Annotated in this window: 106 protein-coding genes and 1 pseudogene (2 of these 107 running past the window's edge); 64 read left to right on the forward strand and 43 right to left on the reverse strand. The window is 75.4% G+C overall.

What is annotated here, in order from left to right; translation table 11 throughout:
• Both IE98_RS0112325 and IE98_RS0112330 read left to right on the forward strand, forming a co-directional pair.
• Positions 1-297 carry the 3' portion of a TetR/AcrR family transcriptional regulator gene (locus tag IE98_RS0112325; RefSeq protein ID WP_030268158.1) on the forward strand. The gene continues 291 nt to the left of window position 1, outside the view, so 297 of the gene's 588 nt are visible here — the last part of the coding sequence; the start codon falls outside the window, past its left edge; its stop codon occupies positions 295-297.
• Positions 294-1,172 (forward strand): alpha/beta fold hydrolase, encoded by an 879-nt coding sequence (locus tag IE98_RS0112330; RefSeq protein WP_030268160.1) that lies wholly within the window; start codon positions 294-296, stop codon positions 1,170-1,172. The genes IE98_RS0112325 and IE98_RS0112330 overlap by 4 nt, the downstream gene beginning before the upstream one ends.
• Positions 1,173-1,205: 33 nt before the next feature.
• Here the strand turns inward: IE98_RS0112330 and IE98_RS0112335 are convergent, their stop codons facing one another.
• Positions 1,206-2,531 (reverse strand): MFS transporter, encoded by a 1,326-nt coding sequence (locus IE98_RS0112335; protein ID WP_052390463.1) that lies wholly within the window; start codon positions 2,529-2,531, stop codon positions 1,206-1,208.
• Positions 2,532-3,037: 506 nt separating this feature from the next.
• On the opposite strand from IE98_RS0112335, the gene IE98_RS0112345 reads away from it, so the two are divergent.
• A complete protein-coding gene (locus IE98_RS0112345) occupies positions 3,038-3,955 on the forward strand; it encodes an aminoglycoside phosphotransferase family protein (protein ID WP_030268163.1) in 918 nt (305 codons plus the stop codon).
• Positions 3,952-4,866, forward strand: coding sequence for a phosphotransferase family protein (locus IE98_RS45660; RefSeq protein ID WP_234443518.1), 915 nt, complete (start codon positions 3,952-3,954; stop codon positions 4,864-4,866). The genes IE98_RS0112345 and IE98_RS45660 overlap by 4 nt, the downstream gene beginning before the upstream one ends.
• 21 nt (positions 4,867-4,887) lie before the next feature.
• On the opposite strand, the gene IE98_RS49025 is transcribed toward IE98_RS45660, so the two are convergent.
• Together IE98_RS49025 and IE98_RS0112360 are read right to left on the reverse strand one after the other, a co-directional pair.
• A complete protein-coding gene (locus tag IE98_RS49025) occupies positions 4,888-5,064 on the reverse strand; it encodes a hypothetical protein (protein WP_159400895.1) in 177 nt (58 codons plus the stop codon).
• Positions 5,065-5,333: 269 nt separating this feature from the next.
• Positions 5,334-6,329 (reverse strand): ROK family protein, encoded by a 996-nt coding sequence (locus IE98_RS0112360; RefSeq protein ID WP_052390443.1) that lies wholly within the window; start codon positions 6,327-6,329, stop codon positions 5,334-5,336.
• A gap of 124 nt (positions 6,330-6,453) precedes the next feature.
• Here IE98_RS0112360 and IE98_RS0112365 point away from each other — a divergent pair, with 124 nt between their 5' ends.
• Both IE98_RS0112365 and IE98_RS0112370 read left to right on the forward strand, forming a co-directional pair.
• On the forward strand, positions 6,454-7,503 hold the full coding sequence (locus IE98_RS0112365; protein ID WP_030268169.1) for a LacI family DNA-binding transcriptional regulator: 1,050 nt from the start codon (positions 6,454-6,456) through the stop codon (positions 7,501-7,503).
• 104 nt (positions 7,504-7,607) lie between these two features.
• Entirely contained in the window at positions 7,608-8,039 is a 432-nt protein-coding gene (locus tag IE98_RS0112370; RefSeq protein ID WP_030268170.1) for a GNAT family N-acetyltransferase, read from the forward strand.
• A gap of 40 nt (positions 8,040-8,079) precedes the next feature.
• Here the strand turns inward: IE98_RS0112370 and IE98_RS0112375 are convergent, their stop codons facing one another.
• Together IE98_RS0112375 and IE98_RS0112380 are read right to left on the reverse strand one after the other, a co-directional pair.
• Positions 8,080-8,571, reverse strand: coding sequence for an HIT family protein (locus IE98_RS0112375; protein WP_030268172.1), 492 nt, complete (start codon positions 8,569-8,571; stop codon positions 8,080-8,082).
• Between the two features lie 47 nt (positions 8,572-8,618).
• On the reverse strand, positions 8,619-9,398 hold the full coding sequence (locus IE98_RS0112380; protein WP_030268174.1) for an SDR family oxidoreductase: 780 nt from the start codon (positions 9,396-9,398) through the stop codon (positions 8,619-8,621).
• A gap of 158 nt (positions 9,399-9,556) precedes the next feature.
• On the opposite strand from IE98_RS0112380, the gene IE98_RS0112385 reads away from it, so the two are divergent.
• Positions 9,557-10,408 (forward strand): helix-turn-helix transcriptional regulator, encoded by an 852-nt coding sequence (locus IE98_RS0112385; protein WP_030268176.1) that lies wholly within the window; start codon positions 9,557-9,559, stop codon positions 10,406-10,408.
• Between the two features lie 224 nt (positions 10,409-10,632).
• Here the strand turns inward: IE98_RS0112385 and IE98_RS0112390 are convergent, their stop codons facing one another.
• From IE98_RS0112390 to IE98_RS0112400, 3 genes are all read right to left on the reverse strand, one after another.
• Positions 10,633-11,172 carry a universal stress protein gene (locus IE98_RS0112390; protein WP_030268177.1) on the reverse strand — a complete coding sequence of 180 codons (540 nt, stop codon included), beginning with the start codon at positions 11,170-11,172 and terminating at the stop codon, positions 10,633-10,635.
• 4 nt (positions 11,173-11,176) lie between these two features.
• A complete protein-coding gene (locus IE98_RS0112395; protein ID WP_030268179.1) occupies positions 11,177-12,427 on the reverse strand; it encodes an arsenic transporter in 1,251 nt (416 codons plus the stop codon).
• A 183-nt stretch (positions 12,428-12,610) separates the two neighbouring features.
• On the reverse strand, positions 12,611-12,811 hold the full coding sequence (locus IE98_RS0112400; RefSeq protein ID WP_030268180.1) for a helix-hairpin-helix domain-containing protein: 201 nt from the start codon (positions 12,809-12,811) through the stop codon (positions 12,611-12,613).
• 143 nt (positions 12,812-12,954) lie between these two features.
• On the opposite strand from IE98_RS0112400, the gene IE98_RS0112405 reads away from it, so the two are divergent.
• Positions 12,955-13,254: a hypothetical protein gene (locus IE98_RS0112405; protein ID WP_030268183.1), complete on the forward strand. Its 300-nt coding sequence runs from the start codon at positions 12,955-12,957 to the stop codon at positions 13,252-13,254.
• 116 nt (positions 13,255-13,370) lie between these two features.
• On the opposite strand, the gene IE98_RS0112410 is transcribed toward IE98_RS0112405, so the two are convergent.
• From IE98_RS0112410 to IE98_RS0112420, 3 genes are all read right to left on the reverse strand, one after another.
• Positions 13,371-13,895 carry a TIGR00725 family protein gene (locus IE98_RS0112410; RefSeq protein ID WP_052390444.1) on the reverse strand — a complete coding sequence of 175 codons (525 nt, stop codon included), beginning with the start codon at positions 13,893-13,895 and terminating at the stop codon, positions 13,371-13,373.
• A 148-nt stretch (positions 13,896-14,043) separates the two neighbouring features.
• Positions 14,044-14,805 carry a GNAT family N-acetyltransferase gene (locus tag IE98_RS0112415; protein WP_030268187.1) on the reverse strand — a complete coding sequence of 254 codons (762 nt, stop codon included), beginning with the start codon at positions 14,803-14,805 and terminating at the stop codon, positions 14,044-14,046.
• Between the two features lie 371 nt (positions 14,806-15,176).
• Entirely contained in the window at positions 15,177-15,893 is a 717-nt protein-coding gene (locus IE98_RS0112420; protein WP_324605763.1) for a DedA family protein, read from the reverse strand.
• 490 nt (positions 15,894-16,383) lie between these two features.
• Here IE98_RS0112420 and IE98_RS0112425 point away from each other — a divergent pair, with 490 nt between their 5' ends.
• A complete protein-coding gene (locus IE98_RS0112425) occupies positions 16,384-18,450 on the forward strand; it encodes a S53 family peptidase (protein ID WP_052390445.1) in 2,067 nt (688 codons plus the stop codon).
• A 201-nt stretch (positions 18,451-18,651) separates the two neighbouring features.
• Here IE98_RS0112425 and tnpA read toward each other — a convergent pair.
• Positions 18,652-18,879: pseudogene (gene tnpA, locus IE98_RS0112430) on the reverse strand (IS200/IS605 family transposase); the annotation flags it as partial.
• On the opposite strand from tnpA, the gene IE98_RS46200 reads away from it, so the two are divergent.
• The gene (locus IE98_RS46200) at positions 18,819-19,103 is read left to right on the forward strand and encodes an amidohydrolase family protein (protein WP_078660964.1); all 285 of its coding nucleotides are present in this window, start codon (positions 18,819-18,821) and stop codon (positions 19,101-19,103) included. The pseudogene tnpA and the gene IE98_RS46200 overlap by 61 nt on opposite strands.
• Before the next feature lie 37 nt (positions 19,104-19,140).
• Here IE98_RS46200 and IE98_RS0112440 read toward each other — a convergent pair whose 3' ends face one another.
• Positions 19,141-20,424 carry an ABC transporter substrate-binding protein gene (locus IE98_RS0112440; protein WP_043174012.1) on the reverse strand — a complete coding sequence of 428 codons (1,284 nt, stop codon included), beginning with the start codon at positions 20,422-20,424 and terminating at the stop codon, positions 19,141-19,143.
• 412 nt (positions 20,425-20,836) lie between these two features.
• Between IE98_RS0112440 and IE98_RS44515 the strand changes: the two genes are divergently transcribed.
• The 6 genes from IE98_RS44515 to IE98_RS0112475 all read left to right on the forward strand — a co-directional run bounded on the left by IE98_RS44515 (position 20,837) and on the right by IE98_RS0112475 (position 26,843).
• Positions 20,837-22,201, forward strand: coding sequence for a CapA family protein (locus tag IE98_RS44515; protein WP_052390446.1), 1,365 nt, complete (start codon positions 20,837-20,839; stop codon positions 22,199-22,201).
• Between the two features lie 102 nt (positions 22,202-22,303).
• A complete protein-coding gene (locus IE98_RS0112450; RefSeq protein ID WP_030268197.1) occupies positions 22,304-23,503 on the forward strand; it encodes a serpin family protein in 1,200 nt (399 codons plus the stop codon).
• Between the two features lie 18 nt (positions 23,504-23,521).
• The gene (locus tag IE98_RS0112455) at positions 23,522-24,196 is read left to right on the forward strand and encodes an SMI1/KNR4 family protein (protein ID WP_030268199.1); all 675 of its coding nucleotides are present in this window, start codon (positions 23,522-23,524) and stop codon (positions 24,194-24,196) included.
• Between the two features lie 143 nt (positions 24,197-24,339).
• Positions 24,340-25,731, forward strand: a complete 1,392-nt coding sequence (locus tag IE98_RS0112460; protein ID WP_030268201.1) for a M1 family metallopeptidase — start codon at positions 24,340-24,342, stop codon at positions 25,729-25,731.
• A gap of 561 nt (positions 25,732-26,292) precedes the next feature.
• Positions 26,293-26,541 carry a hypothetical protein gene (locus IE98_RS0112470; protein ID WP_030268203.1) on the forward strand — a complete coding sequence of 83 codons (249 nt, stop codon included), beginning with the start codon at positions 26,293-26,295 and terminating at the stop codon, positions 26,539-26,541.
• Between the two features lie 62 nt (positions 26,542-26,603).
• Positions 26,604-26,843 carry a hypothetical protein gene (locus tag IE98_RS0112475; protein ID WP_030268205.1) on the forward strand — a complete coding sequence of 80 codons (240 nt, stop codon included), beginning with the start codon at positions 26,604-26,606 and terminating at the stop codon, positions 26,841-26,843.
• A 77-nt stretch (positions 26,844-26,920) separates the two neighbouring features.
• Here IE98_RS0112475 and IE98_RS44520 read toward each other — a convergent pair whose 3' ends face one another.
• Positions 26,921-27,382: an ATP-binding protein gene (locus IE98_RS44520; protein WP_052390447.1), complete on the reverse strand. Its 462-nt coding sequence runs from the start codon at positions 27,380-27,382 to the stop codon at positions 26,921-26,923.
• A complete protein-coding gene (locus IE98_RS0112485) occupies positions 27,379-27,780 on the reverse strand; it encodes an STAS domain-containing protein (RefSeq protein WP_052390448.1) in 402 nt (133 codons plus the stop codon). The genes IE98_RS44520 and IE98_RS0112485 overlap by 4 nt, the downstream gene beginning before the upstream one ends.
• A 340-nt stretch (positions 27,781-28,120) precedes the next feature.
• Here IE98_RS0112485 and IE98_RS0112495 point away from each other — a divergent pair, with 340 nt between their 5' ends.
• Together IE98_RS0112495 and IE98_RS0112500 are read left to right on the forward strand one after the other, a co-directional pair.
• Positions 28,121-32,683, forward strand: coding sequence for a HAMP domain-containing protein (locus tag IE98_RS0112495; protein WP_030268209.1), 4,563 nt, complete (start codon positions 28,121-28,123; stop codon positions 32,681-32,683).
• Positions 32,680-35,277 (forward strand): SpoIIE family protein phosphatase, encoded by a 2,598-nt coding sequence (locus IE98_RS0112500; RefSeq protein WP_078660966.1) that lies wholly within the window; start codon positions 32,680-32,682, stop codon positions 35,275-35,277. The genes IE98_RS0112495 and IE98_RS0112500 overlap by 4 nt, the downstream gene beginning before the upstream one ends.
• A 102-nt stretch (positions 35,278-35,379) precedes the next feature.
• Here the strand turns inward: IE98_RS0112500 and IE98_RS0112505 are convergent, their stop codons facing one another.
• Together IE98_RS0112505 and cynR are read right to left on the reverse strand one after the other, a co-directional pair.
• Positions 35,380-35,550 carry a hypothetical protein gene (locus IE98_RS0112505; protein WP_030268213.1) on the reverse strand — a complete coding sequence of 57 codons (171 nt, stop codon included), beginning with the start codon at positions 35,548-35,550 and terminating at the stop codon, positions 35,380-35,382.
• A gap of 89 nt (positions 35,551-35,639) precedes the next feature.
• On the reverse strand, positions 35,640-36,539 hold the full coding sequence (gene cynR / locus IE98_RS0112510) for a transcriptional regulator CynR (protein ID WP_030268215.1): 900 nt from the start codon (positions 36,537-36,539) through the stop codon (positions 35,640-35,642).
• Positions 36,540-36,623: 84 nt separating this feature from the next.
• On the opposite strand from cynR, the gene IE98_RS0112515 reads away from it, so the two are divergent.
• Both IE98_RS0112515 and IE98_RS0112520 read left to right on the forward strand, forming a co-directional pair.
• Complete coding sequence (locus tag IE98_RS0112515; protein ID WP_052390449.1) at positions 36,624-37,241, forward strand: carbonic anhydrase; 618 nt, start codon at positions 36,624-36,626, stop codon at positions 37,239-37,241.
• Positions 37,242-37,334: 93 nt separating this feature from the next.
• Positions 37,335-38,054: an NADPH-dependent F420 reductase gene (locus IE98_RS0112520; RefSeq protein WP_267882335.1), complete on the forward strand. Its 720-nt coding sequence runs from the start codon at positions 37,335-37,337 to the stop codon at positions 38,052-38,054.
• Positions 38,055-38,274: 220 nt separating this feature from the next.
• Here IE98_RS0112520 and IE98_RS0112525 read toward each other — a convergent pair whose 3' ends face one another.
• On the reverse strand, positions 38,275-38,862 hold the full coding sequence (locus tag IE98_RS0112525) for a hypothetical protein (protein WP_159400896.1): 588 nt from the start codon (positions 38,860-38,862) through the stop codon (positions 38,275-38,277).
• A gap of 171 nt (positions 38,863-39,033) precedes the next feature.
• On the opposite strand from IE98_RS0112525, the gene IE98_RS0112530 reads away from it, so the two are divergent.
• Together IE98_RS0112530 and IE98_RS0112535 are read left to right on the forward strand one after the other, a co-directional pair.
• Entirely contained in the window at positions 39,034-39,711 is a 678-nt protein-coding gene (locus tag IE98_RS0112530) for a response regulator transcription factor (RefSeq protein WP_030268221.1), read from the forward strand.
• Between the two features lie 148 nt (positions 39,712-39,859).
• A complete protein-coding gene (locus IE98_RS0112535; protein ID WP_234443519.1) occupies positions 39,860-41,212 on the forward strand; it encodes a HAMP domain-containing sensor histidine kinase in 1,353 nt (450 codons plus the stop codon).
• Between the two features lie 10 nt (positions 41,213-41,222).
• Here the strand turns inward: IE98_RS0112535 and IE98_RS46205 are convergent, their stop codons facing one another.
• Complete coding sequence (locus IE98_RS46205; RefSeq protein ID WP_078660967.1) at positions 41,223-42,233, reverse strand: NUDIX hydrolase; 1,011 nt, start codon at positions 42,231-42,233, stop codon at positions 41,223-41,225.
• Between the two features lie 431 nt (positions 42,234-42,664).
• Here IE98_RS46205 and IE98_RS44525 point away from each other — a divergent pair, with 431 nt between their 5' ends.
• Positions 42,665-43,141 (forward strand): hypothetical protein, encoded by a 477-nt coding sequence (locus IE98_RS44525; RefSeq protein WP_030268225.1) that lies wholly within the window; start codon positions 42,665-42,667, stop codon positions 43,139-43,141.
• Positions 43,142-43,196: 55 nt separating this feature from the next.
• On the opposite strand, the gene IE98_RS0112550 is transcribed toward IE98_RS44525, so the two are convergent.
• Positions 43,197-44,549, reverse strand: a complete 1,353-nt coding sequence (locus IE98_RS0112550; RefSeq protein WP_030268227.1) for a M48 family metallopeptidase — start codon at positions 44,547-44,549, stop codon at positions 43,197-43,199.
• Positions 44,550-44,661: 112 nt separating this feature from the next.
• A complete protein-coding gene (locus IE98_RS0112555; RefSeq protein WP_199922901.1) occupies positions 44,662-46,374 on the reverse strand; it encodes an MFS transporter in 1,713 nt (570 codons plus the stop codon).
• A gap of 96 nt (positions 46,375-46,470) precedes the next feature.
• On the opposite strand from IE98_RS0112555, the gene IE98_RS0112560 reads away from it, so the two are divergent.
• Both IE98_RS0112560 and IE98_RS0112565 read left to right on the forward strand, forming a co-directional pair.
• Positions 46,471-47,088 (forward strand): TetR/AcrR family transcriptional regulator, encoded by a 618-nt coding sequence (locus IE98_RS0112560; protein ID WP_043174015.1) that lies wholly within the window; start codon positions 46,471-46,473, stop codon positions 47,086-47,088.
• A 171-nt stretch (positions 47,089-47,259) separates the two neighbouring features.
• On the forward strand, positions 47,260-47,730 hold the full coding sequence (locus tag IE98_RS0112565) for a hypothetical protein (RefSeq protein WP_030268232.1): 471 nt from the start codon (positions 47,260-47,262) through the stop codon (positions 47,728-47,730).
• Between the two features lie 147 nt (positions 47,731-47,877).
• On the opposite strand, the gene IE98_RS0112570 is transcribed toward IE98_RS0112565, so the two are convergent.
• Both IE98_RS0112570 and IE98_RS51925 read right to left on the reverse strand, forming a co-directional pair.
• Positions 47,878-49,158: an MFS transporter gene (locus IE98_RS0112570; RefSeq protein ID WP_030268234.1), complete on the reverse strand. Its 1,281-nt coding sequence runs from the start codon at positions 49,156-49,158 to the stop codon at positions 47,878-47,880.
• Positions 49,155-49,280, reverse strand: a complete 126-nt coding sequence (locus IE98_RS51925; protein WP_267882334.1) for a hypothetical protein — start codon at positions 49,278-49,280, stop codon at positions 49,155-49,157. Before IE98_RS51925 ends, IE98_RS0112570 begins: the two co-directional genes overlap by 4 nt.
• Positions 49,281-49,324: 44 nt before the next feature.
• On the opposite strand from IE98_RS51925, the gene IE98_RS0112580 reads away from it, so the two are divergent.
• The 3 genes from IE98_RS0112580 to IE98_RS0112590 all read left to right on the forward strand — a co-directional run bounded on the left by IE98_RS0112580 (position 49,325) and on the right by IE98_RS0112590 (position 51,111).
• Positions 49,325-49,990 (forward strand): ArsR/SmtB family transcription factor, encoded by a 666-nt coding sequence (locus IE98_RS0112580; RefSeq protein ID WP_030268236.1) that lies wholly within the window; start codon positions 49,325-49,327, stop codon positions 49,988-49,990.
• Complete coding sequence (locus tag IE98_RS0112585) at positions 49,987-50,289, forward strand: sulfurtransferase TusA family protein (protein WP_030268238.1); 303 nt, start codon at positions 49,987-49,989, stop codon at positions 50,287-50,289. The genes IE98_RS0112580 and IE98_RS0112585 overlap by 4 nt, the downstream gene beginning before the upstream one ends.
• A gap of 117 nt (positions 50,290-50,406) precedes the next feature.
• Complete coding sequence (locus tag IE98_RS0112590; protein WP_199922903.1) at positions 50,407-51,111, forward strand: hypothetical protein; 705 nt, start codon at positions 50,407-50,409, stop codon at positions 51,109-51,111.
• Positions 51,112-51,294: 183 nt separating this feature from the next.
• Here IE98_RS0112590 and IE98_RS0112595 read toward each other — a convergent pair whose 3' ends face one another.
• Complete coding sequence (locus IE98_RS0112595; protein ID WP_078660976.1) at positions 51,295-52,143, reverse strand: helix-turn-helix transcriptional regulator; 849 nt, start codon at positions 52,141-52,143, stop codon at positions 51,295-51,297.
• A gap of 71 nt (positions 52,144-52,214) precedes the next feature.
• Positions 52,215-52,796 (reverse strand): DinB family protein, encoded by a 582-nt coding sequence (locus IE98_RS0112600; protein WP_030268243.1) that lies wholly within the window; start codon positions 52,794-52,796, stop codon positions 52,215-52,217.
• 243 nt (positions 52,797-53,039) lie between these two features.
• On the opposite strand from IE98_RS0112600, the gene IE98_RS0112605 reads away from it, so the two are divergent.
• From IE98_RS0112605 to IE98_RS0112680, 16 genes are all read left to right on the forward strand, one after another.
• The gene (locus IE98_RS0112605; RefSeq protein ID WP_030268245.1) at positions 53,040-53,645 is read left to right on the forward strand and encodes a DinB family protein; all 606 of its coding nucleotides are present in this window, start codon (positions 53,040-53,042) and stop codon (positions 53,643-53,645) included.
• Positions 53,646-53,739: 94 nt separating this feature from the next.
• Entirely contained in the window at positions 53,740-54,522 is a 783-nt protein-coding gene (locus IE98_RS0112610) for a maleylpyruvate isomerase family mycothiol-dependent enzyme (RefSeq protein ID WP_030268247.1), read from the forward strand.
• 8 nt (positions 54,523-54,530) lie between these two features.
• Complete coding sequence (locus tag IE98_RS0112615) at positions 54,531-55,007, forward strand: hypothetical protein (RefSeq protein WP_030268249.1); 477 nt, start codon at positions 54,531-54,533, stop codon at positions 55,005-55,007.
• On the forward strand, positions 54,950-55,315 hold the full coding sequence (locus tag IE98_RS0112620; protein WP_030268251.1) for a hypothetical protein: 366 nt from the start codon (positions 54,950-54,952) through the stop codon (positions 55,313-55,315). Before IE98_RS0112615 ends, IE98_RS0112620 begins: the two co-directional genes overlap by 58 nt.
• Positions 55,316-55,324: 9 nt before the next feature.
• Positions 55,325-55,672 (forward strand): hypothetical protein, encoded by a 348-nt coding sequence (locus IE98_RS44530; protein ID WP_234443520.1) that lies wholly within the window; start codon positions 55,325-55,327, stop codon positions 55,670-55,672.
• 276 nt (positions 55,673-55,948) lie between these two features.
• The gene (locus IE98_RS0112630; protein ID WP_234443521.1) at positions 55,949-56,929 is read left to right on the forward strand and encodes a hypothetical protein; all 981 of its coding nucleotides are present in this window, start codon (positions 55,949-55,951) and stop codon (positions 56,927-56,929) included.
• Positions 56,930-57,036: 107 nt separating this feature from the next.
• Positions 57,037-58,929, forward strand: a complete 1,893-nt coding sequence (locus tag IE98_RS0112635) for an HSP90 family protein (protein ID WP_030268257.1) — start codon at positions 57,037-57,039, stop codon at positions 58,927-58,929.
• Positions 58,929-61,868 carry a hypothetical protein gene (locus tag IE98_RS0112640; protein WP_030268260.1) on the forward strand — a complete coding sequence of 980 codons (2,940 nt, stop codon included), beginning with the start codon at positions 58,929-58,931 and terminating at the stop codon, positions 61,866-61,868. Before IE98_RS0112635 ends, IE98_RS0112640 begins: the two co-directional genes overlap by 1 nt.
• A gap of 89 nt (positions 61,869-61,957) precedes the next feature.
• The gene (locus tag IE98_RS0112645; protein ID WP_030268262.1) at positions 61,958-62,758 is read left to right on the forward strand and encodes an aminoglycoside adenylyltransferase domain-containing protein; all 801 of its coding nucleotides are present in this window, start codon (positions 61,958-61,960) and stop codon (positions 62,756-62,758) included.
• Positions 62,759-62,900: 142 nt separating this feature from the next.
• Positions 62,901-63,272, forward strand: a complete 372-nt coding sequence (locus IE98_RS0112650) for a hypothetical protein (RefSeq protein WP_052390452.1) — start codon at positions 62,901-62,903, stop codon at positions 63,270-63,272.
• On the forward strand, positions 63,269-65,779 hold the full coding sequence (gene tap / locus IE98_RS44535; RefSeq protein WP_052390453.1) for a telomere-associated protein Tap: 2,511 nt from the start codon (positions 63,269-63,271) through the stop codon (positions 65,777-65,779). Before IE98_RS0112650 ends, tap begins: the two co-directional genes overlap by 4 nt.
• Before the next feature lie 48 nt (positions 65,780-65,827).
• Positions 65,828-66,379 (forward strand): telomere-protecting terminal protein Tpg, encoded by a 552-nt coding sequence (gene tpg / locus IE98_RS0112660; protein ID WP_030268266.1) that lies wholly within the window; start codon positions 65,828-65,830, stop codon positions 66,377-66,379.
• Between the two features lie 129 nt (positions 66,380-66,508).
• Positions 66,509-67,441 carry an MBL fold metallo-hydrolase gene (locus IE98_RS0112665; RefSeq protein WP_052390454.1) on the forward strand — a complete coding sequence of 311 codons (933 nt, stop codon included), beginning with the start codon at positions 66,509-66,511 and terminating at the stop codon, positions 67,439-67,441.
• Between the two features lie 449 nt (positions 67,442-67,890).
• Positions 67,891-69,015, forward strand: coding sequence for a DegT/DnrJ/EryC1/StrS family aminotransferase (locus IE98_RS0112670; RefSeq protein WP_030268269.1), 1,125 nt, complete (start codon positions 67,891-67,893; stop codon positions 69,013-69,015).
• A gap of 13 nt (positions 69,016-69,028) precedes the next feature.
• The gene (locus tag IE98_RS0112675) at positions 69,029-69,979 is read left to right on the forward strand and encodes an NAD-dependent epimerase/dehydratase family protein (RefSeq protein WP_030268270.1); all 951 of its coding nucleotides are present in this window, start codon (positions 69,029-69,031) and stop codon (positions 69,977-69,979) included.
• 17 nt (positions 69,980-69,996) lie between these two features.
• Positions 69,997-71,091 (forward strand): MGDG synthase family glycosyltransferase, encoded by a 1,095-nt coding sequence (locus IE98_RS0112680; RefSeq protein ID WP_043174018.1) that lies wholly within the window; start codon positions 69,997-69,999, stop codon positions 71,089-71,091.
• Between the two features lie 42 nt (positions 71,092-71,133).
• Here IE98_RS0112680 and IE98_RS42385 read toward each other — a convergent pair whose 3' ends face one another.
• The 4 genes from IE98_RS42385 to IE98_RS0112700 form a co-directional block, all read right to left on the reverse strand.
• The gene (locus tag IE98_RS42385) at positions 71,134-71,874 is read right to left on the reverse strand and encodes a polysaccharide deacetylase family protein (protein ID WP_078660968.1); all 741 of its coding nucleotides are present in this window, start codon (positions 71,872-71,874) and stop codon (positions 71,134-71,136) included.
• Entirely contained in the window at positions 71,871-72,686 is an 816-nt protein-coding gene (locus IE98_RS0112690; RefSeq protein ID WP_234443522.1) for an SDR family NAD(P)-dependent oxidoreductase, read from the reverse strand. The genes IE98_RS42385 and IE98_RS0112690 overlap by 4 nt, the downstream gene beginning before the upstream one ends.
• A 5-nt stretch (positions 72,687-72,691) precedes the next feature.
• Entirely contained in the window at positions 72,692-73,672 is a 981-nt protein-coding gene (locus IE98_RS0112695; RefSeq protein ID WP_052390456.1) for a hypothetical protein, read from the reverse strand.
• Between the two features lie 297 nt (positions 73,673-73,969).
• Complete coding sequence (locus IE98_RS0112700) at positions 73,970-74,959, reverse strand: ROK family protein (RefSeq protein WP_052390457.1); 990 nt, start codon at positions 74,957-74,959, stop codon at positions 73,970-73,972.
• A gap of 337 nt (positions 74,960-75,296) precedes the next feature.
• Here IE98_RS0112700 and IE98_RS0112705 point away from each other — a divergent pair, with 337 nt between their 5' ends.
• The 7 genes from IE98_RS0112705 to IE98_RS0112735 all read left to right on the forward strand — a co-directional run bounded on the left by IE98_RS0112705 (position 75,297) and on the right by IE98_RS0112735 (position 83,475).
• Positions 75,297-76,613 carry an ABC transporter substrate-binding protein gene (locus IE98_RS0112705; protein ID WP_030268280.1) on the forward strand — a complete coding sequence of 439 codons (1,317 nt, stop codon included), beginning with the start codon at positions 75,297-75,299 and terminating at the stop codon, positions 76,611-76,613.
• Positions 76,614-76,713: 100 nt separating this feature from the next.
• Positions 76,714-77,676 (forward strand): carbohydrate ABC transporter permease, encoded by a 963-nt coding sequence (locus tag IE98_RS0112710; protein ID WP_030268282.1) that lies wholly within the window; start codon positions 76,714-76,716, stop codon positions 77,674-77,676.
• Entirely contained in the window at positions 77,673-78,551 is an 879-nt protein-coding gene (locus tag IE98_RS0112715) for a carbohydrate ABC transporter permease (RefSeq protein WP_030268284.1), read from the forward strand. Before IE98_RS0112710 ends, IE98_RS0112715 begins: the two co-directional genes overlap by 4 nt.
• A gap of 59 nt (positions 78,552-78,610) precedes the next feature.
• The gene (locus IE98_RS0112720) at positions 78,611-79,645 is read left to right on the forward strand and encodes a LacI family DNA-binding transcriptional regulator (protein WP_030268286.1); all 1,035 of its coding nucleotides are present in this window, start codon (positions 78,611-78,613) and stop codon (positions 79,643-79,645) included.
• 91 nt (positions 79,646-79,736) lie between these two features.
• Positions 79,737-80,948, forward strand: a complete 1,212-nt coding sequence (gene manA / locus IE98_RS0112725) for a mannose-6-phosphate isomerase, class I (RefSeq protein ID WP_030268288.1) — start codon at positions 79,737-79,739, stop codon at positions 80,946-80,948.
• A gap of 79 nt (positions 80,949-81,027) precedes the next feature.
• Positions 81,028-82,311: a glycoside hydrolase 5 family protein gene (locus IE98_RS0112730; RefSeq protein ID WP_030268290.1), complete on the forward strand. Its 1,284-nt coding sequence runs from the start codon at positions 81,028-81,030 to the stop codon at positions 82,309-82,311.
• A gap of 135 nt (positions 82,312-82,446) precedes the next feature.
• Complete coding sequence (locus IE98_RS0112735) at positions 82,447-83,475, forward strand: LacI family DNA-binding transcriptional regulator (protein WP_030268291.1); 1,029 nt, start codon at positions 82,447-82,449, stop codon at positions 83,473-83,475.
• Between the two features lie 46 nt (positions 83,476-83,521).
• Here IE98_RS0112735 and IE98_RS0112740 read toward each other — a convergent pair whose 3' ends face one another.
• A complete protein-coding gene (locus IE98_RS0112740; RefSeq protein ID WP_234443523.1) occupies positions 83,522-84,571 on the reverse strand; it encodes a LacI family DNA-binding transcriptional regulator in 1,050 nt (349 codons plus the stop codon).
• Between the two features lie 523 nt (positions 84,572-85,094).
• Here IE98_RS0112740 and IE98_RS50755 point away from each other — a divergent pair.
• The 5 genes from IE98_RS50755 to IE98_RS0112765 all read left to right on the forward strand — a co-directional run bounded on the left by IE98_RS50755 (position 85,095) and on the right by IE98_RS0112765 (position 92,268).
• Positions 85,095-86,759 carry a cellulose binding domain-containing protein gene (locus tag IE98_RS50755; protein ID WP_052390458.1) on the forward strand — a complete coding sequence of 555 codons (1,665 nt, stop codon included), beginning with the start codon at positions 85,095-85,097 and terminating at the stop codon, positions 86,757-86,759.
• 94 nt (positions 86,760-86,853) lie between these two features.
• On the forward strand, positions 86,854-87,579 hold the full coding sequence (locus IE98_RS50760) for a carbohydrate-binding domain-containing protein (protein ID WP_030268297.1): 726 nt from the start codon (positions 86,854-86,856) through the stop codon (positions 87,577-87,579).
• A gap of 102 nt (positions 87,580-87,681) precedes the next feature.
• On the forward strand, positions 87,682-88,992 hold the full coding sequence (locus IE98_RS0112755; RefSeq protein ID WP_030268298.1) for an ABC transporter substrate-binding protein: 1,311 nt from the start codon (positions 87,682-87,684) through the stop codon (positions 88,990-88,992).
• Between the two features lie 247 nt (positions 88,993-89,239).
• Entirely contained in the window at positions 89,240-91,639 is a 2,400-nt protein-coding gene (locus tag IE98_RS0112760; protein ID WP_030268300.1) for a glycoside hydrolase family 2 protein, read from the forward strand.
• Between the two features lie 152 nt (positions 91,640-91,791).
• Positions 91,792-92,268, forward strand: coding sequence for an SRPBCC family protein (locus IE98_RS0112765; RefSeq protein ID WP_030268302.1), 477 nt, complete (start codon positions 91,792-91,794; stop codon positions 92,266-92,268).
• A gap of 57 nt (positions 92,269-92,325) precedes the next feature.
• Here IE98_RS0112765 and IE98_RS0112770 read toward each other — a convergent pair whose 3' ends face one another.
• From IE98_RS0112770 to IE98_RS0112785, 4 genes are all read right to left on the reverse strand, one after another.
• A complete protein-coding gene (locus IE98_RS0112770; protein WP_078660970.1) occupies positions 92,326-93,156 on the reverse strand; it encodes a Mut7-C RNAse domain-containing protein in 831 nt (276 codons plus the stop codon).
• Between the two features lie 378 nt (positions 93,157-93,534).
• The gene (locus IE98_RS0112775; protein WP_234443524.1) at positions 93,535-94,962 is read right to left on the reverse strand and encodes an alpha/beta hydrolase family protein; all 1,428 of its coding nucleotides are present in this window, start codon (positions 94,960-94,962) and stop codon (positions 93,535-93,537) included.
• Between the two features lie 183 nt (positions 94,963-95,145).
• Complete coding sequence (locus IE98_RS0112780; protein ID WP_052390459.1) at positions 95,146-95,784, reverse strand: TMEM175 family protein; 639 nt, start codon at positions 95,782-95,784, stop codon at positions 95,146-95,148.
• Between the two features lie 57 nt (positions 95,785-95,841).
• A complete protein-coding gene (locus IE98_RS0112785) occupies positions 95,842-97,062 on the reverse strand; it encodes a membrane protein (RefSeq protein ID WP_030268311.1) in 1,221 nt (406 codons plus the stop codon).
• A gap of 251 nt (positions 97,063-97,313) precedes the next feature.
• Here IE98_RS0112785 and IE98_RS0112790 point away from each other — a divergent pair, with 251 nt between their 5' ends.
• Positions 97,314-98,279 carry a GNAT family N-acetyltransferase gene (locus tag IE98_RS0112790; RefSeq protein ID WP_234443525.1) on the forward strand — a complete coding sequence of 322 codons (966 nt, stop codon included), beginning with the start codon at positions 97,314-97,316 and terminating at the stop codon, positions 98,277-98,279.
• Between the two features lie 110 nt (positions 98,280-98,389).
• The gene (locus IE98_RS44545; RefSeq protein ID WP_052390460.1) at positions 98,390-99,205 is read left to right on the forward strand and encodes a hypothetical protein; all 816 of its coding nucleotides are present in this window, start codon (positions 98,390-98,392) and stop codon (positions 99,203-99,205) included.
• A 108-nt stretch (positions 99,206-99,313) separates the two neighbouring features.
• Here IE98_RS44545 and IE98_RS0112800 read toward each other — a convergent pair whose 3' ends face one another.
• The gene (locus IE98_RS0112800) at positions 99,314-100,312 is read right to left on the reverse strand and encodes a hypothetical protein (protein ID WP_030268318.1); all 999 of its coding nucleotides are present in this window, start codon (positions 100,310-100,312) and stop codon (positions 99,314-99,316) included.
• A 29-nt stretch (positions 100,313-100,341) separates the two neighbouring features.
• A complete protein-coding gene (locus IE98_RS0112805; RefSeq protein WP_030268320.1) occupies positions 100,342-100,857 on the reverse strand; it encodes a SigE family RNA polymerase sigma factor in 516 nt (171 codons plus the stop codon).
• Positions 100,858-101,143: 286 nt separating this feature from the next.
• On the opposite strand from IE98_RS0112805, the gene IE98_RS0112810 reads away from it, so the two are divergent.
• Entirely contained in the window at positions 101,144-102,136 is a 993-nt protein-coding gene (locus IE98_RS0112810; protein ID WP_030268322.1) for an aldo/keto reductase, read from the forward strand.
• Between the two features lie 108 nt (positions 102,137-102,244).
• Here IE98_RS0112810 and IE98_RS0112815 read toward each other — a convergent pair whose 3' ends face one another.
• Positions 102,245-103,087 carry an SDR family NAD(P)-dependent oxidoreductase gene (locus tag IE98_RS0112815; RefSeq protein ID WP_030268323.1) on the reverse strand — a complete coding sequence of 281 codons (843 nt, stop codon included), beginning with the start codon at positions 103,085-103,087 and terminating at the stop codon, positions 102,245-102,247.
• Between the two features lie 134 nt (positions 103,088-103,221).
• Here IE98_RS0112815 and IE98_RS0112820 point away from each other — a divergent pair, with 134 nt between their 5' ends.
• The gene (locus IE98_RS0112820; protein WP_030268326.1) at positions 103,222-103,683 is read left to right on the forward strand and encodes a MarR family winged helix-turn-helix transcriptional regulator; all 462 of its coding nucleotides are present in this window, start codon (positions 103,222-103,224) and stop codon (positions 103,681-103,683) included.
• Positions 103,684-103,731: 48 nt separating this feature from the next.
• On the opposite strand, the gene IE98_RS0112825 is transcribed toward IE98_RS0112820, so the two are convergent.
• Entirely contained in the window at positions 103,732-104,100 is a 369-nt protein-coding gene (locus IE98_RS0112825; protein ID WP_030268327.1) for a hypothetical protein, read from the reverse strand.
• Positions 104,100-104,354, reverse strand: coding sequence for a plasmid mobilization protein (locus IE98_RS0112830; RefSeq protein WP_030268328.1), 255 nt, complete (start codon positions 104,352-104,354; stop codon positions 104,100-104,102). The genes IE98_RS0112825 and IE98_RS0112830 overlap by 1 nt, the downstream gene beginning before the upstream one ends.
• A 245-nt stretch (positions 104,355-104,599) precedes the next feature.
• Here IE98_RS0112830 and IE98_RS0112835 point away from each other — a divergent pair, with 245 nt between their 5' ends.
• Complete coding sequence (locus IE98_RS0112835; protein ID WP_052390470.1) at positions 104,600-105,904, forward strand: MFS transporter; 1,305 nt, start codon at positions 104,600-104,602, stop codon at positions 105,902-105,904.
• Positions 105,905-105,989: 85 nt separating this feature from the next.
• Here IE98_RS0112835 and IE98_RS0112840 read toward each other — a convergent pair whose 3' ends face one another.
• The gene (locus IE98_RS0112840) at positions 105,990-106,667 is read right to left on the reverse strand and encodes a MerR family transcriptional regulator (RefSeq protein WP_030268331.1); all 678 of its coding nucleotides are present in this window, start codon (positions 106,665-106,667) and stop codon (positions 105,990-105,992) included.
• A 158-nt stretch (positions 106,668-106,825) separates the two neighbouring features.
• Between IE98_RS0112840 and IE98_RS0112845 the strand changes: the two genes are divergently transcribed.
• Positions 106,826-107,302, forward strand: a complete 477-nt coding sequence (locus IE98_RS0112845) for a DUF6194 family protein (protein ID WP_030268333.1) — start codon at positions 106,826-106,828, stop codon at positions 107,300-107,302.
• Positions 107,303-107,352: 50 nt separating this feature from the next.
• Here the strand turns inward: IE98_RS0112845 and gcvH are convergent, their stop codons facing one another.
• Positions 107,353-107,745: a glycine cleavage system protein GcvH gene (gcvH, locus tag IE98_RS0112850; RefSeq protein ID WP_030268335.1), complete on the reverse strand. Its 393-nt coding sequence runs from the start codon at positions 107,743-107,745 to the stop codon at positions 107,353-107,355.
• Between the two features lie 187 nt (positions 107,746-107,932).
• Between gcvH and IE98_RS0112855 the strand changes: the two genes are divergently transcribed.
• Complete coding sequence (locus IE98_RS0112855; protein WP_199922904.1) at positions 107,933-108,904, forward strand: LysR family transcriptional regulator; 972 nt, start codon at positions 107,933-107,935, stop codon at positions 108,902-108,904.
• Positions 108,905-109,309: 405 nt separating this feature from the next.
• Here IE98_RS0112855 and IE98_RS0112860 read toward each other — a convergent pair whose 3' ends face one another.
• Together IE98_RS0112860 and IE98_RS0112865 are read right to left on the reverse strand one after the other, a co-directional pair.
• Positions 109,310-110,572 (reverse strand): Ig-like domain-containing protein, encoded by a 1,263-nt coding sequence (locus IE98_RS0112860; RefSeq protein ID WP_030268343.1) that lies wholly within the window; start codon positions 110,570-110,572, stop codon positions 109,310-109,312.
• A 238-nt stretch (positions 110,573-110,810) separates the two neighbouring features.
• The gene (locus IE98_RS0112865) at positions 110,811-111,557 is read right to left on the reverse strand and encodes a DUF4190 domain-containing protein (protein WP_030268345.1); all 747 of its coding nucleotides are present in this window, start codon (positions 111,555-111,557) and stop codon (positions 110,811-110,813) included.
• 266 nt (positions 111,558-111,823) lie between these two features.
• Between IE98_RS0112865 and IE98_RS0112870 the strand changes: the two genes are divergently transcribed.
• Positions 111,824-112,230, forward strand: partial view of a WD40 repeat domain-containing protein gene (locus IE98_RS0112870; protein WP_159400897.1) — the start only. It continues 493 nt past the right edge of the window; only the first 407 of its 900 coding nucleotides appear in the window; its start codon is at positions 111,824-111,826; the stop codon falls past the right edge of the window.

Raw genomic sequence — 112,230 nt, forward strand, 5'->3', positions numbered from 1 at the left:
GGCCGCTACGCCGCCACCCAACTGCAGTTCACCCCCGAGGAGATCACCGACTCGGCCGTCGTCCGCCGCAGCGCCGAGCTCACCTACGGCATGCTCCGCGCCTACGGCCTCGCCGAGCCCGACCTCACCGACGCCGCCCGGCTGCTGCGCGCCGCCTTCCACGGCTACGTCCACCTCGAACTCGGCGGCGGCTTCGGCCACCCCCGCACCGTCCAGGAATCCTGGGACCGCTCGCTCGACGCCCTCCACGTCCTGCTCGAGAACTGGCCCGCCCGACCCGACCGGAGCCCCCGATGACCACCGCCACCACCGTCCGCACGGGCACCCTCGCCGTCCCCGGCGCCACCCTCCACCACGAGGTCCGCGGCAGCGGCCCGTTCCTGCTGCTCGTCCCCGGCGGCGCCGGCGACGCCGGGATGTACGCGGGCATGCACGCCGCCCTCACCGCCCGCTACACCGTCGTCTCCTACGACCCGCGCGGCCTCTCCCGCAGCCCCCTCGACGGACCGCTCACCGACCAGCGGGTGGACGTCTGGAGCGACGACGCCCGCCGCCTCATCGAACACCTCTCGCCCGACGGCACGGCCGACGTGCTCGGCTGCAGCTCGGGCGCGATCGTCGCCGTCGACCTGCTCGCCCGGCACCCCGACCGGGTGCGCCGCGTCGTCGCCCACGAGCCGCCCCTGCTGGAACTCCTCGACGACCCGGCCCCGCACAGGGCGTTCTTCGCCGACGTCCGCGACACCCACCGGACGGAGGGCATCGCCGCCGCCATGGCCCGCTTCAGCGAGGGCCTCGGGGGCGCACGGCCCGCGGACGACCCCGGGCGGACGGCGGAGGCCGTCGCCGAGGAGGCCACCGAACTGCCGCCGGAGATCCAGGAGATGGCGCCGCGCATGCACGCCAACCTGCCCGTCTTCCTCGACCGGATGCTCCACCCCTTCGCCACCACCCCGCCCGACCTGGCCGCGCTGCGCCCGGTCGCCGACCGGCTCGTGCCCGCCGCGGGACGCGACTCGCGCCACCAACTCCCGCTGTACGGGCCCGCCTCCCGCCTCGCCGCCCTCCTCCACCGCGAGCTCGCCGAGTTCCCCGGCGGCCACCTCGGCGCCGTCGAACAGCCCACCGCCTTCGCCCGCCGACTCCTCGCCCTCCTCGCCCCGGCGGACTGAACCCGGCGCCCGTGCCGGCCCGGCGGGCCGAACTCAACGCCCGCGCCGGGCCGACCGGACCGGCGGACCCGGGACCGGCCCCGCCGGTGCCGGGTCCCGATCCCGGACCGGGAGCTCCCGCCCCAGCCGGGCTAGCGGCGACAGCACCATCACCACCGGCGACAGCAGCATGCCCGCGGCCGCCAGCAGGAGACCGCCGCGCAGCCCGCACTCCTCCGCGAGGACACCGCCGAGCAGCGAACCGAGCGGGGCCGACCCCATGCCGACGAAGGTGATCATCGCGGCCGCGCGGCCCTGCATCCCGTCCGGAGTGACGGACTGCCGGACGGCCATGACCGTGACCGACACCAACTGGCCCCCGCACCCGAACACGAAGCCGGCCGCGAGGAGCACCGGCACGGTCACCGCGGCGGAGCCGTGCAGCGCGGGCACGCACAGGAACGCGCCGTCGCCGAGGACCGCCGCGCACAGGAGCACCCTGCCGTGGCCGAACCGGCGCGGCAGCCGGGAGGCCAGCAGCGAGCCCAGCAGCGCGCCCGGCCCGGCGGCCGCGAGCGCACAGCCGACGGCCAGTCCCGGCAGGTGCAACACCCTTGGCAGGAACAGCAGGTAGACGGTCATCGTGGCCGCGAAGGAGAACTGGAAGGCGGCCGAGGCCAGGCACACCGCCCGCAGCACGGCGTCACGGGCGACGAAACGCACGCCCTCGACGATCCGCCGCCGGACCCGCGGCGGGCCCGCGGCGCGCTCCGGGACGGACTCGGCGCGGCGGATCCGCCGGATCGACAGGAACGACAGCGTGAAGAACAGTGCGCCGAAGGCGGCGGCGAACGACGCCGACAGCAGCGACACCAGCGCACCACCGAGCGCCGGGCCGCCGATCTGCGCCGCGGACCGGCTGCCCTCCAGCGCGCTGTTGCCCTGCACCAGCCGGTCGCGTGCCACCAGCCGTACCAGGGACGCCTGGTACGCCACGTCGAAGAACACGGACAGCGCCCCGACGGCGAAGGCGAGCACCAGCAGCGCGGGCAGCCCGAGCCGGCCGACCGGGCCCGCCACGGCCACGGCGCCCATGGCCACGGCCCGACCGGCGTCCGCGAGCACCATCGTCGTACGGGTCCGCCACCCGTCCACCCACGCGCCCGCGAAGAGCGAGAGCAGCAGCGCCGGCGCCTGTCCCACGGCGCGCAGCACGCCCACCTCGCCGGCTCCCGCGTCGAGCATCAGCACGGCCACCAGCGGCAGCACCACCAGGCCCGTGTGCTCGCCGAGTTGGGAGACGGTCTGGCCGATCCACAGCCTGCGGAAGTCGGCGTCCCGCCACAGGCCCGACGGAACCCGCCGACCGGCGTCGGACATGGAGGAGAACACGAACGGCACGGAGATCCCCCGGCTTGCCGACGACAGGGCCAGGCACCGGACGCACACCAGCACGCCGACGGCTCGGGCAGGGAAGGAATCGCTGCGCCGCACCATCGAGGGCGGCACGCGACGACGGGCCGCGCACGGCCCCCGACGTCAACGTGAGCCGGGCACACCGGGCATGTCCCACCGCCACGCGGACGACGCGTCGTGTCCGAACCCTAGCCGCCGCCGGGCCGCCACGGAAGGCGGCCGCACAGCACCCGCCCCCACATCCGCGCGCCCGATCCCTGGTGGACGGACGGGACGCCCCTCCCCGTGCCTGGAGACCTTCCCGGTCTTCCGGACCGACCCGAGGAGGGGGAGTTCGACCACCGGCTCCTCCGGCCGGGCACCGGAGAGGTGCTGGTGGCCGGCGCCGAGCCGACGGTGGAGCCGTCCGGGGACGGGCCGCACTGCGACGGGCAGCGCACCGGGACCGTCCCGCAGTAGCGTTGCTCCGCATGACGCACACCGAGACCGAGATCACCGCCGAGCTGGTCGGGCACCTGATCCGTGATCAGCACCCCGACCTCGCCGACCGACCGGTCAGGCTCGGTGCGCGCGGCTGGGACAACCAGCTCTGGCGGCTCGGCGAGGACCTCGCCGTCCGACTGCCGTGGGCGACCGAGTCCGCCGACGAGCTGCTCCGCAAGGAGTACGCCTGGCTGCCCGCGCTCGCCCCGCACCTGCCGCTCCCGACACCCGTCCCGCAGCGCCTCGGTGCGCCGTCCGAGCGGTTCCCGCGGCCCTGGCTCGTCACCACCTGGGTGCCCGGGACACCGGCGGACCGTGCGCCCGTCACGCGCGGTGCGGAGGCGGCGGACGCACTGGCCGCCTTCCTGACCGCCCTCCACCGGCCGGCGCCCGCGGACGCCCCGGCCGGCCGCGACCGGGGCGGGCCGCTCACCGACCGCCTCGGCCACTTCGAGGGCGGCCTCGCCGAGACCGTCCGGCTCGGACTGGTCGACGACCCGGACGCCGTCCGGGCGGTCTGGGCGGACGCCGTCGCCGCACCCGCGTGGACGGGCCCCGCCCGGTGGATCCACGGCGACCTGCACGCGGCCAACGTCCTCACCGACGACGGCACCCTCTGCGGCGTCATCGACTTCGGCGACCTCTGCGCGGGCGACCCGGCCTGTGACCTCGCCGCCGCCTGGACCCTGCTGCCCGACGGCACCCTCGACCGCTTCCACCGCGCCTACCGGCCCGCCGCGGACCCGGCGACCCGGCGCCGCGCCCGCGGCTGGGCGCTGCTGCGTGCCTTCGGCGGCCTCCTCATCGGCGAGGCCGGCCTCCGGGGCGGCCCCGGAGGCAAGCCCACCTGGGGCCCGCCCGCGCACGCCGCCCTGCGCCGCCTCCTCGCAACGGCCCGTCCGTGATCCCGCCGACGGCACGCTCCGCCACCCCGATGGCCGGACGGTGGAACACTCACGGGATCGACCTCGCCGCCGACACCGTCACCAAGACCTTCCCGCCCGGTGACGGCCACCGGCACGTCCGGGAGTGGCGGGCGCTCGAACTCCTCGCCGTCCACGCACCCGGACTCGCCCCCACCCCGCTGCACGTGGACTCCGGGCCGGGCGGCCCACGCATCGTGATGTCCCGACTCCCCGGCCGACCGCTGCGCGGTACGGTGCTCGACGCCCGCCGGACAGCGGCCCTCGCCGAGGCCGTGGCCGAGCTCCACCACTGCGTCCCCGCCGAGCAGTTGGCGCAGGTACCGGTGCGCCCCGGACGCCCGGCCGAACTCCTGACCCGCATCCGCACCTGGCAGGCGGCCGGGCTGCCGGCGCACGCGTCCCCCGCCGTGGCGGCGGCCCTGCGCGCCGGCTCGGCCTGGCTCGACACCTCGGACCTGAGCGACACCCCGGACCCGCTGGGCACCCCGGACCCGCTGGACACCCCGGACCCGGAGGGGGAGCAGCAGCCCGACCGGCCGCCCGCGGTGTTCGGCCCCGGTGACGGCAACCTCGCGAACTACCTCTGGGACGGCACCCGGGTACGGGCCGTCGACTTCGAGGAGTCCGGACGCAGCGACCGCGCCCACGAACTCGCCGAGATCACCGAGCACGTCTCGGCCTGGCTGGACGGCGGCCTGGACGTGCCCGTCTTCCTCAGCCACTTCGACCTGGCACCGGCCGAGGCCGCCCGACTGGCCGACTGCCGCCGACTGCTCGCCCTGGTGTGGCTCCTGATGCTGGCCATGGACGACCCGGACCACCCCCGCAACCCGCCCGGCACCGCGGAACGCCAGTCCCACCGCCTCCGCACCCTCCTCGACCGGCCCTGACGACGGCTGCTCCCACGGCGACTACGCGGGTGGTGCGCCCTGCAGGAGCCGAAAGGAGGCCCAGTCGTCGTCGCCGAGCACGCGCGCGCCGAGGGCTTCCGCGAGCACTTCGGCGGCCTCCGTGCTCCGGTCACCGAAGTAGCCCCTGATGTCGACCAGTCCGTGCCGCCAGGAGAAGACCGCCGTCTCCCCGGGCACCGAGTAGGTCTTCTGGAAGCCGATGTCCTTCCACCTCCAGGGGCCCGCGCTCCTCGATCAGCGGGCACCGGGCGGCCACCTCCTCCCACTCCCCGACATCGATCTGGTCCTCGTGGCTCAGGGTCCGGTCCTGTGCGCGGCTGATGTGGAAGTCGTGGCCCATGTCGTCCCTCGCGGTCGGGCCGCGGAACCGTCGAGCGGCGGTGCGACCCAGTGTGGCGCGGGCGGTCCGCCGCACGGCGGCCGGCTCGACAGCCCTGCCGGTCGGCTCAGGCGGGGGACAGCTCGTCCAGGGCCAGCGCGGCGGCGCCGACGAGTCCGGCGTCTGTGCCGAGACGGGCGGGCAGCACCGTCAGCCCGGCGGCGAAGGGGAGGGCGGCGTAGGTGTGCAGGTGGCGGCGGAGCGGGTCGAAGAGGACGTCCCCGGCCCTGGCGACGCCGCCGCCGATCACCGCCGCCTCGATCTCCACCAGGGTGGCGGTCGCGGCGATGCCCGCGGCCAGCGCCCGCGCGGCGCGGTCGAACGCCGCGAGCGCGACCGGATCGCCCAGCCGCGCGGACTCCGCGACGGCGGACGCGGAGGCGTCGGACCCGGCCGGACGCCAGCCGTCCCGGGCGGCCCGGGCGGCGATGGCGGTGCCGCTGGCCAGGATTTCGAGGCAGCCGCGGGAGCCGCACGGGCAGGGGTCGCCGTCCAGGTCGACGGAGATGTGGCCGAGGTGGCCGGCGTTGCCGGTCCGGCCGTGGTGGACGCTGCCGCCCAGGACCAGGCCCGCGCCGACGCCGGTGGAGACGACCAGGCAGAGCGCGTCGGTGTACGGGCGGGCGGCGCCGTAGCGGTGTTCGGCCGCCGTCATCGCCACCGCGTCGCCGCCGAGCACCACGGGCAGCCCGCGGACGGCCGGGTGCGCACCCACCTCGGCGACGATCGGGAACCCGCGCCAGGCGGCGATGTTGACCGGGCTGACGGTGCCCGCGGAGGTGTCCACGGGCCCCGCACTGCCGATGCCGAGGGACCGTGCCGCACCCCAGAGCGGGTGGGCGGAGAGCTCGTCGAGGACGCGGTGGACGGCGCCGAGGACGGTGCCCGCGTCCTCGCGCGCCGGCGTGGGCCGCTGGACCTGGTGCAGCAGCCGGCCGGAGGGGTCGACGAGGCCTCCGGCGATCTTCGTCCCGCCGATGTCGAGGGCGGCGACGAGGTCAGTGCCGAGGGCGGGGACGTCGGTCCCGGGTGCGGCCCGGTCGGCCGTCCTGGTGCTGCTCATGGGGTGCTCCGGGGCAGGTGCGACGGTACGAGGGTCGATTCTGGCCGACCTTGACAACGTTGTCCAGCGCCGAGGTGCGGGTCGTCCCGCCCGGGGACCGTACGGGTCCGTATGCTGCGTGGTCATGAGCAGCCGACCTGCCACCAGGCCCACCATGAAGGACGTCGCGGCCGCGGCGGGCGTCGGACTGAAGACCGTCTCCCGGGTGGTCAACGACGAGTCCGGGGTCAGCCCCGCGATGGCCGCCCGGGTGCAGGCCGTGATCGACGAACTCGGCTTCCGGCGCAACGACAGCGCCCGGCTGCTGCGCACCGGCACCACCGCCAGCGTCGGCCTGGTGCTGGAGGACATCGGCGACCCGTTCTCCTCGGCGCTCTCCCGTGCGGTGGAGGCCGTCGCCCGCGAGCACGGCTGCCTGCTGTTCACCGGCTCCAGCGCCGAGGACGCCGACCGCGAACGGGAGTTGGCACTGGCGCTGTGCGCCCGCCGGGTCGACGGGCTGGTCGTGGTCCCCGCCGGCGGCGACCACGGCTACCTGCTGCCGGAGGCCGCCTCCGGCCTGGCGGTGGTCTTCCTCGACCGCCCGGGCATCGGGATCGAGGCCGACGCCGTGCTCAGCGACAACACCGGCGGCGCCCGCGCGGGCACCGCCCACCTGATCGCGCACGGGCACCGCCGGATCGGGTTCGTCGGCGACCTGCCGCACATCCACACCAGCGCGGAGCGGCTGCGCGGCTACCGGGAGGCGATGCGGGCGGCCGGGCTGCCGGTCGACGAGCGCTGGATCGCGACCGGCCCGACCGACCCCGCGACGGTCGGCCGGGCGGTCCGCCGTCTGCTCGCCTGCGAGCCGGAGGGGAGCGGTGGTCCGGGCCCGTCCGGGGCCGAGCCGGTCACCGCCCTGTTCACCGCCAACAACCGGGTCACCCTCGCCGCCCTGCAGGCGCTGGCCGGGCTCCCCGTCCGTCCGGCCGTGGTCGGCTTCGACGACCTGGAGCTCGCCGCACTGCTCAGCCCCGGGCTGACCGTCGTCGCGCAGGACCCGGAGGCCCTCGGCCGGACGGCGGCCCGGCTCCTCTTCGACCGGCTCGGGCACGACACCTCCCCACCGCGGCGCATCGAACTGCCCACCCGGCTGATCGTCCGCGGCTCGGGCGAGGTCCCGCCCGCCTGACCGGGGGACCACTGGCCGAAGGACCACGACCCCGACCGGACCGGCCGGGTATCCGCGGAGAATCCGGTGGCCCGCGGGCGGCCCGGGCTGCTTGGATGCGGGCCATGAGCACCGATCTGCCCACCGGTTACGAACTGTCCACCGACCCCGAGCGCCTGGACCGGGCGCTGGTCCACCGATGGCTGTCGGAGGACGCCTACTGGGCGCGCGGCCGAGCCCGGGAGAAGCAGGAGCGGGCGATCGACGGCTCGCTCAACTTCGGTGTGTACGAGAGTGCTTCGGGTGCCCAGGTGGGCTACGCCCGGGTGGTGACGGACGGCGCCACCTTCGGCTGGCTCTGCGACGTCTACGTCGCCCCGGACGCGCGCGGCCGGGGCCTCGGCACCGCCCTGACCGCCGCCGTCCGCGACCACTTGGCCCCGTTCGGGCTGCGCCGCATCATGCTGGCCACCGCCGACGCCCACGAGGTGTACGCCAAGGTGGGTTTCGTGCCCCTGGAGAACCCCGGCAAGTGGATGGCCCTCGGCACGCAGTGAGCCCGTCGGCCCACCGCCAGAGGTCCGGGAGCTCAGCAGCTCAGCAGCCGTCGGCGTCCTCGGCGGCCAGCCGGTCCAGTTCGCCGGCGATGGCGGCGCGGAGCGGGTCGTGCCGCGGGCCGAGGGCGCTGTCCGCACCCGTCCAGCTCTCCTCGGGGTGGAGCCAGACCGGCATCCGGACGAGGTCGGCCGGCTCCCACTCGTACCGCGGCCAGACGTGGGCGTGCAGGTAGCCGTCGGTGTTGCCGAGGATCTCCAGGTTCACCCGGCGGAAGGCGGGGTCGAGGCGGCGGCAGGCCAGTTCGACGGCCTCGCCGAGCCGCTCCATGTCGGAGAGGAAGGCGATCCGCCGCCCGCGCGGCAGCTCCGACAGCCGCTGCACGCCCGGCTCGTCCGTCAGGAGCAGCGAGTACCCCGGCAGGAACTGCACGTCCCCGATCACCGCGAAGCCCGCCCCGAGGCGCCGCAGCACCGAGGGGTTCTCGCCGCGCAGGGCGCTGCCGATCCGGTCCGAACGCCAGTCCCCAGTCATCCCCCGACCCTACCCCGCCGTGATCACCGGGCGGCCGCCGGGACCGCTCAGGCCTGACGGGTCGGCAGCACCACCAGGTGGCGGAGGTTCACGTGCCGCGGACGGCTGACGGTGAATCCGATCACGTCGGCGATCTCCTCGGCGGAGAGCGGGCCGATCGCGTCGAACATGGCGCCGAGCTGACCGTCAGGGCCCAGCGACGGGTTGTCGATGTGCGTCCCCAGCTCGGTGTCGGTGAGCCCCGGCTCCACCGTCGAGACCCGGACGTCGCGCGGGCCGAACTCGCTGCGCAGCGAGGTCGCCAGGTGGGTGAGCGCCGCCTTGGTGGCGCTGTAGACCGCGTAGTTGGGGAAGGACACGTGGGAGGCGATCGAGGAGACGGCCACCAGGTCCGCGGTGCGGCCCTCGGCGGCGGCCGCCACCAGGTCGCCGGTGAAGGCCCGGACCACCCGCAGCACACCGGTGACGTTGGTGTCGATCATCCGGGTCCACTCGTCGATCCGGCCGTCGTCCACCGGGTTGGGCAGCATCACGCCGGCCGCGGCGACCAGCAGGTCGACCCGGCCGAGCTCGGCCGCGACCAGCCCGGCGGCCCCGTCCACCGACCGCTGGTCGGTGACGTCGGCCGGCACGGCGAGCGCCCGGCCCCCGGCGGCCCCGATCTCCGCGGCCAGCTCCTTCAGCCGGTCCTCGCGGCGGGACAGCAGCGCCACCGCGGCACCGTTCGCGGCGAGCAGCTTCGCGGTGGCGGCGCCCATGCCGCTCGCGGCACCGGTGACGACGCCGACACGGCCGGAGAGGGAGGGGTAGGGGTAGGGGTAGGACACGGTGGGCTCCTGGGAGGGGATCAGCGGCGGTCGTCCCGCCGTCGTTTCGTTGATGTCCCCGAGCCTGCCGGGCCCGGACGCGGCCACCCAGGGCCGTGGTTTTCCTGGGTCTGCCAGGACCACCCCCGGCGCGGCCGGACGGTCCGTAGGGTCGGAGCATGAAGAACGGTGATCGCGACCAGCTCGGCGGCTTCCTCCGCGCCCGCCGTGCCATGATCCGGCCGGAGTCGCTGGGACTCCCCGAGTACGGGCGGCGGCGGCGCGTGCCCGGGCTGCGCCGCGAGGAGGTGGCGCAGCTGGCCGGGGTCAGCGTGGACTACTACGTGCGGCTGGAGCAGGGCCGCGGCGGCGGAACCTCGCCCGAGGTGCTGGACGCGGTGGCCCGGGTGCTCCGACTGGACGCCACCGAGCGGGCCCACCTCCACCGGCTGGCCCGGCCGCCCCGCCAGGACTCCGCCGCCCCGGCCCCGGCGGAAATCCGTGCGGGGGTGCGGCTGGTGCTCGACATGCTGGCCGGCCCGGCCTTCGTGCTCGGCCGGTGCATGGACGTGCTGGCCTGGAACGCCCCGGCGGACGCCCTGCTCGGCCTGTCGGCCGTCCCCGAGGCGGAGCGCAACATGGCCCGGCACGCCTTCCTCGACCCCCGTGCCCGCACCTTCTACCCGGCCTGGGCGGAGGTCGCCGCCGAGACCGTCGCCTACCTGCGGCTGGACGCGGCCCGCCACCCCGCGGACCGGCGGGCCGCCGCGTTCGTCGAGGAACTGTCCGAACGGAGCCCGGAGTTCCGCCGGCTCTGGGACGGGCACGCGGTGGCCGAGAAGACCCACGGACGCAAACTGCTGCGGCACCCGTCGGCCGGCCTGCTGGACCTCGGCTACGAGACGCTGGCGCTGCCCGGTGACCCGGCCCTGCTGCTGGTCGTCTACACCGCGGAGCCGGGCTCGCCGGAGGCCGAACGGCTCGCCGCGCTCAGCGCCGCCGCGCCGCTCGCGGCCGTCGCCCCGCTCTGACGGCGTGGCGGTCCGGGGCCGCCGCACAGCGCAGCGCGCCCCGCCGTGCTCGGGGGTTCACGGCGGGGCGCTCGACCTTCAGGATGGCCCCGTCCGCCGGTCACGGCCACCGAGCACGGCCGAACAGGCGTCGTCCGAGCAGCGCGTGCCGCGGAGTCCGGGTCGTACCCGCCGCGGAGCCGGGGCCGGACCGCCGCCACCGCTCGTCCCGCACCGGGCTCGGGCTACGCGCCCCGCTCGGGACCCGGCTCCGGCTTCGCGCCCGGTTCCGGAGGGAGGGTCGCCGTCCCCGGCGCCGAGCCGGGCCAGACCAGCAGCACCGGGCACGGAGCGTGGTCCACCACGAAGCGGGTGGCCGGTCCGAGGCTCCGCGGTCCGAGCCGGGTGCGGTCCCCGTCGCGGGCCAGCACCAGCAGGTCGGCGCCCTCCGCGGCGGCCACCACCTCCCGATCGGTCCGTCCGGCCCGCTCGACCGGCCGGCAGGCGCGCCCCAGACGCTCGGCCGCTGCCGCCAGCAGTCCGTGCCCCGCCGCGTCCGCCAGTTCCTCCATCGTGCTGCCCGGGTCGCTGCCCCAGCCGTCGGCACGGTTGCCGCGCGGATGCCGACGGCCCATCAGCCCGGCGAAGGCGCCGTGCGCCGCCCCGGGCACGTCGCGGTCGCTCACGTGCAGCAGCACGATCTCCGCGTCCGGCGGGGCGTGCAGCCGGGCCGCGTCGACGCAGGCACGCCACGTGCCCTCGGCCACCCACACCACGACCGCCACGGCCTCATCCTCCGACGACCTGCAGGGAGCCCCACAGTGCCACGACCGACAGGAGCAGGGAAGCAGGCACGGTGAGCAGCCCGAGCCGGGTGAACTCGCCGAGGCCGACCTCCCCGTCGTGGGCGTGCACGATCCGCCGCCAGAGCAGGGTCGCCAGGGAGCCCGCGTAGGTCAGGTTGGGCCCGATGTTGACGCCCAGCAGGACGGCCAGCACCGCCCCGGCCCCGGACGGCGCGGTGAGCGGCAGCAGCACCAGCACCGCCGGCAGGTTGTTGATCACGTTGGCCAGTACGGCCGCCAGCACGGCGGTCCCGAGCAGGGCGGCGAACCCCTGGCCCGAGGGCACCAGGTGCCCGAGCGCGTCGGCCAGGCCGTTGTCGACCACGGCCCGCACCACCAGGCCGAGCGACAGCACGAAGGCGAGGAACGGCACGCTGGTCGCCCGCACCACGGTGAGCACGGTGGTCCGCCGCCGGGACAGCGCATGCGCGGCGAGGACGAGCGCCCCGGCGCAGGCCACCCAGGCCGGGTCCACCCCGAGGGCCGAGGCGGGCACGAAGCCGACCAGGGTGCAGGCGACGGTGACCAGGGCGAACCGCGGCATCCGCGGCACCTCCCGGCCGGCCTCGGCCTCGGCGCCGGCATCGAGGTCGGCGGCGAAGAAGCGCCGCAGCACCACGTACTCGACACCGATCGCCACCAGCCAGGGCAGCAGCATCAACGCGCCGAAGCGGACGAAGCCGAGGCCGCTCGCGGCGAAGGCGAGGAGGTTGGTCAGGTTGGACACCGGCAGCAGCAGCGAGGCGGTGTTCGAGAGGTGGGTGCAGGCGTAGACGTGGGGTTTGGGCCGGGCACCGAGCCGGGCCGCGGTGGCGAACACCACCGGGGTCAGCAGGACGACGGTCGCGTCCAGGCTGAGCACCGCCGTGATCGCCGAGGCGACCGCGAACACCTGGACCAGCAGGCGGCGCGGCCGTCCGGCGGCCGTCCGCGCCATCCAGGCCCCGCAGGCCCGGAACAGCCCCTCGTCGGCACAGAGCCGGGCGAGCACCAGCACCGCCGCGAGGAACCCGATCACCGGGCCGAGGCGCGCCGCCTCCTCACGGGCGTAGTCCAGCGAGAGCGCGCCCGTGCCGACCGCGACGGCCGCGGCGGGCACCGCCACCACCGCCTCCGGCCAGCCGAACGGCCGGACCACCGCGCAGACCAGCACCACCACCAGCAGGCCGACCGACAACACCTCGGACGACGACATGTTCCGCTTCCGCTCCTCACCGACACCTCACCGCGCCCGGGACGACCGCCCGGTGCACCCGACGGTGCCCCGGGGCCGGACCGGGGCGGACCACCGACGACTCCGGCCCCGATCGAACCAGAGCCGCGCGGCGCTCCGCGCACCGGCTCGGGCGGAAGCGCGCAGGTGCGGGCCGGTGCGGGGTCAGCCGAGCGACTTGCCGCGCTCCGTCAGGGCCGCCTGCAGCCGTTCCAGGGCCTTCGGGCCCATGCCGTGGAGCTTCTTCAGCTCGCCGACGGGCACCCCGGCCAGCTCGTCGAGCCGCGTGTAGCCGGCGCCGAGCAGCGCGCGGGTGGCGGGAGCACCGATGTTCCGGGGGAGGTCGCCCTGCGGCTGTTCGGTCATGCCGCCGATCCTGCCGCATCCCGCGCCAGCGGCGGGGCGCCGCACCGGAACCCGGCGTGTCGAGGCCCCACGGCGTCCGGGCGGACGGGTACCACGGAGGGGAGGACGGCCGGTCGGGGCCGCCCGCACCGGAGGGAGACGGCATGGACAGCGCCCTGGCAGGGATCGTCGACGCACTGAAGTCGGTCGAGAAGCAGGCCCGGGACACCGCGCTCGCCAAGGCCCGCACCCACCGCGAGCCGGTGCCGCTCGCGGACCAGCCGCACCTGCTGGGCGCGCTGGCCGCAGCCGTCGAGGCGCTCCGGGACGTGGCCGGCACCTTCCCCGACCGGATGCACACCCCCGACGGCAGAGCCTCGCTGCGCACCGCGGCCGAGCGGCTCGGCGCCGCCGCGGACGTGCTGCGCCAGGCCGAGCGGCACGCCGCCGCGGGCGGCGTCTGACCGCCCGACAGCGCGACCCCGGCGCACCCCGGGGGCTCGGGGAACGGCACACCGGGGGACGGGGTGGCCGTACGGGCACGGCCCGCCCCGTGCGGTGCCGATGGCCGGACCGCAGGTCAGGCCCGGTGCGGCCCACCGTCGGCGCGGCCGTGCCGCAGCGTCAGCGCCAGGGCGACCGCCTCCTCCGGGGTGGCCGCCGGGAGGGGACCGGTCTCGGCCGGCGCGTCCGGGAGCGCCCATCCCGCCAGGGACACGACCGGCGTGCCGGTGCGCAGGGCGAGCGCGATCTCGCTGAGCGTGCCCCAGCTGCCGCCGACCGCGATCAGGGCGTCGCAGGCCCGTACGAGCAGCCCGTTGCGCAGCTCGCCGAGGCCGGTGGCGAGGGCCACCGTCAGATGGGGGTTCGCGTCGGTGCGGTCGGCGCCCGGCAGCAGTCCGACGGTGAGGCCGCCGCGGGCGCGGGCCCCGGCCGCGGCCGCCTCCATCACCCCGCCCAGCCCGCCGCAGAGCAGCACCGCGCCGCGCCCGGCCAGCAGTTCGCCGACCCGGCGGGCGAGGTCGCACTCCCCGGGGCTCGCTCCGGCCGGGCCGATCACCCCCACGTAGCGGGCGGCCGCCTCGGCCGGGACCTCCGACGCCACGGCAACCTCCGGGTGCGGGTGCGGGTGCAGTACAGGAAGTATCGGGTGGGGCCGGGCGGCCGTTCCGTCCGGTCCGCCGTCGGAGTGACCAGCACCGCGGCACGGCCGGCCCCCGCTCGGGAGGCCGGCCGCGCCGCGGCGTCGCCGGTCAGTCCTCCAACGCGATGTAGAGGCGGCGGCCCTGCGGGCGGAAGCCGACCCGCTCGTAGACGCGGCGGGAGCCGTCGCCGGAGTACTCCAGCCAGACGGACGAGGCGCCGCGGTCGAACATCGTGCCGGCCAGCTCGGCGGTGACCGCCGCCGCGATGCCGCGGCCGCGGAAGTCGGGCCGGGTGCCGACGCCGGCCAGCTCCGAGGTGCCGACGGCCGGGGCCGAGCAGATCGCGCCGCCGGCGCAGCCGCCGTCCGGGGAGCGGACGAAGCGGACGGCGCCGCCGCCGTCCTCGGTCCGGCGCAGGCGTGCCGCGCCCTCCGGGGAGGAGGTGAACTCGCCGGCGAAGGCCTCGGACAGGGCCGCGTCGATCGCCGTGAAGTCGGCGTCGCCGGCGGGTGCCTCGACCGTCGGCGCGGGCGTGTCGCCGTGCCGGGGCGGGGTCAGGGTGGCGGGGGTGCAGACCAGGTACTCGTGCTCGGCCTCCACGGTGAAGCCGGCCGCGAGCAGTGCCGCCTCCACGAGCGGTGCGGAGTCCGGCGCGAATTCGAGCCGGGGCTTGAGGCCGCGCTCGCGGAAGGCCGCGACCAGACCGGCCACGTCGTCCGCGGTCGGCTCGGCGCCGGGCAGCGGGGTCGCGTAGTTGATGTAGGGGCTGGTGGTGCCGGGGTCGAAGCCCGCGACGAAACCGCCGGTCTCGACGACCTCGGGGCGGCGGCGCAGGTTGGCAACGGCGAAGCTCTGGACAGGGGTGTCCACGGTGATGATGACCTCACGTCAAGACAAGGGTGGGCGCTCGCCCGCAGCGACGGCGGGCAGCACTGGTTGTCGGGCCGGACGGAGCCGGCACCACCGTCGCGGAGGACGGTGGCATGCGGTGCGGTGCACCGCGCGTGGGGCCGCCGTGAGACGGACGTGGTACGTGAGGCTGCGCAACAGGCAGGTGCTCAGTACCGACGGCGGCCGCTGAGGGGCGCCGTGACCATGGACTTCATTCCCTCGGAGTGAGTGCGGCGCTCCCGTGCGGAGCGCGGCTCACACCTTGCCACGCATACGCACCGGCTGGCAACCGTTTTCGGTTGAGCGGGCGTCAGGCGCCCGACCGCCCCTGGCCTGCGGCTGCCGGAAGGTCACCGGTCGCCGTCCTCGCGGTCCTCGCGGTCCTCGTCGTCCGAACCGTCGGTGCCCCGAGTGCCGTTCGCCGAGGCCGGCGGGTCGATGCCCGGCACGGTGGGGTGCTGCGTGCGGCCCCGGCGCCGGCGGCGCCAGAGCAGGGTGGCGCCGCCCACCAGCAGGACGAGGCCGACGGCGGCCAGGACGCCCATCCAGGTCTGCTCGAAGAGGGCGCCGCCGAGGGCGCCGATCAGGGCGTACGCGGCGGCCCACAGCAGGGCGGCCGGTGCCTCGGCCACGGCGAAGCGGCGGACCGGCCAGCCGGAGAGCAGGCAGGCCGCGATCATGAAGATCCGTCCGCCGGGGACGAGCCGGGACGGCACCAGGACGGCCCGGCCGTGCTCGTCCAGCCTGCGCTCGGCCTCCTGGACCCGCGGCTGGTCGAACTTCGGCCGGATCCGCGCCTCCAGCCGTCCGCCCGCCCGGCCGGCGAGTCGGTAGAGGGTGACGTCCCCGCACCACGCGCCGAGGCCGGCGCAGACGACCACCAGCAACAGGTCGCGGGGCACGGCCGAGCTGTGCACGGCGGCCGCGGCGGTCGCGCTGACCAGGACACTGGTCGGGAAGACCGGGACGAGCGACCCGAGCGCCACCAGCAGGAAGAGTGCGGGGAAGCCCACCGACTCGGTGGTGCCGGAGTCCGCGGCCAGGGCCGCCAGCGCCGCGCCGGTCACCGGGCGCACCCCACCGGCCGCCCGGCGGCGGCTGCCGGCTTCCCGGCGCGGTCGGTGTCGACTGGCACGGCTTCGGCGTCCTCACGGATGGGACTACGGGTCGGCCCGGACACTACACGCGAAACGGCGCCGGACCCGGCAGGTGCGGCCGCTCGCCGCGGACGAGCCGCCTGGTCGGACGGGCCGGCGAGGGGCGGCCGCGGCACCCCGGACGCCCGCACCGAGCTGAGCGGACGTCATCGGGTGTCCTGCCCGTGCCGGTTGACGTTCGGTGCGGCCGCGGGCGGCCAGGCCATGGGTTCCTCCGCGACTGGTCATGCACGGGTAAATCTTTCCGACCGTCCCTTGAGATCCAGGTGATCATCGGAATAGATGGCTCACGGCAGTCAACCATCGACGCAGGCCGGGGACTTCCTCCGCCGGCCCGCTCTGCCACGCCCTCGTTGAGCGACACCGACGCTCCATCATCTTCCCGAAGTGGGGGACAGACGTGCCCATAGCACGCAACCGGATCTCCAGGATCGCCGTACCGGCCACCGCCGCACTGATCCTGGGAACCCTCGGGGCGGTCGCCCCGGCCGGCGCTGCCACGCCGACCGGTGAGCAGTCCGCCAAGCCGCTCCCCGGCACCCACCCGGAGTGGGCCACCGCGCAGGCCGACGCCGGAGCCGTACCCGACTCCGCCCCGGCCTCCGCCCGGATCTACCTCACGGGCCAGGACCAGGCCGGCCTCGCGGCCCTGGCCAAGGCGGTCTCCGACCCGAACTCGCCGGCGTACGGGGCGTTCCTCTCCGACGCGCAGGCCGAGACCCGGTTCGGCGCCACCGCCGCGCAGGTCAAGGCGGTCACCGACTGGGTGACCGGCGCGGGCCTCAAGGTCGACGCCACCACCGCGCACTACGTCCAGGTCTCCGGCACCACCGGCGCCCTCGCCAAGGCCTTCGGCACCGGCTTCCGCACCTACCGGACGGAGGAGGGCCTGCACCGGGCCGCCGCGAAGGACGCCGTCGTCCCGGCCTCGGCGGCCGGCGCGGTGCTCGCCGTCAGCGGCCTCAGCGACGCCCTGCACAAGAACACCTCGCACGCCGTCTCCGTGCGCGAGGCCGAGGCCCGTGCCCAGGCCGGCGCCAAGTCCGCCCAGCTGGCCGCCCCGGCCAAGAAGGCGCCGGCGACCCTGCCGACCGTGCCGACCTGCTCCGAGGACGGCTACGGCTCGAAGACCGCCAAGGGCGCGCCGGACGGCTACGAGAAGAACGAGCCCTTCGCCCCCTGCTCCTACGTGCCGAGCCAGCTGCGCAAGGCGTACGGCGTGACCGACGCCAAGGTGTCCGGCAAGGGCGCCCGGATCGCGATCATCGACGCGTACGGCCTCGCCAGCATGGAGCAGGACGCCAACCACTTCTCCACGCTGCACGGCGACAAGCCGTTCGCGGCCGGGCAGTACCGCGAGTTCGTCACCCCGGACAAGTGGACCCACCAGGACGAGTGCGGCGGCCCGGCCGGCTGGGCCGGCGAGGAGGCGCTCGACGTCGAGATGGCGCACGGCCTCGCGCCGGACGCCCAGGTGGTCTACGTCGGCGGCAACTCCTGCTACGACCAGGACCTCTACGACGCCATGGCCAAGGTCGTCGACGGGCACCTGGCCGACGTGGTCTCCAACTCCTGGGGCGAGATCATGCACGGCACCGGCGGGGACCTCGACCCCGCGGTGGTCGCCGCCGACAACCAGCTGTTCCAGCGCGCCGCGGTGACCGGCATCGGCTTCACCTTCTCCTCCGGCGACTGCGGCGACAGCTCGCCGGGCGCCGCGGCCACCGGCGTCAACTGCCAGGCCGACACCACCCAGGCGCAGACCGACTGGCCGTCCTCCTCGCCGTGGGTCACCTCGGTCGGCGGTACGGCGCTCGAACTCGCCGACAAGGCCGGCCACTACGGCCACGAGGTCTCGATGGGCGACCAGCGGTCCGTCCTGTCCGACGACCAGAAGTCCTGGACGCCCTTCCCCGGCAAGTTCTACTTCGGCGGTGGCGGCGGCGTCTCCAAGGACTTCGCCCAGCCGTGGTACCAGCAGGGCGTCGTGCCGGACCGGATCGCCAAGACCGCGGCCGACGGCACCACGTCCGCGACCCCGCTGCGCGCCACCCCGGACGTCGCGATGAGCGGCGACCTGGTCGCCGCCACCCTGGTCGGCTACACCAACGACGGCGCCTACAGCGAGGGCGGCTACGGCGGCACCTCGGTCTCCGCGCCGGAGTACGCGGCGATGCTCGCCGACGCGGTGCAGGCCCGCGGCGGCCGGGCGATCGGCTTCGCCAACCCGGCGATCTACGACCGGGCCGCCGGCGGCGCCTTCCACGACGTCAACGACGCCGCGGTGCACAACAAGTTCGGCAACGTGGTCGACCTCGGCCTGGTCGGCGGCGCGCTGAAGGTCCGGCTGTACAAGATCGCGGCCGACTACGGCCTGTCGGCGGCCAAGGGCTACGACACGGCCACCGGCGTCGGCACCCCCGGCAGGGACTTCTTCAACTCCTTCCGGCTGCCGCACCACCGGTGACCGCTCGCCGGGACGGCATGGCCCCCGGGCCACGCCGTCCCGGCACCCGATCTGCCGCGCGCCCGGTGGCGAGAGGACACCGGGCGCGCGGCCGTTTCAGCGTGATCTTGCGAGGAACCCCGGCCGTCTACGGCTGGGAGGAATCGCATCCTTCGTGCTGCGGCGCGGAGCGCCGCAGCATCGCTCCGGAAAGCTGGACGGTCAGTCGGGTCGCTTCTGGTTCTCGGTGTACTCCTTGACGATGCTCAGCGGCGCGCCGCCGCAGGAGGCGGCGAAGTGGCTGGGGGACCAGAAGTGTTCGCCCCACAGGTACTTGTGGATGTGGCTCGGGAACTCCTGGCGGAGCCTGCGGGCGGAGACACCCTTGAGTGAGCCGACCAGCCGGGACAGGGCAACCTTCGGCGGGTAGTGCACGAGCAGACGGACGTGAGCAGGCGCTCACCGCGCTGCAGGCGCTCCAGGGGTACACCCTCAAGCCCGCCTGGGCCGCCGGGGAGGAGCACCTGGTCGGGCGGCTCGCCGTCGGGCGGCGCGCCGACCTCACCGTCCTCGCCGAGGACCCGCTCACCGTGGCCGACGGCGACCTCGCCGCGCTCCCGGTGCGGCTGACCGTCGTCGACGGCCGCCCGACCCACCGGGCGGCGGACCTCTGACGGCCGCCCGATCCGTTTCGGCCCGGCCACCCGGCCGTCACTGCGGGGCGCGCTTGCCGGTGAGCACCCAGCGGACGTCGACGAACCCGCTCTGCTGCTGGGCCAGCCGGCCGTTCTCGACCTGCTGGAAGGTCACCCAGGTGTTCGTCAGCCGCGGCGACTCGGCGCTCGGCAGCATGCTCCCCATGCCCCAGTCCAGCGGCGGGGTGACACCGCCGGTGTCCAGCGAGTCCCCGCTGTCGAGCTGGTTGCGCAGCGTCTTCGCGGTCAGCGGCAGGCCGGCCGAGGCCAGCCGGTCGGCCGCCTGGAAGAAGACCTGGTAGGCGACCCAGGTGGTCTGCACCCCCAGGTCGGAGGCGTCCACCGGCGAGCCGGCCGGCGTGCCCTGCAGGGTGTGCCGCAGCTCGTCCCAGACCGCGGAGGACTCCGGCGGGTACCAGCCGGTCACCAGGGCGCCCTCCAGCGGGCCCGCCTTGCCCCCGGTGGCGTCCACCACCGACTGCTGGACGCCGCCGAGCACCGCCCCGAGCCTGGTCCGGGCCGGGGCGAGCCTGCGGTAGGCGTCCAGCAGCCCCCGGGTCTGCTCGACGCCGAGCGCCGTGGTCACGCAGGCGTCCTTGTGGTCCCCGCCGACGGCGGCCCGGGCGAGCGCGGCGAAGTCCGGTGCCTTCTCCGCGGCCTTCACGTCGGTGAGCGGCACGCCGGCCGGCCGCAGCGCCCCGGACAGGTAGCGGGTGAGGGTGTCGCCCGTCCGGTTGTCGGGCCGCACCAGCGCGATCGACCGGCAGCCCGCCGCGACCAGTTGACGGCCGCTGCCCGCGATCAGCGCCGGTGTCCCGCCCGCCACCGGATAGGAGAGCGGGCTGGAGAACTCCGGCCCCGACAGCCCGTAGCCGCCCAGGTAGGGGATGCCCGCCGACTCCAGGGCCGGCATGAAGTCCTCGGCGTGCCGGCTGTACGAGCCGATCACCGCGACGGCGTGGGCGTCCACGGCCTGCCGGGCACAGGCGGTCGCGCCCTCGGCGGTGTCCTGCTCGTTGCAGGTGAGCACGTGCAGCCGACGGCCGCCGAAACCGCCCGAGGCGCTGACGGACCGTCCGATCGCCTCGGCCAGGGCGGTACTGCCCGACCGGTCGGCGGCGCCGGTGCCGGACGGGGCCATGGTCAGCACGGTCACCCCGGCGCCCTCCGCGGCACCGGCGCCGCCCGCGCACCCGGTCAGGTCGAGCAGCGCCGGGAGCAGTGCCGCGGCCGCCACCAACCGCCCGGCCCGCCCCGCCCGTGTGCCCGCCGTGTCCTGCCGGCCGATCCGCCCCGCCATACCCGCGCCCCTCCCGTGGTCCGCCCGATGTCGGGGGCAAGCCAAGCGAGCGCACCGCACGTCCAGGCGGCCAACGGGCGAACAGCGAGGGGTGTTCCGGGGAAGAGCAGGTCGCTCCGCAAACGTACCACCGGGCCTGCAGGGAGCGTCCCGTGACGGACCGTCAGAACATGTCCGCTGGTCAGCGACGGTTTCGGCGCCGTACCGCCGCACGGTGCCCGCTCCGGCATGTTCGGCCAACTCGGGATGCGGTCGTCGCGATCGGCCGTCGCGCCCCGGCCGGCCGGACGGCGGCCGCGTGGCGCGGGGGAGCGGCCGGGGCAGGCGCATCCGGCCGCCGTGCGGGGCGGGCGGTGCGGCGTAGCGTGGTGAGGGTGGCCCGTCAGCACGGCGGCGTTCCCGGGGGCATCCGGTGACGCCGCTCGTCTCCCGCCGCGCCGTGCTGCTGGGCGCCGCCGGCGGAGTGCTCGCCGCGTGCAGCAGCACGCCGGCCGGCCGACCCCGCCGGAGCGCCGCGACCGCGGCCGAGGCGCTGCGGTCGGAGGGCGGTGTCCGGCTGCCCGTGGTGCTGGCCGTGCACCCCGCGACGGCGATCGGCCGCAGCGCGACCCGGGCCGAACTGGAGGCCGTGCACGCGGGCGGCGCCGACAGCTGGCAGGGACTGCGGGTGGTGCGCGGGCCGGGCGCGGTGGGCGCGGCGGCCGCGGCCAAGGACGTCGTCGCGGTGGTGACGGCGGACGCGGTGGTGCCCGGCACCGCCGTCGTGCCGGTGGACGGCGTGGACCCGCTGACCGCCCCGGCCGGCTACCCCGTCACCGCAGCGGTGGACGCCGTGACCGCCCCCGACCCGGTGGTCACCAGCCTGTGGACCGGTGACCTGATGCTCGGCCGCCGGGTCGGCGCGGGCATGGCGGCGTCCGGCGACTGGGAGCGCCCGTTCTCGCAGACCGCGGAACGGCTGGCCGCCGCCGGGCTGACCGTCGGGAACCTGGAGTGCACCCTCTCCAAGGAGGGCCGGGCCACGCACGGCGGCGACTCCTTCGGTGCCGACCCGCGCGCCCTCGCCGGCCCCCGCCGCGCCGGCTACGACGTCCTCACCCTCGGCAACAACCACCTGGGCGACTACGGCCCGGACGCCCTCGTCCGGACGGTGGCGATCGCCCGCGGCGAGGGCTTCGCCACCACCGGCGCCGGTGCGGACATCGCGGCCGCCCGCGAGCCGGCCCTGGCGACGGCGGGCGGGCTGCGCTTCGCCGTCCTGGCGTTCTGCGCGGTCGGCGAGTCCCCGGAGGCGGGCCCGGCCACGCCCGGGGTGGTGTGGCAGCGGATGCCGCCGATCACCGGCCCGCTCTCCGAGGGCGACCTCGCGGCGCTGGAGGCGTCCGTCCGTGCCGCCCGCCCCGCCGCCGACGTGCTGGTCGTCGTCCCGCACTGGGGCCGGGAGTACTCGCACCGGCCGGTCGCCGAGCAGTACACCGTCGGCCACCGGCTGATCGACGCCGGGGCCGACGCGGTGGTCGGCATGCACCAGCACTGGGTGCAGCCCGTCGAGATCTACCGCGGCCGCCCGATCGTGCACGGCCTCGGCAACTTCGTCTTCGACATGACCTTCTCCGAACAGGTCCAGCAGGCCGTCGTTGTCGAACTCGTGCACTGGGGGCGGATCGTGAAGGGCGTCCGGGCGATGCCGGTGCGGATCGGCGACGGCGGCGTGCCGCGCTTCCTCGACCCGGCCGGCGCCGAGGGCCGCACCATCCTCGGCACCGTCTGGGGCTGACGGTTCGTCACCCACCGGACCGGGCAGGGGAAACGGTCACCGCAAGGCGCCGCGCGCCCCTACCATCGGCTGACCGATCGGTTCGGCGGACAGGGGGCGGTCGTGGAGACTGCGGCGGACACGGCACGGATCGTCAACGCGCTCGCGGAGCGCTGGGCGCACGGACTCGGCGGCACCGGCCGCAGCACGGTGTTCACGGCCGTCGGCGTCTGGCCGCTGCTCGGCTTCCTGGCCGCCGGCGCGGACGGCGCCGCCCGCAAGGAACTGGAGGAGGCGCTCGGCCTGCCCGCCGAGGAGGCCGCCCGGCGCGGACGGGAACTCCTCGCCCTGCTGCGCGACGTGCCCGGCGCCGGCGCCGCCGTCGGCCTGTGGACCGCCGGCGGCATCCGGCCCGAACCGGCCTGGCTGGCCGAGGTCGGCGGGCACACCCGCGGCACCCTCAAGGGCGTGCCCGCGATCGACAGGCTCGTTCTCGACCGGTGGGCCCGGAAGCACACCGGCGGCCTCGTCCGGTCCATGCCCCTGGACGTCGGCCCCGGCCTGCTGCTCGTGCTGGCCAGTGCCGTGGCCGTCCGCACCCGCTGGCGCCACGCCTTCGGGGAGACCTGGCGGCACTCCGGCTCCGGCCCGTGGGCCGGCCGCGCGATCGCCGCACTCGGGCTCGACAGCACCGAGCTGTTCGACCACCTGGCCGTCGCCGAGACCGCCGCGGGCCCGGTCACCGAGGTGCGCCTGCCCGGCACCGCCGAGACCGACGTCCACCTGCTGCTCGGCGCCGAGGACGCCCCGCTCGGCGAGGTCCTCGCGGCGGGCGTGGCCCTGCTGGACGGCCGCGCCCGGCGCATCCCGGCGGCCGGGCTGCCGACCGGCGGACAGTGGCCGGGCCTGACGATCGACACCTGGGACAGCACCACCCCCGGGAACCGGCTGGACCTCACCACCGCGGCCTTCACCGTCGACACCACCCACGACCTGCTCGAACGGGCGGAGACCTTCGGCCTCGCGGCGGCCCGGGACCAGGACTCCTTCCCGGGGATCTGCCGCACCCCGCCGCTGCGGGTCACCCAGGCCAAGCAGCGGGCCACCGCCGTCTTCGGCGCGCGCGGCTTCGAAGCCGCCGCCGTCACCGCCGTCGGTATGAGCCGCGGTATGCCCGCACCCCCGTCCGTCCTGCACCGGGTCACCGTCGCCCGGGCCTGCGTCGACCGGCCGTTCGCCTTCCTCGCCGTGCACCGGCCGACCGGCCTGGTGCTGGCCGGCGGCTGGATCACCGAGCCCGCGGACACCCACCCGTCGGTGTGAGGCCCTACCCTGCCGGGCATGGCCGACGAGATGTGGGCGGGCGTCCGGGAACGGGTCGAGGCGCTGGACGGAGCACCCGGACCCTTCGGTGCGGCCTCACACCGGTTCCGTCTCGACCCCGTCCTCGCACCGGCGGAGGTCGAGGCCCTGCAGGACTGGCTCGGCACGGCACTGCCCGAGGAGTACCGCACCTTCCTGCTGGAGGTCGGCGCGGGCGGCGCCGGCCCCGCGTACGGGGTGTTCCCGGTCGGCCGCACCGGGGGCCGGTGGGCCTGGTCCGGCGAGGGCGCCGACCTGTCCGACCTCGACCGGGCCGCCGAACCCTTCCCCGCCACCGGCCCCGACCCGGACGCCCTCGCCGCACTGGAGGCCGAGCGACCGGACGAGGAGTCCTTCACGGACGAGGACGAGTACGACACCGCCGTGGCGGAGTGGCACCGCCGCGGGCGCGCGCTGCTGTGGGCCGCGGACCGCACGGTCGGCGCGATCGTCCTCTGCCACCTCGGCTGCGGCCGGCGCGAGTGGCTGGTCGTCAGCGGCCCCGAACGCGGCCGCATGTGGTCCGACGGCCGCGCCGACGAACTCGACCTCGCCCCGCTCCTCGACGGCGCCGGCCGACCCGTCACCTTCGCCCGCTGGTACCTCGACTGGCTCGACGCGGCCGAGCGGCACCCCAGCCGGCCGGCGGCCTGAGCCCCGGCCCCGGGCGCGCCGCCCGGACCGGACGAGCCGGTGCGCCGCCCCGGCCCGCCCCGCGCCCGCCGTCCGGAGGACCCCGCAGCCCCCACCGGCGCGGCGGCGGCGCCCGTACGAGCGGCTGTCCGAGCATGGGGCGAATGACGAGACGAACCCGGGCCACGGCGGCGGCCTGCACCGCCGCCGTCCTGCTGCTCCTCGCCGGTGCGCCCGCCGGTGCCGCCGCCCCCGCCGGCGCAGTGCCCACCCCGCCGGACCCGTACTTCCCGCTCAGCGGCAACCAGGGGTACGACGTCCGCCACTACGACCTCGACCTCGACTTCACCCCGGCGAACCACCTGCTCGACGCCCGGGCCACCATCACCGCGACCGCCGACCGCCCGCTGTCCTCCTTCCGCCTGGACTACTCGGGGCCCGCCGTCCTGCAGGTCCTGGTCGACGGCCGGCCCGCCGCCCACCGGCGCGACGGCCAGAAGCTGACGGTCGCCCCCGCCCGTCCGATCCGTCCCGGCGCGCCGTTCACCGTCGTCGTCCGCTACCGGGGCACCCCCGAGCGGATCTCCGACCCGGCGCTCGGCGACTACGGCTGGCTCAGCACCCCGGACGGCGCCGTCGCCCTCAACGAGCCGGACGGCGCCCGCACCTGGTACCCGCTCAACGACGACCTGCGCGACAAGGCCACCTACACCTTCCGGATCACCACCCCGACCGGGGTCACCGCCCTCGCCAACGGCGAACCGGCCGGCCCGCCGGAGACCCGGGACGGCCGCACCACCGTCACCTGGCAGATGCGCAAGCCGATGGCCGGCTACCTGTCGATGGTTGCGATCGGCGACTTCCGGGTCACCCGCAGCACCGACGACGGCCTGCTCAACATCACCGCCGTCGACCCCGCCCTCGGCGACGACGCCCTGCTGCACCGGACCACCGCCCAGGCGGTCGCCTGGGAGAAGAAACGCTTCGGCGCGTACCCGTTCGACTCGACCGGCGGCATCGTGGACCGGATCGACGTCGGCTACGCGCTGGAGACCCAGAGCCGCCCGGTCTACGACGGCGGCACCGACGAACTCACCGTCGTCCACGAGATCGCCCACCAGTGGTACGGCGACAGCGTCACCCCCTCCACCTGGCGCGACATCTGGCTCAACGAGGGCTTCGCCGCCTACACCGAGTGGCTCTGGCAGGAGGACCACGGCGGCCCGACCGCACAGCAGGTCTTCGACACCTACTACGAGACGCCCGCCGGCGACCCGTTCTGGAGCCTGAAGACCGGCGACCCCGGCCGCGACGAGATGTTCAACTTCGACGCCGTCTACGTCCGCGGCGCGATGACCCTGCACGCCCTGCGCACCACCATCGGCGACCACGACTTCTTCGAACTGCTCCGCACCTGGGCCCGCACGTACCGGTACGGCACCGTGGACACCGGCGACCTGCTCCGCCTCGCGGAGAAGATCTCGCACCGCAGGCTCGGCCCGCTCTTCGACGCCTGGCTCCACACGGCCGCCAAGCCCCCGCTGCCGCCGCACTGACCATCCGTCCGGGACGCCGGCGGCGCGCCACCGCGGACCGCGGTGCGCACCGCCGGCGCAGGCCGTTCCGTGGCGCGGCGTCAGGTGGTCCCGCCGGCCGCCCCGGTGGGAACCGACCCCCTGTCCGGTCCCTGACGACTCGCCCCGCACACCGTGGTTGACCGGGCCCGGGACGGGGCAGAGATCCGGTACGCGTGAGGAACGGCGCAGGTGGGCGGAGGTCCCGCCGTGCCGGTGACCGAGGAGGTGACGGTGATGATCAGGATCAAGGTGGTGTCACGCCCCGTCCGGGGCAAGCCGCGGCCTCCGCTCGATCTGCGGACCCCGTCGGGCCGGCCGCTGCCGTACTGAGCACCGTCCGCGCGCCGCGGTGCACCCGCAGGGCGGGGGCACCCCGGCCGCGGCGGGGGCCGCACACCGCGGGGTTTGCGGGGGGCCGGGCCGGGCAGGCGGAGATTCCCGCTTCGTGGACGAAACGGGAGGCGGGCCGCACACGTCCCGCCCCGGCCGGGCGCAGTAGCCTGTATGGTTCTGCGCCCCACACGGCGAAGGGAGCCTGCCATGGCCCATGCCGACCGCGACCTCGCCATGCTCGGCGAGAACGTCGAACCCGCCGGCGCCCTGAAACCCGAGACCCTCGACCGGGTCCGCGCGGTGGTGACCGAACACGCCCGCGACGGGGACGACCGCCGCCTGCTGCTGGACGCCCTGGGCCTGGCCGGCGAGGAACCGGCCGCCCACGACGGACCGGCGGACACCACCCGGACGGAGGACCCGGAGAGCGGCGGGCGGCCGCATCCGTCACACTGACGGCCCCGCGGGTCGACGGACACCCCCGTCCGGCCCCGTCCGGCCCCGACCGAGGAGGAGCGATGGCGTTCCCGCACCACCCTCACCGCGTGCCCGAGGACAAGCCCGGGACACCGCGGCACGACCGCGCCGTGCTCGGCGCCCTCGGGGCGCTGATCGACGACCTCGCCGCCCTCGGCACCGGACACACCCGCCCCGAGGACCCTGACGCCGGCGAGCCCGCCGAAGCCCCCCGCCCCCGGGAACGCCGCGCCTCCGTCCGCCCCGCCCCACGCGCGGACGACCTCACCGCCACCGCCTGACCCCACCAGGCCGGACGGCGCCCTCAGGGGTGCCACGCAGGGTCCGCGGGATCCGGTCGGGCGGGGTCCGTGACGGCTCAGGCCGGTGTCGGGGTGGATCCCGGCAGGGGGAGCACGGCCCAGACCGTCTTGCCCGTGGGGTGCGCGGCCACGCCCCAGGAGGTGCTGAGGCGTTCGACGATGAAGAGTCCGTGGCCGCTCGGCCGTGCCGCGTCGTGCGGTGGCCGCGACAGCGGCAGCGCCGCGCCACCGTCGACCACCTCGATCCGGACGGCCGCACCTGCCGCCGAGAGCGTCATCTCCACCGGGCCACCCGCGTGCTGGACGGCGTTGGCGAGCAGTTCCGCCACGACCAGACGGACGTTGTCGGCGGCGACGCCGACCGGGGCCACACCCCAGGAGGCGAGCGTCGCCTCGGCGAACTGCCGCCCGGCGCGGGTCGGTCCGCCGCCGAGGGCGATCGTCGTGCGGGCGGCGACGGCGTCCAGCCCGTCCACCGTCGTCCCCTCGCGGCTGCTGCTGCCGGTGGCCGCCGTCACGGTCGTCGCCCGCTGCCTCCGGCCCGGAACTCCGCGGCGGAGCCGAGTACGGCGAAGACGGTGTCGGCGCCGGTCATGTCCAGCAGGCGCCTCATCTGCGGCGGCAGCGAGGAGAGCACCAGCCGCACACCCCGCGCCTGGGCGCGGGTCCGCAGCCGGAGCAGCAGGTTGAGCCCGGAGGAGTCGCAGAAGCCGACCCCGGACAGGTCCACGCACAGGTCGGTGGCCGCCGCGTCCAGTGCCGCCTCCAGGTCGGGGCGGACGGCGCGGGCGCCGTCCAGGTCCAGGTCGCCCTCGACGGTGCAGACGAGCGCACCGTCGAAGGCCGCTGCCACGGCGATGCGGACGCCGGCGTCCGCCGCCGATCCGGTCGCCAGGTCGGTGTCGCCGGTGCCCATGTGCGCTGCCCTCCCGCCGCGGCCCTGCGCGGTGCCGCCGTGCCGTCCATCGCCTTCCGTGGGGATGCGTATCACCCGCATGGATTCGTACCACACGTCCGCGCGCCGATTCGCCCTCCACCGGTCCGTCCGGGCCGCGCCGGCCGCCGTCCGGGCGGTCGTCGACCGGGCCGCCGAGCAGGGCTTGTGCGTACGCGGCGTAGGGTAGTGTCGCCTGCGGCCCGGCCGCCCGCGCGGCCGGCGGTCGCGCCCGGGACCGTGCGCGGCTCCATCACCGCCGGGGCAACTCGGCCGTGACGAGGGGATCGTGGCCGTGACGGAGACGCAGGCGGGCCGGACGGTGAACGGGATCCTCCCACCGGGGGCCGGCCCTCGGGGGCCCAACCCGCCGGGCACGGTCGGCGAGCCCGACCTCCGCAATCTGCTGGCCGGTCTGACGGCCGTCCGGGACGGCGACTTCGGCACCCGGCTGCCGGACGACGCGGACGGACTGCTCGGCGAGATCGCCGGCGTCTTCAACGGCATGGTCGACCAACTGTCGCTGTTCACCTCGGAAGTGACCCGGGTGGCGCGCGAGGTGGGCACCGAGGGGCAGCTCGGCGGTCAGGCCGAGGTGCCGGGGGTGTCGGGCACCTGGAAGGACCTGACGGACTCGGTCAACGCCATGGCCGGCAACCTGACCACCCAGGTCCGCGACATCGCGCAGGTGGCGACGGCGGTAGCCAAGGGCGACCTCTCGCAGAAGATCGACGTCGCGGCCCGCGGCGAGATCCTGGAGCTCAAGAACACCGTCAACACGATGGTCGACCAACTGTCGTCGTTCGCCGACGAGGTGACCCGGGTCGCGCGTGAGGTCGGCAGCGAGGGCCGGCTCGGCGGCCAGGCCCAGGTGCCGGGCGTCGCCGGCACCTGGCGCGACCTGACGGACTCGGTCAACTTCATGGCCGGCAACCTGACCGACCAGGTCCGCAACATCGCCCAGGTCACCACGGCGGTCGCCAAGGGTGACCTCTCGCAGAAGATCACCGTCGATGCGCGCGGCGAGATCCTGGAGCTCAAGAACACCGTCAACACGATGGTCGACCAGCTCTCGGCGTTCGCGGACGAGGTGACCCGGGTGGCGCGGGAGGTGGGCACCGAGGGCATCCTCGGCGGCCAGGCCCAGGTGCCCGGTGTGGCCGGCACCTGGCGCGACCTCACCGTGTCGGTGAACTCGATGGCCGGCAACCTGACCGGCCAGGTCCGGTCGATCGCCCAGGTGGCGACGGCGGTAGCCAAGGGCGACCTGTCGCAGAAGATCACCGTGACGGCCCGCGGCGAGATCCTGGAGCTGAAGGAGACCATCAACACGATGGTCGACCAGCTCTCCTCCTTCGCCGGGGAGGTGACCCGGGTGGCCCGCGAGGTGGGCACCGAGGGGCGGCTCGGCGGTCAGGCGGACGTCCGTGACGTCTCGGGCACCTGGCGGGACCTCACCGAGTCGGTGAACGTCATGGCGGACAACCTGACCGCGCAGGTCCGGTCGATCGCCGAGGTGACGACCGCCGTCGCCCGGGGCGACCTGAGCCAGAAGATCCGGGTCGATGCGCGGGGCGAGATCCTGGAGCTGAAGGAGACCATCAACACGATGGTCGACCAGCTCTCGGCGTTCGCGGACGAGGTGACCCGGGTGGCCCGCGAGGTGGGCACCGAGGGCAATCTCGGCGGTCAGGCCACCGTCCGCGGTGCGAGCGGCACGTGGAAGGACCTGACGGACAACGTCAACGTGATGGCGTCCAACCTGACCGGGCAGGTCCGTTCGATCGCGCAGGTGGCCACGGCCGTCGCCCGCGGCGACCTCAGCCAGAAGATCACCGTCGAGGCGAAGGGCGAGGTCGCGGCGCTCGCCGGCGTGATCAACACCATGGTCGACACGCTCTCCGCGTTCGCGGACGAGGTGACCCGGGTGGCCCGCGAGGTGGGCACCGAGGGCACGCTCGGCGGGCAGGCCCGGGTGCCGAACGTCGCCGGCACCTGGAAGGACCTCACCGACAACGTCAACTTCATGGCGCACAACCTGACCAGCCAGGTGCGCAACATCGCCCAGGTCACCACCGCGGTGGCGAAGGGCGACCTGACCCGCAAGATCGACGTCGACGCGCGCGGCGAGATCCTGGAGCTCAAGACCACCATCAACACCATGGTCGACCAGCTCTCGGCGTTCGCCGCCGAGGTCACCCGCGTGGCGCGGGAGGTGGGCACCGAGGGTACGCTCGGCGGCCAGGCCGAGGTCGAGGGCGTCTCCGGCACCTGGAAGCGCCTCACCGAGAACGTCAACGGCCTGGCCGGCAACCTGACCCGGCAGGTCCGGGCGATCGCCGAGGTCGCCAGCGCGGTGGCGGCCGGCGACCTGACCCGGTCCATCACCGTCGACGCCTCCGGCGAGGTCGCCGACCTCAAGGACAACATCAACTTCATGGTGGAGTCCCTGCGCGAGACCACCCGGGCCAACGAGGAACAGGACTGGCTGAAGACCAACCTGGCCCGCATCTCCGGCCTGATGCAGGGCCGCCGCGACCTCGCGGTGGTCGCCGAGGTCGTGATGGACGAACTCACCCCGCTGGTCGGTGCCCAGTACGGCGCCTTCTACCTCGCCGAGGAGACCCCCGAGGGCACCGAACTCGCCCTGGTCGGCTCCTACGCGCACCGCCCCGGACAGGCACCCGCCCGCTTCCGCCTCGGCGAGTCCTTCGTCGGCCAGGCCGCCCGCAGCAAGCGCATGATCGTGGTCGACCGGCTGCCGGGCGACTACGTCACCGTCTCCTCGGGCCTCGGCAGCACCACCCCGCTGGAGCTGGTGGTCTTCCCGATCCTGGCCGAGGACCAGGTGCTCGGCGCCATCGAACTCGCCACCGTGCACGGTTTCACCGCCGTCCACCGCGGCCTGCTCGACCAGCTGATGGAGACCATCGGCGTCAACGTCAACACCATCCTCGCCAACGCCCGCACCGACGAACTGCTCGGCGAGTCCCAGCGGCTGACCGCCGAACTCCAGACCCGCTCCCGCGAACTCCAGTCCCGCCAGGAGGAGTTGCAGTCCTCCAACGCCGAACTGGAGGAGAAGGCGGCCCTGCTGGCCGCGCAGAACCGCGACATCGAGACCAAGAACCTGGAGATCGAGCAGGCCCGCCAGGAGCTGGAGGACCGCGCCCACCAGCTCTCGCTGGCCTCCAAGTACAAGTCCGAGTTCCTGGCGAACATGAGCCACGAGCTGCGCACCCCGCTCAACAGCCTGCTCATCCTCGCCCAGCTGCTCGCCCAGAACCCGACCCGGAACCTCACGGCCAAGCAGGTCGAGTACGCGGGCATCATCCACTCCGCCGGCTCCGACCTGCTGCAGCTCATCAACGACATCCTCGACCTCTCCAAGGTCGAGGCCGGCAAGATGGACATCAGCCCGGAACGCATCCCGCTCACCAAGCTGCTGGAGTACGTGGAGGCCACCTTCCGGCCGCTCACCGGGCAGAAGAGCCTGGACTTCCGGATCACCACCGCGTCCGGCGTGCCCGGCACCCTGCTCACCGACGACTACCGGCTCCGCCAGGTGCTGCGCAACCTGCTCTCCAACGCCGTCAAGTTCACCGAGCGCGGCGGCATCGAGCTGCGGATCGAGCCCGCCTCCGCGGAGGACGTGCCCGGCCTGGCCCGGCACGGCGGACCGGTGCTGGCCTTCCACGTCACCGACACCGGCATCGGCATCGCCCCGCAGCACCTGGACAGCGTCTTCGGCGCCTTCCAGCAGGCCGACGGCACCACCAGCCGCAAGTACGGCGGCACCGGCCTCGGGCTCTCCATCAGCCGCGAGATCGCCTACCTGCTCGGCGGCGCCATCACCGCCGAGAGCACCCAGGGCCGCGGCAGCACCTTCACCCTGTACCTCCCCGCCGAGCACCCCGACGCCGTGGAGCCGCGCCCGGCGGACGCCGTCCCGCAGGCCGGCCCCCAGGAACGGACCGGCCCCGCGCCCACCGCTCCGGCGCCGGTGCTGCGCAAGCGGCTGCTGGTCATCGAGGAGCGCCCGCACGGACTGCTGTCCATGGTCGCCGAGAGCGCCGCCGCCGACCTGGCCGCGCACGCCGACCCGGGCGACCCGCGCGGCCCGGTCGAGATCGTCGCGGCCGCCGGCGCCCAGGAGGCCGCCGCCCTCCTCGCCGACCAGGCCTTCCACTGCGTGGTGCTGGATCTCGACCTGCCCGACGGCGCCGCCGCGGCCCTCCTCGCCTCGATGGGCCGCGACCCGGCCCTGCACGGCGTCCCCGTCCTCGCCCACAGCGGCCGCCGCACCGGAGGCCACGAGGAGGCGCTCGCCGCCCGGCCCGCACAGCCGCCGGTCGACATGCTCTCCAGCCTCGACGAACTCCGCGAACGCATCGCCCTGCACCTGAGCGCCGACCGCCCCGGCGACGTCCTGCCGCTGGTCCGCGGCGAGGAGGGCACCGGACCCGTCCCGCAGGACGTGGACGGCAGCCTGGCCGGACGGACGGTCCTGGTCGTCGACGACGACGACCGCAACCTGTACGCCATCACCGGCATCCTCGAACTGCACGGCATGACGGTGCTGCAGGCGGAGAACGGACGGGCCGGCATCGAGACCCTCACCCGGCACCCCGGCGTCGACCTGATCCTGATGGACGTCATGATGCCGGAGATGGACGGCTACACCGCGACCGGCGCGATCCGCGCCATGCCCGCCCACGCCGACCTGCCGATCATCGCGGTCACCGCCAAGGCCATGCCGGGCGACCGGGAGAAGAGCCTCGCCTCCGGCGCCACCGACTACGTCACCAAGCCGGTCGACGCCCGCGACCTGGTCGCGTGCATCCGGCGCAGCCTCGACAGCGGCGTCGCGGAGGCCCGGGCATGACCGCCGAACTCCCCGCGCCCGGGCCGCCCGCCGACGCGTCCGCCGAACATCCCGCCGACACGCTCCCGGAGGCGGTCGCGGCCGCCGAGTCGCTCGTCCCCGTGCCGCGCCGGACCTCCGGCCCCGTCCCCGCCTCCGGCCCGTCGCCCGCGCTCGCAGCCTCGCCCGCGGGCGGGCCGTCGCCGGCGGACGGGTCGGCGGAGCGGGGTGGCCCGCAGGCCGCACCGGGCGTGCTCGGCCGGCTCGCCTCCACCGTCGAACGGCTGCGCCGGGAGGTCCGCGAGGCCCAGGCCGCCGCCGACGGACGCGCCCTGATCGACCTCGCCAAGGGCATCCTGATCGGCCGGCTCACCTGTGGGCCGGCCGAGGCCGAGGCCCAGCTCGCCGCCCTGGCCGAGCGGGCGAACGTCACCGTGCTGGAGCTGGCCGCGGACATCATCAACCAGGCCGCACGGGACGGCATCGCGGCCACCGCGCGGGACTTCGTCGCCGCCGGCGGACCGGCCCCGCACGGAACCGGCCGGCACACCCCCGCCGAGCCGGTCTCCCCGGCGCTGCGGCTGCGCACCGCGGAGGCCGCGGCCATGGCCGCCGACGACATCCACACGGTCGCCCGGTCGGTGCTCGACCACGCCCTCGCGCCGCTGGACGCCGGCGCCGCGGTCATCTGGGAGGCCCACCCGGACGGTTCGCTCCGGCTCGCCGGCTCGGCAGGGTTCACCGCCGAGGAGGCCGCCCGCTGGCACTACGTCCCGCCCGGCGTCCCGACCCCGGCGCGCTCCGCGCTCACCGCCCGCGACCTGGTCCGGTTCGAGTCCGTCGCCTCCGGGCCTCCCGGCATCGGCCGCCGCCAGCTCACCGGCACCCGGATCGCCGTGCCGGCCGGCATCGGCGGCCGGCTCACCTGTGTCCTGGAGATCTGCTGGGCCGCCCGCACCGCGGAGCAACCCCCCGCCGTGCTGCGCCAGTTCGAGGCGCTGGCGGAACTCTGCGCCCGCGCCCTGGAGTCCGCTCCGGAGATCCCGCCCGGCGCGCTGATCCCGGCCGCCGACGCCCGACTGCGCGAACTCCTCGACCTCGTGGACGGCCTGCACGACCCCGGACTGCTGCTCAAGCCGCTGCTCGACGACCGCGGCGCCGTCGCCGACTTCCTGATCAGCCACGTGAACGGCCGCTTCGTCGACTTCGCGGGCCGCCCGGCCGCCGCGGTCGCCGGCGCCACCCTGCTGGAGGCGTACCCGCTCAGCGCCGAGCCCGGCGGGCTGTTCCAGCTCGTCGAGCACGTCCACGCCACCGGCGAGCCGTTCCGCTCGGCGAACCTCGGCCTGACCGCGCTGATCGACGACGTGCCGCTCACCACCGCCGCCGAGGCCGCGCTCAGCCGCCACGGCGACCACGTGGTCTGCGTGTGGCGCACCCGGGACGAGTCGAGCCGGGTCGCCAGCCTGCTCCAGCACGCCCAACGCCTCGGCCGCATCGGCGGTTTCGAGGAGGACCTGCGGACGGGCACCGCCACCTGGAACGAGACGGTCTACGACCTGTACGGGCTGCCGCCGACGGCGCCGCCGGTGACCCTCGACCAACTGGCCGGCCACTGCCACCCCGACGACCGGCAGGTCATCGGCCGTTTCCTGCGCACCCTGCTGCACCACCGCCGGCCGGCCGACACCGCCTTCCGGCTCAACCGGTCCGACGGCGTCGTCCGGCACATCCGGATCGTCGCCGAACCCGTGCTGGACCAGTGGTCCCGGCTGACCGCGGTCCGCGGCGCCTACCAGGACGTCTCCGCCCAGCACTGGACGGAGGTCGCGCTCGCCGCCACCCGCGAACAGCTGGCGCACACCGAGGAGCAGGCGGCCGCCCGCAACCGGCTCGCGCTGCAACTCCAGCACGCCATCATGCCGGTGGGCCGCGGCCCGCTGGACCTCACCGGGCTGCGCATCGCCGTCCGCTACCGCCCCGCCGAGAAGGACCACATGGTCGGCGGCGACTGGTACGACGCCGTCACGCTGCCCAGCAAGCGGATCCTGCTCTGCGTCGGCGACGTCGCCGGCCACGGCATCGAGGCCGCCACCGGCATGGTCGCGCTGCGCAACGCCCTGCGCGGCCTCGCCGCCACCGGCTCCGGACCGGCCCAACTGCTCGGCTGGCTCAACAACGTGACCCACCACCTGACCGACCACGTCACGGCCACCGCCGTCTGCGCGCTGTACAACCCCGCCGACCGGACCCTGAGCTGGGCCCGCGCCGGGCACCTGCCGCCGGTGCTGCTGCGCGGCGGCCGGGCCGCCACCGTCCAGCCGCTCGGCGGCATCCTGCTCGGCGCCCTCGCGGACGCGGACTACGAGGAGGGCACCATCCAACTGGAGGCCGGCGACACCCTGATGATGTACACCGACGGCCTGATCGAGCGGAAGGACCGCACCCTGCAGGAGTCGCTCGACGGCCTGGTCGCGCTCACCGAGCGGGCCTTCGGCGCGGCCCGCGACGCGCGGGACCCGGCCCCGCTGGAGCGCCACCTCGACCACCTGCTGACCCACAGCAGTGCCGACACCGACGACGACACCTGTCTGATCGGCATCCAGGTCTGCTGACACCGTCCCGCCGGCCCGGCGCACACGTGACCGGCCGCGCGCACGGCACCGGGCCGGTCGCCGACTCCTCGGCGACCGGCCCGGAACAGGGGCGGAACGGGCCTACCAGCGGTACCAGCGGGCCCGCGAACCACCGGTCGTCGTGCCACGGGCGATGAACCCGACCAGCCACACCGCCAGGACGAGGACGGCGATCCACCACAGCGCCTTGAGCGCGAACCCCAGGCCGAACAGCAGTAGCGCGAGCAGCAGGACCAGGACGACGGCGAGCATGCGCGTTCTCCTCTCACGGTGACGGACTGTGCACCGCTCCGGCTGCCCCGGCCCGGCCCGATCATGCACGCCGGTCCCGGTCGCCGTCCTCAGCGGGCCGGGCCGCCCCCGCTCGGCACGTGCGCGAGCGCGGCCGCCGTGAAGGCGCGGACCGCGGCGCTGCGGTAGGCGCTCTCGCGGTGCAGCAGGACGACCGTCCGGGAGGGCAGCGGCGGATCGGTGGGCACCTCGGACAGGCCCGGGCACTGCCGGACGGCCCGGTCCGGCAGCACGCTGGCGAGGGTGCCGGCCGCGACCAGGTCCGCGATCACCGCGATCGAGGCGGCCTCCACCGCGGCCCGCAGCCGCAGACCGTGCTCCGCCGCGTAGGCGTCCAGGTGCCGCCGGGTGGCGAAACTGCCGCTGAGCAGGGCGAGCGGGTGCTCGGCCAGGGCGGCCGCGGGCACCGGCTCCCGCCGTCCGGCCAGCGGGTGCGTCGGGCCGACCACCAGCACCAGAGCCTCCGGGAAGAGCGGCTGCGTGGCGATCCCGGCGCGGTGGCCGCCGCCGAAGGCGATGCCCAGGTCGAGCGCGTCCTCGACCAGCTCGGCCTCGATCCGGTCCTGCGGCACCTCCCGGACGTCCAGGGTGATCCCGGGGTGCGCGGCGTGGAAGTCCGCGACCAGCGGGCCCGTCAGGTAGGCGCTGAAGGTCGGGGTGGTGGCCAGCCGCAGCGCGCCCCGCGAGAGGTCCTGCACGTCCTGCACCGCCCGTTCGGCGGCCGCGAGTTCGCGCAGCGCCAGCCGGGCGTGCCGCAGGTACGCCTCCCCGGCGTCGGTCGGCCGCACCCGGCGGCCGGTGCGGTCGAGCAGTTCGACGCCCAGCGACCGTTCGAGCTGCCTCACCTGCTGGGAGAGGGTCGGCTGCGAGAGGTGCAGCGCCTCGGCGGCCCGGGTGAAGCTCCCGTGCTCCGCCACGGCCAGCAGATAGCGCAGATGGCGCAGTTCCATGGGGCCGATCATAGATGCGACCAATGGGAGTCATGGCATCTCCGACTTGGACGCTATACCCGCTGGTCGGGCAGAGTCGACGGCATGCAGGAACTCACCGACGGGCTGCGGCGCTTCCGGCGCGAGGCCTTCCCCCCGCGGGCCGCGCTCTTCGCCGACCTGGCCGCCCGGCACCGCCCCGGCACGCTGTTCATCGGCTGCTCGGACAGCCGGGTGGTGCCCGAACTGATCACCCAGAGCGAGCCGGGGGAGCTCTTCGTCGTCCGGACGGCCGGTAACCTGGTGCCGCCTCACCCGGCCGGAGCGGACGCGGTCGCCGCCAGTATCGAGTACGCGGTCGGCGTGCTGGGCGTGAGCGACGTCGTGGTCTGCGGGCACTCCGGCTGCGGGGCGATGACCGCGCTCGTCACCGGTGACGGCCTCGACCGCCTGCCCTCGGTGGCGGCCTGGCTGCGGCACGGCGCGGGCGTCGCCGACGAGCCGGACCCGGGTGTCGCGGACGCCCCGGTCGAGCACCGGGTCGCCGCCCTGGTGCGGGCCAACGTGGCCACCCAGCTCGCCCGGCTGCGCACCCACCCGGCCGTCGCCGAGGCACTGGACCGGCAGGCCCTGACCCTGCACGGCTGGGTCTACGACATCGCCTCCGGGACCGTCGAGACGTACGACCGGGACGCCGACCGCTTCGCCGCGCTGCCCTGCTGACGGCGGCCCGGCCCCCCGGATGAGCGGTCGTCAGAACATCACTCCACCGGGTGAATTGCCGGTCCGGAGCCGGTACCGGGAAATAGCCGGGGGATCCGGCGGGTTCGGGTACCACGGCGGCCGCAGGGCCGTCGGCGTACCGAGGAGGATGTCATGAAGATCGGGATCATCGGGGCCGGGAACATCGGCGGCAACCTCACCCGCCGGCTCACGGCCCTCGGCCACGAGGTACGGGTGGCGAACTCGCGCGGCCCCGAGTCGTTGGCGGCGCTGGCCGAGGAGACCGGGGCGACGCCGGTCGCGGCGTCGGAGGCCGCGCTCGGCGCGCAGGTGGTCGTGGTGACCGTCCCGCTGAAGCGCGTGCCGGATCTGCCGTCCGGGCTGTTCGACGGCGCCGACGACGGCCTCGTGGTGATCGACACCGGCAACTACTACCCGCAGCAGCGGGACGGCCGGATCGCCGGGATCGAGGACGGCCTGACGGAGAGCCGCTGGACGAGCGAGCAGCTCGGCCGCCCCGTCGTCAAGGCGTTCAACGGCACCTACGCCCAGGACCTGCTGGACCGCCCGCGGCCCCAGGGCGACCCGGAGCGCATCGCCCTGCCGGTGGCCGGCGACGACCCGGCGGCCAAGCAGGTCGTCCGCGACCTCATCGACGAACTGGGCTTCGACACCGTCGACGCCGGCACCCTCGACGAGTCCTGGCGCCAGCAGCCCGACACCCCGGTGTACGGGCTGCGCGGCGGCGTGGCCGAGGTCGAGAAGGCCCTCTCCGAGGCCTCCCCGGACCGCCCGGAAGCCTTCCGCGGCTGACCCGTCCACCGGGGCCAGGTACCTGGGTCCGGTGGACGGGACGCCACGGCGGGATGCGGTGACCGCCTGCGGCGGCCGTCCGTGGGAGTCCGTGCGGCCCCTGCGGGCACCGGCTCGGCGCGGCGACGGGGTGCGCGGTCCTGTGGATGTGACGGTGCGGTGCGGCGGCCTGTGGGGAGGAGGCCGCCGCACCGGGTGGGCGGGCCGTTCGGCCCCCGGGTCAGCCGGCCGCGCCGTCCACGACGGTGTTGCCGGTGACGGTGCCGCTGGTGCCGTCCACGGTGACCAGGTGCCGGACGCCGTCCGTGCCGACCACCACGGCCTGCCAGCTGCGGCCGCCGCCCTGGCGGTCCGCCGGGCGGAGCGACTCGACCTTGCCGCCCGGCACGGCTGCGGCGGCCTTGGTCACCGCGTCGGCCGCGGCGAGCTCGGGCAGCGGAGCGGGAGCGAGCCGCGGTATCGCCCTGCCGCCCGACGGACCGGCCTCCGCCGGGACGCCCGCCCGCTGCTCGATCACCACGCGCCGCTCGCCGTCCTCACCGCGGACGACCCGGTGCTTGAAGCCGCCCGGCCCGAAGGGCTCGCCGTCCCGGAGGGCGACCCGGGAACCGCGGTGCTCCTCCGCGTGGTGGACGGCCGCCGCCGCGACGCCGCCCAGCACGACCACGGCCGCGCCGACCCCGACCCAACGGGCCGTCCGCCCGCGCACCCACCGTCCGACCGTCCTCCGCCGCCCACCGGGGCTGACCGCCCCCGACGCCTCGCCGGTCTTCGCGCCCGGCTCCGCCGGACCCACAGGCTCGCTCATCGGCCGTCCCTCCTCCTCGCTCGTCTCCGCACGGAACGCCGCACCGGACCGCCGGGCGCAGGCCCGGCCGGTGCGGCGGCGGCCAGCATGCGGCACCGTTCCTGAAGCGGGGCTGAAGAACCTGAAGACCCCTTCAGGGACCGCCCGGGAGCACCTGTCACCCTGTAGCGCATGCGGGTACTGGTGGTGGAGGACGAACGGCGGCTGGCCGCCGCCCTGCGGCACGGTCTGACGGCCGAGGGATTCACGGTGGACGTCGCCCACGACGGCGTCACGGGCCTCGCCCGCGCCTCCGAGCAGCCGTACGACGTGATCGTGCTGGACATCATGCTGCCCGGCCTCAACGGCTACCGGGTCTGCTCGCTGCTGCGGGCCGCCGGCCACGACGCGGGCATCCTCATGCTGACCGCCAAGGACGGCGAGTGGGACGAGGCCGAGGCGCTCGACACCGGCGCGGACGACTTCCTGTCCAAGCCGTTCTCCTACGTCGTCCTGGTGGCGCGGCTGCGCGCGCTCGCCCGCCGCATCGGCAGCCGGGCACCCCGCGCGACCGTCCTCGGGGACCTCGTCGTCGACGCCGCCGGCCGCACCTGCACCCGGTCCGGCACCCCGGTCCGGCTCACCGCCCGCGAGTTCGCCGTACTCGACCACCTCGCCCGGCGGGCCGGCGAGGTCGTGACCAAGCGGGAGATTCTGGACGAGGTCTGGGAGTCCGGACCGGACGGCGACCCGAACATCGTCGAGGTCCACATCAGCGCGCTGCGCCGCAAGATCGACACCCCCTTCGGGCGGGCCGCCCTGCAGACCGTACGGGGTGCCGGGTACCGGCTGGCGGCCGACGGTGGCTGAGCCGACGACCACCGAGCCGACGACCACCGAGCCGACGCCCACGGGCGCCCGACCCCGCCTCCGATCCGGCCTCCGCGCTCGGACCCGGACCCTGACCCGTCCCTGTGGCCGGACCGCCCGCCTGCTGCGGCGCCTCACCCCGCGCTCGGTGCGCGCCCGGACCACCCTCGCCGCCTGCACCACCGTCGGCGCCGCCCTGCTCGTCGCCTCCACCGCCCTCCTCGGCCTGCTCCACGCCAACCTCGAACGCAGCGTCGAGAGCGGCGCCCGCGAGCAGGCGATCGCCGTCGCCCGGCAGGCCGCCGACGCGCAGCTCACCCCGCTGCTGCCGCTCGACCACGGCGCCGACTTCGTCCAGGTCGTCGACCGGACCGGCCGGGTGGTGGCGGCCAGCCAGAACCTGGCGGGCCGCCCGGCGGTGGCCCCCGTCGGCGGTCCCGACGGTCACACCACCTTCGACCTGCGTCCGTTCGGCGAGGAGCACCGGCAGCGGGTCGCCACCGTCACCGCCACCACGCCCTCCGGCCCGGTCACCGTCCGGGTCGGCTCCTCGCTGCGCACCGTCGACACCGCCCAGCACGTCGCCGCCGCCGCCCTCCTGGTGCTCTGCCCGCTGCTGCTGCTCACCGTCGGCGTGCTGACCTGGCGGACCACGGGCCGCGCGCTGGCCCCGGTGGAGGCGATCCGGGCCGGCGTCGCGGCCATCGGCGACCGGCAGCTCGACCTCCGGGTGCCCGTCCCGGCCGCGGACGACGAGATCGCCCTGCTAGCCGGCACCATGAACGCCATGCTGGCGCGGCTGGAGGCCGCCGGCGCACGCCAGCGCCGCTTCATCGCGGACGCGTCGCACGAACTGCGCAGCCCGCTGGCCGTCCTGCGCACCCAGCTGGAGGTCGCGCTGGCCCACCCCGATCCCGAGGTGCGCACGGCGCTGCTCGAAGGCGCCCTGGAGGACACCGACCGGCTGCAGGCCCTCGCCACCGACCTCCTGCTGCTCGCCAGGCTCGACTCCGGCGGCCCCGACCGCGCCGAGGCCTCCCTCGGTCCGTCCGACCCGGTCGACCTCGCCGAGCTGGTCGCCGACACGGTGCGCGCCCGGGCCGGCGACCCGCACCCCGTCCGGCTCGACCTGCAGGACGGCATCCACGTGGCCGGCAGCAGACTGTGGCTGGGACGGCTGCTGACCAACCTGCTCGACAACGCCCAACGGCACGCCGACCGGGAGGTCACCGTCCGCCTGCACCGCGAGCCGGGCACCGGATCGGCCGTCCTGGAGGTCGCCAACGACGGCTGCGAGGTCGCCGCCGAGGACCGCGAGCGCATCTTCGAACGGTTCACCCGGCTCGACGACGCCCGCAGCCGTGACCACGGCGGCGCAGGCCTCGGACTGCCGATAGCCCGCGACATCGCCCGCCACCACGGCGGCGACCTCGCGCTCGCCCCGTCCCCGGGCAGCACCGTGTTCCGCACCCGCCTGCCGCTCCCGCCCGCGCGGAGCTGAGCCGCGCCCGTCACACCGAGGGGGCGGGCCGACCCGCTACGAGGTGGACGACGGTGCCGCCCTCCCGGGCCCGCAGAGCGGCGGAGACCCGGGCGCCGAGGTGGGACGGCAGCCGGCGGACGGCCTCCTCGGGCGGCAGCCAGCTCGCGGCCAGGATCTCTCCGTCGGCGAAGACCAGTTCCTCGGCCTGCCGCGGAGTCAGCGCGGGGGTGTCGAAGACGAAGCAGTTCAGCGCCCGGCCGTGCCTGGTCGCGGACGCCGGCGCGGTGTCCACCACGAGCAGCCGCCCGACGGGGACGTCGAGGGCCAGCTCCTCCATCAGCTCCCGTGCGGCGGCCCCGGCCGGTGCCTCGTGCGCTTCGACCATCCCGCCCGGCAGCTCCAGGCCCTCCTTGTAGCCGGGGTGCAGGACGAGCACCCGCCCCGCGGTGTCCGTGACCAGGGCGGTGGCCGCCGCCATCGGCGCCGGCAGCTGGGCGTAGTGGTCGCGCGGTCCCATCGGGGTCCGGAGGCCGTCGCGCAGCACCGCCGTGTGCGCACCGCGCTCGGCGCCGATCGCCGCCGCGAGCCGCCGTGCCGCCGGGGGCCGGAGCAGCCCGAGCGCCTCCTCCTCGGGGTGGAACGCAACCGTGGCCGCCCCCGTCGGCCGGTCACCGCTGCCGCCGGCGGCCCCGGCGGCCCCGATGCCGTGAGGAGCGTGGACGGCGTGGACGAAGACCAGGAGGGTCCGCCCCGGTGGCTGCGCCGACACGGTGTCCACGGCCAGCAACCGACCCGCCTCGGCGGACCGGCCGAACCCCACCGGCAGGGTGCGGAGCAGAGCGCGAGCGGGTTCCTCGTCCCCGACCGGACCACCGGGCAGCTCCCAGCCGTCGCCGTCGCCGTCGCCGTCGCCGCCGCCGGGGCTCGGACGGACGAGCAGGAGACGGCCGCGGTCGTCACGGATCAGGCCCTCCACGTGCACGCCGGGCGCGGAGCCGGAGAGTTCGATGGCGGAGGGGCTGGGGACGGGTGGGGTCACAGGAGGGCGCTCCCTTGCGTACGGCGGACGGTCGTCGGTCGGAGCCTGCCCACGGGGTGCCGCCCGCCACGCTCGAACCCGCCGGGCGGGACGTGCGGACCCGTACCTCCTCCCCACCAGGGCCGGCGTGCGCTGCGCGGCGGGGGCGCGGACCGGTGCTGCCGCGCACCGGCCGTCCGCCGGTCCGCATCCGAGTGTTTCTCTCCGCCCTGCCGGGAGCGGCGCGGCGGCGAGCACCCGAGGGGTTCATGGCGAGGCCGCCGCGGGTCCGCTCCTCGGGCCGATCCGGCGGCCCGGTGCCCGCTCGGCAGCGGCGGGCCCGGTGCGGCGGACCTCCTGCACGGTCCGGGTGCGCCCGTGAGGGCGGCGTTGCGCTGCGCAGCCCCGGCGGGATTGACTGGGACCGAACCGACCGATGCCGGAGGACAGCCATGAGCAGCGCCTTCCCGGCCCACGGCCAGGATCCGGCCGTGTGGGCCGCGGCCGCCGTGCCGGGCCCGCTGATGCGTGCCCTCGACCAGCGGGGCGGCCTGCCGCACACCGTGCGCCAGGAGATCGCCCGCCAGCTCGCCGAGGGCACCCACGCGGGCCGGCTGCGGGACCGCATCGAGCGCCGCTGGTGGGAGCGGTACGCGCAGCTCACCGGTCCGGAGCTGCTGCGGCGCGCCGACGACATCGCCCTCGACCTGGTGGCCGCACCGACCTGCCCGCTCGGCTGCGAGGACGGCTGGCTGCCGGACGAGTCGCGGGTGTGCCCGTGGTGCAGGCCGAACAACACCGTCATCGACGTGGCCCCGGACGACGAGCCCGTCGGCCGCCGCCTCGAACCCGAGGAGCAGGTCCGTCGGGCGGCCGAGGTCCGCGCCGCGATGCGGGCCGGTCGCCGTTACCCGCGTCCCGCCCGCTGACCCGCCTGCCCACTGAGCGGCCGGTCCGCCGAGCGCAGGAGACACCCCGCCGGGGTCAGTGGCCGAGTTCCAGGTCGGCCGCGACCTGTCGGGCGGCCGGTGCGAGTTCGGCGTCGATCGCGGCCCAGTCCGCGACGTCGGCCTGCAGCCGGGCTGCGGTCGGCGGCAGCGCTTCGAGCATGGCGAGCCGCAGGTGGGTCGGCGGGTGCGAGCGGTCGACGGTGCCGAACTCGCGTGCGGAGAGCCGTAGCCGCCGCTCCCGTTCGAGCGCCGGTACGTCCGTGAGCTGGGCGGCGAGCTCCTCCCACGGCCCGGTGGCGGGCACCGCGGCGGCGCCGGTGTGGGTGCCCGTGCCCGTGCCGGTGCGGCGGGCCCGGCGGCCCCGTTCGGCGCGCATCCGCAGCAGGGTGGTGTCGACCGTCGCCCGCAGCATGAGGGTCCGCAGCAGCCCGAGGCCGGCCTCCGTCCCCGCGAGGTCGGCGGCGAGCCGGTCGGCACGGTACTCGGCGGCCTGGCCGGTGCGCAGCGTGAGCCGTTCGAGCAGCCCCAGCAGGGCCCGGGCCGCGAGGTTCACGGGGCGCAGCAGCAGTTGGAGGGCGGCCGAGGCGGCCAGTTCGACGAAGGTGCCGAAGGACTGCCGGTAGAGGGCGGGCCTGGTGAGTTCCTCCCACTCGTCCAGGGCGGCCAGCGCGGACCGCAGCCACAGGCCGCGGCGGCTGTCGCCGTTGACCTGGTGCCCGAGTTCGTGGCCGAGCAGGGCGAGCCGCCGGCCGGGGGCGAGCACGGCCCACAGCGGGAGTCCGAGCCGCAGCACGTTGCGCCGCCGCAGGCCGATCCGGCCGAAGCCCGCGTTGAACTCGGCGGTCACCAGCACGACGTCCACCGGCCTGCCGCCGAGCGCCTCGGCCACCCGGTCGGTCAGGGCGAAGAGCTCGGGGGCGTCGCCGCGGTACAGCCGCACGGTGTTGCGCGGCAGCCGTCCCAGCCGGGGGCGGAGGGAGTGGACGAGCGCGGCGACGAACAGGCCGAGCACCCGCAGCGGCCAGGTGGGTGCCGCGACGAGCAGGCCCAGCGCGCAGGCGGCCAGGCAGAGGGTGGTGAGGTGGACGGCGCCGGCGAGGGCGTTGGCACCGAGCCAGGCCGGGTCGCGGACGGCGGAGCGGTCGGCCGCGACCGCCGCGTACACCCGCTCGACCCGGGTCCGGACGGTGCGGCGCGCGGCCTCGTCCCGGCGCCGGCGGCGGTCGGCGCGCCGCTGTTCGCGGTCCGAGGCGGCCGGGCCGGGTGCGGGGGAGGGGTCGAGGTTCCACTCGCAGGACGGGCACCAGGTGGTGAAGCGCGGGTCGTCGGCCACCGGGGACGAGCACGCCGGGCAGAGCGCGGCGTCGGCCGCGCGGACTCGGGTCACGCCACTTGATCTTGCCACTGCGGCCGCCCGGCGGGAAGGGGGGAGCCGAGCCTTCCGGCCGGTCCGTTCCTTCCGCACGCGGGCGGCGCGTCGCAGGTGCCGACGGTCGTGGTCAGGCGGCCTGCCGTCTCGTCCGGACGGTGCTGCGGTGCGGCGCGCCGGGCTCCTCGGTGGCCGTGGTGGCGGTAGTGGCCGTGGCGACCGCGGCGCCGGTGGTGGGCGTGATCCCGTCGGTGGCGTCGGTGGCGTCGGTGGCGTCGTGCCGGTCGTGCCGGTCGTGCCGGTCGTGCCGGTCGCCGTCCGACCCGCCGGGTCGGGCCGGCAGCCGGCCGGGGAGTGCCAGCCCGGCCCCGATCGCGCCGATCGCGCAGATGCCGGCCGCCACCAGGCAGGCCAGGTGGAAGGCGTCCATGAAGGAGGTCTGGACGGCGGTCAGCAGGTCGGCCCGGCCGAGGCCCGAGGCCGTGCCGAGAGCGGACGCGACCGAGCCCTCGGCCGCCGCGGCCGTCCGGGACGGCAGTCCGGCGAAGGCGGTGTCGGCGAGCCGGCTCGCGTAGAGCGAGGTGAACACCGAACCCAGGACGGCCACGCCGAGGGTGCCGCCCGCCTCACGGGTGGCGTCGTTGACCGCGGAGCCGACCCCGGCCTTGGCCGGCGGCAGCACGCTGAGGATCGACTCGGTGGCCGGTGCCGTGGTGAGGCCGAGTCCGAGGCCGATGAGCACCATCTGGCCGACGATCCGCTCGTACGGGACGAAGGCCGGCGAGGCGGCGATCCAGGCGAAGGAGACACCCAGCAGGACGAGGCCGGCGGTGACCACCGCGCGGGTGCCCAGCCGGGCGACCAGGGCGACGCCGCCCAGCGAGCCGACGGCGATGGTCAGGGCGACCGGCAGGATGCGGACGCCGGTGGAGAGGGTGCCGTACCCGCGGATGAACTGGAAGTACTGGGTCACCAGGAAGATGAAGCCGAAGAGGGCGAAGAAGGCGAGCGTCACCGAGCCGCTGGCGGCCGAGAAGGCCGGGGTGCGGAAGAGCGACAGGTCGATCATCGGGTGGGCGCGGCCGCGTTCGATCCGTACGAAGGCCGCGGTGAGCACGGCGGTGGCGGCGAACCCGGCCAGCGTGGCGGGCGCGCCCCCGCCGCGCTCCGGCGCCTCGATGATCGTGTAGACCAGGATGCCGATCGCGGCCGAGGACGCGGCCAGCCCGGGCGGGTCCAGGCGCGCCGAACCCGGATCGCTGGACTCGGGTACCCAGACCCAGGTGGCGACCAGCGCCAGGAGGGCGACCGGCACCAGCGCCAGGAAGACCGACGGCCAGCCGAAGTGCGCCAGCAGCAGCCCGCCGACCACCGGGCCGACCGCGACGCCGAGGCCGGTGACGGCACCCCACACGCCGACCGCCTTCGCACGGGACCGGCGGTCGGGGAAGGTGTTGGTGATGATCGACAGCGTGGTCGGGAAGATGAGCGCGGCGCACGCGCCCATGGCGAACCGGACCGCCACCAGGGCGCCCGGCGACCCGACGGCACTGCCGACGGCGCTCGTCGCGGCGAACCCGGCGAGGCCGGCCAGCAGGGCGGGCCGGCGGCCGAACCGGTCGCCGAGCGAGCCCGCGCTGAGCACCAGTGCGGCGAAGGCGAGGTTGTAGCCGTCGACCACCCACTGCAGGTCACGGGTGGTGGCGTCCAGCTCGCGGCTCAGGTCGGGCAGGGCGACGTTCACGATCGTCGTGTCGAGGTTGATCGCGAACGCCGCGAGGCAGACCGTGGCGAGGACGAGGAGGCGTCGGTGAGGGGTGAGGGCGGGCATCAGCAGCTCCATCCGCCGTGCATGTTGACAGCGACAACATGCGGTGATTGACACGCTTCCACCCCGAAGTGGACAATGTCAACATCTAGCCGGAAAGGCGGTGAAACCTTGGAGAATCGGACATACCACCACGGGAATCTGCGCGAGGCGCTGATCGACGCCGGGGTGGCCCTCGCCCGCACCGGCGGTCCCTCGGCCGTGGTGCTGCGCGCCGTCAGCCGGGAGGCCGGCGTCTCGCACAACGCGGCCTACCGGCACTTCGCCGACCACCAGGACCTGCTGGCCGCCGTCGCGGTCCGCTGCATGGAACGGCTGGGCCTGCTGATGGTCCGGCGCACGGCCGAGGTCGCCGAGGACGACCCCGTGCCGCGGGCCTGGGCCAGGCTGGCCGCCATCGGCCGGGCCTACGTCGACTTCGCGCTCACCGAGCACGGCTGGTTCCGCACCGCCTTCTCCGGCGCCGCCGCGCACGGCGCCAAGCACGTCCTCGGGGATCCGGACGCGTCCCGCACCGACCCCTACACCCTGCTCGCCGCCCGCCTCGACGAACTCGTCGAGGTCGGGGAACTGCCGCCCGAGCGGCGGCCCGGCGCCGAGTACGCGGCGTGGTCCGCCGTGCACGGCCTCTCCGACCTGCTGGTCGACGGCCCGCTCCACGAACTCCCCGCCGGGGAGGTCGGGTTCGCCGTCGAGACCGTGCTCGCCGCCATCGCCCGCGGCCTCTGAGGCCGCCTGCGGCAGGCGCGGCCCGCCGGCCGGCCCGGACGAGGTCACCCGCACCGGGCGCCGCCCCCACGCGCGGGCCCGTCACAACGCGCCCACCCCGGTGGCGAGTTCCGGCGGGCGACCGGGTCCGGGGGCTCGCAGCTCGGCCGCCCGTGTGGTCGACTCGCCTGTGTGGACACCCTCTTCGCTGGCCTGGTCGCCGTCCTGGGCACACTCGTCGGCTCCGTCACCACCCACCTCTTCCAGCGCCGCGCCGCCCGGCAGGGCGAGACGGCCGCCCGCACCGAGCGGCTGCGCCAGGAACGGCTGGCCGCCTCCAGCGAGTTCGCCGCCGCTGCCAACGAGTTGAAGCGCGGCCTGATCACCGCCTGGTTCCGCCGCCGTGACGAACCGCGGGACGAACAGGCCCACCGGTCCGCACAGACCGAGGCCGACCGGCTCGGTGCCCTCGCCGAGACCGCCCGCTTCCGCCTCCGGCTGGTCACCGACGATGCGGAGGTGTGCCGGCTCGCCGGCGCGGTGCTCGATGCCACGGCGGGCCTGCACAGGGCGGCCGACCGGCGCGAAGTCGTCCGCATGGAGCGGGAGTTCGAGGCAGCGGTCGACGCCTTCCTGGCGGCGGCGGCCGGACAGGTCCGCTGACCGCCGGGCTGCCGGGCTGCCGCGCCGCGCAGGCCGGGGCGGCCCGTTCCCGGCCTCCGGATCGAGTGAACGTACGCCCCGCCCCGGCCGTGAACCGCCGGGCGCGCCTGTCACGCGCGCCGGGGGCGCCGGGCAGGTCGGCCGGGGTCAGCTGCGGGGGTGGGTCTCGTACATCCGGACCGCGACCATGAGGCCGGCGGCGGCGGTGAGTGCGGCGACGGCCCAGACGGCGGTGGTGAGGCCCCGGGCGTCGGCGAGGGCTCCGGCGAGGAGGGCCCCGACGGCGAAGCCGCCGTCGCGCCACAGCCGGTAGACGCCGACGGCGCGGGCGCGCCAGGCGGGGTGGGCGACGTCGCCGACGACGGCGAGCAGGGTCGGGTAGACCAGGGCGGTGCCGGCGCCGAGCAGGATCTGCGCGAATGCCCAGACGGAGAAGCCGGTGCCGGCGGCGACCATGGCGATCGCGGCGGACTGCAGGAGCATGCCGGCGGTGATGAGGTGCTTGCGGCCGATGCGGTCGGACCACCAGCCGGTGAGGACCTGGCCGAGCCCCCAGACGGCCGGGTAGAGGGCGGCGAGCAGGCCGATCTGCCCGATCGACAGGCCGTGCGCGGCGAACAGCAGGGGGAAGACGCCCCAGGCGAGCGCGTCGTTGAGGTTGTTGACCATGCCCGCCCAGCTGGCGGACGAGAGGGCCCTGTCGGTGAGGCTGGTGGTGCGGGCGATCTGGCCGGTGGTCAGCTCGGCGTGGTGGTGGGGATCGGCCGGGGCGGGGTGGAGGGCGGCTTCGGCGCGAGCGTGGTCGCGGGTCTCCCGGACGGCGAGGGCCGAGAGGCCGAGACCGAGGGCGGCGTAGGCGATCCCGAGGAAGAACGGCTGCGGCCGCAGCCCCGCGTGGGCGGCGACCGCGCCGGTGGCCATCGCCGTGCCCGCGAGGGCGAGGTACCCGGCGGCCTCGTTGAAGCCCATCGCGAGACCGCGGCGGGCCGGTCCGACCAGGTCGATCTTCATGATGACGGTGGTCGACCAGGTGAGCCCCTGGTTGACGCCGAGCAGCACGTTCGCGAAGACCACCCAGCCCCAGGACGGCGCCCAGATCAGCAGCAGCGGCACCGGCAGCGCCACGATCCAACCGGCGACCAGGACGGGCTTGCGCCCGTACCGGTCGGAGAGGGTGCCGGCGAAGAAGTTCGTGACGGCCTTCGTCGCGCCGAACGCGACGATGTACGTCAGCGCCGCGGTGTAGGCGGAGAGGTGGAACGTCCGGTCGGCCAGCAGCGGCAGGACGGTGCGCTCCTGGCCGAGCATGCCGCCGACCAGGGCGTTGACCGCGACGAGCAGGGAGAACTGGGCGAGGTTGGCGCGCAGGCCCAGCCGGATCCCGCCGGGTGCGGGGGCGGGCGTCGTGCTGGAACGGGTGGTCGTCACGAGCCGTCCTCCGGCCGCCGGTCGGCGCGGTCTCCGAGCGGGGTCTGGGGTGTCAGGTGTCCGTCGGCGAAGCCCATGGCGTACTCCGGCGTCGCGGTGAGGTGCGGCGAGTGGCGCTCCACCCGCAGCTACTCCTACAATATTCCATGGATTTATGGAGGAATCCATGGGAGACCCCACCCGCAAGGCCGCCCTGTTCGACGCGCTCGCCACCACCGGCAAGGCGCTGTCCAACGGCAAGCGGCTGGAGCTGCTCGACCTGCTCGCCCAGGGCGAGCGCAGCGTCGACGCGCTCGCCAAGGCCGCCGGCCTCGGCCTGACCACCGCCTCCGCGCACCTGCAGACCCTCAAGCACGCCGGCCTGGTCGCCACCCGCCGGGACGGGGTGCGCATCCACTACCGGCTCGCCGGCGACGACGTCGCCGCCCTGTACGCGCTGCTGCAGCAGGTCGCCCGCACCCACCTCGCCGCCACCGAACGGGCCCGCGCCGCCTACCTCGGCCCCGACGACACCGACCACCTCACCCGCGAGCAGCTGCTGGAGCGGGTCAGGGCCGGCACCGCCACGGTGATCGACGTCCGCCCCGCCGAGGAGTTCGCCGCCGGCCACATCCCCGGTGCCGTCTCCGTCCCCCTCGACGAGCTGGAGGCGCGCCTCGCCGAGCTGCCCGCCGACACCGAGGTCGTGGCCTACTGCCGGGGCAGCAACTGCGTGCTGTCCCACGACGCGGTCCGCCTGCTGGCCGCCCGCGGCCGCAGCGCGAAGCGGCTGGCCGACGGCATGCTCGAATGGCGCCTCGCCGCCCTGCCCGTCGAGGCGGGCGCCGCATGACCGCCGTTCCCGCGGCCGGGCGCGGGCCGGTCCTCGTGGACGGCACCGGCATGCTCTGCGTCACCCTGCTGCTGCACCTGCGACGCCGCATCGCCGACGCCCCGGCGGGGACGACCGTCCACGTCGTCGCCACCGACCCGGCCGCCCCGCTCGACCTGCCCGCCTGGTGCCACCTCACCGGGCACAGCTACCTCGGCCCCGTCCCCGACGACGCCGGCCGCGACGTGTACGCCCTGCGGCTCGCCGCGGACCCGACGCCGACGCGGCCGGACGCCCCCTGGCATCCCGCACCGGCCTGACGCCACCGCTCGCCCCGGCCGGTGTCGGACGGTGCCGGGAGGTTCCGGGCGGTGCCCGGGGCGGTGCGGCGGCATCCTGGACCTGACGGGCGGAACGGCCCGAGCGAGGTGACCGTCGTGATCGACCTGGCGTCGGAGCTGTCCGGCCTGCCGGAGGCCCGCGGAGACGCGCCCTGGCCGGGCCACGAGTACGCCAAGGGCTGGGGCGTGTTCGGCCTGCCCCTCTCGTCCGGGCACGTGCTGGCGCTACGGGCCTTCCCGGAGAGCTCCTTCGGCCCCTACCGGACGGTGTGGCACCGCACCCCGGACGGCCGGTGGTCCATCCACGTCGACGGGCCGCGTCCGGACACCGCCTGCCCGCGGTACTTCGGACCGGCCTGCGAGCACACCGGACCCGCCCGGATCCGGCTCACCTGGACGGGGCCGGCCTCACTGCGCGTGACGATGGACGCGCCCTCCCCGGACTGGTCCCTCACCGCCCGCTCCACGCCCGTCCTCGCCCTGATGAACGCCGTCGGCTCGGTGCTGCCGCTCGCGACCCGGCGCTCCGGAGCGCTGGCGCGGAGCCGGGAGCTGATGGCCCGCGCGCTCGGACTGGGCAGCGTCCGGATGACCGGCGTGATGCCCAGCGGGCACACCGGCACCCTGATGCCCGCGCGGATGTACTACGTCGCCGACTCCCGGGCCGTTCTCGACGGCACCGACCTCGGCCGACCGGTCCGGCTGCACCGCAACCCCCGCATCGGCGAGGTGCCGCTCCCCGCCCGCGGCGTCCTGGCCGTCGGCCAGGCGGCCTGGCGGATCAGGGATCCCGCCGCGTAGGAACGTCCGACCCCGCGCCGCGCCCTCGAACCGGCCGCGGCCCCGGACGTCCCCGATCTCCCGGGCCCTCCGGAACGACACAGCCAATGATCCGGACACGCCGTCCCCTGACGGGGGCGAGCTGCCGGATCGTCGGTCAGAGGGCGGTGGGCACAGGGCTTTCGTCGGGGCCGCCGTCCCGGCTCAGCGAGGTGCCGGGGCCGACCAGGCGAGCAGCATGCGCAGGGCGTCCTCCGACGCCGAGCCGGGTTCGGCGGCGTAGGTGATCAGGGCCTGGTCCGGGTCGTCGGCGGCGCGCAGCGTCTCGTACGCCAACTCCACCTCGCCCACCAGCGGGTGGTGGAACCGCTTCGTCCCGGAGGTCTTGTCCCGGACGGGGTGTTCCGCCCACATCCGGCGGAAGTCCGCGCTGCGCATGGACAGTTCGCCGATCATCCGGGCGAGCACCGGGTCGTCGGGGTGCCGTCCCGCCTCCAGGTGGAGGTAGGCGACGTTCTCCCGGGCGCAGTCGGCCCAGTCCGCGAACAGGTCGCGGGACGACGGGGCGAGGAAGGTGATCCGCGCGATGTTCCGCTCGGCCGGGTCGAGCGCGCCGTAGTCCCCGAGCAGGGCGAGCGCGGCCGGGTTCCAGGCGAGGACGTCCATCCGGCGGCCCATCACCAGGGCGGGGAAGTCGTCGAGCCCGTCGAGCAGTCGGCGCAGCATCGGCCGGACGAGCTGCGGCGCGGCGCCGGACGCCGGTGCGGTGCGCCGGCGCGGCCGGGCCAACTGGTGCAGGTGCCGGGTCTCGTCCTCGTCCAGCCGCAGTGCGCGGGCGAGGGAGTCGAGCACCCCGGCCGACGGGTTGGGCACCCGGCCCTGTTCCATCCGCGTGTAGTAGTCCACGCTGACGCCGGCGAGTTGCGCGATCTCCTCCCGGCGCAGGCCCGCGACACGGCGGGCACCGCCGTACTCGGGCAGGGCGACGTCCTGCGGTCGCAGGCGGGCCCGCCGGCTGCGCAGGAATTCGTTGAGGCCGGTCGCAGTGCTCATGCCGCCCATTGTGTCGGGGCCGCGGTAGTCGCAGCCTGGTCCTGCGAGGACCAGGCAGCGGCCCAGGGGGTTCAGCCGGTCGGGGCCTGCCAGGGCTGGAACCACGGGTCGGGCCATTGTTCGGCGGCGGCCAGCAGGGGGAACAGGGTGGCGCCGTCGATGGTCTCGCGGATGATGTCGGCGTGACCGCCGTGCCGGGAGGTCTCCTCGATCAGGTGCAGCAGCACCCAGCGGACGGACCAGTTCTTCACGTCGGCGGGGAACCAGGGCAGCCCCTGGGGGACGGGCACGGCCCGGCCGAGATCGGGGATCCCGGCGATCACCGCGTCCGTCTCCTGCGCCGCGGTCTCGTACTGGTCCAGCACGGCTGCGAGCGTCTCCTCCGCGGTGAGCGCGAACTCGGCGGAGTCGCTCTCGTCGGCCGTCCGTTGTGGGCCGCGCTGCCGCTGGAGGATGAGATCGGTCCAACCGGCCTCGCACCGTGCGGCGTGCTTGATGAGGCCGCCGATGCTCAGTTCGCTGGCGGTGGGCGTCATCCTCGCCTGGTCGTCCGTCAGCCCGTGGGCGGTGGCGCGCAGGGTCTGGCGCTGCTGGGCGAGGTAGGCGAGCAGGCCTTCGCGTTCGTCGGCGATCGGCGGTACGTGTGCGGGCATGGAGCCGACCCTCTCGCCCGGGGGAAGGGTCGGTCAACCCCTCGGTGAAAAGAACTTCATACCTTTGCGCAAGAGCGGTGGTGGGCCGCGGGCTGCGCGTTCTGCTCCTTGTACTGCTGATTCGGTGTCGGGAGCAGGGGGCTGCAAGGCCTCCGGTTCGGTGCCCGTGTACGTCGGCCACGCGAGGCAGTAGAGTCCGGCCGAAACTTGCTGCAAGAATTTGCAAAGCGAGAGGGGCCCGCCATGCCGAGAGTCGTTCCGCCCGTCGCCGACGAGCGCGCGGCGCTGACCGCCTACCTCGCCCACCAGCGGCGCTCGCTGAGGGTCACCGCCCACGGCCTGACCGAGGAACAGGCCCGCACGGCGTCCTCCGCCAGCGAGCTCAGCATCGGCGGTCTGATCAAGCACGCCGCACGGTGCGAGGCCTACTGGACCGACCTCGTCCTCCGGCGGCACCGCGACGCGCCCCGAGCGGCGGACGGGCCGGAGGCGGACGGGCCGGACGGCGACGAGTTCCGGCTCGGCCCGGACGAGACCCTCGCCGAGGTCCTGGCCGCGTACGCCGAGGCGGCCGAGCGGACGGACGAGGCGATCGCCGGTGTTCCGGACCTCGGGCAGGCCGTTCCGGTGCCCGAGGGTGCTCCCTGGATTCCCGCGGAGGTCACGGAGTGGTCGGTCCGCTGGGTCCTGCTGCACCTGATCGAGGAGACGGCGCGGCACGGCGGCCACGCCGACGTCATCCGCGAGGGCATCGACGGCGCGACCTTCGACCCGCTGCTCGCCGCGGCCGAGGCCTGGCCCGACCCCTGGATCCGGCCGTGGGAACCCCCGGCCCCGAGCGTCGGCTGACGGTCGCTCGGCCCGCCACGGCATCATGTTCCGTACTCCGAATAACCCTGTGCAGTCGCCGGATCACGGATGATAGACAGTCGGCGTGACGACGATGCTGGAATTCCCCGCCCTGCTGCAGCTGATCGACGAACGGTCCGCCGCGTTCCGTGCCGCGGTCGCCGCAGCTCCGGGCCTCGACTCGCAGGTGCCGACCTGTCCGGAGTGGACCCTGTCCGACCTGGTGGAGCACCTCGGCGGGGTGCACCGCTTCTGGGCGGCCGTCGTTGCCGCCGGGCCCGCCGACGTCCCCCCGGCCGCCCCGGAGCCAGCCCCGGCGGTGCCCCGGGGGCTCGGAGCCCTGCTGGCCTGGTCGGCCGAGTCGACCGGACTCCTGCTCGGCGCACTGCGCGAGGCCGGACCGGACCGCGCTTGCTGGACGTGGTGGGGTGCGTCCGCCTCGCCGCAGGACTCCGGCGCCGTCGCCCGGCACCAGGTCCAGGAAGCCCTGGTGCACACCTACGACGCCCAGACCACCGCGGGCCAGCCGGAGCCGCTGCCGGCGGCCGCCGCACTCGACGGTGTCGACGAGTTCCTGGCCACCTGCTGCACGACGACCAGCGCCTGGCCGTACGAGCCCGCCACCGTCGACTACCGCACGACGGAGGGCCGGTCCTGGCGCCTCGTGCTCTCCGCCGACGGCGCACGGGCCGAGCGTCTCCCGGCGTCCGGCACGGCCGGAGCGGGCGGGGACGCGGACGTGCCCACCGTCGCAGCCCTGGGCACGGCCGGCGAGCTGGTCCTCGTCCTCTACGGCCGCCTCCCGGTGGACTCCCTGAAGGTCGACGGCGACTCGCGCGTCCTCGACCTGCTCCAGGCGTGGGAGCCGGAGGACTGACGCGACCGATGAGCCGTCACCAAGGAGGCGGCGGCTCGGGCGCGCTGCTGCACCGGCTGGCCGACGCACGGGAGCCGGAGTTCCGTTCACTGGCCCGTGCGGTCGGCGCCGATCACCTGATGCCGCGTCATGACACGGCACCGGAACCGGCCCTGGTGCGACGGCTCGCGTCCGTCCCGGGGCTGCACGCGGCTGATCTCTTCGCCGCGGCGGGCGTCGCCGTGCCGGGCGACCTCGCGCCGGTCGACCAGTCGGCCGGACCACTCCTGCCCGGGCCGGTCGCCCGTGCCACGGCGCTGCCGCCCCCGCAGCGGGAGGTGCTGCGCCGGTTCGCGGCATTACTGCCGCAGGAGCGGTCCGGAGCGGCGGCGGCCGTGCCCGCGCCGGCGGCGTTCGAGGACTACCCGGCCGGCCCGGGGCGGTGCTCATGCGGACGGTCCGGAACCGGAACCTCGGACGGTCCGCGACGGCGAAGGTCCTCCTGACGGCCACCGGCCGCTACTGGTCGGCCGCGACCTACGGCAGTGCGGGCCGCGGCCGCGCCCCGCTGACCCCCGACCTGCTGGCCGACTTCGGTGCCGTGCCGGACGTGCCCGCCGGCGACCTGGCGGCGTTGACGGGCGCTCCGCCGACCGATCCGCGGCCCGTCCCGGACCCGGCGGCGGCCGGGGTGGCCGAGCTGTTGTGGGCCGTGCGGCGGCTCACCGCCGAACGGACCCGGGAGGTCGTCCGGCCGGCCGAGTCCCTGCGCGACCGACCCGAGGGGCACCGGGACGCGGTGCTCCCCGGGTAGGGTCGGCCCGTGGCCGCCTTCGTCCCGTACCTGCTGACCCTGGCCGTACTGGCCGTGCTGATGGGGTGCTTCGGCGGGCTCGCCGTCCTCGTGCGCCGCCGAGGGCTGGCCGGCGCCGCCGTCCGTGCGGCCGTCGCCGCGTACGAGGAGGCGTACCACCCGAGCGGGCGGGACACCCACATCGAGATCCTCGCGCAGGCGGAGCGCCGGGCGCCGACCGCGCTGCCCGGCACGCCCCGGGGCGACTCCGGGCCGCTCGCGGAACGCATCCGCCCGCAACCCGGCCGGCCCCGTCGCAGGGGCGGCCGACTCGCCGCCCTGTGGCACCGCGGCCGCCGCCGACCGTCCGGCCGCTGAACGATCCACCGCCGCAACCCGATTGGGCGCACCCCGCCTCGACGCACCCCGATTCGACGCACGCCGAAACTCGGGCAAGGCCCTGCGGCGGGTTCGACCGCGGGGCGGACTGCCGCGGTCGGCACGGGAATGGACTGCCCTGCTGTCGCTTCCCCGTGATATGTACTCCGTTCGAGTGATCGTCGTACACGGCCCACTCACCTGTGCAGAAGCACCTGTGGACACGAACGTGTGCCGCGGCCGGACGGGGCCGGCGGCACGGAGGGGGCTGCCGCCATGTCGATTCTCGGACGGCTGCTGGGACGCCGGTCCCGCGGCGGGGGAGCCGCACTCGCGGTGGACCCGGCGCACGGCGACGAGGAACTCCGCGGCCTGCAGGCCCGGGCCGCCGCCGGTGACTGGCCGGCGGTCCGCGCCGGCCTCGACGCCGTCGCGGACGAGGCGGACCGGACGTGGCTGATCGCCCAGCTCGCCGAGACCGCCGGCAGTGAGACCTGGCTGGCCGCGGCGGTCGCCGCCGAACCGGACTCCGCCCTGCCGCTGCTGCTCGCCGGCGCCCGCCAGATCTCCTGGGCCTGGGAGGCCCGCACCGGAGCCCGCGCCCAGCACGTCGGCCGCGAGCAGTGGCAGGTGTTCGGCGAGCGGCTGGAGAAGGCCGAGGAGCAGCTGTACGACGTCGCCGAGCGCGAGCCGGGCTGGCTCGCCCCCTGGTACTTCCTGCAGATCAGCGCCCGCGGCGCCTCCCTCGGCCCGGACGCCGCCCGGTACCGCTTCGAGGCCGCGCTGCGCCGCCGCCCCGACCACCTCGGCTCGCACCGGCAGCGGCTGCAGCAGCTCTGCCGCAAGTGGGGCGGCTCCCACGAGGAGATGCACGACTTCGCCCGGACGGCCACGCTTGCCGCACCGGAGGGCAGCCCGCTCGGCGAACTCGTCGCCCTGGCCCACATCGAGCACTGGCTCGACCTCGACAGCGGCGAGGACCGTGCGTACATCACCCGGCAGGCCGTCAGGGACGAACTGTACGAGGCCGCCAAGCGTTCCGTGCTGCACCCGGCGTACGTCCGGGGGCGCGGCTGGCCCGGCGCGTTCAACACCTTCGCGATGGCGTTCTCGCTGGCGGGTCAGCCGGTCACGGCGAACGTGCTGTTCCGCGAGCTCGGCGACACGGTGACGGAGTTCCCCTGGGCGTACCTCGACGCCGACCCCGTCGAGGCCTTCCGGACCTGCCGCACCGCCGCCGCCCGCGCCGGGGGCTGACGTCCCGACCCGGCCGTCCGGCACCCCCGCTGCCCGACAGCGCGCCGGGCCGCCGCACCGCCCCGCAGCCGTCCCCCTCGCCGCCGAACCGAAAGAGCCCCGATCCGGTGTCAACCGACAGCACTCCCCGCGACCCGAACACCGCAGCCCCCGGCGCCGCCCCGACCGCCCACACCTTCCAGGTCGACCTGCGCGGCCTGGTCGACCTGCTCTCCCACCACCTCTACTCCAGCCCCCGCGTCTACCTGCGCGAGCTGCTGCAGAACGCGGTCGACGCGATCTCCGCCCGCCGTGCCGCGGACCCGGACGCCCCCGCCCGGATCACCGTCCGGGCCGACGGCGACCTGACCGTCACCGACACCGGCATCGGACTCACCGAGGCCGACGTGCACACCTTCCTCGCCACCATCGGCCGCAGCTCCAAGCGCACCGCCGACGGCGGCCTCGACAACTCCGGCCTGGCGGCGGCCCGCAGCGACTTCATCGGCCAGTTCGGCATCGGCCTGCTCGCCTGCTTCGTGGTCGCCGACGAGATCACCGTCGTCAGCCGCTCCGCCAAGAGCCCGGACGCGCCCGTCGTCGAGTGGCGCGGCCACTCCGACGGCCGCTACACCATCACCACCCTGCCCGCGTCGGCGAAGCCCGAGCCCGGCACCACCGTGCACCTCACCCCGCGCCCCGACGCCGCCCGCTGGACCCGCCACGACCAGGTCGTCGAACTCGCCCGCCACTACGGCAGCCTGCTGCGCCACGAGGTCACCGTCACCGACGCCCGCGGCACCGCCACCCGGATCGACGCCCCCGCACCCTGGGACGTCCGGCACGGCTCCCCGCTCGCCCGCCGCGAGGCGCTGAACGCCTACTGCCGGGACACCTTCGACTTCACCCCGCTCGACACCATCGAGCTCGACCTGCCGCTGGTCGGACTGCGCGGCGCCGCCTACGTGCTGCCCGACGCCGCGCCGCCCTCGCGCCGGGCGGGCCACCGGGTCCACCTCAAGGGCATGCTGGTCTCCGACCAGGCCGACGACCTGCTGCCGGACTGGGCGTTCTTCGTCCGCTGCGTCGTCGACGCGGACGGCCTGCGCCCCACCGCCTCCCGCGAGGGCCTGTACGCCGACGAGACGCTCGCCGCCGTCCGCGAGGCCTGCGGCGCCCGGATCCGCGACTGGCTGACCGGCCTGTCCGCCAGCGACCCGGCCCTCCTGCACCGCTTCATCGGCGTCCACCACCTGGCCGTCAAGGCGCTCGCCCGCTACGACGACGAGCTGCTGCGGATGCTGCTGCCCTGGCTGCCCTTCGAGACCACAGACGGCAACGTCACCCTCGACGAGTTCGCCCGCGCCCACCCGGTGATCCTGGTCGCCCGCACCGTCGAGGAGTTCCGCCAGGTCGCGCCGATCGCCGGCGCCGCCGGCCTCGGCGTCGTCAACGGCGGCTACACCTACGACAGCGACCTCGTGCACCGGCTGCCCGAGATCCGGCCCGGCACCTCCGTCGCCGACCTCGACCCGGGCACCGTCACCGCCCACCTGGACACCGTCGACCCGTCCGCCGAACTCGCCGCCGCCGCCTTCCTCGCCACCGCCCGCGAGGTCGTCGGCCGCTTCGACTGCGACGTCGCACTGCGCAGCTTCCACCCCGCCAGCGCGCCCGCCCTGCTGCTCGACAACCGCGAGGCCCGGCACGAGCGCACCCGGGCCCGCCTCGCCGACGAGGCCGACGGCCTGTGGGCGGACATCCTCGGCTCGCTGCGCGCCGAGGTGCCGCGGGCGCAGCTCGTCCTCAACCACCTCAACCCGCTGGTGCGGCGCGCCGCCACCATCCCCGGCAAGGAGCTCGCGGTGATCGCCGCCGAGGCCCTCTACGGGCAGGCCGTGCTGCTCACCCGCCGCCCGCTGACCGCGGGCGAGAGCGCCCTGCTCAACCGGTCGTTCCTCGGCCTGCTCGACCACGCCATGCTCGGCCGCGACGCCGCCGACCCGCAGAAGGAGTCCTGATGACGGACACCCCCGAGGCGCTCACCGAGGCGCTGCGCGCCAACGACGCCCGCCCCTACGGCCGTTCGCGCACCGTCACCGCCGAGGAACTCGCCGAGGCCGCCGAGCAGTTCCCCGACCACCGCGAACTCCAGGTGCTCGCCCTGATGGACCTGATGGAGGCCTACGAGTACGACGGCGAGCCCCGCAAGGCCCCCGTCGTCTTCGCCCGGATCCTCAAGCTCTGGGACACCCACCCCGACGACTTCAACGAGTGGGCCCGCCTCCAGGTGTTCTGGCGGTTCAAGTGGGTCGCGTCCGCGCTGCTCTCCACCCCGGACGTGCCGCTGGACGCGATCCGGCGCTGGCACGACGAGATGCGCAGCCGCTACACCGCCGCAGACCACGGCCTGCAGCCGTACTACGCGCAGCGGTACCACCTCGCGGCGCACACCGGTGACGCCGCCGACGACGCCTTCGACCTGTGGGCGACCCGGCCGCGCTCGCAGATGAGCGACTGCACCGCCTGCGAGATCCGCGCCCGGGCCCGCCACCACGCCGCCCGCGGCGACGACGCCCGCGCCCTGCGGGAGTGGCAGCCGGTGCTCGGCGGCGACAGCACCTGCTCCGAGGAGCCGTGGACCAGCCACGCCTGGGCGCTGTTGCCGCTGCTGCGCGAGGGCCGGCTCGACGAGGCCCGCTCCAGCCACCTGGTCGGCTACCGCGGTGCCCGCGGCAAGTCCGGCACGGCGAGCCAGATCGGCCTGCACCTGGAGTTCTGCGCGCTCTCGGGCAACGAACCGCGCGGTCTGGAGATCCTCGCCGAGAACCGCGGCCTGTTCGACGGGCACGGCGACCCGTACGCCCGGCTGGGCTTCCTCGTCGGCGTCGAGATCCTCACCGCCCGCCTCGCCGCGCTCGGCCACGGCGAGCTGCCCGCCGCCGGCCCCGCCGGGCGGAACTGGACGGTCGACACGCTGCACGCCCACGTCGCGGCCGAAGCCGAGCAGTCGGCCGCCCGCTTCGACGCCCGCAACGGCACCACCGCGGTCGGCGACGGCCGCCGGGCCCGCCTCGCCCGCACCCCGCTGCTCGACCGGCCGCTCGCGCTCGGCGTGCGGGCCGCCGGGCAGGTGCCCGTGCCGGCCGCCGCCCCGGTGGTCCGGCCCGAAACGGCGCCCGTGCCCGAGGACTTCGCCGAACTCGTCCTGCGCGCCCGGGAACTCGACCGGGTCGACCACCCCGACGCCGACGCGCTGTGGGACCGGATCGCCGCCGCCGTCGACGCAGAGGGCCACGTCCACCCCGACCACCCGGAACTCGGGCCCGCCGAACGGGTGCGGGGCAACCTCGCCGACCGCCGCGCCCAGCAGGCCTTCGAGGCCGACGACTGGCGGACGGCCCGCACCGAACTCCTCACCGCCGCCGAGCTGTACGAGAGCGCCGGACTGCCGGGCCGGGCCCTGGTCATGCGCACCCGGGCCGCCGTCGCCCACCTCGGCGAGGACGAGGACGGCGCCCGCCCCGACTGGCCCGCCCTCGACGAGGCGCTGGACCACGCCGACGCCTTCGCCGCCCGGGCCGCCCGGGCCGGGGAGGAGCAGGGCAAGGACGCCGCCGAGGACCGGCTGGCCGTGCTGCACAGCCTCACCTTCGCCGCCTACCAGGAGCTGGTCGCCGCCCTGCCGGAACCGTCCGGGGAGGTGGCCGCCCGCTTCGAGGGGCTGCTCGACTCCTACCGCACCGCGAGCACCGGGCTCGGTCTGCCGCTGCGCATCGCCACCGCCCGCCAGTACGCCGCCGACGTCGCCGCCCGGCAGGGCCGGATGGCCGAGGCGCGCGCCGGACTGGAGGCCTCGATCGAGCAGTTGGAACAGGACGGGCTGCCCTGGCGCACCCCCCGCCCGCTCGGCCTGCTCGGCCAGATCGAGCTGATGACCGGTGAGCACGCCCGCGCGGCCGGGGTCCTGCAGCGGGCGATCGCCGAGGCCGTCCGCTGGCGCGACACCTCCTTCCCCTACGGCCCGACCTACGCGATGCTCGGCCACGCCTGCGAGCACACCGGCGACCCGGCCGGCGCCGTCCGCGCGCTCACCGAGGCCGCCGACCGCTTCGACCGCGCCGGCAAGGCCGAGGACGCGGCGAGCGCCCGGATGCACCTCGCCTCGGTGCTGCGCGACAGCGGGCGGCCCGGCGACGCGGTCGCCGTCCTGGAGTCGCTGCTGCTGGAGACGGACACGGACGGCTTCGACGAGCGGGCGCGCGCCCAGGTCCGGCTCGACCTGGCCCGCGGCCTGCTCGGCCTGGAGGAGTACCGCGAGGCCGCCGAGCACTACCTGCTGCTCGCCGACCGGTCCGCCGGCTGGGAGGACGGCCGGGACATCCACACCATGGTCGCCTGCGAGGCCACCGTCGCCCTCGCCGAGGCCGGCCGCTGGGAGGCCGCCGACACCGCCCGCACCCGCGCCCTCGCCGCGCACGCCGCCGCACCCCGCGCCGACCAGGTCTGCGACATGCTGCAGCAGCTGGCCCGGCTCACCGTGCAGGCCCGCGGCGAGGACGGCCTGGACGAGGCGCTGGCCCGGCTCGACGAGGCCGACGAGGTCGTCACCGGTGCCGAGGCCGACGGCCACCCCGTCACCGCCTGGTACCAGCGCGGCCTCGGCCACTACGAGCGGGCCCGCTGCTACGCCTTCACCGACCGGGCCGAGGAGGGCCTGGCCGCCGCGGAGGCGGCCGTCGCCGCCCACGAGGCAGGCGGCACGGACGGCGAGGAGCCGCGCGCCGAGGCCCTGCGGATGGCCGCCCTGATCGAGGGCCGCAGCCTCGGCCGCACCGAGGCCGCCCGCGCGCGACTCGCCGACGGCATCCGCCGCTGCGAACGGGCCGGCCTGCCCGACGCGGCCCGGGTCCTCGCCGCCCTCGGCGACCGGCTCGCCGCCGAGGCCGGCGCGTCCTGACGCACCGTGGCCCGGCGGCATCCCCGCCGGGCCACGGCCGCCCCGCCGCTCCGCCCCGCCCCGCCGCTCCGGCGGGGCAGACTGGCCGCATGACGGATCCTTCGGACGGCCGGCGCGTCCCCGCCGAGCTGCAGCCCTACCTCGACGAACTGGTCCGCCGCACCCGCGCGGTGTGCGGGCCGCGGCTGACCGGGGTCTACGCGGTCGGCTCGGTCGCGCTCGGGGACTACCGGCACGGGCGCAGCGACGTGGACGTCGCCGTGGTCGTCGATCCCGCGCTGCCCGCCGGCGCGCTCCGCGAACTCGCCGCGGAACTGGCCCACCCGGCCCTGCCCTGCCCGGCGACCGGGCTAGAACTGGTCGTCTACGGCACCGACGTCGCGGGCGGCCCGGCCGGGCGGGCCGGGTACCTGCTCGACCTCAACACCGGCCCGCTGCTGCCCGAGCGGGCGAGCTTCGACCCGGCGGGGGCGACGGCCTTCTGGTACGTCGTCGACCGCGCCGTCGCCCACCAGTCGGGCCTGGCACTGCTCGGCCGGCCGGCACCGGAGGTGATCGCCGCCCCGACCCGGGCCGACGTCCTCGCCGCGCTCGCGGCCGCCGTCCGCGAACACGCCGAGGGCGAGGGCCACCTCCCGGACAACCGGGTGCTCAACGGCTGCCGCGCGGCCGCGTACTGCCGCACCGGCCGCTGGCTGCCCAAGCGCCGCGCCGCACAGGAGACCGCCGCCGCCGAGCCGGCCTTCCGAGCGCTGATCGACGCGGCCCTGGACAGCTACGACCGGCCCCGCGCCGAGGCCCGCCCGCTGCCCCCGGCCGAGGTGCGCGCCCTCCTCGACCGGGTCGGCGACCTGGTGGCACAGACGGCCGCCGGAGACGCCCCGCGCTGACCTGTCCCGCGCCGACGGGCCGCGGCGGTCGCGGTCCGCCGGTTCTGGGGACAGACGCGGGTTTGTTCCGGCGATAAAGGCAGTTGATCACCGCATATAGTGGGGCCGTCCGGGACCTTCGGACGTGCGGGCGGGAGGGTGGATGCTGGCGGTGGACGTCCGGCAGTCGCTGCGCGGCGGCGACACGGTCGAGCAGGCGGCGGGCCGCGGCTGGCGGTTCGCGGCCCAGACCGTCGCCGAGCACGGGGACTTCCTGCTGGCCTTCGTCGACGGCGGCGTCTGCGTGGGCGCGTTCGAGATCCGCGCAGCCGCGGACGACCCGGCGACCGGCCGCTACCGCTTCGACCTGGCACCCGCCGCACGCTTCCGGTGGGCCCTCGGGCAGCGGCTGCCGCTGCCGCCCGGCCGCAACCCCGCCCGCATCCTCGCGGGCACCGCCCTGCGCGAGTTCCTCGACGCCGCACCGCCCGCCGCCGCGGCGGCCACCCACCACGCCCCGCAGGAGACGCCGTGACGGAGGCACCCGACCCCATCGACGTGCTGCTCGGCGCGGGGCCGCGCCGCGCCGTTACCCTGCCCGACCCGGCGGAGCGCCTGCGGCTGCGCCTCGGCTACGGACTGAACAAGGCCGAGACGGCCAAGGCCCTCGGCGTGAGCGCAGGCACCTTCGCCGCCTGGGAGTCCGGACAGCGGGACCCGCAGGGCGAGAGCCGCGCCGCGTACGCCCGCCTGCTTGAGGGCATGTCCGCCCGCCTGGGCCCCGCCGAGCCCCCCACGGCCGCCCCGCCCGGGCACGGGGATGCCCCTACCTCGGAGCTCGGTGCACTCGGGACCGAAGTGCCCGTTCCGTCCGGGCCTGCCGCTGTCCGGTCCAGGCTCGGGCCCGGGGACGCCGCACCGGCCTCGGCGCCCGGGCCCGAGCAGCCCGCGATGCAGCCTGAGCCTGCTGCTGCCCCGGCGACGGCACCCGTCAGTGGGCTGCCCGCCGGGCACGCGCAGGCGTTGACGTTGGATCAGCTCCCCTCGGGCGAGCTGGTCCTGGAGCCTCCGGCGGCGTGCGTGCGGTGCGGGCGTCCGACGCCGTACCGCTCGGGCGGTCGGCCGATCCACATGGGCGGCTGGTCCACTCCGGCGGCGGCCCCGGTGCAGCCCTCCGTCCCGGAGGCCGCGCCGCATCCCACCCCGCGCCGCGCCCCGCAGGTCCGGCCCGCCCCGCAGGTCCGGTCCGCCCCGCAGGTCCGGCCCGCCGGGCAGCGTCCGTCCGCCGCGAAGCGCCCGCCCGCCGCCCGGCCCGCTGCCGCGCAGGCCCCGGCCGACTGGGAGCGGGCCGCGGCCGCCCGCTTCCCCGCGGGCCCGCTCGCCGTGGTCGACAGCACGCCCACCGGCAAGGGCCTGCTGGCCGTCCTGGTGGACGGCAGCACCGTGGACGTCCCGGCGCGCACCCTGCCCGACCTGGTGGCCTGGGCCCTCGGTGCCGGCCTCGGCTCGCCGCGGCTGCACCGGCACGGCAAGGACGGCGACCCGCTGGTCGTTCTCACCGATGCCGCAGCCACCGACCTCGGCCTGCCGCCGGCCGGTCGGGCCAAGGGCGACTTCGACGCACGCGGCAACCGGCTGCCGGAGACCCACCGCGTCGTCAAGGCCCTGGCCAAGGAAGGCTGGCTGCTGACGCAGCGCGGCCTCGGCCCGTGGGCCCGGATCTACCGCACGCCGGAGGGCGGCCGCCGCGAGTGCGTGCAGCTGTGCGTGCCGCTGTGGGGCGCCCTGGCCACCGGCGGCTGGGCCGTTCCGGCGGACACCACCGCGGCGGGGCTGGCCCGGCTGCTCGGCCGGTACGCGGCGGAGGTCCTCACCCCCCGCGGCTCCACCGCCGTCTCCGGTCTGGAGCTGATGACGGCGCTGCGCCCGCCGACCCAGGCGGTGCGCACCGACGCCGGGTGGACGTCGGGGCCGGTGCCCGGTTCGCTGACCGAGGCGGTCGACCCGGCGCCGCCGGGGGCCCCGGACGAGCACCCGGTCGCCGAGGGCCGTGCGCCCGGACCCGAGCACGTCCTCGACGAGGAGGCCTGGGACTGGTTCCGGCCGCTCGACCGGATCGGCGCGGACGAGCGGGGTGCCCCGTACGCCGTCGGCCTGGACGTCAACACCGCCTTCCTGTCGGCGGCCGGGCGGCTGTCGGTCGGTCTGTCCGAGCCAGTCCACGAGCTGAACCCGGTCTTCGACCGGGAGCTGCCGGGCTGCTGGCTGGTCGACCTCTCCGGCCTCGCCCTGGACCCGCGGCTGCCCAACCCCTTCACCCCGACCGGCGAGCCGCCGACCGGCCCGGCCTGGTACGCCACCCCGACGGTGGCCTACGCGGTGGAGCTCGGCGCCGACGTCCGGCCGGCGGAGGGCTGGCTGCGGCACGTGTCGGGCCCGTACCTCGACCCGTGGCACAAGCGGTTGCGCGACGCGTACGTCGCCGTCATGCAGCGGCTCGGCGTTCCGCTGGACCTCGCCGATCAGGACCCGCAGGCCTTCCTGGACGCGATGGCCGCGCTCGGCACGGACGGCGACCCCGTCGACCTCGCCGTGCTGGCGGCGGTCAAGCAGACCGCGAAGGGCGGTATCGGCAAGCTCCGCGAGCGCCCGCGCGGGCACGGCTACCGGCCGGGCATGCGCTGGGCGGCGCTGGAACGCCCGACCTGGCGGCCGGACGTCCGGGCGGCCGTCATCGCGACCGCCCGGGTCAACTTCCACCGCAAGCTGCGGCGCACCGCGGAGGCGACCGGCCGCCACCCGATCGGTGTGCTGTCCGACTGCGCCGTCTACCCGGCCGCCGGCCCGTCCGCGCTGGACGTGCTGCCGTACGGGCCGGACGGCCGGCCGGTGCCGGGCGTGCTCCGGCTCGGAGCCAGCCCGGGGCACGTGAAGTCCGAGGGCGTGCGGCAGATGCCCGAGGTGCTGGCGCTGGTCGCCGAGGGGATCAATCCGGCGCGCCACATCAAGGCGGGCACGGACGCGGTGGCCGACGGCGAGTAGTCCGCGGCAGGGGCGGCAGGGTTCGGATCCGAGACGGAGGGGAGCGGCGTGGGGGAGATCGACGAGGGGCTGGAGCGGGTGCTGCACACCCGGCCCGTCCCGCAGTCCACGGCGGCCCGGGTGCGCTTCCTGGTGCGGGCGGCGAAGGGCTCCACCCGGCAGGTCGCGCAGCAGCTCGGCGTCTCGCAGCGCACCGTGCAGCGCTGGCTGAAGGATCCGCACGTCCGGCCGAAGCCGGCTGCGCTGCAGGCCATCGAGCAGGCGGTGCGCGCGGGTTGGCAGCCGCGGGTGCGGGCCCGGGTGCGGCGTGCGGCGGAGTCGGGCGGGTTCATGCTGCACACCAGCGCCCGGTTCGGCTTCGCCTCGGCGGCCGGTTCCACCGACGACCCCCGGCTGCGGCAGATCACCCAGCACCTGCCGGGGGAGGTCGCCCGGCGGCTGTTCGCGGCCCGCGACGCCGGGGCGGACGAGGCGCAGCAGGCCGACATCCTCGCGGAGGGCCTGCAGGAGGCGTACTTCCGGGACGCCGGGCGCCGGGCCTCCGGCCTGGCGGTGGAGTTCACCGGCATCCAGTGGGCCGATTTCGAGATCGACCGATAAGAAACATGATCTGTAAATCTGTGATGCAGATCATAGCTTGATGCAGTGTCGGCACGGACAGAATGGCCGGTCAACGTTTGATCGCCGCCGTGCCGACCCGCAGCGGCGGCCGCGCCAGCCGGGGGGCCCATGCCGCACGCACCGCACGACCTGTTCCAGGACACCGCACGCCTCGTCGAGATCGAGGACGGCGTCCACGTCTACCTCCAGTCGCTCAGCGGATGGTGCATCAGCAACGCCGGCGTCCTCGCCGGGCGCCGCTCCACCACCCTGGTCGACTGCACCGCCACCGAGCGCCGCGCGCTGGCCCTGAAGGCCGCGGTCGCGGAGCTCACCCCGCACCCGGTCACCCGGGTCGTCATCACCCACCACCACGGCGACCACCACTACGGCGCCAGCCTGTTCACCCCGCAGGCCACCGTCATCGCCCACGAGGAGGCGCGCGCGGCCAACCTGCTCGACGGGCTCAACCTGCCCGTCATCTGGCCCGAGGTGCAGTGGGGCGCGGTACGGCCGATGGAGCCCGACCTGACCTTCAGCGACCGGCTCACCCTCCACCTCGACGACCGCCCGGTGGAGCTCGTCCACTACGGCCCGGCCCACACCACCGGCGACCTGGTGGTCTGGCTGCCCGACACCCGGGTGCTGTTCGCCGGCGACCTCACCTTCAGCGGAACGACGCCGTTCGTGATGATGGGCTCGGTGACCGGCGGCATCGAGACCCTGGAGCAGCTCGCCGCCCTCGACCCGGCAGTGGTCGTCAGCGGCCACGGCCCCGTCCAGGACGCCTCCGTCATCGCCACCAACCTGCGCTACCTGCGTCTCGTCCTGCAGCTCGCACGCGAGGGCCGCGCCGCCGGACTGACCCCGCTGGAGGTCGCCCGGGACGCCGACCTCGGCGAGTTCGCCGACCTGCCGGAGTCGGAGCGCCTGGTCGCCAACCTGCACCGCGCCTACCACGACCTCTCCGGCGGCGTCCGCGGCGAGCGCCTGGAGATCCCGCCGGTGCTCCGCGACATGATCACCTGCAACGGCGGCGCCCCGCTGCGCTGCTTCGCCTGACCGGAGTCCCCGACCGTCACCGCGTCGCCACCCCCGGGCGGGCCCGCCCGTCCGGGGGTGCCGCCCCGCGGTCGATGCCCGGAGGACGGCGTCGGGCCGCGTGCGCCGCGCCCACCGGTCGGCCGCCCGCGCCGCACTCCTCGTCCGCCGACGCGACCTCGCCGACGCGACCCCGTCGATGCCCGAGCCCGACCGGGCCGCCCGAGCCGCGGCGCGCCCGGCGCCGTCCCCCGGGCCACCCGGGTGGGCGAACCGTCGGCCCGGACCTTGATCGCCCCGTCACGGGCGGCCGGACCGCGCGCCGCGCCGGGTGTCCGCCCGACCACCGGCCGTGTGCCGCGCCCCGCCCGCTGCGCTCCGGTCGCTCCTGTCCGCTCTGCCGGATTTAGCCTGAGATGCCCTGACCAAGACGGGCAGGCTGCTACCCGTCCGGCTGCTGGAGGTGTCACGTGGGGGTACCCGCGGCTCGCATCGTGTTCGACGAGGCCGACCGGGCGGCGGCAGCCGAAGCGGTCGAGGAGATCCTCGCCACCGGCGCGCTGACCCTCGGCCCGTGGACGGAGCGGTTCGAGGAGGCCTTCGCGGCCGAGCACGGGGCCGCCCACGCGGTCGCCGTCTCCAGCGGCACCGCCGCCCTCGAGGTCCTGCTGCGCACCGTCGGCGTCCGCGGCCGCGACGTCGTCGTCCCCGCCGTCACCTTCTACGCCACCGGCGCCGCCGTCCTGCACGCGGGCGGCAACCCGGTGATGGCCGACGTCGACCCCGCCACCCTCGCCCTCAGCCCCGCCACGCTGGAGGCCGCCCTCACCCCGGACACCGCCGCCGTCGTCCTCGTCCACATCGGCGGCCTGATCACCCCCGAGGCGGACGCCCTGCGCGTCCTGTGCGACGCCCGCGGCATCGCCCTGGTCGAGGACGCCGCCCACGCCCACGGCAGCAGCTACGACGGCCGCGCCGCCGGCAGCTTCGGACTCGGCGGGGCCTTCTCCTTCTACCCGACGAAGGTCGTCACCAGTGGCGAGGGCGGCATGATCCTCACCGGCTCCGCCGAGGTCCGCGACGAGGCCCGGATCTACCGCGACCAGGGCAAGGGCTCCTTCACCACCAACCACCACGTCCGGCAGGGCTACGCCTGGCGGCTCGGCGAACTCAACGCCGCCGTCGGCACCATCCACCTGCGCCGCCTCAAGGAGTTCGTCGAGGCCCGCCGCGAGGCCGCCCGCCGCTACGACGCCGCCCTCGCCGCCGTCCCCGGCCTCGACGTGCTGCCGGAACCCCCCGGCTGCCGCAGCAACATCTACAAGTACATCGTGCTGCTGCCGCCCGGCACCGACCGCGCCCGCTTCAAGCGCGAGGTCCACGACGGCTTCGGCGTCCGCCTCGCGGGCGAGGTCTACGACCTGCCGCTGCACCGCCAGCCGGTCTTCGGCCCCTACCAGGGACCGCCGCTGCCCGTCTCCGAGGACGTCTGCGCCCGCCAGATCTGCCTGCCCGTCCACTCCGACATGACCGAGGACGAGACCACCCGAGTGATCGAGGCCGTCACGGCCGTCCACCGCCGTCTGGCCCGATGAAGGAGGAGGCACCATGCGCGTAGCCGTCACCGGAGGCTGCGGATTCATCGGTTCGCACGTCGTCGACCGGCTGGTCACCGCCGGCCACGACGTGCTCGTACTGGACACCACCGACCAGTACCTCAACCCCGCCGCCGAGCACGCCCGCGTCGACGTCCTCGACCTGCCCGCCCTCACCGCCGCCCTCAACGGCGCCGAGGTGGTCTTCCACCTCGCCGCCATGGCCGACGTCGAGAAGGTCGCCGCCGACCCCGTCCGCGCCGTCCGGGTCAACATCGACGGCACCGCCACCGTCCTGGAGGCCGCCCGCCTCGCCGGGCTCAGCCGCACCGTCCTCGCCAGCACCGTCTGGGTCTACGGCGCCGCCCAGGCCGAACCCGGGCCCGACGGCGGCGAACTCGACGAACACGTCCCCGTCGACCTCGAACGCAGCGGCCACCTCTACGTGGCCAGCAAGCTCGCCGCCGAGATGCTCGTGCACAGCTACCGCGAGCTCTACGGCCACCACTTCACCATCCTCCGCTACGGCATCCCCTACGGGCCGCGGATGCGCGACGAACTCGTCGTCGCCCGGTTCGTGAAGGCCGCCCTGCGGAACGAACCCATCACCATCGCCGGCGACGGCCGCCAGACCCGCAACTTCGTCTACGTCGAGGACCTCGCCGACGCGCACGTGCACGCCCTCTCGCCGGACGCCCAGGACGAGACCTTCGCCCTGGAGGGCCCCACCGCCGTCTCGATCCGCCAGATCGCCGACACCGTCGACCGCCTGCTCGGCCCCGTCGCCATCGAGCACATCGAGGCCCGCCCCGCCGACTACACCCCGCGCCGGATCTCCGCCGCCCGCGCCAAGCGGCTGCTCGGCTGGTCCCCGCAGACCAGCTTCACCGACGGCGTCAGCCGGTACGTCGACTGGCACCGCGCCCAGGACGACCCGCCCGCACCCCCGCGGCCCGGCCGCTGAACCGGCCGGAGCCGCCCGTGCCCACCGCACTGCTGATCTCCGGATCGATCGGCCAGGGCCACGACGTCATGGCCGAGGCCTGCGCCGACACCCTGCGCGCCGGCGGCTGGACCACCACCACCGTCGACGCCATGGCGCTCCTCGGCAGCACCGCCGGCCGGGCCGGCGAAGCCGTCTTCCGCCGCATGCACGACCTGCCGGGCCTCTACGACGCCTTCCACTTCGCCGCCCTGCGCCCCGGCAGCCGGCTCGCGCTGCTCGCCGACTCCGCCGCCCGCGCCCGGCTCACCCGACAGGTCCGGGTGCTGCTCGACCGGCACCGCCCCGACCTGGTGGTGTCCGTCTTCGCCACCGCCACCTCCGCCGTCAACGACCTGCGCGCCGGACGGCCCGGGATGCGGCACTTCGTGTTCTGCACCGACGTCACCCCGCACCGCCTCTGGGTCCAGGACGGCACCGACCTCTTCCTGGTCACCTCCGAGGTCGCGGCCTGCGCCGTCCGCCGCTACCGGCCCGACGCGCCGACCGCCGTGGTGCCGCCGCCGCTGCGCGAGCCGTTCTACCGGGCGCCCGGGCGCGCCGAGGCCCGCGCCGGACTCGGCGTCCCCGACGACGCGCCGTGCGTGCTGCTGATGTCCGGCTCCTGGGGCCTCGGCCCGCTCGCGAGCACCGCCTCGGCGATCGCCGACGCCGGACCGCACGTCCTGGCGGTGGCCGGCCGCAACCCCGCCCTGGAGCGCCGGCTGCGCGCCGCCGCGGAACGGCAGCCCCGGGTGCACGCCTTCGGCTGGACGGACCGCATCCCCGCCCTGATGGCCGCCGCAGACCTGGTCGTCACCAGCTCCGGCGACACCTGCAGCGAGGCCCGGGCGCTCGGCCGCCGCCTGCTGCTGCTCGACACCGTCCAGGGCCACGGCCGCGACAACCTCCAGCACGAACTGGAGCTCGGCCACGCCGACGTCACCTCCGCCCGCCCCGACGAGATCGCCCGCAACGCCCTCGCCGCCCTCCGCCGCCCGGCCCCCGCCCCCTCGCCCAGCGCCACGCCGGACGCCTGGCGCACCGCCTTCGAGGCCGCACTGGCCCGGGTCGGACTGACGACCGCCGCCTGAGGCCGCCGACCGGTCCTGTGCGGCCCGGGAGGCCCGTGCCGCTCAGGCGGTTCGGGTGGCGAGGCCGTGGTCGCGCAGCGGGCCCAGGGCCAGGCCGAGGGCGGTGCACCGGCCGGCGACGGCCGGCAGCGCGCCGAGCGCGGACCGCCAGGAGCCCGGCGCGGAGGTGCAGTCGGAGTCGTGCAGCAGCACCGTCGCCCCGCCGCGCAGTCCGGGCCGGAGCGCGCGGTACACCGAGTCCGGCGAGGCGCGGGCGGTCCAGTCCCGACCGCAGGCCGTCCACAGCACCGTCCGCAGGCCCAGCCGGTGCGCGGCCGCGGCGAGGCCCGAACTCAGCACCCCGTACGGCGGCCGGTACCAGCGGGGAGGGACCCCGCACAGCTCGGTGACGGCCGCGGCGGTGGCCCGCAGTTCGGCGAGGTCCCGCCCGGGCCGCGGGTACAGCGGACGCCGGTGGTGCCAGCCGTGCACGCCGACCTCGTGGCCGCGCCGGACGAGCTCGCGGCCGAGCTCCGGGGAACGCTCCAGCATGCTGCCGAGGACGAAGAACGTCGCCCGCACCCCGAGCGCGTCCAGCGCCGCCAGGAAGTCCGGCGTGCTCTCCGGGTCCGGTCCGTCGTCGAAGGTCAGCGCGACGTGGCCGGGCGCACCGTGGCCCGCGGTGCGCCGGGCCACGAGCCGGCCGACCGGCGGCAGCCGGGTCACCGCCGGCGCCAGGTGCAGCACCTCGACACCGGCCGCCGCGGCGCCGGCCGCGGCCGCCCAGCGGGCCGGGCCCCTCACGCGAACCGGTCCGCCAACCGCCGGAACACGCCCGGGGCGACGCCGTGCAGCCGGGCCGGCAGGGCCAGCCAGTGCGGGGCGAACACCCGGCTGCGGTTGCCGGTGATGGTCCGGGCGATCGAGTCAGCGATGGACTCCGGCGGCAGCGGCCGGGGTCGGGTGCGGTGGAACGGCGTGCCGCGGCGGGCGAAGAACGGCGTGTCGACGGCGCCCGGCAGGATGATCCGGACCCCGACCCCGGTGCCGCGCAGCTCGTACCAGAGGCTCTCGGCGAACAGCGACAGCCCGCCCTTCACCGCGGCGTACGCGGCCTCGCCGCCCACGCCGACCTGGCCGGCCATCGACCCGAGCAGCACGATCCGGCCGTGGCCGCGCTCCAGCATGCCGGGCAGCAGTGCCCGGGACAGCTGCAGCGGCGCGGCGAGGTCCACCGTCACCATCTCGTCGAGGACCTCCGGCGGCATCCCGGCGAACGGCCCGCGCCAGCCGATCCCCGCACTGGCCACCAGCGCGTCCACCCGCCCGGCCGTGGCCAGCGCCCGCTCGGCGAGCCGCTGCGGCCCACCGGCACCGTTGAGGTCCTCGGCGAGGACCCGGCCGCCCGTCCGGGCCGCGACGGTGTGCAGCCGGGGGGCGTCGGTGCCGGACAGCAGCAGCGACCACCCCATGGCGTGCAGCCGGTCGGCGGTGGCCGCGCCGATCCCGGAGGACGCGCCGGTGATCAGGGCGACCGGCCGGACCGGGCGCACGGCGCGTCCGTCGGCGGCCGTCGTCGCGGCGGTGCGGGTCTCGGTGCTGTCGTCGATGCTCACCTGGGTCACCTGTCTGCGGTGCGGGGGAGGGGGGCGGGGGCCGGTGCGCCGGTCGCGTCGGTGGACGGAGCGGGAGCGGGTGGTGCGTTGGTGACGGGTGCGTGGGTCGGCGCCGCATCGCCGGGTGGTGCACCGGTCGGCGGTGGGCGGGGCGCGTCCGGCGGCGCCTCGACGTCGCCGAACCGGGCGAGGACGACGGTGCCCGCGACCGCGGCGGTGAAGCCGGCCAGCGCGGCCCAGCCGGCGCCCGGCCGGGCCTGGTCGCCGAGGGCCAGCACACCGACCAGCGCCGGGCCGAAGGTCTCCGCGACGGTCCCCGCGGCGGTCGCCGCCGTCACACTGCCGCGCTGCAGCGCCAGCGCGAAGGCCAGATAGCCGCCGAGCCCGCCGAGGACCAGCGCGTACGTCGCCGGATCGGCGAGCACCGCACCGATGCCCGACACGTCCAGGACCCGCACCGCCAGACTGGTGATGCCGAAGCCGACACCGCTGAGCACGCCCAGGGCCACGGCCGCCGCGCCGCCCCGGCGCCGGGCCAGCAGGACGGTGAGCAGCAGCATGACGACCGCCGTGGCCAGCAGCGCCGCGTGGAACGCCGGCCCGGCGTGGTTGCGGCCGTCCGGGCCGGAGGCGAAGGCCAGCAGGGTGAGCCCCGCGACGACGGCCGCGATGCCGGCCAGGTCGCTGCGGTGCAGCCGGGCGCCCAGCAGCCAGACCGCGGCGCCCGCCGTGACGGCGAGACCGGCGTTGGTCACCGCCTGGACGAAGAAGAGGGGCATGGTGCGAAGCGCGACGATGCTCAGCGCGAAGCCGGCGATGTCCAGACCGGTGCCCAGCAGGAACGGGCCCGAACGGGCCAGCCGGACGAGCAGGCCCGGGCGCACCCGGTCGGCGGTCGGCGCGGCCCGCGCGCCGCGGGCCTGGAACACGCACGCGAAGCCGAAGCACACGGCCGCCGCGAGCGCGGTGGCGAGTCCCAGAAGCACGGCTGCTCCAATCCCGCCGGGGCCGCCCCGCACGGCCGGACCGCCCGCCCCACTGCGACGGGATCCACCCTCAGTCTGTGCCACCCCCCGGCACCGTGCAGCCCGCTGCGGCTCAGGGACGGATCGGGCCGAGTCAGGTTGGGGGCGCGGGGAACTGCGCAACCCGGATGCGGCTCACCGTGCGAACCAGGGCTCGGCCCGATCGCGTCACCGTGACCCGTCCCGGGCTGCGCAGTTCTCCCCCAGCCTTCGGCCGGGAGGTGTGCCCCCACGCGTCCCTGGTGTGGCTTGCCCTGATCAGTGCACGGCGGCGGCGAGGGCGGGGAGGGCGAGTGCGGCGGCGCCGATCAGGCCGGCGTCGGTGCCGAGGGCGGCGGGGGCGAGAACGACGTGGGCGGCGAAGGGGAGGGTGGCGTACGCGGCGAGGTGGCGGCGGAGCGGTTCGAAGAGGATGTCGCCGGCCTGGGAGACGCCGCCGCCGACGACGGCGGCGTCGATCTCGACCAGGGCCGCGGTGGCGGCGATGCCGGCGGCGAGGGCGCGGGCCGCGCGGTCGTAGGCGCGGAGGGCGAGCGGATCGCCGAGCCGAGCGGCGGTCGCGACGGCGGCGGCCGACGTGTCACCGTGCGGTGCACGCCAGCCGCTGTCGACGGCCGTCCGGGAGATGGCGGTGCCGCTGGCGAGTCCTTCCAGACAGCCGCGTGAGCCACAGGGACACGGGCGCCCGGCGAAGTCGACGCTGATGTGGCCGAGGTGGCCGGCGTTGCCGCTCGGGCCGGTGTGCAGGCGGCCGTCGAGGACGAGCCCGGCTCCGACGCCGGTGGAGACCACCAGGCACAGGGAGTTGCGGTACGGGCGGGCTGCGCCGCGCCAGTGCTCGGCCGCGGTCATGGCGATGGCGTCACCGCCGAGGACGACCGGCAGACCGTCGACCGCACGGTGCGCGGTGACCTCCGCGTGGAGCGGGAAGGCCCGCCAGGAGGGGATGTTGACGGGGCTGACGGTGCCCGCCCGGGTGTCGACGGGGCCGGCGCTGCCGATGCCCACCGCGCGGACGCAGGCCCACAGCGGGTGGACCGCGAGGGCGTCGAGGACCGACTCCACCGCGTCCCGCATCTCCCGGGCGCTGCCCCTGGCGGGAGTGGGCAGCTGGACGTGGTGCAGCAGGGTGCCGTCCGCGTCGACCAGGCCGCCGGCGATCTTGGTCCCGCCGATGTCCAGTGCTGCCAGCAGGGGCTTGGCGATGGTGCGCCGGTCGTCGACCGCGAGGGCCTTGTTGTAACTCATCGTGACGTCTCCGCGGGTGTGACGGGGGAACGTCCGGCGCTCGGGCAGGGCTGCGCCGGGTCGGTCCGCTCGATTCTGGAGCGCCGATGACAACGATGTCCAGGCCGACCGCCCGACGGTCCCCGGACGAGACTGAATCGTCATTAGGTTAGGCAATCGTTTAGTAAATTAGGTGCTGCTTGTTAACAGAAGCCCTGAATATCAATCTTGACCGGTCTATGGACAGGCCGGAAAGTGACGTCTACGTTAAGCAGCCAGCAGCCGAGACAGGTCGCCGCGTCGGCTCCGGCGGCTGCTCCCCGACCACCAGGACGATCAGCGCGAAGGACGGACGAAGATGCGAAGAGGATGGGTGGCCGCCGCGGCCGCGGCCATGGTTGTGCTCACGGCCTGTAGCAGCGAGGGCGGCGGGAGTTCCTCCTCCGCGGCCACCGCGGGTTCGGACCCGGCCAAGGTCTCGGGCGCGATCACGGTCCTGACCAACCGCACGGACCAGATCAAGGACGGCTCGCTGGACAAGTACGCCGCCGAGTTCGCCAAGCTCTACCCGAACGTCAAGGTCAAGTTCGAGGGCCTCACCGACTACGAGGGTGAGACCAAGATCCGCATGAACACCGAGAACTACGGTGACGTGCTGCTCATCCCGGACAACGTGTCGATCAACCAGTACGCCAACTTCTTCGCCCCGCTCGGCGACGCCTCCGAGCTGTCGCAGAAGTACAACTGGACCGAGTACACCACCGTCAAGGGCAAGGTCTACGGCCTGCCCAACTACGGCACCGCCACCGGCTTCGTCTACAACAAGGCGCTCTGGCAGAAGGCCGGCATCGCCGACTGGCCGAAGACCTCCGCGGAGTTCATCGCCGACCTGAAGGCGATCAAGGAGAAGACCGGGGCGACCCCGTACTACACCAACTACAAGGACGCCTGGCCGATCCAGAAGTGGACCGACAGCATCGGCGCGCCGAACTGCAACCAGGCGGGCAAGGACGCGCTGGCCACGACCGCCCAGCCGTGGGCCGCCGGCCAGGACCTCAACGCCATCGACGGGCTGCTCTACGACATCGTCCACGAGAAGCTCAGCGAGGACGACCCGACCACCACCAACTGGGAGAACTCCAAGAACCTGCTCGCCACCGGCAAGGTCGGCAGCATGGTGCTGGGCTCCTGGGCGATCCCGCAGATGCAGGAGGCCGCCAAGAAGGCCGGTCAGAACCCGGACGACATCGGCTTCCTGCCGTTCCCGCAGGCGACCGGCGGCAAGCTCTGCACGATCCTGCAGCCCGACTACAAGTACGCGGTCAACGTGCACTCCAAGAACAAGGAGGCCGCCCGCGCCTGGATCGACTGGTACATCAACAAGTCCGGCAGCGCCGCGGCCGAGCAGGCCGTCTCCTCCGTCAAGGGCAGCGCCATGCCGACCGTGCTGAAGCCCTTCGAGGACAAGGGCGTCACCCTGCTCCTCGGCCAGAAGCAGGACAATGCCGCCGCCATCAGCAAGATCGACAAGGCGTCCGAGATCGGCCTGACCAGCCCGGACTACCGGCAGAAGCTGATCGACGTCGCCCGCGGCGCGGCCCAGGGCGACAAGAACAGCTACTTCGCGGACCTGAACAAGAAGTGGTCCGAGGCCCAGAAGACGGTCGCCGGCTGACCCACCCCGGACCGGCGGCGCGGCGAGCGCCCGTCACCTCCCCAGCCGGCGGGCCCCGCCGCGCCGCACTCCGGGCGTCGTGCTCAACGAAGGAACGATGATGACTGCACTGCAGAAGGACAGGAAGCAGGGGCCGGCCGCGGCCGCCCCGGCCGGGCCCGCTGCACCGACGAAGCCGGCGCTGCACCGGCGAACCGCCCGCAGGCACTGGTGGTTCACCCCCTGGCTCTACCTGCTCGTCCCGCTCGCCCTCCTGGTGACGTTCACCTACCTGCCGATCGCCGACATGCTCGGCTACAGCCTCACCGACTGGGACGGCCTCAGCCCCACCAAGGAGAACGTCGGCGCGGACAACTACGTCCAGCTCTTCACCCGACCCGAGCTGTTCAAGGTCTTCCTGGTCAGCGGTGTCTACCTCGCGGCGTCCTTCGTGCAGATCGCGGCCGCGCTCTACTTCGCCACCGTGCTCAGCTTCAACACGAAGTTCCGCAACCTGTTCAAGGGGATCCTGTTCTTCCCCTACCTGGTGAACGGCGTCGCGATCGGCTTCGTCTTCCTGTACTTCTTCCAGCCCGGCGGCACCCTCGACTCCGTGCTGCAGCTGCTCGGCCACCACGGCAGGCATATGTGGCTCGGCGACCCCGACCTCGTCAACAAGTCGCTCGCCGGCGTCTCCGTCTGGCGCTACACGGGCCTCAACATGGTGCTGTTCCTCGGCGCGATCCAGTCGATCCCCGGCCACCTCTACGAGGCGGCCGCCCTCGACGGCGCCAACCGCTGGCAGCAGTTCCGGCACATCATCGCCCCCAGCATCAAACCGATCATCAGCCTCAGCGCGATCCTCGCGATCTCCGGCTCGCTCGCCGTCTTCGAGATCCCGTACATCATGACCGGCGGCGCCAACGGCAGCGAGACCTTCGTCATCCAGACCGTCAAGCTCGCCTTCAGGTTCGACAAGGTCGGCCTCGCCTCCGCGAGCGCCGTCGTCCTGCTCGCCGTCATCCTGCTCGTCACCTGGATCCAGCGCCGCCTGGTGCCGGAGGAGAGGGTTGAACTCTCGTGACCACTCCCGACACCGCCGCTGCGCCCCGGACCGGCCGGATCCGCCGGACGCCCCGGATCACCGCCGGCGGCACCGCCAAGTACCTCTCGCTGGTGATCGCCAGTGCGATCGTCCTCGTGCCGATGGTGGTCATCCTCTTCACCTCGCTGAAGGACAGCGCGGAGGCCCAGGCCACCGGCCCCCTGACACCGCCCGACAACTGGCTCAACCTCGGGAACTACCTGACGGCGTTCGACGAGGGCCGGATGCTCCAGGCCTTCCTCAACACCACGGTCATCCTCGTGGTGTCGACCGCCGGCACGGTGCTCATCGGCTCGATGACGGCGTACGCCGTCGACCGGTTCGAGTTCCGGCTCAAGAAGCTCGTCATGGGGCTCTTCCTGGTGGCCACGCTCGTGCCCGGCGTCACCACCCAGGTCGCCACCTTCCAGATCGTCAACGACCTCGGCGCGTTCAACACCCGCTGGGCGCCGATCCTGCTCTACCTCGGCACCGACATCGTCTCCATCTACGTCTTCCTGCAGTTCATCCGCTCGATCCCGGTCTCCCTCGACGAGGCCGCCCGGCTCGACGGCGCCAACAGCTTCACCGTCTACCGGCGGATCATCCTGCCGATGCTGAAGCCGGCCATCGCCACGGTCGTCATCATCAAGGGCATCACCGTCTACAACGACTTCTACATCCCCTTCCTCTACATGCCGGACTCCGAACTCGGCACCGTTTCCACGTCGCTCTTCCGCTTCAAGGGGCCGTTCGGAGCGCACTGGGAGACGATCTCCGCCGGCACCGTCCTCGTCATCCTCCCCACCCTGGTGGTGTTCCTCGCCCTCCAGCGGTTCATCTACAGCGGCTTCGCCGCCGGATCGACCAAGTGACCGGCGCGGCACCGCACCCGCGCCGCGGTGCCGCGCCCCGGATCCAGGAGCGACGAGCGATGAGCCCGCGCATCACCATCCGCGACGTCGCCGCCCGGGCCGGCGTCTCCGCCGGCGCCGTCTCGCTGGCCTTCAACGACCGGCCCGGGCTCTCCGCACCGACCCGCGAGCGGATCCGTGCGGCTGCCACCGAACTCGGCTGGACCCCGCACACCGCAGCGCACCGCCTCGCCCGCGCCACCCCGGCCGACGGCACCGTCGGCCTGGTCATCGCCCGGCCCGCCCGCCAACTCGGCCTCGAACCCTTCTACACGGAGTTCATCTCCGGCATCGCCGGCGTCATCGCCGAGCGGTCCGGCTCGCTGCTGCTGCGGCTCGTCCACGACCGCGACCAGGAGACCGCCGTCCACCGCGCCTGGTGGAAGGACCGCCGCGTCGCCGGCTGCGTCCTCGTCGACCTCACCGAGGACGACCCCCGGATCCCCGCCCTCGCCCGACTCGGCATGCCCGCCGTCGCCGCCGGCCACCCCGGCCTCACCGACGGACGCGCCGCCGCCGTCTGGACGGACGACGCCGCCGCCGTCGAGGAGGCCGTCCGCTACCTCGCCCTGCTCGGCCACCGCCGGATCGCCCGGGTCGGCGGTGATCCCGCCCTCGGCCACACCGCCATCCGCACCCGCGCCCTGGAGAGGACCGCCGCCGACCTCGGACTCGAACCGGCCCGCAGCCTGCCCACCGACTTCTCCGGCCGGGCCGGTGCCCGCGCCACCCGCGACCTGCTCGCATCCGCCGCGCACCAGCCCACCGCGATCATCTACGACAACGACATCATGGCCGTCGCCGGCGCCGCCGTCGCCCGCGAACTCGGCCTGCACATCCCCGGCGACCTCAGCCTGATCGCCTGGGACGACTCCCAGCTGTGCCGTCTCACCCACCCGCCGCTCTCGGCGATGAGCCACGACGTGCACGGCTTCGGAGTCCAGGTCGTCCGCAGCCTCTACGACCTGATCGACCGCAGGCCCGTGACCCCGGGCCCCGCACCGACCCCCGTCCTCGTCCCGCGCGGCAGCAGCGCGCCGCCCCGCGCCGCCTGAGCCGCCGCCACCAGACCCCGGTCCGCCCCCGCCTCCCTGTTGAGGGTCAGGAGTGGCGGGGGCGGACCGGACCACCCGAACCGGAGCACCCATGACCGAGCACCGCCCCGCCGCCGGCCTGCTCACCAACCGGATCCGCCCCTACGCCTGGGGCTCCACCACCGCCGTCCCCGCACTTCTCGGCACCCCGCCCACCGGGCAGCCGCAGGCCGAACTCTGGCTCGGCGCCCACCCCCAGGCCCCCTCGCGGCTGCACCGCGGCACCGACTCCGAAGACCTGACCGACGTCATCGCCCGCGACCCCGGGCGCGAACTCGGCGCCGCCACCGCCGGCCGCTTCGGCGCCCGCCTCCCCTTCCTGCTGAAGGTCCTCGCCGCCGAGCACGCCCTCTCCGTCCAGGTCCACCCGACCGCCGCCCAGGCGGAGGCCGGGTACGCCGCCGAGGAGGCCGCCGGAATCCCGCTCGACGCCCCGCACCGGCTCTACCGGGACCGCCACCACAAGCCCGAAATGCTCTGCGCCCTGGACGACTTCGACGCCCTGTGCGGCTTCCGCCACCCTGCCGCCACCGCCGGACTGCTCGCCCCGCTGCACGTCCCCGCACTCCGCCCCTGGCTGGACGTGCTGCGCACGGGCGACCCGGCCACCGCGCTGCGCACCGTCCTCACCGAGGCACTCGGCCCCGGCCGGGCCCGTGCCACCGGCGCCGCCACCGAACTCACCACCGCGCTGGCCCGCGCCGCCGAGCGACCCGGCCCGCACACCCGCGCCTACGCCGCCTACGCGGCCGCCGCCCGCGACTACCCCGGCGACCCCGGCCTGGTCGCCGCCCTGCTGCTCAACCACGTCCACCTGCGGCCGGGTCAGGCGATCCACCTGGACGCCCGCGTCCCGCACGCCTACCTGCACGGCACCGGCGTCGAGATCATGGCCAACTCCGACAACGTGCTGCGCTGCGGTCTGACCCCCAAGCACGTCGACACCGACGCGCTCGCCGCCGTCGTCGACTTCCGGCCCACCGAGCCGGACGTGCTGTCACCCCGCAGCGACACCCGCGGCGAGACCCACTACCCGGCCCCCGCCGCCGAGTTCGCCCTCTCGCGGCTCGACCTCGCCGGTACCGCCGACCTCCGCGACCACGGCCCGCAGATCCTGCTCTGCACCGGCGGCACCGCCCGCCTCGGCCAGCCGGACGGCCCCGCGCTCGCTCTCCACCGGGGCAGCAGTGCCTACCTCCCGGCCGCCACCGCCGTCCGGCTCGACGGGCACGCCACGCTCTACCGCGCCCGCGTGCCCGCCTGACCCTCCGCTCCACCGCTTACTGCCGGCACCACCCCCAACCCGACCGGCGCAGTCTGCGCCCCGCCCATCGAGGACCACCATGACCCTGTCCGGCACCACCCGCCCCAGCCGCCGCACCCTGCTGGGCGCCGCGGCCGCCGCCGGCCTCGCCGCCACCTCCGCGGCGGCCCTCGCCACCCCCGCCGCAGCCGCCGACACCCCCGCCCGCCGCGCCGACCGGGGCTTCGTCACCGCCCGGCGCGGCGAACTCCGCCTCGGTGGAAAGCCGTTCCGCTTTGCCGGCACCAACTGCTACTACCTGCACCAGCAGTCCCACTACATGATCGACGCGGTGCTGAACGACGCAGCCGCCATGGGCCTCGGCGTCATCCGCGCCTGGGCCTTCGCCGACGGCGCCGGCCACTCGTACCGACCGCTGCAGTCCAAGCCCTACGCCTACGACGACACCGCGCTCGACTCCCTCGACTACGCCGTCCACAAGGCCGGACAGCTCGGCCTGCGCCTCGTCCTGCCGCTGGTCAACAACTGGCCCGACTACGGCGGCATGCAGCAGTACGTCCAGTGGTTCCTCGGCCTGCCCGACGACTCCTACGGGGACGGCACCCACCACGACCGCTTCTACACCGACCCCGGCATCCGGGCCTGCTACCGCGCGTGGGCCGAGCACCTCGTCCGGCACCGCAACCCCCACACCGGGCTGCGCTACTGCGAGGACCCGACGATCATGGCCTTCGAGCTCGCCAACGAGCCGCGCTGCCGCAGCGACAAGAGCGGCCGCACCCTGCTCGCCTGGGCCGCGGAGATGAGCGAGCACGTCAAGAAGCTCGCGCCCCGCCAACTGCTGGCCGTCGGGGACGAGGGCTTCTACGGCGAGGCCGGCCACGCCGACTACCCGTACTCCGACTACGAGGGCGCGGACTGGCGGAAGCTCACCGCACTGCCCGCCGTCGACTACGGCACCGTCCACGTCTACCCGCAGAACTGGGGCGAGACCAGCGGCTCCAAGCCGGGCACCGACGCCACGGCCTGGGGCACCCGCTGGATCGAGGACCACCTCCGGGACGGGCGCGCCATCGGCAAGCCCGTCGTCGTCGAGGAGTTCGGGCTGCAGATCGACGCCGGACGCGACATCCCCGACACCGCCGCCCGCGACCGCGCCTACGCCGCCTGGACCGATGCCGTCCGCAGCGGCGGCGGCGCCGGCGACCAGTTCTGGCTGCTCACCTCCCGCGTCGACGACGGCTCCTTCTACCCCGACTACGACGGCCACCGCGTGATGTGGAACAACGACCCCGCCAACCCGACCGGCACCACCGCTCGGCTGTTCGCCGCACACGCCCGGGCGATGAGCGGTTCCGACTGACCCGTCGCCCCGATCCGTGCCGGTCCGGCACCCGGCGGCGGACGCCGCGTCCCGATCGGAGCCGCCGACCTGACAGGATGGGCGGTGCGTGCCGCGCCCGCGGCCGCCCATCGGGTCGACGGAGAGGGATGCGTCATGGGACACCGGGTGACGATCCGGGACGTCGCCGCCCGCGCCGGGGTGTCGGCGGGGGCGGTCTCGCTCGCGCTCAACGACCGGCCCGGTGTCTCGGCGGAGACCCGCCGCCGGATCGTCGAGGCGGCGCAGGAGCTCGGGTGGTCGCCCAATCTCGCGGCCCGCTCGCTCGCCCGCGGTGCGCAGGTGCACACCATCGGGATGGCGATCGCGCGCGACACGGTCGGCACCGGCCTGGACTCCGTGCACATGGCGCTGATCGGCGGCATCGAGAGCGTGCTGACCGAGCGGTCCTGCTCCCTGCTGCTGCACATCGCCGCCTCCCGGGAGGCGGAGATCGCGCTGTACCGCCAGTGGTGGCAGTCCGGGCGGGTCAACGGCTCGGTCCTGATCGGGGTTTCGGCGGACGATCCGCGGATCGAGGCGGTGCACCACCTGGGCATGCCGGTGGTGGCGGTGGCCCCGCCCGAGTTCAGCGGGCCCTTCCCGGCGGTCTCCGGTGACGATGCCGCTGCGACGGCCGAGGCCGTCCGCTACCTGGCCGCCCTCGGCCACCGCCGGATCGCCCACGTCCGCGGACCCGCGTCGCTGGGCCGCAGCATCCAGCGGGCGCAGGCCTTCGAGGCCACCGCGGCGGAGTTGGACCTGGCGGGTGCGCCCGCCGTCCACACCGACCTGTCCGCGCACGGCGGGGCCCGGGCGACGCGGGCACTGCTCGCTGCCGGCGACCGGCCGACGGCGATCCTCTACGACAACGACATCATGGCGGTGGCCGGTGTCGCGGTGGCCGCCGAGATGGGACTCCGCGTGCCGACGGACGTGTCCCTGGTCGCGTGGGACGACTCCGACCTGTGCCGGATCACCTGGCCCGCGCTCTCCGCGCTCAGCCACGACCCGTTCGCCTTCGGTGCCGAGGTCGCCCGCTGCCTGCTCGAACTGCTGGACAGCGGGCACGCGCCGTCCCGGGTCTTCGGGGCCCCCGTCCTGGTGCCGCGCGGCACCACCGCGCCGCCGCCCCGCCCGGCCTGAGCCGGCCCGAGCCGGGCGGACACCGGCCACCTGGCCCCGGGCCCGGTCAGGCCGGCGGTGCAGCCGTGCTGCCGCGCGGGGTGAGCCGCGGGGCGAGGTCCTCGTACCCGCCGTCCGACTGCCCGGCGATCAGCGCGAGCAGGGTGCGCGCCGCATGCGCGCCGTAGGCGTGGATGTCGCGGGTGAGCGCGGTGAGGGCCGGACGTACCACCTGGACCAGCGGCGAGTCGTCCCAGGCGACGATCGACAGGTCACGGGGGACCTGAAGGCCCATCTCCTGGGCGACCGAGAGCCCGGCGACCGCGGTGATGTCGTTGTCGTACAGCACCGCCGTGGGGCGCGCGGGGGAGAGCAGCAGGCGCCGGGTCGCGCGGGCGCCGTCCTCTCCGGTGTAGTCGGTGTGCACGGTGGGCACGGCCTCCACGCCCAGCCCGGTGCAGACCGCGGCGAAGGCGCGGTCGCGGATCGAGGTGTGCACCAGGCCCGGCAGGCCCGCCACCCGGCCGATCCGGCGGTGGCCGAGGGCAGCCAGGTACTCCACCGTCTCCCGGACGGCGGCGGCGTCGTCGGACCAGACGGGGGTCAGCGAGCCGGAGCCGGAGGGGTGGCCGATCACCACCGTCGGCAGGCCCATCTGCTCCAGGGCGGGGATCCGGTCGTCGTCCTCGCGCAGGTCGACCAGGATCGCGCCGTCGATGTGCCGTTCGCCCCACCAGCGGCGGTAGGCCTCGAGGCCGCGCTCGTGGTCCGACACGACCTGGAGCGCCAGCGAATAGGACGCGTCAGACAGCACGTTCTCGATCCCGCCGATGAGCTCCATGAAGAAGGGCTCGGTGCCGAGCATGCGCGCCGGCCTGCACAGCGCCAGGCCCACCGCGGCGGCCTTCGCCCCGCTGAGCGCCCGGGCGGCGCTGTTGCGGACGAAGCCGATCTCCTCGGCGACGGCGACGATCCGCTGCCGGGTCGCCTCGGAGACGCCGGGCTGCCCGTTCAGCGCGTTGGAGACCGACACCTTGGACACCCCGACGATCCGGGCGATGTCGCTGATGGTGGGTCGCCGTGCCGGAGGACTCTGCTGCTGGGACACCTGATCCACGAGACCCTTCTGAACCGATGAAGCCGCTGTACCCCCCTCAAGCTACTACGGCGGGCACCGGCGGTGTCTGCCGCCCCGGGCCGAATGCTCGGCCAAGTTCGGAAACCGGTTAACCTACTGTTGACACAGCTGTGATGCGGACCATACGGTGGCTGTCAGTTAAGCGGTTAATTGCAGCACGGTGCGACCGCGGGCGGCTACCTCTCGCCCGGGCCCCTCCGCACCGTCCCGCCCCGCCCCTGCGCCGTCGCACCCACTCCGTGCCGTCGAACGGCCGTGCCGTGCCGAACCGAGCCGTTCCGGCACCTCGCGGCCGGCCGCGGCACGCCCGGCGCAGCCCCTGACGCGGTGCGGACGGACGCCCCAACACCCCGTCCGCACCGCCGCCCCGTCCGCACCCCGGCGTCCTCGCGCCCTGCGGTGCGGCCCGCACCGCCCCGGCAGCTCCCGCGTCCTCCGAGCGCGACGCGCCGCCGGGTCCACGCCCCATCACCCATCCCACCCCGGGACGAAAGGGAAGCGCGTGCACCATCACCCCCACCCCGGCGCCGGCCGCCTGCGGCGCCTGGCGCTGCTGCTCGCCGGCGTCCTCGCCCTGGCCGGCCTCGCCGGCCTCAGGGCGACCGCCTCCGCTGCCGACGGCAGCACCGGCGCGGCCGAGGCCTTCGCCACCCGCTGCGGCATCCACTTCTGCCTGAACGGCAAGGAGTACTACTTCGCCGGCACCAACACCTACGACATGTTCGCCTACGGCGCCGCGTCCGGGGACACCGAGAGCCAGTTCATGGACAAGGCCCGGATCGACGCCCACTTCGCGAACCTGCAGGCCGACAAGGTGGACGTCGTCCGGCTGTGGATGTTCAACCACGAGAGCTGGCACGGCTTCGAGACGAGCAAGGGCGTCTACGACGAGCAGCAGTTCGCGCTCTTCGACTACATCCTCGTCTCCGCCAAGGCGCACAACCTCAGGCTGGTCCCGGTGTTCGAGAACTACTGGGAGGCGTACGGCGGCATCGACACCAGGCTCCGCTGGGAGGGCCTGTCCGGCGGCCAGCCCGGCCGTGCGGCCTTCTTCGACCGGAGCCGCTGCCCCGGCTGCTTCACCTCGTACAAGAACTACGTCGGTTACGCCCTGAACCGCACCAACCACTACAGCGGCGTGAAGTACAAGGACGATCCCACGATCTTCGCGTGGGACCTGATGAACGAACCCCGCTACGAGGGGCAGAGCGCCGCCGAGAGCGTCCTCGGCACCACGCTGCGCGCCTGGGTCGACGAGATGGGCGCCTTCGTGAAGGGGATCGACACCAACCACATGGTCGGCGTCGGCCTCGAGGGACACGGCACCTCGTACGGCTTCGGCGGAGACGAGGGCAACCCGTTCGTGCAGGTGCAGCAGTCGCCGTACATCGACTACACCTCGGCGCACCCGTACCCGACGGAGTCCTGGGCGAATCTGACGATCGACCAGACCAAGGCGCTGATCCGGTCGTGGATCTCCGACTCTCACAACCTGGTCGGAAAGCCCTTCTTCATGGGTGAGTTCAACGTGCACAACGTCGACCGTTCCACCTGGTGGAGTGCGATCTACGCGGACTTCGAGGCGGCCGGCGGTGACGGCAGCGCCTTCTGGTGGTACGAGGACCACAACGTCGACGGGAAGTTCGGCGTCATGGCCGGGGCGGCCGAGCTCGCGGTCTTCCGTGCCCACTCCGATCGGATGGCCGCCAAGAGCGGGCTGGCCGTGCCGTCCGCAACGCCCTCCTCCTCCTCGTCGCCGTCGCCGTCGCCGTCGCCGTCCGCGTCGGCCTCGGTCCCGCCCTCCGGTTCCGCGAGTCCCAGTGCCACCGGCTCTCCGGCGGTCGGCCCGTGCTCGGTCCACTACGGCCTCTCGGACTGGGGCACCAGCTTCAACGGCGACGTGACGGTGAAGAACACCGGCACGACTGCCGTCGACGGCTGGCAGCTGGCCTTCGCCTTCCCCGGCGACCAGCGGATCACCCAGATGTGGAACGCCGGCTGGACGCAGAGCGGCAAGCAGGTCGTCGCCACCAACCCCTCCGGCTACAACACGATCGTCGCACCGGGCGCGAGCGTCAACTTCGGCTTCAGCGCCTCCTCCGTCCCGGGCACCAACGGCGCACCGGCGGACTTCCGCCTCAACGGCCAGGCCTGCATCACCTTCTGACTCCGCGTGCTCCGGCCAGCCGCCGTCCGCCGCGTGCGGCGGCTGCGGGCCGGGGCCCCACCACCCGTGCACACAGGAGAGAGAGGACACCCCCATGAGGCGCACCGCATCGCTGCTCGGCAGTGCCGTCGGCACCCTCGCCGCGCTCACCCTCGCGCTCGCCCCGACCGCCGCCGCCGAGACGGCGCCGAACGGGTACCCGTACTGCGCCAACGGGAGCGCGAGCGACCCGGACGGGGACGGCTGGGGCTGGGAGAACAACCGGTCCTGCGTGGTCCGCACCGGTTCCGGTTCCGGTTCCGGCTCCGGCAGTTCGGCCTGCCCGTCCGGGGCGACCTGCGGCTCGTACACCGTCGGCGGCCTCGGCAGCCGCAAGCAGCAGGTCCGGAACGCGGGCGGCAGCAGCCTCGACCTCGCGGTGGCCATGCTGGAGACCGAACGGATGGACACCGCCTACCCCTACGGCGACAACAAGAGCGGTGACGCCGCCAACTTCGGCATCTTCAAGCAGAACTGGCTGATGCTGCGGTCCGCCTGTGCCCAGTTCGGCGGGCAGGGTGCCGGGCAGTACGACAACGGCGCCGCGCTCAACAGCAGCCTCGGCCAGGACGTCTCCTGCCTGCACCAGAGTCAGAGCCACTACGGCCTGGACGCCTGGTTCGCGGGCCACCGCAACGGCGCCTCCGGCCTGTCCAGCCCGAACACGGCCGACATCGCCGCGTACAAGGCCGCCGTGTACTGGATCAAGGCACAGCTCGACGCGGACTCCGCCAACCTCGGCAACGACACCCGCTTCTGGGTCCAGGTCCCCGCGATCTGATCCGTCCCCCGCACGGGACGGCGCCGCGTCCGGTCCGCCGGCCGCTGCGCGGCGCCGTCCCCTCCGTGCTCCGAACGACCCCGTGCAGAGGAACCACCCGACATGCGAAGACGATGGACAGCCGTCTGGGCCGCGACCGCCGCGGTGCTGACGGCCTGTGGCGGCCAGGGCGCCGTCGGCCCGACCTCTCCGATCGCGCCGTCCGACCCGGCCGCGGTCTCCGGCGAGATCACCGTGCTGACCAACCGGACCGACCGGATCAAGGACGGCACCTTCAAGCGGTACGCCGATGCCTTCCGCAAGGAGTACCCCGGCGTCACCGTGAGGTTCGAGGGGCTCACCGATTACGAAGGTGAGGCGACCCTCCGGATGAAGGCGGGGACGTACGGCGATGTGCTGCTGATCCCGAACAGCCTGTCGGTGGGCCAGTTCCCGGCCTACTTCGCACCGCTCGGCTCCGCGACCGACCTCGCCCAGAGCTTCGACTTCACCGAGTACGCCGATGTCGGCGGCAGGGTCTACGGCGTCGCCGGCATTGGCATGGCCACCGGGCTCGTCTACAACAAGGCGGTCTGGGAGCAGGCCGGGATCACCGAGTGGCCGCGGAGCGCCGCGGACTTCCTCGCCGATCTCAAGGCGATCAAGGACCGCACCGGGGCCGTCCCGTACTACACCAACTACAAGGACGGCTGGCCGCTGCGCCAGTGGACGGACCTGATCGGCGCCCCGAGCTGCAGCAACACCGCCAAGGACCAGCTGGCCGACACCGCCCGGCCGTGGAGTGCGGGCCAGGACCTGAACGCGATCGACGGACTGCTCTACGACGTGGTGCACCAGAAGCTCTCCGAGGGCGACCCCACCGCCACCGACTGGGAGACCTCCAAGGCGCTCATGGGCGGCGGGCGGATCGGTGCGATGCTCCTGGGGTCATGGGCCGTGCCGCAGATGCAGGCGGCCGCCGGGGCCGCCGGGCACGATCCCGCCGAGATCGGCTTCATGCCCTTCCCGGTGCAGAAGAACAGCCACCACTGCGCGGTCGTCGAGCCCGACTACAAGTTCGCCGTCAACAAGCACTCCCGGCACCAGGACGCGGCGCGGGCCTGGATCGACTGGTTCCTCACCCGCTCGGGCAGCGCGCAGGACGAACAGGTGATCTCCACGGTCAAGGGCACGCCGCTGCCGGCCGCCCTGGAGCCCTTCGACGAGCGCGGTGTGCGGATCGTCGCGCAGACCCAGGACCGGACGGCCGACGTCAGCAGGATCGACAGGGCCGCCGGCATCGGCCTCGACACCCCCGACTACCGCCGCAGGCTGATCGACATCGCACGCGGTGCCGTACCCGGCGACCGCGACGGCTGCTTCGCCGAGCTCAACGCGAAGTGGGCCGCGGCGCAGCGCGTGCCGGCCGGGTGAGCGGTCGGCGGACGATTGCACCAAACCGGTAAAGTTAACATGGTGAATGATCGCGCAATCCTGTGAGGCGGGCCGGGGTCGGCTTGGCAATATGCCAGCTCATGATGGATATCATCGCCGCAATGAACAAACTGAACCGGTTTATAGACAGAACCGAACGGCCGGGCTACGGTTGCTCGCACCACAGCCGCCGCACCGCACCCGCGGCAGTCACCCCCCTGCCCGGCCAAGCGAACAGGAGCCGCACATGAAGGACGTCACCCAGCTCGACCGGGGCTGGAGCCTGCACCACGACGACGGACTCCTCCCCGCCCAGGTCCCGGGCTGCGTCCACACCGACCTGCTGAACGCAGGGCTGCTCGCCGACCCGTACCTCCACACCAACGAGAAGGACGCCGCCTGGATCGGCCGCCGCGACTGGACGTACTCCACCCGGCTCGACCACGGCAGCAGCCACGAGCGCACCGACCTGGTCTTCGAGGGGCTGGACACCGCCGCCCGGATCACCCTGGCCGGCACCGAACTCGGCCGTACCCGCAACATGCACCGCACGTACCGGTTCGACACCACCGGCCTCACCGGCGACCTCGCCGTCCGGTTCACCAGCCCCTACCAGGAGGCGGAAGAGGTCCGCGCCGCCACCGGCGCCCGCCCCAACGTCTATCCGGAGCCGTTCCAGTACATCCGCAAGATGGCCAGCAGCTTCGGCTGGGACTGGGGCCCCACCCTGCCGACCTCCGGCATCTGGCGGCCCGCCCGGCTCGAACACTGGTCCACCGCCCGCCTGGCCGAGGTGCGCCCACTGGTCACCGTGCACGGCAGCACCGGCCGGGTCGAGCTCCACCTCGCCGTCGAGCGCACCGCCACCGGCGCCGGACGCCCGCTCACCGTCCGCGCCACCGCCGCCGGACGCACCACGGAGACCGTCCTCGACGGCGACACCGGCATCCTCGTCCTCGACGTCCCCGACGCCGCGCTGTGGTGGCCCCGCGGCCGCGGCGACCAACCCCTGTACGACCTGGACGTCACCCTCGCCGACGGCAGCGGGACACTGGACACCTGGCAGCGGCGGATCGGCTTCCGCACCGTCGAACTCGACCGCAGCACCGACGAACACGGCACCGGCTTCACCCTCGTCGTCAACGGCGCACGCCTCTTCGTCCGCGGCGCCAACTGGATCCCCGACGACACCCTCGTCACCCGCGTCACCCCCGAGCGCTACCGCACCCGCCTCACCCAGGCCGCCGAGGCCAACGTCGACCTCGTCCGGGTCTGGGGCGGCGGCATCTACGAGGACGAGGCCTTCTACGACATCTGCGACGAACTCGGTCTGATGGTCTGGCAGGACTTCCTCTTCGCCTGCGCCGCCTACCCCGAGGAGCAGCCGCTGCGCGGCGAGATCGAGGCCGAGGCCCGGGACAACGTCACCCGACTGGCGCCCCACCCCTCGCTCGTCCTGTGGAACGGCAACAACGAGAACCTCTGGGGCTTCCGCGACTGGGGCTGGGAGCCCGAACTCGCCGGCGACTCCTGGGGCGAGGGCTACTACCTCGGCCTGCTGCCCCGCATCGTCGCCGAGCTCGACCCCACCCGCCCCTACAGCGCCGGCAGCCCCTGGTCCGGCTCCTGGGACCACCACCCCAACGACCCCGACCACGGCACCCACCACTCCTGGGAGGTGTGGAACCGCCGTGACTACAGCGAGTACCGCGGCAGCGTCCCCCGGTTCGTCGCCGAGTTCGGCTGGCAGGCACCCCCCGCCCTCGCCACGCTCCGGCGCGCCCTGCCCGGTGAGGAACTCGCGCCCGACTCGCCCGGCATGCTGCACCACCAGAAGGCCGAGGACGGCAACGACAAGCTCGACCGCGGCATCGCACGGCACTTCGACCCGCCGGCCGACTTCGACCGCTGGCACTACCTCGCCCAGCTCGTCCAGGCCCGTGCGATCGCCACCGGCATCGAGCACTGGCGCTCCCACTGGCCGCGCTGCGCGGGCACCGTCGTCTGGCAGCTCAACGACTGCTGGCCGGTCTCCTCCTGGGCCGCCGTCGACGGCGACGGCCGGCGCAAGCCGCTCTGGTACGAGCTGCGCCGCCTCTACGCCGACCGCCTGCTCACCGTGCAGCCCGCCGCGGACGGTGCCCTCGAGATCGTGCTCGTCAACCAGGCCGCCGAACCGTGGACGCCCGCGCTGCGCCTGCGCCGCCTCACCGCCGACGGCACCCTCACCGCCGACACGGCGGCCGAGGCCACCGTCGCACCCGGTTCGATCACCCGGCTCACCGTGCCGCCCGCCCTCGCCCCGTCCGAGGGCTCGGCGAAGGAGTACCTGGCCGTCGATGCCGACGGGCTGCGGGCCGTGCACTTCGCCGTCACCGACCGGCTGTTCGGCTACCTGCGGCCGGACTTCGACGTCGCGGTGCGCTCCGTCGAGGGCGGCGGCGACACGGCGGAAGTGGTGGTCACCGCCCGCACACTCGTCCGCGACCTGCTGCTCCAGGCGGACCGGCTCGACCCGGCGGCCGAGGCCGACCGCGGGCTGCTGACCCTGCTGCCGGGGGAGCAGGCCGTCGTCCGAGTCACCGGCTGCCCGGGGTTGACGGCCGGGGCCGCCCGCAGGGCGCTCTTCTGCGTCGAACCCGCCTGACCGCTCCGCCCGTTCGTGCTGTGGCCGGGCCACGCGTCCGTGCGCCCGGGTCCGGCCGCGGGGCCCGGTGCCGCGGCCCGGCACTCGCGCGTATCGTGCTGGTCGCGGGGGCGCGGGCGCCTCCCGTCCGTCGCAGGGGAGGAGACCGGCCGATGAGCGCCGAACGGATCTGGACCGTCGAGGAGTCGCTGGAGTTCCCCGCCGTCCCACCGGACGCGGTGTACGCGCTGCTCGCCGACGTGCGCCGGATGAGGGAGTTCAGCCCCGAGGTGGTGGGCGTCTGGCAGCGGGGCCGGCGCTTCGTCGGCTTCAACCGGCGGGCCGCCTGGGTCTGGTTCACCACCTGCCGGATCGTCGTCGCCGACCCCGACCGCGAATTCGCCTTCGACGTCACCACCTTCGGCCTGCCGGTGGCCCGCTGGGGCTACCGGCTCGAACCGCAGGGCGACGGCACGCTGGTCACCGAGTACTGGATCGACCACCGCCGCGGAGGGGCGGGCGCCGCCACGGCCGAGACGCTCGGCCTGATCTTCAGCGGCACCCCCGCCGCGCAGCGCGCCGAACGCAACCGGGCCGGCATGCGCACCACGCTGCACCGCCTGCGGGACGCCTGCCTGCCACCGGCCTGACGGACCGTCCGCTGCCGGGCGGTGGCGGCCCGGCTCCGGGCCGGTCTCAGGCCGGTCTCAGACCGGGGTCGGGCCTGCCGCGGCCCGGTCCGGGCGGCGGCGCTGCGCGGCGACCGAGGTGTGCAGCGGGCCGTCCGGCGCGGCCGGCGCCGCGGGGCCGTCGGGGTCGCCGCCGAACTCCGCCACCGCCTCGGCGACGATGCCGCTCAGCTGCTCGTGGTGGGCGCCGCGCCAGTACACCTGCTCGCAGGCCGTGCACTGGGCGAAGACGTCGAACGAGCGCTCGGTGCCGTCCTCCAGGTGCTCGCGGACGGAGGTCTTGGCGACCTCGCGCAGCGTCCCGTTGCAGGCGGTGCAGCGCGTCCAGGGGGCCAGCGGGGGAGCGAACCGGGAGAGCACGTCCCGCAGTTGGTCGGCCGGGCGGTGGCTGTACACGTAGGCGCCGGCCCAGAGCTCCCGGCGGTGCAGCAGCCCGCGGTCCCGGGAGAGCAGCACGCGCTGCTCGTCGGCGGACCGGGCCGCCAGCGCCGGATCGCCGATGTCGGTGCTCTCGTAGGCGGCGTCCACCCCGAGCAGCCGCAGCCGCCGGGCCAGGGTGCCCAGGTGGACGTCGAGCAGGAAGCGCGGCGGCCCGGGCAGCCGCTGCGGCCGGGCGACGGCGAGGACGGAGACCTGCTCACCCGGCGCGGGCACGTGGGAGGCGTCCGCGGCCGCCCCGTCCACGACCAGGCCGCCCACCTCGGTGAGCGGCACGCCGAGCGACTCCACGACGTGCCCGAGGGTCGAACTGCCGTCGGTGGTCACCGCCGACCGGCCCGCCCGCCTGCGCACGTTCACGAAGACGTGCAGCTCGGGGACGAACTCGATCCGGATCTCCGCTCTCTCCACACGCCCAGGATGCCAGGACGGCGGTGCGCCGGTCGCCCCATTTCCGGACCGGCGCGCCCACGGGCGTCAGCGGGCCCGCCGGGCCCGTTCGAAGTGGTCGACCCGGGCGGCCGTCCGCTCCGCCGGCCGGGGCAGGTCGCGGCTCGGCGACCTTCGTACCGGCCCCGACGTGGCCGAGGAGCTCCTCGACGAGCGCGGCGAACCCCGTCCTGGCCGCCCCGACGGGGCTCCGGGCCGGGCCCGTCCGTCGTCCCTGGTCCGTGCGGTGGCCTGCATCCGGATCGCGCAGTTCCCCGGGCCCCACGAGGCACCCCGAGGTCGGCGAACGGTGCTGCCGGGGGGTGCGCGTGACGGGCCGTCCGTCGCGCGGCCGGGTGGTCAGCCGTGGTCCTGCCCGTGGTGGACGGTGAGTTCGCCGAGCGGGGCCAGGGCCGCCGCCGGGTCGCCCGGTCGGTCGCGGAGGACGGTGTCCAGGAAGGCCAGGCACGCGGCCGCCGTCAGCCGGGGGCCGTCGGTGCGGTCGAGGGTGCCGACCAGTGAAGGGAACGGCGGCAGGTAGAGCGGGGCGTCGGTGAAGGTGAGGTGCGCCGTACCCGGCACGGTGAGCCGGTAGGAGTCGGCCGTGTCGAGATCGAGGACCTTCTGCAGGGCGGGCAGGTAGTCCGGGTCGGTCTGCGGCCCGATCTCCTGGGTGAGGGCGAGGACCGGGCGGTGGAGGGGCTGCGGGGCGGGGTCGTGCGGGTTGCCGTCCAGGTCGATCGCGGCGGCGAAGCCCGCGTCCCGGCGGGCGGCCAGCAGTGCGGCGGCCCCGCCGAGCGAGTGGCCGGCCGCCGCGACCCGTGCGGTGTCGAGTCGGCCGGCCAGCGGGTCGGCGTCCTGCCCGCGTCCGATCCGCTGCAGCCGGCCGAGGACGAAGCCGAGATCGGCGGCACGGACCTCCTTCCAGCCGACCGCCCGCCGCTCGTCCTCGGCCCGGTCGCCGGTGGACGCCACCCGGGTGGGGACCGTCCGGCCGTCGGCCAGCACCACCGCGGCCGAGTCGTAGGGGTGGTCGAGGCCGGCCACCACGTAGCCGTGGCTAGCCAGTTCCTCCGCCAAGGCGGTGTTCTGGCCGCGCACCCCGCCCAGGCCGGGCGAGAACAGCACCACCGGGAACCGCCCGCCGTCGACCGCCACCGCGGCGTCCGGAACGGACCGGGTCCGGGCGCGGGCCGGGCCGTCCAGCAGGAGGCCGGGCAGCCCGGCGTACCCGGCCAGGGCGTCGGCGACCGTCCGGGACTCCTGCTCCGTCCGCCCCAGGTAGTGCGCCCGGGCCGCCCCGGGTCCGGGCGCGGCCGGGTACCAGAGCTGGACGACGACGGTGCGGCGGTCGTCCGGGTCGGCGGTGGCCGGCTCCGGGCGCTGCCCGTCCGTCCACTCCACGACCCGGGTGCCCACCGGGTACGGGCCGGTCGGCCGGGGGAAGTCCGGCACCGGGAACGCCCAGGTCGCCGCCGGGCCCGCCGCGACCAGCAGGAGGCAGGCCGCCGAGGCCGGCACCGCCAGCCACCGTCGGGCCCGGCGCGGTGCGCGGCCCGACCGCCGCGGCAGCAGCGGGGCGACCGCGAACGGCCCGACCAGGAGGGCCGCGGCGAGGACCGGCGCCAGCTGCCAGCGCAGCCCGCCGGTCAGCGCCGCTGTTGCTCCGCCGGCCAGGACGGCGACCCCGCCGGCCGCCGCCGTCACCCGCCGGGCACCCGGCGGCAGCCACCGCACCAGCACCAGCGCCACCGCCCCCAGCACCGCCAGGAGCTCAGGACCGGTCATCCGAAACCACGTCATGTCCTCGATCACCCGGCCATGCTGGCCGGGCGCGGCCCGCCGCCGCATCGCTCCGAGGTCGCTCCCGCGTACATCCGGAGACCAATCCCGGAGCCGCCCGACCTCCACCTTGCGGCGTACACGGGTCGTCCCCTCGCGGCTGTCCCGCCGGCGGACCGGCCGCCCCCGTCAGTCGGCGGTGGCCTTCCGGGTGCGGTGCCGGGAGATCCGGCCGGCCGTCACGGGGACGACGATCCACAGGACCCAGGCGTACTGCGTCGCGAAGAACAGCGGGACGGACAGGCCGAAGCCCAGCAGCAGCCCGTACAGCACCGGGTCCCCGGCCTCGATCATCTCGGGCGGGACGTCCGGGTCGCGCAGCTGCTGTGCGGTCATCCGGCGCTCCATCGCGATCACCGAGGCGTGCGCCAGGAACTGCAGCAGGGCGTAGAAGCCGAACCGCAGGCCGACGGTGTCGGTGTCGTCCCCCTCGGTGGTGAGCAGTTTGGTGGCGAAGGGGTTGAGCACGATCGTGAGCAGCCAGCAGGCGTTGACGGTGCGCAGCCGTTCGTCGGTGCGCTCGGTGTACCGGAAGGCCCGGTTGTGCTGGCCCCAGGCGGCGGCGATCGCGACGAAGCTGATGAGGAAGGCCGTGTAGTGGTCGAGGTCCTCGCGGACGGCCGACCGGAAGGCGGCGACCGTCGCGCCCTCCGGCACCGGAAGTTCGAGCGCGAGCAGGGTGATGGCGATCGCCACCACCGCGTCCGAGAAGAAGACGAGCCGGTCCGCGGCGCGCGCCTCGAATTTCCGCAGTTTCCTGGCCTGCACGGCGTCCTCCCTGGTCGGTCCGGCCCATCCTCGCCGCGGGCGGTGCCCCCGCGGCCGCTACGACACGCTCTCGGCCGCGCCGCGGCCCGCGCGGGCGACGGCCGGCCGGGAGAGCACCGTGACCGCGACGGAGAGGGCGGCCAGCACGGTGATCGCCGTCCCGGTGCCGAGCAGCTGGGCGAGCCCGCCGGCGAGTGCGGCGCCGACGCCCTGCCAGGTCGTCCGCCCGGCCGACTCCACCCCCTGCACCTGGCCGCGGACCCGCCCGGGCGTCAGCGCCAGCAACTGCTCCTGCAGCGGCAGGGTCGCCGCGAACCCGGCGCCCGCCGCGAACACGGCTGCCACCAGCACGGCCGTCGGCGGGCGGAGCGCGAACAGCAGGAACGGCACGGCGAGCAGCAGCCGCAGCGGGAACGCCAGACGGCGGCGCAGCCCGGCCGGGACGAGCCGGCCCACCACCAGGTCGCCGCACATCATGCCCGCCGAGACGGCCGCCAGCAGGACACCGGCGCGGTCCGCGGCGAACGGCACGAACAGTGCCTCGCAGCCGACCACCAGCCCGTTCGGCACCCACAGGTTCAGCAGCAGCGCCCGGCGGCCCGGATCGGCGAAGAGCAGGGCATGGGTCGCCCACGTGCTGCGCAGGCCCGGCCGCCGGACCGGACCGATCGGCCGCTCCCGGACACCGACCGCCACCACCAGCAGCGACAGCGCGCTCAGCCCGGCCGCCACGGCGAGCACCCGCTGCGGATCCAGCTGCTGCAGCAGCGCCGCGCCCCCGGCGGTGCCGAGGACGGTCAGGCCGCCGGAGGCGATGTTCATCAGCGAACGGGCCGGCGCGTACCCGGCGGCGGGCACGGCCGCGGCCAGCAGCCCCATCCGGGTGGCCGTCCCCAGCGACTGGACGAAGCCGAGCACCACGAGCACGCCGAACCGGCCGACCAGGGGCAGACCGGGCACCGCCTGCGCGGCCGTGCCCGCCAGCGCCACGCCGTGCAGCACCAGCAGGGTCCGGCGCGGACGGCGCCCGTCGGCGACCGACATCAGGGTCAGCGCACCCAGGACGGTCGCGAAGGTGGCGCCGTACATGCTCACCGCCGTGAGGAACGGCGAGCCGGTCCGCCGGCCGACGAGGGTGCCGAGGGCGAGGCCGGCGAGCGCGTTCGCGGCCACGGTCAGGGCGAAGCTCGTGAACAGGGCGGCGAACTGCCCGGTGCGGAGCAGCGCGCGGTAGCCGGTCGGGGTGGATGCGGGAGGTGCGAGAGTGTCGGAAGGCATGAAAAAAGCCTCCGGACCCACCCGTTGTGCGGGGGCCGAAGGCGACGCGTTCATGATAGCAGACGCGGCGCCCGGAAAATCGTTTGCGCCCCTCGCTCCGGCCGGGTAGAACTCCGGGCTGACGGAACGCCACCGATGTCGGAGGAGAGGAGGGCCGGCGATGACCAGCAGGACGACCGCGCACGGACCCTCCCGGGCGGCGCAGCAGCGCTGACCGGAGCGGCCGGGCGCACCACCTCACGGAGCGTGCCTTGACCGCAGTACCCGCACCACCTGTCCCTTCCACCCCCGGCGGCACCGTGCTGCGCCCGATCACCGGGCCGGACGAGGTCGAGCTGTTCAACCGGCTGCCGTACGCGTTCAACCACGAGATCGCCGGCGACCTCGCCGCCGGTCGGCGACGCCCCGAGCTGCTCTGGACGGCGCTGGACGCCGACGGGCGGCTGCTCGCCCGGGCCGGCTGGTGGTGTCCGCCCGGCAGCACCGAGCCGCTGCTGCTGGACGTGCTCGACCACGTGCCCGGTCACCGGGCCACCGCGGAGGCCCTGCTGCGGCGCGCCCTGGCCGCGGTCGTGCCCGAGGGCACCGTCCCGCCGAAGTACACCCGCTTCCTGCCGGCCGGCTGGCGCGAGGACCCTGCGGTGCGCGCCGTCGTCGACGGCCCGCTCTCGGTCGTCGAACGGCTCGGCGCCGTCCCGTTCGTGGAACGGCTGCGCCTGGAGTGGCGCGCCGGCACCCCCGTGCCGGACCCCACCGGCCGGCTGCGCATCCGGCCCGCCGCCGGCGAGGCGGAGGTGGTCGACCTCTGCACCGGGATCCTCGCCGGCACCCTGGACGCGTACAGCCGCGACGACCTGAGCCGGATGACGGCCCGGGAGGCCGCGCAACAGCAGTACGACGAGGAGTTCGCGCAGTACACCACCCCGCGGGCGTGGTGGCGGGTCGCCGAATCGGCCCGGACCGGCGAGCCGGTGGGCCTGGTGGTCGCGGCCCGCAACGCCTACCGGCCGATCATCGCCTACCTGGGCGTGCTGCCAGGCCACCGCGGCCGGGGCCTGGCCGAGGAGCTCCTCGCGGAGGGCACCCGGGTGCTGGCCGCGGCCGGCGCCGAGGTGATCCGGGCCTCCACCGACGTCGGCAACACACCCATGGCGGCCGCCTTCGGCCGGACCGGCTACACCGCGTTCGAGCACGAGTACGTCATGACCTGGGGCTGAGCCCGGGTGTCCCGCCCGCACGGGTTGTGGATGGCGGCGGCTACGGTGCCGGGCGTGAACGACACGGGGCGGACGGTACGACGGCGGGTGGTGCGGGCGGCGCGGGCGGGGTGAGTGGGGGTCGGCTGCCGGAGTGGTACGCGGTCCGGGCCGACACTCCCACCGCGGATCCGCGGCTGCGGCAGACCCTCACCGGCCACGACGGCCCGGTGAAGGCGGTGGCCGTCGCCGTGTTCGACGGCCGCCCGGTGGTGGTGTCGGCGGGCCGCGACACCACCGTCCGGGTCCGGGACGCGGCGACCGGGCAGCACCTGCACGCCCGGCCGTCCGGACGCACCGACCGGCTCACCTCCGTCACCGCCGGCGGCGACCGCACCGTCGCCGTACGGGACCTGACCACCGGTGAGCCCGTCCACGAACCGCTCACCGGACACACCGGCCGCGTCACCGCCGTCGCCACCGCCCTGCTGGGCGGACGCCCCGTCGCCGTCACCGGCAGCCGGGACCGGACGGTGCGGGTGCGGGACCTCACCACGGGCCGCCCGATCGGCGAACCGCTCACCGGCCACACCGACTGGGTGACCTCGGTGTCCGTCGCGGAGCTCGACGGAACCCCGGTCGCCGCGAGCACGGCGCGCGACGGCACCCTGCGGCTGTGGGACCTCGCGGAGATGGCGGCGATCGGCCGTGCGGAGATCGCGGCGGCGCCGTCCGCGGCAACGGCGGTGCTGGTCGGCGCGGCGGGCCGCCGGCCCGTGGCGGCCGTCCGCGAGGACCGGGCGGTGCGGTTCCTCGATCCGGTCACCGGCCGTGCGGTGGCCGCCGACCACCTGCTGCCCGAGCCCGTGCAGGCGCTCGCCGCCGCCCCGGACGGACGGCCGGCGGTGGCGTACGGGCCGCACGTCGCCGTCCTCGCACCGCGCTGACACGGGGAGGGCGGGGAGAGGAGGGCGAGGGCGATCCGGGCGGAGGCGCCGGGGCGGTGCGTCAGGGGCGAGGTCCGCTGCGGGCGCCGGCGCGGCGGACCGGCCGGATCAGTCGATCCTGCAGTCGGCCGGCTTGACGTCGTCCGGGCACGGGAAGCGGCTGACGGTCTTGGCGAAGGCACGGCCGGCGTCCACCACCGACTGCGGCACCCTCAGCTGCCAGCGCGGGCTCTGCACCAGCGCCTTCCAGCCGTCGAGGCCCAGCGGCGGCCGGTCGCGGGTGACCGTGATCGGCACCCCCTTCTGGCCCGTGTACTGGTCGAGCGTGGCGTTCGCGGCCACCACCTGGACGGTGACGCCGTCGGGCCGGGTCAGCTCGACCATCTCGTCGTACAGGCCCACCATGTCGGTGCCGGTGACGAACATCCGCACCCGGCCGCCGTCCGGCAGGTCCTCGGTCTTGCACAGCGGCTTCTCGTAGCCGGGCTTCCGGGTGCCCTCGTCGGAGCCGCCGTGCCAGTTCTCGCAGGTGACCGGGCTCGGCGCCCGGCCCCGACTCACGGTCAGCATGACCGTCGAGGCCCCGTGGCCGTCGTCGTACTCCAGCTCCACGTAGCGCTCGTCCGGCTTGGTGTTGAACTTCACGCCGAACGGGTTCAGGTTGCCCAGCCGGGCGCCCGGCGGCAGCAGGTCCGACAGGATCTTCGTCATCGCCTGCCAGGTCAGGTCCGCCGTTCCCGGTTCGGCCGCCGGGCTCGTGCCCGGTGACACCGCGCCCTTGCCGGGTTCCGCACCCGCGGCCCCTTTGCCGGTGGACGGACTCGCCGTGGCCGGGCCCGCCGCGGAGGCGCCCGCCGTCGGCGGCTGCGCCGTGCCACCGGACGACGGTCCGGCCACGCGGGCTCCGTCGGGCCGGGGCACCGCCACCGCGACCGCCGTCACCACGGCCGCCGCCACCGCCGCGGCGCCGGCCGCCTGCAGCATCCGCCGGGTGCGCAGCCGCCGCCGGCCGGCCCGCTTGCCCTCGGCCACCATCTCGCCGACGGGTGGGCTCAGTTCGTGGACGCTCTCGGCGAACATCCCGTTCAGGTCGTCCTCAAGACCCATCTCGCACTCCTCGTGCTCTCGCTCGTTCCTCAGTGCCGGAACAGCAGTTCGCGTTCCTCGCCCAGCAGTTCGCGCAGCTTGGCCAGGCCGCGCGTGTTCAGCCCCTTGACGGCGCCGACGCTGCAGCCGAGCGTCTCCGCCACCGATTCGAGGCTCTGGTCCTCCAGGTAGCGCAGCACCACGGCCGCCCGGTTGCGCGGGGGCAGTTGGCGCAGCGCCGCCAGCAGCGTCAGCCGCAGCTCGGCCGTCCGGCCGCCCTCGCGGCCGTCCGGCAGGTCCGGCACCGACCCGGTGGGGATCTCCCCGGAGCGGCGGAGCCGGCGCTGCGACAGGTAGGTCCGCAGCAGCACCTTGCGGGCGTACGCGTCGAGGCCGGAGTCCGGGACGCTGCGCCCGAGCCGGCCCCAGGAGGCGTAGAGCTTCGCGAAGGTGACCTGGACGAGGTCCTGTGCCTGGTGGAAGTCACCGCACATCAGGTACGCGACCTGGAAGAGCCTTCGCGCTCGTGTGGACGCGAACTCGTCGAAGTCGACTACCTCGTGCATCTGCTTCCCCCGGGCTGTACCTGTTCGGCCGATCTGCTGTCACCCTGACAAGACGCCTCGACCGGCGGCGGGGTCGCACGCGATCTGACGGACTTTTCGCTCGGGTGTGCGGGGGCCGGCGGGTGAGGCGTTCCGGGTGGGCGGCGGACGGTGCGTGCGCGGGACCGGGTCCGTGCCGCGGGGCCGCCGCGCCCGCCGGGCCGTCGTCGGGACGCGGTCGGTAGGGTGCTGGTGCGGGCGGGGCGCACCGGCCCCGGCCTGCCCGAACGACCGAGAGGACGCCGCCATGCCGGCCGCAGCCGCCACCGGACCCGCCGGCCCGTCGATCGCCCGGTACGGCCTCGGCACGGCCGCCGTCGGCCGGCCCGGCTACATCACCCTCGGGCGGGACCTCGACCTGCCGGCCGAGCGCACCGTCGGTGCGCTGCGGGAGCGCACGCACGCGCTGCTGGACGCCGCCTTCGCGGCCGGGGTGCGGTACTTCGACACGGCCCGCTCCTACGGCCGGGCGGAGGAGTTCCTCGGCGAGTGGCTGGCCGCCCGTCCGGAGGCGGCGGCCGGGGCGGTGGTGGGCAGCAAGTGGGGCTACACCTACACCGCCGACTGGCACGCCTCGGGCGTGCCGGTGCACGAGGTGAAGGAGCACGCGGTCGCGGTGTTCGACCGGCAGGTGAAGGAGACCCGGGAGTCCCTCGGCGGCCTGCCGGACGTGTACCTCGTCCACTCGGTGACTCCGGACAGCCCGGCGCTGACCGACCCGGTGCTGCACGAGCGGCTGGCGGGGCTCGCGGCGGAGGGCGTCCGGGTGGGGCTGTCCACCAGCGGACCGGCCCAGGGCGAGGCCGTGCGGGCGGCGCTGGCGGTGGAGTTCGAGGGCCGGCCGCTGTTCGCCGCCGTCCAGTCGACCTGGAACCTGCTGGAGACCTCGGCGGCGCCGGCGCTCGCCGAGGCGCACGCGGCCGGCTGGCTGGTGGTGGTGAAGGAGGGCATGGCCAACGGCCGCCTCGCCGACCGGAACGCGACCGGCCCCGACACCGCCGCGCTGCGGGCGCTCGCCGTGCGCACCGGCGCCACCTGCGACGCCCTCGCGCTGGCGGCCGCCGCCGCACAGCCCTGGGCCGACCTGGTGCTGTCGGGCGCGGCCACCGCGGGACAGCTGGAGTCCAACCTCTCCGCCGCCGCGCTCGCCCTCGGGCCCGCCGACCTGGCCGGACTGGCGGTGCTGGCCGAGCCCGCCGAGGTGTACTGGCGGACCCGCGCCGGGCTGCCCTGGGCCTGAGCGGCCCCGCCTCCCTTCTGCAGCGCCGGCGTGCCGCAGCGGCGGGCCACCCCGTTCCGGGGGCGGCCCGCCGCTGCGGCGGATCGGGGCGGGGCGGGGCGGGGCGGGTCAGCCCACCCAGCTGCCGGTCATGCCGAGCACCGCGGAGCCGTCCAGGTCGGTCAGCTTGGTGCCGGTGAAGCCGCGGGCCCAGTCGGAGGTCTGCAGGCGGAAGGCCGGACGCTCGGCGGTCAGCGCCTCGAGGACCGCACCCGCGGCCTCGTCCGGGGTCTGTGCGCCGTTGAGGAACTGCGCGACGGTGCGGCCGAGGTAGGCGCCGAGGGCGGGGGCGTAGGGACCGGCCGCGGCGACCTCGGCCTCCAGGTCGAGGCCGATGTTGTTGACGAACTCGGTGGCCACGGCGCCCGGTTCGACCACGCTCACGCCGACGCCGACCGAGGCGGCCACCGGGGCGAGGCTCTCCATGTAGCCCTCGACCGCGAACTTGGCGGCGCAGTACGCCTCGTTGAACGGCTGGCCGACGACACCGCCGACACTGGTGACGGTGATCAGCCGGCCGCCGGTGGCCCGCAGGTGGGGGAGGGCGGCCTTGGAGACGTTGAGGACGCCGAAGAAGTTGACCTCCATGACGGCGCGGACGTCCGCCACGGTCTCGTTCTCCAGGGTGCCGAGGTGTCCGGCGCCCGCGTTGTTGACGACGGCGTCGAGGCGGCCGTGGTCGGCGATCACCCCGTCGATCGCGGCGGCGACCGAAGCCTCGTCGACCACGTCGAGCCGGCGGACGTCCAGCTCGACACCGGCCTCGGCGGCGGCCTTGCGCAGCGCGTCGGCACGGTCCGGGTCGCGCAGGGTGGCGACCGTCCGCCAGCCGGCCCGGGCGGCGGCGACCGCGGCGGCGAGGCCGATGCCGGAGGAGGTGCCGGTGATCAGGACGACCTTGGAGGAGGACATGGTGGGTTCCTTCCGGAGCGGGGACGGGCGGGGAGCCGCGTCGACCCTTCGGTGTGTGCACACACACCATAAGCATTGCGTGCACACACACGCAAGTAGGTGCGTGTGCACGCACGCACGATAGAATCGCGCCCATGGCGACCAGGAAGCTCACCCCGGCGGAGATGTCCGAGGCCGACCACGCCTTCTACGGCCTGGTCTGGGCCGGCACCACACTGACCGAGCGCGTCGACCGCGCCCTCACCAAGGCCCACGACCTGCCGGTCTCCTGGTTCGAGGTGATGCTCTGGCTCGCCAACAGCACGGAGCCCGTCGCCGCCTCCGTCCTCGGCAACAGCACCATGCTCAGCCGCAGCCAGGTCTCCCGGGTGCTCGACGCGCTCCAGGCCCGCGGCCTGGTCTCCCGCACCCCGTCCGCCCGGGACGCCCGCTCCGTCGAGGTGGCCCTCACCCCGCAGGGCCGCGAACTGTTCGCCGAGGCCGACGCCACCCGGCGGGCCTGCCTGGCGCCCGTCTTCACCGACGTCCTCGACCAGCAGGACCTGGCGGCCCTCGGCACCGTCTGGCGCAAGCTCAAGGCCCACAAGGAGGGCTGACGTTCCGGCCCGGCGGCCGGGCCGCGCCCCGCGCCGTGCGGGACCGGCTCAGCGGTACCAGCCGCGGATCGCGTCCGCGCACTCCCGGACGCCCGCCGTCCCGTCGCGCAGCCGCGCCGCCAGCTCCGCCGCCTGTTTCGGCTCCGCGGTGACGATCACCCCGGACGCGCTGAGGTACGAGGCCGCGACCACCGCCGCGAAGTGCTCGTTGCCGAACTGCAGGGCCGGCACCCGGACCAGCTGGTGCATCAGCGCCGCCGCCCGCTGGTGCAGACCCCCGTAGACCGGGACCTCCATCACCTCGTCCACGTGCCGTGCGACGGCGGCCGCCAGCGACCCGTAGTCCGTCACGTCCGGGTCCGCGGGCAGGAACTGGTGCGCGACGTCGAGCAGCCACGCCCGGTCGATCCGCAGCATCACGCGGCGCTCGCCCTCCCCGCCCCGCCGGCCGTCCCCTGCTGCTGCGGGTACGGGCCGAACTCGGCCTCGAACGCCGAACCCCAGGCCTGCGAGAAGTGCGCCGCCGCGGTCAGGAACCGCTCGCGCCGCTCGTCGGCCTCCTCCGCCAGGATCCGCCGCGCGTACTCCGGCAGGCTCATCCCCGCCGCCTCCGCGCGCTGCTCCAGCGCCTCGTGGGCCTCGTCGTCGAGTCGGACGTTCAGCTGCTTCATACCGGCAGCGTAGCGGCGCGTACGCCGCTCTACAACGGGCCCGGCGCCGCCTCCCGGCCGACCGGCCCGGCGTCCCGTAGGGTGGCTCGCGTCCAGGTGGCCCGAGGCCGGAAGAGTCGCGCGTGACGGGTACGGAGAAGCCCGGCGGCGGGCCGCGGCAGCAGGGCGCGCAGCCCGGCACGGGGGACGGCGCCGCGGGCCCGCGCTCCTGGGCCCCGCTCCTCGCGGTGTGCACCGGGTACTTCATGGTCATCCTCGACGTGACGATCATCAACGTCGCCGTCCCGGCGATCGGCCGGGAGCTGGGCGCCTCGCTCACCGGCATCCAGTGGATCACCGACGGGTACACCCTCGTCTTCGCGGGACTGCTGCTCACCGGCGGCGCGCTCGGCGACCGGCTCGGCAACCGCCGGGTCTTCTGCGCGGGCGTCACCGTCTTCACCCTGGCCTCGGCCGCCTGCGCGCTCGCCGGGAGCGCCCCCGTCCTGGTCACCGCCCGCCTGGTCGAGGGCCTCGGTGCCGCGCTCATCGTGCCCGGCTCGCTCGCCCTGCTCCAGCAGTCCTACCCCGGCGCCGCCGCCCGCTCGCGCGCCTTCGGCCTCTGGGGATCCATGGCCGGCATCGCCGCCTCCGCCGGGCCGCTGCTCGGCGGCGTCCTGGTGAGCTCGGTCGGCTGGCGCTGGGTCTTCCTGATCAACCTGCCGGTCGGCGCAGTCTGCCTCGTCCTGACCCTGCGGCACGTCGCCGCCTCGCCGCGCAACCCCGCCCGTCCGGTGGACTGGCCCGCCCAGTGCGCCGTCGTGGCCGCGGTCGCCCTCCTCACCGCCGCCCTCAACGAAGCGGGCCGGCGCGGTTGGTCCGACCCGGCCGTGCTGGCCGCCGCGGGCCTGGCGGTGCTCTCCGCGGCCGCCTTCGCGGCCCGCGAGCGCTGGGCCCGCTCACCCGTCCTGCCGCCGCGGCTGCTGCGGTCGCGCGCGCTGAGCGGCGCCGCGGTGATCGGACTGCTCTTCAACTTCGCCTTCTACGGCATGGTGTTCACGGCCAGCCTGGACTTCCAGCACGAGCGCGGGTGGAGCGCGCTGCGCACCGGCGCCGCGCTCTTCCCCGCGGTCGCGATGACCATGTTCGCCTCCGCCCTCTCCGGCCGGCTGGCCCGCCGCACCGGCCACCGGCCGCTGGTCGTCGCCGGGCTGCTCGTGGCGGCGGCGGGCCTCGCGGTCTGGGCCGCCGCCGGGCCGGACCCGGCCTACCCGGTGCTCGTCCTGCCGATGATGGCCGCGGGCTTCGGCACCTCCTTCGCCCTCACCGGCACGACCACCACCGCGATGACCGCAGCCCCCGCCGCGTACGCGGGCACCGCCTCCGCCCTCTTCAACACCACCCGCCAGATCGGCAGCGCGGCGGGCGTCGCCCTCGGCGGCACCCTGCTCGCCACCGCGGCGACCTACGGCGCGGGCCTGCGCACCGCCATGGCCGTCGGCGCCGCCGCCTACCTCGCCGCCGCCGTCCTCGGCCGGTTCTGCGTCCCGCCCCGGCCGCCCGGGCACTGACCGTCGATGCCCGGCCGCCTCCGGCGGGGCCGCAGCCGGCCCGGCGGGGCCCCACAGGACCCGCAGGGCATCCGGAGCTGTCGGGTCATCGGAGGGCGAGGCAGCGGGAGAGGTGCAGGGCTGCTTCCAGCAGGGCCGTGGTGCGGTCGTCGAGGGCGGTGCGGCGGTGGGCGATCACCGTCTGCAGGGCCTCGGTGCTGCCGGTGCGGCGCAGGTCGTCCAGGACGGACTTGATCTGCGGCAGCCGGTAGTGCGCCCGCCGCAGGACCGCGGTGACCCGTGCGTCCCGGACGTCGGCCGCGTCGAAGCTGCGGTAGCCGGTGCCGCGCTCGCGCCCGGGGGCCAGCAGGCCGGCCGCCTCCCAGGTGCGCACGGCGGACGTCCGGACCCCGAGCAGCGCGGCGACCTCCCCGACCCGCAGGCGGGCCGACGGCCGCTGCGGCCGCCCCGGCGACCGGTCCGCGAGCGCCTCCAGGGCGGCGCCGGTGGCGGCCAGGGCCTGCCGTTCGCCGTGCAGCCCGGCGTGGGCGGCGTCCAGCAGGGCGAGCGCATCGGACCGCTCCCCGGCGTGCACCGCCAGCATCACCGCCCGGGCCTGCTGCGGGCCGCACCCCCGGGCCAGGGCCCGGTAGGCCAGCAGCGCGTCGAGATGGGTGCCGTCGAAGCGCCGGTACCCGGCGGCGGTCCGCGGGGCGGGCGGCAGGATCCCGGCGTCCGCGTAGTTGCGGATCTGCTGGGTGGAGATCCCGGCGGCCCGCGCCATGTCCACCGGGCGGTGTCCCGACCCCCGCTGCTCCGCCACCGGCCCCTCCTCCTCCGACCTTCCAGCCGATTTGAAGGTTAACGGCCGGTCGGCCCCGTGTGGGAGCCGCACATCCGGTGCCAACTGCCAACAAGCACTTCAATGGAAGACTTGAAGCCATGGATCTGACCACCGAGAACGGGATCACCGCGTACGTCCGGAGCCTGCCCGGCGTCGTCGCCGTCACCGCCGATGCGGCCGGGGGCGCCCCCGAGGCCGCCTGGGGCGACACCTTCTTCTTCCACGACCCGGACGGCGACTCCCCGCGCCGGATGCCGTTCGCGACCCTGGTGACCAAGGACTACGCGGGCTTCGACACCGCGTCCGAGCTCGACCGCCCCGGCGTCTTCCGGTTGAACGTCTCCGTCGGCAAGGCCGCCTTCGAGGAGCTGATCGGCCACCCGCCCGCCGCCCACCAGGAGCGGCAGGACGCCTACGACCACACCGCCACCGACCGGTTGCTGCCGCACCCCGCCTACGCCGTCCAGGGCTGGGTCTGCATCCTCAACCCCGGCCCCGCCACCGCCGACCTCGCCCGGTCGCTGCTGGCCGACGCGCACGCCCGCGCGGCCCGCGGCCACCGCCGCTCCGGCTGACGGCGGCCGCGGGCCTTCGGGAGAGGGGCGCGGCCCCGCTCCGTCCGCTGCTACATGCCCTCGGTGATCCAGTCACGGTAGGCGGCGGCGGACAGCATGCCCTTGAGGTCGGCGCCCTTGGCTAGCTCGATCTCGACCAGCCAGCCCTCGTCGTAGGGGTCGGTGTTGACCAGTTCGGGGTCGCCCTCCAGGTCCTCGTTCCTGCCGACGACCTTGCCCGCCAGCGGTGCGAAGACGTCGGAGACGGATTTCACGGACTCGACGGTGCCGAAGGGCTCGCCGGTGTCCAGGGCCCGCCCGACCGACGGGAGCTCGACGAACACCAGGTCGCCGAGCTGCTTCTGGGCGTGGTCGGTGATGCCGACCCGCACCCGGCCGTTGCCGAGTTCGCGCACCCACTCGTGGTCCTTGGTGTACTTCAGGTCGTCCGGGATGTTCGCCATGAGGCCCTCCGTGGTGCGGCCGCCCGGCCGCGGCTCGGCGCCCGAGGAACGGGCGTTCCCGCCGAGACTGCAACAGGCCCCGGTGCGGAAGCCGGGATTGTCACTCGACCGGGTGGGTCGCACACGGAGGGCGTGTCGGCCCCGGACACCGCGGCCGGTGTCCACCCGGTGCCGGCCGTCGGCGAGAATGATCACCGTGGATCTCGACCTGGCGCAGGTACGGGCCTTCGTCGCCGCCGCCGACCACCTGCACTTCGGGCGGGCGGCCCGGGCGCTCGCCCTCACCCAGCAGGGCCTCTCCAAACGCATCGCCCGACTGGAGGACACCCTCGGCACCCGACTGTTCGACCGCACCGGCACCCAGGTCGGCCTCACCCCCGCCGGGCTCCGCTTCCTCGACCCGGCCCGGGCCGCGCTGGCGGCCGGCAGCGCCGCGGTCGACGCAGTCCGGCACGGCGGGAGCCCCGTCCGGGTCGACCTCTGGGGGCACCTGTTCGAGCCGCTGCGCACCGTCCGGGCGGTCCTCGACGACGGGGCCGGCCCGCCCGCCGAGGTCGGCCCGGGACGGGACCTGCCCGGCGTCGCGGCCGCCCTGCTGCGCGGCGAGACCGACGCCGGGTTCGGCCGGTTCCACCCGCTCGACGACGGCCTGCACCGCTCGCTCGCCCACCGCCCCGTCCGGTACGAGCCGGTCGACGCGGTGCTCCCGGCCCGTCACCCGCTGGCCTCCGCCCGGCGGCTGCGCCCCGCCGACCTCGCCGGACTGCGCCTGCTGCTGCCCGCCGCGGCCGGCCGGCTGGACTTCCTGGGCGCCTTCGCCGCGCGGTTCGGCATCCCGGTGGAACCGGGCGGGGCGAACCTCGGCCCGGACCACCTGCTGGCGCGGGTCCGGGCCGGTGGGGACGGCTTCGCCCTGCTGCCCGCGGAACTCCCGCTCGGGCCCGTCACGGGCACCGCGGTCGTGCCCCTCGTCGACCCGACACCGCTCTACGCCTGGTCCCTCGTCTGGCACCGGGACCGGCCGCACCCGGGCGTGCCGGCCCTGCTCGACGCCTTCACCGCGGCCGGGCGACGGCGCCGCTGGCTGGAGTACCGGCCCGGCCGCGACTGGCTCCCCGAGGCGGACCGGCCCGCGGCCGCGGCGGACCGGACGCCCTGACCTCCCGCGGCGGGTCCTGACGCGCGGTACTCGTCCCGGCCGTCACCTGCCTGGTCGACATCTCCCGCCACCCCGACGCGCGCCGCCGGCCGGCGCGGACGTGGACGGCGACCTGCCTGCTCGGCAACGTCCTCGGGGTGGTCGCGTACCTGCCGGACGGGCGCAGCCTGCGCCGCTGACCCGGGCCGGGGCCCGGTGCGCGCCCGCAGGCCGATCCGGGCACGGTGTGGAACGGTGGGACGGGGGCCGGCGGTGAGAGGAGCAGTCCATGTCGTCGAAACGGCGTCGCAAGAAGAAGGCACGTGCCAGGCGCGGAGCGAACCACGGCCGTCGCCCACAGTGCTGAGCACCCGCGGAGCGGTCACCGGCGCAGGCCGGTGACCGCTCTCGCACGTGCAGGTCCGGTCAGGGCCGGCACTGGCCGGTGCGCGGGCCCGTCGTGGTGGTGCCGGCGGTGGACGGCGCGGGGAGGTTGCCCTCGCAGTGCAGCGGGCCGGAGACGGCGTTCGCCTCGAAGGCCGGTCCGGCGCCACCCGCGTTGTCGGTGATCCGGACCGGGCCGGCCAGGGTGTTGGCCACGGCGCGGAGGCCGCCGGTGTTGGCGTCGAGCGTCAGCGGCCCGGTGAGCGCGTTGCCGCCGCAGCCCGTCGCCGCGGCCGGGTCGCGGTCCGCGCCGAACAGCACCGGCCCGGTGGTGCCGGTGATCGCCACCCGTCCGGTGAGGCCGGTGCCGCAGACGGTGAGGGCCAGGGCGCCGTCCGCGGTGAGCGGTCCGGTGAGTTCGGCGCCGGAGACCGCCAGCGCCCCGCCGGGCCGGACGGTGACCGGGCCGGTCTGCCGCGCACCGGCGGCCAGGCAGAGCGACTGGCCGGGTGCCACCGTCAGCGGTCCGGTGCGGGCGCCCGTGAGGCAGGGGCCGCTGAATCCGACGGTGAGCCCGGCGGTCGCCGTTCCGTCCGGCGCGAAGGACGGATCGCCGTCGTAGCGGGCGGTGACGGTGTGCGCCCCGGGCTGCAGGGCCGCCGTGGTGAACCGGGCGCGGCCCGCCGCCAGCGGGACGGTGGCCAGCTCGGTCGGGCCCTCCAGGAAGGTGACCGTCCCGGACGGGGTGCCCGGCCCGTTGGACCCGACCTCGGCGGTCAGGGTGACGGGGTGCCCGAACAGCGGGACGGCCTTGTCCGGGGTGAGGGTCGTCGAGGCGCGGTACCGGAACGAGACCGCGGCCCGGCCGTTGCCGTGGTTGACGCCCGGCAGCAGCACGGCGCCGCCCGCGGCCGGTGCGGCGTAACTGCTGCCACCGCCACCGCCCGCGCCGTACAGGTTGCCCGGGTTGCCGCCGCCGGAGCCGCCCGCACCGCCGTACCAGCCGCCGCCGCCACCTCCGCCGCCGTTGCCGCCGCGGGCGCCGTTGCCGCCGGGCCCGCCGCTGCCGGGATCGGGCAGACCCGTGTTGGGATCGGTGTCGCCGCCGGACACCGGCCCGGTCGTGCAGTCCCCGTGGGTGGAGATCTCGGAGAAGGTCGCGGCGGGCCCGGAACTCGCGCCGGGGGTCCGCACGGTGGCGGCGACCGTGTCGGCGGACGCCGCCGTCGGCAGCAGCACGGCGAGGACGGCCGCCGCCCCCAAGGCCTTGCCCGCGGCGGAACGTCGCAGGAATCCCCTGACCATCGGCACTTCCCTTCCCGGGGCCGCCTCTGCGGCGGCCCGGTGGCACGGATCTGATCCGGCCTCACGTCCGTGAGGCGCTGCCATCCTCCGGCCCGCCGCGGAGGGCGGGCCATTGGTGATCCGCACGGCGCCGCGCCGCCGCGGCCGGGTGATCGACCAGGGCTCGTCCGGCGCTCCGCCGTGCGCGGCGGGAGGTGTCGGACGAATCCGGGGGCGTGCGGGCGGGCGGTCGGGTCGGTCAGCCGTCGGATCCGTCGGACGGGTCGGACGGTTGGCGGAGCGACCCCGTCCAGCCGGCGCCGGGGTCCACCACCGCGCACACCGCCTGCGTCTTCGTCCGCACCACCGTGGTGTTGCCCTGCGGCAGCAGGACGTCGACCCCGGCCGTCGCGGGCAGCCGCCGCCCGGCGGCGACGGAACTGCGCACCAGCGCACCGCAGTCCGTCCGGGCCTTCGCCTCCTGGTCGGCCGTGCCGCCGGCCACCGCCTCCCCGAGGTCGACGAGGCCGAGGACCTCGCCGTGGTGGGTCCCGGCGCACGGCACGGCCGTGACCTCACGGGCCAGCCCGGCGTCGGCGGACTGCAGGCCGAAGCAGTCGCCCGCCCGGAGGTCGTAGCCGCTGACCGTCCGGACCTGGTCACTGTCGGACCCCCCGCCGTCGACCACCAGGTACATCGCCGCCCAGACCGTGCTCAGCACGATGCCCGCCACCGCGAGGGCGCGGCCGCTGCGCTCGGTGCCGCGCAGCCGCAGCAGCGCCACCGCTCCCGCGACCAGGCCGGCCGGCCACAGCGGCCCGATCAGGCCCACCACCGCGGAGGCGACGGCCAGCCGGCTCCAGGCCGGCCGGGCCTTCGGGTCCGCCTCCACCGGCCGCCGGAGGAACGAGGCCAGCGCGGCCGACCGGGCGTCGTCCCCGGCGGCCGGCCCTGCCGTGCCGCCTCCGGACGCCTCGTCAGTACCGTTGTTCGCCTCCGCAGTCATGACCCCTCCCCGGGTACTCGGCCCCCGCCCGGACGTGTTCCGTGCGGGGCCGGCGCGTAGTGGATCACACCGGACGGGTCCGGGTCCAAGGGATTGCCGGACCGTTCGGGCACCGGGGGCACCCGGCCCCGCCGGGCGGGGGATCATGGACGCTGCGACAGGAGGGGGACGCGATGGGGTGGGTTGCGGAGTGGGCCACCGGACCGGTCGGCGGCGGATTCGCCGGGACGGTCGGGGCGGTGGACGGAGGCGGTCACGGGGCACCGGTGAACGCCGTTGCCGTGGTGCTCGTCGGCGGCCGGCCGATGGCAGCGACCTCGGGTCAGGACGGCCGGGTCCGGTGGTGGGACGCGGCGGACGGGCGACCGCTCGGGGCGTTCGAGACGGGCCGGTACACCACCCTGGCGACGGCGGTGGTCGCCGGGCGCCCGGTCGTGCTGACCGTCGGCGACTACGACCCGCGGTTCGTCCGGGACCCGGAGACCGGCGCCTGCCTGTGGCACCTCCCGGTCGACGACGCCGTCTCGGTGGCGGTCCACGACCTCGGCGGCCGGCCGGTCGCGGTCACCGGCCACGAGGACGGCGGCACCAGGCTCTGGGACCTGGCCGACCGGTGCGCCACCGGCCCCGTCCTGACCGGTCACGACCACGGCGTCCGTGCGGTCGCGGTGGC

This window comes from Streptomyces sp. NRRL B-24484, from assembly GCF_000717715.1.
Taxonomy (GTDB): domain Bacteria; phylum Actinomycetota; class Actinomycetes; order Streptomycetales; family Streptomycetaceae; genus Kitasatospora.

What these genes read in the sequence shown, in the direction of transcription:
- IE98_RS0112785 (WP_030268311.1), bottom strand. Translation starts at nt 97,062, where the DNA reads ATGCCTTCCGACACTCTCGCACCTCCCGCATCCACCCCGACCGGCTAC.
- IE98_RS0112855 (WP_199922904.1), top strand. Translation starts at nt 107,933, where the DNA reads ATGATCACCGTGGATCTCGACCTGGCGCAGGTACGGGCCTTCGTCGCC.
- IE98_RS0112675 (WP_030268270.1), top strand. Translation starts at nt 69,029, where the DNA reads ATGCGCGTAGCCGTCACCGGAGGCTGCGGATTCATCGGTTCGCACGTC.
- IE98_RS0112530 (WP_030268221.1), top strand. Translation starts at nt 39,034, where the DNA reads ATGCGGGTACTGGTGGTGGAGGACGAACGGCGGCTGGCCGCCGCCCTG.
- IE98_RS0112630 (WP_234443521.1), top strand. Translation starts at nt 55,949, where the DNA reads ATGTCGATTCTCGGACGGCTGCTGGGACGCCGGTCCCGCGGCGGGGGA.
- IE98_RS0112840 (WP_030268331.1), bottom strand. Translation starts at nt 106,667, where the DNA reads ATGGCGCGGGCCGCCGGGATCTCCACCCAGCAGATCCGCAACTACGCG.
- IE98_RS0112735 (WP_030268291.1), top strand. Translation starts at nt 82,447, where the DNA reads ATGGGACACCGGGTGACGATCCGGGACGTCGCCGCCCGCGCCGGGGTG.
- IE98_RS0112515 (WP_052390449.1), top strand. Translation starts at nt 36,624, where the DNA reads ATGCAGGAACTCACCGACGGGCTGCGGCGCTTCCGGCGCGAGGCCTTC.
- IE98_RS0112330 (WP_030268160.1), top strand. Translation starts at nt 294, where the DNA reads ATGACCACCGCCACCACCGTCCGCACGGGCACCCTCGCCGTCCCCGGC.
- IE98_RS0112360 (WP_052390443.1), bottom strand. Translation starts at nt 6,329, where the DNA reads ATGAGCAGCACCAGGACGGCCGACCGGGCCGCACCCGGGACCGACGTC.
- IE98_RS0112365 (WP_030268169.1), top strand. Translation starts at nt 6,454, where the DNA reads ATGAGCAGCCGACCTGCCACCAGGCCCACCATGAAGGACGTCGCGGCC.
- manA (WP_030268288.1), top strand. Translation starts at nt 79,737, where the DNA reads ATGACCGAGCACCGCCCCGCCGCCGGCCTGCTCACCAACCGGATCCGC.
- IE98_RS0112400 (WP_030268180.1), bottom strand. Translation starts at nt 12,811, where the DNA reads ATGACCGAACAGCCGCAGGGCGACCTCCCCCGGAACATCGGTGCTCCC.
- IE98_RS0112710 (WP_030268282.1), top strand. Translation starts at nt 76,714, where the DNA reads ATGACTGCACTGCAGAAGGACAGGAAGCAGGGGCCGGCCGCGGCCGCC.
- IE98_RS0112760 (WP_030268300.1), top strand. Translation starts at nt 89,240, where the DNA reads ATGAAGGACGTCACCCAGCTCGACCGGGGCTGGAGCCTGCACCACGAC.
- IE98_RS44525 (WP_030268225.1), top strand. Translation starts at nt 42,665, where the DNA reads ATGAGCAGCGCCTTCCCGGCCCACGGCCAGGATCCGGCCGTGTGGGCC.
- IE98_RS0112865 (WP_030268345.1), bottom strand. Translation starts at nt 111,557, where the DNA reads ATGACTGCGGAGGCGAACAACGGTACTGACGAGGCGTCCGGAGGCGGC.
- IE98_RS0112825 (WP_030268327.1), bottom strand. Translation starts at nt 104,100, where the DNA reads ATGCTGCGGATCGACCGGGCGTGGCTGCTCGACGTCGCGCACCAGTTC.
- IE98_RS0112460 (WP_030268201.1), top strand. Translation starts at nt 24,340, where the DNA reads ATGACGAGACGAACCCGGGCCACGGCGGCGGCCTGCACCGCCGCCGTC.
- IE98_RS0112475 (WP_030268205.1), top strand. Translation starts at nt 26,604, where the DNA reads ATGGCGTTCCCGCACCACCCTCACCGCGTGCCCGAGGACAAGCCCGGG.
- IE98_RS0112765 (WP_030268302.1), top strand. Translation starts at nt 91,792, where the DNA reads ATGAGCGCCGAACGGATCTGGACCGTCGAGGAGTCGCTGGAGTTCCCC.
- IE98_RS0112525 (WP_159400896.1), bottom strand. Translation starts at nt 38,862, where the DNA reads ATGAGCGAGCCTGTGGGTCCGGCGGAGCCGGGCGCGAAGACCGGCGAG.
- IE98_RS0112600 (WP_030268243.1), bottom strand. Translation starts at nt 52,796, where the DNA reads ATGCCCGCACACGTACCGCCGATCGCCGACGAACGCGAAGGCCTGCTC.
- IE98_RS0112755 (WP_030268298.1), top strand. Translation starts at nt 87,682, where the DNA reads ATGCGAAGACGATGGACAGCCGTCTGGGCCGCGACCGCCGCGGTGCTG.
- IE98_RS0112700 (WP_052390457.1), bottom strand. Translation starts at nt 74,959, where the DNA reads ATGAGTTACAACAAGGCCCTCGCGGTCGACGACCGGCGCACCATCGCC.
- IE98_RS0112585 (WP_030268238.1), top strand. Translation starts at nt 49,987, where the DNA reads ATGACCGCCGTTCCCGCGGCCGGGCGCGGGCCGGTCCTCGTGGACGGC.
- IE98_RS0112645 (WP_030268262.1), top strand. Translation starts at nt 61,958, where the DNA reads ATGACGGATCCTTCGGACGGCCGGCGCGTCCCCGCCGAGCTGCAGCCC.
- IE98_RS0112830 (WP_030268328.1), bottom strand. Translation starts at nt 104,354, where the DNA reads ATGAAGCAGCTGAACGTCCGACTCGACGACGAGGCCCACGAGGCGCTG.
- IE98_RS0112820 (WP_030268326.1), top strand. Translation starts at nt 103,222, where the DNA reads ATGGCGACCAGGAAGCTCACCCCGGCGGAGATGTCCGAGGCCGACCAC.
- IE98_RS0112500 (WP_078660966.1), top strand. Translation starts at nt 32,680, where the DNA reads ATGACCGCCGAACTCCCCGCGCCCGGGCCGCCCGCCGACGCGTCCGCC.
- IE98_RS50760 (WP_030268297.1), top strand. Translation starts at nt 86,854, where the DNA reads ATGAGGCGCACCGCATCGCTGCTCGGCAGTGCCGTCGGCACCCTCGCC.
- IE98_RS0112775 (WP_234443524.1), bottom strand. Translation starts at nt 94,962, where the DNA reads ATGACCGGTCCTGAGCTCCTGGCGGTGCTGGGGGCGGTGGCGCTGGTG.
- IE98_RS0112810 (WP_030268322.1), top strand. Translation starts at nt 101,144, where the DNA reads ATGCCGGCCGCAGCCGCCACCGGACCCGCCGGCCCGTCGATCGCCCGG.
- IE98_RS0112555 (WP_199922901.1), bottom strand. Translation starts at nt 46,374, where the DNA reads ATGGAGCTGCTGATGCCCGCCCTCACCCCTCACCGACGCCTCCTCGTC.
- IE98_RS0112335 (WP_052390463.1), bottom strand. Translation starts at nt 2,531, where the DNA reads ATGTCCGACGCCGGTCGGCGGGTTCCGTCGGGCCTGTGGCGGGACGCC.
- IE98_RS0112385 (WP_030268176.1), top strand. Translation starts at nt 9,557, where the DNA reads ATGAAGAACGGTGATCGCGACCAGCTCGGCGGCTTCCTCCGCGCCCGC.
- IE98_RS0112605 (WP_030268245.1), top strand. Translation starts at nt 53,040, where the DNA reads ATGCCGAGAGTCGTTCCGCCCGTCGCCGACGAGCGCGCGGCGCTGACC.
- IE98_RS0112805 (WP_030268320.1), bottom strand. Translation starts at nt 100,857, where the DNA reads ATGCACGAGGTAGTCGACTTCGACGAGTTCGCGTCCACACGAGCGCGA.
- IE98_RS0112345 (WP_030268163.1), top strand. Translation starts at nt 3,038, where the DNA reads ATGACGCACACCGAGACCGAGATCACCGCCGAGCTGGTCGGGCACCTG.
- IE98_RS0112505 (WP_030268213.1), bottom strand. Translation starts at nt 35,550, where the DNA reads ATGCTCGCCGTCGTCCTGGTCCTGCTGCTCGCGCTACTGCTGTTCGGC.
- IE98_RS0112800 (WP_030268318.1), bottom strand. Translation starts at nt 100,312, where the DNA reads ATGGGTCTTGAGGACGACCTGAACGGGATGTTCGCCGAGAGCGTCCAC.
- IE98_RS0112440 (WP_043174012.1), bottom strand. Translation starts at nt 20,424, where the DNA reads ATGGCGGGGCGGATCGGCCGGCAGGACACGGCGGGCACACGGGCGGGG.
- IE98_RS0112405 (WP_030268183.1), top strand. Translation starts at nt 12,955, where the DNA reads ATGGACAGCGCCCTGGCAGGGATCGTCGACGCACTGAAGTCGGTCGAG.
- IE98_RS0112615 (WP_030268249.1), top strand. Translation starts at nt 54,531, where the DNA reads ATGAGCCGTCACCAAGGAGGCGGCGGCTCGGGCGCGCTGCTGCACCGG.
- IE98_RS0112665 (WP_052390454.1), top strand. Translation starts at nt 66,509, where the DNA reads ATGCCGCACGCACCGCACGACCTGTTCCAGGACACCGCACGCCTCGTC.
- IE98_RS0112845 (WP_030268333.1), top strand. Translation starts at nt 106,826, where the DNA reads ATGGATCTGACCACCGAGAACGGGATCACCGCGTACGTCCGGAGCCTG.
- IE98_RS0112485 (WP_052390448.1), bottom strand. Translation starts at nt 27,780, where the DNA reads ATGGGCACCGGCGACACCGACCTGGCGACCGGATCGGCGGCGGACGCC.
- gcvH (WP_030268335.1), bottom strand. Translation starts at nt 107,745, where the DNA reads ATGGCGAACATCCCGGACGACCTGAAGTACACCAAGGACCACGAGTGG.
- IE98_RS0112595 (WP_078660976.1), bottom strand. Translation starts at nt 52,143, where the DNA reads ATGAGCACTGCGACCGGCCTCAACGAATTCCTGCGCAGCCGGCGGGCC.
- IE98_RS0112835 (WP_052390470.1), top strand. Translation starts at nt 104,600, where the DNA reads ATGGTCATCCTCGACGTGACGATCATCAACGTCGCCGTCCCGGCGATC.
- IE98_RS0112815 (WP_030268323.1), bottom strand. Translation starts at nt 103,087, where the DNA reads ATGTCCTCCTCCAAGGTCGTCCTGATCACCGGCACCTCCTCCGGCATC.
- IE98_RS0112375 (WP_030268172.1), bottom strand. Translation starts at nt 8,571, where the DNA reads ATGACTGGGGACTGGCGTTCGGACCGGATCGGCAGCGCCCTGCGCGGC.
- IE98_RS0112455 (WP_030268199.1), top strand. Translation starts at nt 23,522, where the DNA reads ATGGCCGACGAGATGTGGGCGGGCGTCCGGGAACGGGTCGAGGCGCTG.
- IE98_RS0112720 (WP_030268286.1), top strand. Translation starts at nt 78,611, where the DNA reads ATGAGCCCGCGCATCACCATCCGCGACGTCGCCGCCCGGGCCGGCGTC.
- IE98_RS0112370 (WP_030268170.1), top strand. Translation starts at nt 7,608, where the DNA reads ATGAGCACCGATCTGCCCACCGGTTACGAACTGTCCACCGACCCCGAG.
- IE98_RS0112610 (WP_030268247.1), top strand. Translation starts at nt 53,740, where the DNA reads ATGCTGGAATTCCCCGCCCTGCTGCAGCTGATCGACGAACGGTCCGCC.
- IE98_RS0112730 (WP_030268290.1), top strand. Translation starts at nt 81,028, where the DNA reads ATGACCCTGTCCGGCACCACCCGCCCCAGCCGCCGCACCCTGCTGGGC.
- IE98_RS0112470 (WP_030268203.1), top strand. Translation starts at nt 26,293, where the DNA reads ATGGCCCATGCCGACCGCGACCTCGCCATGCTCGGCGAGAACGTCGAA.
- IE98_RS0112620 (WP_030268251.1), top strand. Translation starts at nt 54,950, where the DNA reads ATGCGGACGGTCCGGAACCGGAACCTCGGACGGTCCGCGACGGCGAAG.
- IE98_RS0112860 (WP_030268343.1), bottom strand. Translation starts at nt 110,572, where the DNA reads ATGGTCAGGGGATTCCTGCGACGTTCCGCCGCGGGCAAGGCCTTGGGG.
- IE98_RS0112650 (WP_052390452.1), top strand. Translation starts at nt 62,901, where the DNA reads ATGCTGGCGGTGGACGTCCGGCAGTCGCTGCGCGGCGGCGACACGGTC.
- IE98_RS0112705 (WP_030268280.1), top strand. Translation starts at nt 75,297, where the DNA reads ATGCGAAGAGGATGGGTGGCCGCCGCGGCCGCGGCCATGGTTGTGCTC.
- cynR (WP_030268215.1), bottom strand. Translation starts at nt 36,539, where the DNA reads ATGGAACTGCGCCATCTGCGCTATCTGCTGGCCGTGGCGGAGCACGGG.
- IE98_RS0112580 (WP_030268236.1), top strand. Translation starts at nt 49,325, where the DNA reads ATGGGAGACCCCACCCGCAAGGCCGCCCTGTTCGACGCGCTCGCCACC.
- IE98_RS0112395 (WP_030268179.1), bottom strand. Translation starts at nt 12,427, where the DNA reads ATGTCGTCGTCCGAGGTGTTGTCGGTCGGCCTGCTGGTGGTGGTGCTG.
- IE98_RS0112640 (WP_030268260.1), top strand. Translation starts at nt 58,929, where the DNA reads ATGACGGACACCCCCGAGGCGCTCACCGAGGCGCTGCGCGCCAACGAC.